Source organism: Paenibacillus sp. NPDC056933, from assembly GCF_042674385.1.
Classification (GTDB): domain Bacteria; phylum Bacillota; class Bacilli; order Paenibacillales; family Paenibacillaceae; genus Paenibacillus.
This window is the reverse complement of sequence record NZ_JBHUQN010000002.1, coordinates 288,358-403,700: the sequence shown is the minus strand read 5'-3', so window position 1 is coordinate 403,700 and position 115,343 is coordinate 288,358. Positions and strand designations below refer to the sequence as shown.

General features: G+C 44.3%; 87 protein-coding genes, 2 pseudogenes and 1 other annotated feature (2 of these 90 only partly in view). Of the genes and pseudogenes, 60 read left to right on the top strand and 29 right to left on the bottom strand.

Annotated features, from left to right (window positions below; all coding sequences use genetic code 11):
- Both ACFTRD_RS16690 and ACFTRD_RS16685 read left to right on the top strand, forming a co-directional pair.
- Positions 1-166, top strand: the 3' portion of a protein-coding gene (locus ACFTRD_RS16690; protein ID WP_379381983.1) for a glycoside hydrolase family 1 protein. 1,298 nt of this gene lie to the left of the window's left edge; the window shows 166 of its 1,464 coding nt (coding positions 1,299-1,464); the start codon falls outside the window, past its left edge; the stop codon is at positions 164-166.
- A gap of 149 nt (positions 167-315) precedes the next feature.
- Entirely contained in the window at positions 316-882 is a 567-nt protein-coding gene (locus ACFTRD_RS16685) for a 5' nucleotidase, NT5C type (RefSeq protein WP_379381981.1), read from the top strand.
- A 30-nt stretch (positions 883-912) separates the two neighbouring features.
- On the opposite strand, the gene ACFTRD_RS16680 is transcribed toward ACFTRD_RS16685, so the two are convergent.
- Positions 913-1,785: a helix-turn-helix domain-containing protein gene (locus tag ACFTRD_RS16680; protein ID WP_379381979.1), complete on the bottom strand. Its 873-nt coding sequence runs from the start codon at positions 1,783-1,785 to the stop codon at positions 913-915.
- Positions 1,786-1,921: 136 nt separating this feature from the next.
- Here ACFTRD_RS16680 and ACFTRD_RS16675 point away from each other — a divergent pair, with 136 nt between their 5' ends.
- The 9 genes from ACFTRD_RS16675 to ACFTRD_RS16635 all read left to right on the top strand — a co-directional run bounded on the left by ACFTRD_RS16675 (position 1,922) and on the right by ACFTRD_RS16635 (position 13,569).
- The gene (locus tag ACFTRD_RS16675) at positions 1,922-4,633 is read left to right on the top strand and encodes a family 78 glycoside hydrolase catalytic domain (protein WP_379381977.1); all 2,712 of its coding nucleotides are present in this window, start codon (positions 1,922-1,924) and stop codon (positions 4,631-4,633) included.
- 176 nt (positions 4,634-4,809) lie between these two features.
- The gene (locus ACFTRD_RS16670; RefSeq protein ID WP_379381975.1) at positions 4,810-5,058 is read left to right on the top strand and encodes a VOC family protein; all 249 of its coding nucleotides are present in this window, start codon (positions 4,810-4,812) and stop codon (positions 5,056-5,058) included.
- 49 nt (positions 5,059-5,107) lie between these two features.
- A complete protein-coding gene (locus ACFTRD_RS16665; RefSeq protein WP_379381973.1) occupies positions 5,108-5,641 on the top strand; it encodes a GNAT family N-acetyltransferase in 534 nt (177 codons plus the stop codon).
- A gap of 137 nt (positions 5,642-5,778) precedes the next feature.
- Positions 5,779-6,867, top strand: a complete 1,089-nt coding sequence (locus tag ACFTRD_RS16660) for an acyltransferase (RefSeq protein WP_379381971.1) — start codon at positions 5,779-5,781, stop codon at positions 6,865-6,867.
- 186 nt (positions 6,868-7,053) lie between these two features.
- Positions 7,054-7,614, top strand: coding sequence for a DEAD/DEAH box helicase family protein (locus ACFTRD_RS16655; protein ID WP_379381969.1), 561 nt, complete (start codon positions 7,054-7,056; stop codon positions 7,612-7,614).
- A gap of 657 nt (positions 7,615-8,271) precedes the next feature.
- Positions 8,272-9,111 carry a BglG family transcription antiterminator LicT gene (licT, locus tag ACFTRD_RS16650; protein ID WP_379381967.1) on the top strand — a complete coding sequence of 280 codons (840 nt, stop codon included), beginning with the start codon at positions 8,272-8,274 and terminating at the stop codon, positions 9,109-9,111.
- A 361-nt stretch (positions 9,112-9,472) separates the two neighbouring features.
- Complete coding sequence (locus ACFTRD_RS16645) at positions 9,473-11,383, top strand: beta-glucoside-specific PTS transporter subunit IIABC (protein ID WP_379381965.1); 1,911 nt, start codon at positions 9,473-9,475, stop codon at positions 11,381-11,383.
- A 32-nt stretch (positions 11,384-11,415) separates the two neighbouring features.
- Entirely contained in the window at positions 11,416-12,858 is a 1,443-nt protein-coding gene (locus ACFTRD_RS16640; protein ID WP_379381963.1) for a 6-phospho-beta-glucosidase, read from the top strand.
- 312 nt (positions 12,859-13,170) lie between these two features.
- Entirely contained in the window at positions 13,171-13,569 is a 399-nt protein-coding gene (locus ACFTRD_RS16635; RefSeq protein ID WP_379381961.1) for a RidA family protein, read from the top strand.
- A 110-nt stretch (positions 13,570-13,679) separates the two neighbouring features.
- On the opposite strand, the gene ACFTRD_RS16630 is transcribed toward ACFTRD_RS16635, so the two are convergent.
- Positions 13,680-14,840, bottom strand: a complete 1,161-nt coding sequence (locus ACFTRD_RS16630) for a S8 family peptidase (RefSeq protein WP_379381959.1) — start codon at positions 14,838-14,840, stop codon at positions 13,680-13,682.
- 223 nt (positions 14,841-15,063) lie between these two features.
- Between ACFTRD_RS16630 and ACFTRD_RS16625 the strand changes: the two genes are divergently transcribed.
- From ACFTRD_RS16625 to ACFTRD_RS16595, 7 genes are all read left to right on the top strand, one after another.
- Positions 15,064-15,585: a GNAT family N-acetyltransferase gene (locus tag ACFTRD_RS16625; RefSeq protein ID WP_379381957.1), complete on the top strand. Its 522-nt coding sequence runs from the start codon at positions 15,064-15,066 to the stop codon at positions 15,583-15,585.
- Between the two features lie 62 nt (positions 15,586-15,647).
- Positions 15,648-16,508, top strand: coding sequence for a Cof-type HAD-IIB family hydrolase (locus ACFTRD_RS16620; protein ID WP_379381955.1), 861 nt, complete (start codon positions 15,648-15,650; stop codon positions 16,506-16,508).
- Positions 16,509-16,539: 31 nt separating this feature from the next.
- Positions 16,540-16,800, top strand: a complete 261-nt coding sequence (locus ACFTRD_RS16615; RefSeq protein WP_192268054.1) for a hypothetical protein — start codon at positions 16,540-16,542, stop codon at positions 16,798-16,800.
- A gap of 216 nt (positions 16,801-17,016) precedes the next feature.
- Positions 17,017-18,219: an ACP S-malonyltransferase gene (fabD, locus tag ACFTRD_RS16610; RefSeq protein WP_379381952.1), complete on the top strand. Its 1,203-nt coding sequence runs from the start codon at positions 17,017-17,019 to the stop codon at positions 18,217-18,219.
- Between the two features lie 293 nt (positions 18,220-18,512).
- Entirely contained in the window at positions 18,513-30,440 is an 11,928-nt protein-coding gene (locus ACFTRD_RS16605) for an amino acid adenylation domain-containing protein (protein WP_379381950.1), read from the top strand.
- A 38-nt stretch (positions 30,441-30,478) separates the two neighbouring features.
- On the top strand, positions 30,479-40,300 hold the full coding sequence (locus ACFTRD_RS16600; protein WP_379381948.1) for an amino acid adenylation domain-containing protein: 9,822 nt from the start codon (positions 30,479-30,481) through the stop codon (positions 40,298-40,300).
- A gap of 211 nt (positions 40,301-40,511) precedes the next feature.
- The gene (locus tag ACFTRD_RS16595) at positions 40,512-40,694 is read left to right on the top strand and encodes a YjfB family protein (RefSeq protein ID WP_379381946.1); all 183 of its coding nucleotides are present in this window, start codon (positions 40,512-40,514) and stop codon (positions 40,692-40,694) included.
- Positions 40,695-40,794: 100 nt separating this feature from the next.
- Here ACFTRD_RS16595 and ACFTRD_RS16590 read toward each other — a convergent pair whose 3' ends face one another.
- The 5 genes from ACFTRD_RS16590 to ACFTRD_RS16570 all read right to left on the bottom strand — a co-directional run bounded on the left by ACFTRD_RS16590 (position 40,795) and on the right by ACFTRD_RS16570 (position 46,465).
- Positions 40,795-41,529 (bottom strand): HAD family hydrolase, encoded by a 735-nt coding sequence (locus tag ACFTRD_RS16590; protein WP_379381944.1) that lies wholly within the window; start codon positions 41,527-41,529, stop codon positions 40,795-40,797.
- Between the two features lie 69 nt (positions 41,530-41,598).
- Complete coding sequence (locus tag ACFTRD_RS16585) at positions 41,599-42,648, bottom strand: zinc-dependent alcohol dehydrogenase (RefSeq protein ID WP_379381942.1); 1,050 nt, start codon at positions 42,646-42,648, stop codon at positions 41,599-41,601.
- A gap of 34 nt (positions 42,649-42,682) precedes the next feature.
- Positions 42,683-43,921 carry an aspartate aminotransferase family protein gene (locus ACFTRD_RS16580; RefSeq protein ID WP_379381940.1) on the bottom strand — a complete coding sequence of 413 codons (1,239 nt, stop codon included), beginning with the start codon at positions 43,919-43,921 and terminating at the stop codon, positions 42,683-42,685.
- A gap of 87 nt (positions 43,922-44,008) precedes the next feature.
- Positions 44,009-45,217 (bottom strand): MFS transporter, encoded by a 1,209-nt coding sequence (locus ACFTRD_RS16575; RefSeq protein ID WP_379381938.1) that lies wholly within the window; start codon positions 45,215-45,217, stop codon positions 44,009-44,011.
- A 363-nt stretch (positions 45,218-45,580) separates the two neighbouring features.
- Entirely contained in the window at positions 45,581-46,465 is an 885-nt protein-coding gene (locus tag ACFTRD_RS16570) for a hypothetical protein (RefSeq protein ID WP_379381936.1), read from the bottom strand.
- A gap of 125 nt (positions 46,466-46,590) precedes the next feature.
- Here ACFTRD_RS16570 and ACFTRD_RS16565 point away from each other — a divergent pair, with 125 nt between their 5' ends.
- Positions 46,591-47,289, top strand: coding sequence for a pseudouridine synthase (locus ACFTRD_RS16565; RefSeq protein WP_379383091.1), 699 nt, complete (start codon positions 46,591-46,593; stop codon positions 47,287-47,289).
- 67 nt (positions 47,290-47,356) lie between these two features.
- On the opposite strand, the gene ACFTRD_RS16560 is transcribed toward ACFTRD_RS16565, so the two are convergent.
- From ACFTRD_RS16560 to ACFTRD_RS16550, 3 genes are all read right to left on the bottom strand, one after another.
- Positions 47,357-48,298, bottom strand: a complete 942-nt coding sequence (locus tag ACFTRD_RS16560; RefSeq protein WP_379381934.1) for a DMT family transporter — start codon at positions 48,296-48,298, stop codon at positions 47,357-47,359.
- A complete protein-coding gene (locus tag ACFTRD_RS16555) occupies positions 48,295-49,146 on the bottom strand; it encodes a helix-turn-helix domain-containing protein (RefSeq protein WP_379381931.1) in 852 nt (283 codons plus the stop codon). The genes ACFTRD_RS16560 and ACFTRD_RS16555 overlap by 4 nt, the downstream gene beginning before the upstream one ends.
- 314 nt (positions 49,147-49,460) lie before the next feature.
- Positions 49,461-50,714 carry a cytochrome P450 gene (locus ACFTRD_RS16550; protein ID WP_379381929.1) on the bottom strand — a complete coding sequence of 418 codons (1,254 nt, stop codon included), beginning with the start codon at positions 50,712-50,714 and terminating at the stop codon, positions 49,461-49,463.
- A gap of 103 nt (positions 50,715-50,817) precedes the next feature.
- Here ACFTRD_RS16550 and ACFTRD_RS16545 point away from each other — a divergent pair, with 103 nt between their 5' ends.
- From ACFTRD_RS16545 to ACFTRD_RS16530, 4 genes are all read left to right on the top strand, one after another.
- On the top strand, positions 50,818-51,573 hold the full coding sequence (locus tag ACFTRD_RS16545) for a YhgE/Pip domain-containing protein (protein WP_379381927.1): 756 nt from the start codon (positions 50,818-50,820) through the stop codon (positions 51,571-51,573).
- A 9-nt stretch (positions 51,574-51,582) separates the two neighbouring features.
- Positions 51,583-51,975 (top strand): hypothetical protein, encoded by a 393-nt coding sequence (locus tag ACFTRD_RS16540; protein ID WP_379381925.1) that lies wholly within the window; start codon positions 51,583-51,585, stop codon positions 51,973-51,975.
- Positions 51,976-52,046: 71 nt separating this feature from the next.
- Positions 52,047-52,592, top strand: a complete 546-nt coding sequence (locus ACFTRD_RS16535; RefSeq protein WP_379381923.1) for a PadR family transcriptional regulator — start codon at positions 52,047-52,049, stop codon at positions 52,590-52,592.
- A gap of 201 nt (positions 52,593-52,793) precedes the next feature.
- On the top strand, positions 52,794-53,105 hold the full coding sequence (locus tag ACFTRD_RS16530; RefSeq protein WP_379381921.1) for a Dabb family protein: 312 nt from the start codon (positions 52,794-52,796) through the stop codon (positions 53,103-53,105).
- Positions 53,106-53,257: 152 nt separating this feature from the next.
- Here ACFTRD_RS16530 and ACFTRD_RS16525 read toward each other — a convergent pair whose 3' ends face one another.
- Positions 53,258-54,319, bottom strand: a complete 1,062-nt coding sequence (locus ACFTRD_RS16525) for an S-layer homology domain-containing protein (RefSeq protein WP_379381919.1) — start codon at positions 54,317-54,319, stop codon at positions 53,258-53,260.
- A 356-nt stretch (positions 54,320-54,675) separates the two neighbouring features.
- Between ACFTRD_RS16525 and ACFTRD_RS16520 the strand changes: the two genes are divergently transcribed.
- Both ACFTRD_RS16520 and ACFTRD_RS16515 read left to right on the top strand, forming a co-directional pair.
- Positions 54,676-55,992, top strand: a complete 1,317-nt coding sequence (locus tag ACFTRD_RS16520; RefSeq protein ID WP_379381917.1) for a nucleobase:cation symporter-2 family protein — start codon at positions 54,676-54,678, stop codon at positions 55,990-55,992.
- Positions 55,993-56,419: 427 nt separating this feature from the next.
- Positions 56,420-57,649, top strand: coding sequence for a family 8 glycosyl hydrolase (locus tag ACFTRD_RS16515; protein ID WP_379381915.1), 1,230 nt, complete (start codon positions 56,420-56,422; stop codon positions 57,647-57,649).
- 337 nt (positions 57,650-57,986) lie between these two features.
- Here the strand turns inward: ACFTRD_RS16515 and ACFTRD_RS16510 are convergent, their stop codons facing one another.
- The 6 genes from ACFTRD_RS16510 to ACFTRD_RS16485 all read right to left on the bottom strand — a co-directional run bounded on the left by ACFTRD_RS16510 (position 57,987) and on the right by ACFTRD_RS16485 (position 64,826).
- Positions 57,987-59,312, bottom strand: coding sequence for a 6-phospho-beta-glucosidase (locus ACFTRD_RS16510; RefSeq protein WP_379381913.1), 1,326 nt, complete (start codon positions 59,310-59,312; stop codon positions 57,987-57,989).
- 117 nt (positions 59,313-59,429) lie between these two features.
- Positions 59,430-60,431 (bottom strand): N-acetylglucosamine kinase, encoded by a 1,002-nt coding sequence (locus ACFTRD_RS16505; RefSeq protein WP_379381911.1) that lies wholly within the window; start codon positions 60,429-60,431, stop codon positions 59,430-59,432.
- 34 nt (positions 60,432-60,465) lie between these two features.
- Entirely contained in the window at positions 60,466-61,473 is a 1,008-nt protein-coding gene (locus tag ACFTRD_RS16500; RefSeq protein ID WP_379381909.1) for a LacI family DNA-binding transcriptional regulator, read from the bottom strand.
- A gap of 131 nt (positions 61,474-61,604) precedes the next feature.
- On the bottom strand, positions 61,605-62,996 hold the full coding sequence (locus tag ACFTRD_RS16495; RefSeq protein ID WP_379381907.1) for an ABC transporter substrate-binding protein: 1,392 nt from the start codon (positions 62,994-62,996) through the stop codon (positions 61,605-61,607).
- Positions 62,997-63,048: 52 nt separating this feature from the next.
- Positions 63,049-63,936 carry a carbohydrate ABC transporter permease gene (locus ACFTRD_RS16490; RefSeq protein ID WP_379381905.1) on the bottom strand — a complete coding sequence of 296 codons (888 nt, stop codon included), beginning with the start codon at positions 63,934-63,936 and terminating at the stop codon, positions 63,049-63,051.
- Complete coding sequence (locus ACFTRD_RS16485) at positions 63,933-64,826, bottom strand: carbohydrate ABC transporter permease (protein WP_379381903.1); 894 nt, start codon at positions 64,824-64,826, stop codon at positions 63,933-63,935. The genes ACFTRD_RS16490 and ACFTRD_RS16485 overlap by 4 nt, the downstream gene beginning before the upstream one ends.
- Before the next feature lie 469 nt (positions 64,827-65,295).
- Between ACFTRD_RS16485 and ACFTRD_RS16480 the strand changes: the two genes are divergently transcribed.
- From ACFTRD_RS16480 to tyrS, 4 genes are all read left to right on the top strand, one after another.
- Positions 65,296-66,765 (top strand): protein adenylyltransferase SelO, encoded by a 1,470-nt coding sequence (locus ACFTRD_RS16480; RefSeq protein ID WP_379381901.1) that lies wholly within the window; start codon positions 65,296-65,298, stop codon positions 66,763-66,765.
- 276 nt (positions 66,766-67,041) lie between these two features.
- On the top strand, positions 67,042-67,500 hold the full coding sequence (locus ACFTRD_RS16475) for an Imm63 family immunity protein (RefSeq protein ID WP_379381899.1): 459 nt from the start codon (positions 67,042-67,044) through the stop codon (positions 67,498-67,500).
- A gap of 92 nt (positions 67,501-67,592) precedes the next feature.
- Complete coding sequence (locus tag ACFTRD_RS16470) at positions 67,593-67,961, top strand: DMP19 family protein (protein ID WP_379381897.1); 369 nt, start codon at positions 67,593-67,595, stop codon at positions 67,959-67,961.
- 100 nt (positions 67,962-68,061) lie between these two features.
- Positions 68,062-68,283, top strand: a binding site (T-box leader).
- Positions 68,284-68,402: 119 nt separating this feature from the next.
- Positions 68,403-69,665 (top strand): tyrosine--tRNA ligase, encoded by a 1,263-nt coding sequence (gene tyrS, locus ACFTRD_RS16465; RefSeq protein ID WP_192267998.1) that lies wholly within the window; start codon positions 68,403-68,405, stop codon positions 69,663-69,665.
- 139 nt (positions 69,666-69,804) lie between these two features.
- Here tyrS and ACFTRD_RS16460 read toward each other — a convergent pair whose 3' ends face one another.
- The 4 genes from ACFTRD_RS16460 to ACFTRD_RS16445 form a co-directional block, all read right to left on the bottom strand.
- Positions 69,805-70,083, bottom strand: coding sequence for a YxcD family protein (locus ACFTRD_RS16460; protein WP_024630486.1), 279 nt, complete (start codon positions 70,081-70,083; stop codon positions 69,805-69,807).
- Positions 70,084-70,088: 5 nt separating this feature from the next.
- Positions 70,089-70,592: a hypothetical protein gene (locus ACFTRD_RS16455; RefSeq protein ID WP_379381894.1), complete on the bottom strand. Its 504-nt coding sequence runs from the start codon at positions 70,590-70,592 to the stop codon at positions 70,089-70,091.
- Positions 70,593-70,691: 99 nt separating this feature from the next.
- Complete coding sequence (locus tag ACFTRD_RS16450) at positions 70,692-71,258, bottom strand: PadR family transcriptional regulator (RefSeq protein ID WP_379381893.1); 567 nt, start codon at positions 71,256-71,258, stop codon at positions 70,692-70,694.
- A 175-nt stretch (positions 71,259-71,433) separates the two neighbouring features.
- Positions 71,434-72,009: a beta-class carbonic anhydrase gene (locus ACFTRD_RS16445; RefSeq protein ID WP_192267992.1), complete on the bottom strand. Its 576-nt coding sequence runs from the start codon at positions 72,007-72,009 to the stop codon at positions 71,434-71,436.
- Between the two features lie 227 nt (positions 72,010-72,236).
- Between ACFTRD_RS16445 and ACFTRD_RS16440 the strand changes: the two genes are divergently transcribed.
- The 20 genes and pseudogenes from ACFTRD_RS16440 to ACFTRD_RS16345 all read left to right on the top strand — a co-directional run.
- The gene (locus ACFTRD_RS16440; protein ID WP_379381890.1) at positions 72,237-73,751 is read left to right on the top strand and encodes a carboxypeptidase M32; all 1,515 of its coding nucleotides are present in this window, start codon (positions 72,237-72,239) and stop codon (positions 73,749-73,751) included.
- Positions 73,752-73,897: 146 nt separating this feature from the next.
- Positions 73,898-74,902, top strand: a complete 1,005-nt coding sequence (locus tag ACFTRD_RS16435; RefSeq protein ID WP_379381888.1) for an ABC transporter substrate-binding protein — start codon at positions 73,898-73,900, stop codon at positions 74,900-74,902.
- A gap of 30 nt (positions 74,903-74,932) precedes the next feature.
- Complete coding sequence (locus ACFTRD_RS16430; protein WP_379381886.1) at positions 74,933-75,727, top strand: ABC transporter ATP-binding protein; 795 nt, start codon at positions 74,933-74,935, stop codon at positions 75,725-75,727.
- 41 nt (positions 75,728-75,768) lie between these two features.
- Positions 75,769-76,560 (top strand): ABC transporter permease, encoded by a 792-nt coding sequence (locus ACFTRD_RS16425; RefSeq protein WP_379383089.1) that lies wholly within the window; start codon positions 75,769-75,771, stop codon positions 76,558-76,560.
- Positions 76,561-77,010: 450 nt separating this feature from the next.
- Positions 77,011-77,988, top strand: coding sequence for an aromatic acid exporter family protein (locus ACFTRD_RS16420; protein ID WP_379381876.1), 978 nt, complete (start codon positions 77,011-77,013; stop codon positions 77,986-77,988).
- A 75-nt stretch (positions 77,989-78,063) separates the two neighbouring features.
- Positions 78,064-78,624 (top strand): outer spore coat protein CotE, encoded by a 561-nt coding sequence (locus ACFTRD_RS16415; protein ID WP_379381874.1) that lies wholly within the window; start codon positions 78,064-78,066, stop codon positions 78,622-78,624.
- A gap of 198 nt (positions 78,625-78,822) precedes the next feature.
- On the top strand, positions 78,823-80,073 hold the full coding sequence (locus tag ACFTRD_RS16410) for a putative amidoligase domain-containing protein (RefSeq protein WP_379381872.1): 1,251 nt from the start codon (positions 78,823-78,825) through the stop codon (positions 80,071-80,073).
- Between the two features lie 200 nt (positions 80,074-80,273).
- A complete protein-coding gene (gene mutS / locus ACFTRD_RS16405; RefSeq protein ID WP_379381870.1) occupies positions 80,274-83,075 on the top strand; it encodes a DNA mismatch repair protein MutS in 2,802 nt (933 codons plus the stop codon).
- Between the two features lie 21 nt (positions 83,076-83,096).
- Entirely contained in the window at positions 83,097-85,307 is a 2,211-nt protein-coding gene (mutL, locus tag ACFTRD_RS16400) for a DNA mismatch repair endonuclease MutL (protein WP_379381868.1), read from the top strand.
- Positions 85,308-85,324: 17 nt separating this feature from the next.
- On the top strand, positions 85,325-86,110 hold the full coding sequence (locus ACFTRD_RS16395; RefSeq protein WP_379381866.1) for a class I SAM-dependent methyltransferase: 786 nt from the start codon (positions 85,325-85,327) through the stop codon (positions 86,108-86,110).
- Positions 86,091-87,041, top strand: coding sequence for a tRNA (adenosine(37)-N6)-dimethylallyltransferase MiaA (miaA, locus tag ACFTRD_RS16390; protein WP_379381864.1), 951 nt, complete (start codon positions 86,091-86,093; stop codon positions 87,039-87,041). The genes ACFTRD_RS16395 and miaA overlap by 20 nt, the downstream gene beginning before the upstream one ends.
- 532 nt (positions 87,042-87,573) lie before the next feature.
- Complete coding sequence (gene hfq / locus ACFTRD_RS16385) at positions 87,574-87,816, top strand: RNA chaperone Hfq (protein ID WP_017687918.1); 243 nt, start codon at positions 87,574-87,576, stop codon at positions 87,814-87,816.
- 166 nt (positions 87,817-87,982) lie between these two features.
- Entirely contained in the window at positions 87,983-90,658 is a 2,676-nt protein-coding gene (locus ACFTRD_RS16380; protein WP_379381861.1) for a PBP1A family penicillin-binding protein, read from the top strand.
- 277 nt (positions 90,659-90,935) lie between these two features.
- Entirely contained in the window at positions 90,936-91,499 is a 564-nt protein-coding gene (locus ACFTRD_RS16375) for a ribonuclease FAU-1 family protein (RefSeq protein ID WP_062328169.1), read from the top strand.
- Between the two features lie 112 nt (positions 91,500-91,611).
- A complete protein-coding gene (locus ACFTRD_RS16370) occupies positions 91,612-92,583 on the top strand; it encodes an AAA family ATPase (RefSeq protein WP_192267968.1) in 972 nt (323 codons plus the stop codon).
- A gap of 120 nt (positions 92,584-92,703) precedes the next feature.
- Entirely contained in the window at positions 92,704-93,990 is a 1,287-nt protein-coding gene (hflX, locus tag ACFTRD_RS16365) for a GTPase HflX (RefSeq protein WP_379381858.1), read from the top strand.
- A gap of 84 nt (positions 93,991-94,074) precedes the next feature.
- Positions 94,075-95,328 (top strand): methionine gamma-lyase family protein, encoded by a 1,254-nt coding sequence (locus ACFTRD_RS16360; protein ID WP_379381856.1) that lies wholly within the window; start codon positions 94,075-94,077, stop codon positions 95,326-95,328.
- Between the two features lie 81 nt (positions 95,329-95,409).
- Entirely contained in the window at positions 95,410-95,823 is a 414-nt protein-coding gene (locus ACFTRD_RS16355) for a MerR family transcriptional regulator (RefSeq protein WP_063563200.1), read from the top strand.
- Positions 95,824-95,951: 128 nt separating this feature from the next.
- The gene (gene glnA / locus ACFTRD_RS16350) at positions 95,952-97,280 is read left to right on the top strand and encodes a type I glutamate--ammonia ligase (protein WP_379381854.1); all 1,329 of its coding nucleotides are present in this window, start codon (positions 95,952-95,954) and stop codon (positions 97,278-97,280) included.
- A gap of 563 nt (positions 97,281-97,843) precedes the next feature.
- Positions 97,844-98,152: pseudogene (locus ACFTRD_RS16345) on the top strand (transposase); the annotation flags it as partial.
- 312 nt (positions 98,153-98,464) lie between these two features.
- Here the strand turns inward: ACFTRD_RS16345 and ACFTRD_RS16340 are convergent.
- From ACFTRD_RS16340 to ACFTRD_RS16320, 5 genes are all read right to left on the bottom strand, one after another.
- Positions 98,465-99,019 (bottom strand): hypothetical protein, encoded by a 555-nt coding sequence (locus ACFTRD_RS16340; protein ID WP_379381852.1) that lies wholly within the window; start codon positions 99,017-99,019, stop codon positions 98,465-98,467.
- A gap of 71 nt (positions 99,020-99,090) precedes the next feature.
- A complete protein-coding gene (locus tag ACFTRD_RS16335; RefSeq protein WP_379381850.1) occupies positions 99,091-99,819 on the bottom strand; it encodes a hypothetical protein in 729 nt (242 codons plus the stop codon).
- A 180-nt stretch (positions 99,820-99,999) separates the two neighbouring features.
- Complete coding sequence (locus tag ACFTRD_RS16330; RefSeq protein ID WP_379381848.1) at positions 100,000-100,467, bottom strand: hypothetical protein; 468 nt, start codon at positions 100,465-100,467, stop codon at positions 100,000-100,002.
- A gap of 520 nt (positions 100,468-100,987) precedes the next feature.
- Positions 100,988-101,191 (bottom strand): zinc ribbon domain-containing protein, encoded by a 204-nt coding sequence (locus ACFTRD_RS16325; protein WP_379383087.1) that lies wholly within the window; start codon positions 101,189-101,191, stop codon positions 100,988-100,990.
- Between the two features lie 266 nt (positions 101,192-101,457).
- Positions 101,458-102,129 (bottom strand): SOS response-associated peptidase, encoded by a 672-nt coding sequence (locus tag ACFTRD_RS16320; RefSeq protein ID WP_379381846.1) that lies wholly within the window; start codon positions 102,127-102,129, stop codon positions 101,458-101,460.
- Positions 102,130-102,645: 516 nt separating this feature from the next.
- Here ACFTRD_RS16320 and ACFTRD_RS16315 point away from each other — a divergent pair.
- Positions 102,646-102,816 (top strand): annotated as a pseudogene (locus ACFTRD_RS16315) (IS3 family transposase); the annotation flags it as partial.
- A 75-nt stretch (positions 102,817-102,891) separates the two neighbouring features.
- Here ACFTRD_RS16315 and ACFTRD_RS16310 read toward each other — a convergent pair.
- Positions 102,892-103,530: a bZIP transcription factor gene (locus ACFTRD_RS16310; RefSeq protein ID WP_379381844.1), complete on the bottom strand. Its 639-nt coding sequence runs from the start codon at positions 103,528-103,530 to the stop codon at positions 102,892-102,894.
- A gap of 1,129 nt (positions 103,531-104,659) precedes the next feature.
- Here ACFTRD_RS16310 and ACFTRD_RS16305 point away from each other — a divergent pair.
- Positions 104,660-105,961 carry an aldehyde dehydrogenase gene (locus ACFTRD_RS16305; protein WP_379381842.1) on the top strand — a complete coding sequence of 434 codons (1,302 nt, stop codon included), beginning with the start codon at positions 104,660-104,662 and terminating at the stop codon, positions 105,959-105,961.
- Positions 105,962-106,064: 103 nt separating this feature from the next.
- Here ACFTRD_RS16305 and lexA read toward each other — a convergent pair whose 3' ends face one another.
- Positions 106,065-106,691: a transcriptional repressor LexA gene (gene lexA / locus ACFTRD_RS16300; protein WP_192267951.1), complete on the bottom strand. Its 627-nt coding sequence runs from the start codon at positions 106,689-106,691 to the stop codon at positions 106,065-106,067.
- A 304-nt stretch (positions 106,692-106,995) separates the two neighbouring features.
- On the opposite strand from lexA, the gene ACFTRD_RS16295 reads away from it, so the two are divergent.
- The 8 genes from ACFTRD_RS16295 (at position 106,996) to ACFTRD_RS16260 (ending at position 114,032) form a co-directional block, all read left to right on the top strand.
- Positions 106,996-107,373, top strand: a complete 378-nt coding sequence (locus ACFTRD_RS16295; RefSeq protein ID WP_192267949.1) for a LysM peptidoglycan-binding domain-containing protein — start codon at positions 106,996-106,998, stop codon at positions 107,371-107,373.
- 95 nt (positions 107,374-107,468) lie between these two features.
- Entirely contained in the window at positions 107,469-107,678 is a 210-nt protein-coding gene (locus tag ACFTRD_RS16290; RefSeq protein WP_062325454.1) for a DUF896 domain-containing protein, read from the top strand.
- A 126-nt stretch (positions 107,679-107,804) separates the two neighbouring features.
- Positions 107,805-108,317 (top strand): hypothetical protein, encoded by a 513-nt coding sequence (locus ACFTRD_RS16285; protein ID WP_062325453.1) that lies wholly within the window; start codon positions 107,805-107,807, stop codon positions 108,315-108,317.
- A gap of 28 nt (positions 108,318-108,345) precedes the next feature.
- Positions 108,346-109,152, top strand: coding sequence for an HAD family hydrolase (locus tag ACFTRD_RS16280; protein ID WP_379381838.1), 807 nt, complete (start codon positions 108,346-108,348; stop codon positions 109,150-109,152).
- 587 nt (positions 109,153-109,739) lie between these two features.
- Positions 109,740-110,669 carry an ABC transporter permease gene (locus tag ACFTRD_RS16275; RefSeq protein WP_379383085.1) on the top strand — a complete coding sequence of 310 codons (930 nt, stop codon included), beginning with the start codon at positions 109,740-109,742 and terminating at the stop codon, positions 110,667-110,669.
- Between the two features lie 12 nt (positions 110,670-110,681).
- Complete coding sequence (locus ACFTRD_RS16270; RefSeq protein ID WP_024630394.1) at positions 110,682-111,551, top strand: carbohydrate ABC transporter permease; 870 nt, start codon at positions 110,682-110,684, stop codon at positions 111,549-111,551.
- A gap of 69 nt (positions 111,552-111,620) precedes the next feature.
- Positions 111,621-113,252 (top strand): ABC transporter substrate-binding protein, encoded by a 1,632-nt coding sequence (locus tag ACFTRD_RS16265; protein ID WP_379381835.1) that lies wholly within the window; start codon positions 111,621-111,623, stop codon positions 113,250-113,252.
- A gap of 105 nt (positions 113,253-113,357) precedes the next feature.
- Positions 113,358-114,032, top strand: a complete 675-nt coding sequence (locus tag ACFTRD_RS16260; protein WP_379381833.1) for a GntR family transcriptional regulator — start codon at positions 113,358-113,360, stop codon at positions 114,030-114,032.
- Between the two features lie 88 nt (positions 114,033-114,120).
- Here the strand turns inward: ACFTRD_RS16260 and ACFTRD_RS16255 are convergent, their stop codons facing one another.
- Positions 114,121-114,666 (bottom strand): cupin domain-containing protein, encoded by a 546-nt coding sequence (locus ACFTRD_RS16255; protein WP_192267933.1) that lies wholly within the window; start codon positions 114,664-114,666, stop codon positions 114,121-114,123.
- Positions 114,667-114,845: 179 nt separating this feature from the next.
- Between ACFTRD_RS16255 and metH the strand changes: the two genes are divergently transcribed.
- Positions 114,846-115,343: the start of a methionine synthase gene (metH, locus tag ACFTRD_RS16250; protein WP_379381830.1), read on the top strand. It continues 2,943 nt past the right edge of the window; only the first 498 of its 3,441 coding nucleotides appear in the window; it begins with the start codon at positions 114,846-114,848; its stop codon lies off the right edge, out of view.

Genomic DNA, 115,343 nt, shown 5'->3' with positions numbered 1-115,343 from the left:
TGCCATTGATATCATCAGTGCGTCCACTTCGGAAATGTCCAAGCGTTATGGCGTGATCTACGTGGATCAGGACGACAATGGACAAGGCACGTTGGATCGCTTCAAGAAAAAGAGCTTTGGCTGGTATCAAAAGGTCATTGCCACGAACGGCGAAGATCTGAATTAATTCATGAGGCAGCCCCGGGTGCAGCGATTTGCTGTGGCGCAGGGGCGCCTTTTTTTATTATTTACCCTCATAACCTGAGTAAAACGTAAAAAGGATAGCTTCATGACATCCAGGGTGATATACTGTGTTCGTATTGGGGAGGGATAATCATGAGAAAACCTATTATTGCTGTAGATATGGATGACACGATATGTCATCTGGTCCAGCGAGCGATTTATCATAACAACATCAACTTCCCAACCCATCCGCTACGTTATGAGGATATGATCCACTGGGATACATCCCACTTGCGTCATCCGGACAGCACCCATAATGTATTTTATGGTCGGCCGGGTCTGTTCGAGGAGTTGGAACTGTACGACGAGTATGTTGTAGAAGAGATGAAGAAGCTGAATGAGGCCTATGATGTCATTGTTGTGACGGCAGCGGAACCGAGAACGGTTGTGGAGAAATGGAACTGGCTTCAGCGGCATATGCCTTTTATTTCTGCGGAACAGTTTATTACGTGCAAAAGAAAAAATCTGCTCGGCTTCGATCTGTTAATTGATGATGGAGCACATAATCTCATCCCGGCGCTGAACGATGGCAAAAAAGTGATCTGTATCCCCCATCCATGGAATCTGAATGAACGGGAGAAGTACCAGTTTCCCTTAATGTCATCCTGGAAAGGTGCCAAGGAATACATAGATGACCTTTTGCAAACGGTAAATGTATAAGAAACGATCCATGCTGTCCGGCCGAGAGCATCATGCTCTGGATTTTTTGCGGTAAACCAGTGGGGTCTCACCCGTAATTCTTTTGAATGCGGCGTGAAACGAATCGACATCCCGGTAACCAACATGTTCCGCAATGAGGCTGACTTTCTGCTGTGAACTCTTTAAGAGCTCACAGCCTTTTTGTATGCGCAGATGCTGAAGATACGAACCAAACGTCTGCCCGGTATAGCGAAGAAACATCCTTCCAATATGCTTTTCACTCCATCCGGAGAACCGGACCAGATCATTCAGGCGAATTCGTTCACTGATGTGTTGGTCCAGATAATGGAGGATATGCTCAAAATCGGTTGGCCGCCCCTGTTCATCATGGAGTTCATGATACAGCTGGCGGTAGGTTGTCACTACCAGTTGGCTGACGAGTGTGTATAACATGGTGGAAGATCCGATGATGCTGGGAACGGAAGATTCGCGGTATAGCTTCACCATAAGCTCCTCCATTCGTTGACCGGCATCAGTAATGGATACGTAAGGAATCTGATTGTTAGCCAAGTCATTCAGGTGATCTCCAATCTCTTGTTCCTGTATGATGACTGACAGTGTAAGAATCAGCTCTGAATTAAAAAGACAATTATATAGAATCAACGGATGTTCAGAGGCGCTCGAAGTCGCTGGACGAAAGACGTGAGGCACGCCGACGGGAATCACAAAAAGCATACCTTTATGAACGGGGATAATATCTTCACCAATATGGTGAAACCCCTTTCCCTCTGCAATATAGCTATATTCAACGAAATCGTGAGCATGAAAAGGCAGATCGAAATTTTCGGAGCAACGGTTTACGAAGAGCTTCAGGTTATTTTGTAAAAAGGATTCACTCTTGAAAAGTTGGATGGATGGATTCACAGGTTAGCCTCCTCGCTTACATGACCGAATAACCGGGTTAAACAGTCTTCATTACCGGGTATTTCCGATGCCAGAATCAATATAATTATATCGTAAGCCTGTTTTGGAAACCACGATGGAAAGGGATGTTTATCTGATGTTGACCGTTAGCCATCTGCGTTGTGAGTATAAAATAAATCCGATTGGACTGGACATGAAGTCCCGCAGATTAAGCTGGAAGCTGCAGTCTGATCGGCGGAACTGTGTACAATCGGCATACCAGATTCAATTATCTTTGACCGAGAGTTTTGAGCAGATAGAATGGGATTCCGGCAAAAAGAACACCGATCAGTCCATTCATGTTGAACTGGACCATTGGCTGCCCAACGCACGAACCCGCTATTACTATCGAATTCGTGCATGGGAGGTTGCGGGTGATGAATCGAGCTGGTCTGACACAGCATTCTTTGAGATGGGGCTTATGGGGAGCAGGAATGCCTGGAAGGCAGATTGGATTAAGGCTCCATTTGATGGGGAGACCGATGGTTCCTGCCCTCGCTTTCACAGGTTGTTTAACCTGCAAAAGTCGGTAACCTCTGCCAGAATATATGTGACGGCACTTGGGTTATATGAGCTGCATTTAAATAATCGAAGAGTAGGCCAAGACTATTTCACCCCAGGCTGGACCAGTTATGGTAAGCGGTTGCAATATCAGGTCTATGATGTCACGGATCTGCTTCAGAATGGTGAGAACATCCTCGGTGCTTATCTCGGGGATGGATGGTACAGAGGACATTTAGGGTGGAACAAGGAGCAGAAAATCTTTGGAACGGATGCTGCTTTGCTGCTGGAGCTTCATATTCGTTATGCGGACGGTTCGGAAGAACATATTCTCTCAAATCCGGACTGGAAGGTAGCCACAAGTGCTATACGCATGTCTGATATCTATATGGGAGAGACGTACGATGCCAGAATGGAGTCGAACTGGACAGATGCACCTACAGAGAATTGGTCGCCGGTGGATGTGCTGGATTACACCAAAGACATTATTGTTGCTCAGGAGAATGTGCCAGTTACCCAAATAGAGCATCTGCAACCCATTGCTTTACTAACAACCCCGCAAGGTGATCGCGTGCTCGACATGGGACAGAATATGGTCGGTTGGGTTAGATTCAGCATTCAGGGTGAAGCGGGTCATACGGTTGAGTTACGGCATGCCGAGATTTTGGATCATGAGGGCAACTTCTATATTGAAAATCTGCGTGGTGCAACACAATGTATTCGCTACACGTTAAAAGGCGGTGAACTCGAAACCTATGAGCCGCATTTTACGTTTCAGGGGTTCCGGTATGTAAAGCTAATTGGCTTCCCGGATGATGTCCATTTAAATGATTTTACCGGAGTGGTGCTGCATTCCGATATGGAACGGACAGGAAATTTCGCATGTTCCAGCCCGCTTGTCAATCAGCTTCATCACAATATATTGTGGGGGCAAAAAGGAAACTTTCTTGACGTCCCGACCGACTGTCCGCAGCGGGATGAACGCCTTGGCTGGACAGGCGACGCACAGATGTTTGTACGCACAGCCTCCTATCTGATGAACACGGCACCGTTCTTTACCAAATGGCTGCGGGACCTGGAAGCCGACCAGGGGGAAGATGGAGGAATTCCTTTTTTTGTTCCTGATCTGAGGAGCTCGACGTCAGAGGGATGGGGAGATACCAATCACTCTTCTGCCGCCTGGGGTGATGCCGCGGTCATCTGTCCTTGGACGATTTATGAGATGTACGGGGATACCAGGTTGTTGGCTGAGCAGTATGACAGCATGAAACGCTGGGTCAGTTACATTCATGCTCAAGGGGATAATCCATACCTGTGGAATACAGGCTTCCATTTCGGAGATTGGTTGGGTCTGGACTCCAAGCCGGATAGCTACATCGGTGCTACGGATAAGGATTATGTCGCTACGGCATTTTATGCATATTCCGTTTCATTAACACGCAAAGCGGCTGAGGTGTTGGGGCATGCGGACGATGCAGCATATTATGATAAATTGCATGACAACATCGTTGCTGCGTTTCAAGATGAATTTGTAACACCGTCGGGGAAAATCGCAGTTCCCACACAGACAGCGCATGTACTCGCTCTGCAATTTGACCTTCTGGACTCCAAGGCAAGAAAACGTACCATTGATCAATTGGGGAAATTGGTTGCGGACGCAGGGAACCATCTGACCACAGGATTTGTGGGAACACCTTACCTGAATCCGGTACTGAGTGATACGGGACATCACAATCTGGCCTATACGCTACTCTTTCAGGAGGACTATCCATCCTGGTTATATCAAGTGACACAAGGTGCGACTACAGTTTGGGAGCATTGGGACGGAATCAGGGAGGACGGCAGTCTGTGGAGTGCTGACATGAATTCATTCAACCATTATGCGTACGGAGCCATTGGCGAGTGGTTATATCGCTATGTTGCGGGGATTAATACGGATGAACATCAGCCTGGCTTCCGGATCGTGCACATTGAACCCAAACCAGGACCTGGACTGGAGTGGGTGGAAGCGAATCTCGAAACGATGTATGGGCCTGTTGCATCAAGCTGGTATCGCCGTGAGAACAACAAGATGGAGGTTCGTGTGACCATTCCTGCCAATACAACAGGTACAATCCTTCTTCCTGGAGCAGAGGTACAGACGGTTCTGGAGAACGGAAAACCGTTGGACCAAGTATCGGATATTCATGACGTTCAAACTCAGGGATCGGATGTACGAATTGTTCTGGGATCAGGGAGCTATCAATTCATTTACAAGGTACTTGAAGCGGATCAGGAAGTGCATGCACAACAAGTGGAGTCAGTATAACTGGATGGATTAGAGGAATCTGTAAACGGGATCGTGAACTAATATATTAGCGAAAGCTGAGCCCAAGTAGAGGATCTGCACACGCGGGTTCTCTTTTTATGACTTGGAAAAGATATGTTCTTCACTTCGATATAAGGATCATAAGTTATTAATGTAATGAAGGGAGAAAGATAAAATTGACGACGGGAAAAATACTGGGTATTGCCTACAATGTCATTCCTGTGACAAATGTAGAGAAGTCAGCAGCTTGGTTTGTGAATCATTTTGGATTCAATATTAGGCACCCCAGAGAAGGCTATATTAGCCTCTTTAGAGACAATAGACCGATTCTCGATCTGATTGAAAGTGATCATGATTCCAGAGCTGTATTTCAAGTGAAGCATAAAAAGAGATGGGTTATCACCTTTTTTATGTTAGTCTACTAGGGTAAACTAGCATCGCAGTATCCATATTAGTCAGGGGGATGCACTTCAGATGGGAAAAGAAAAAGTCAGACTGGTCAGACCTTCAGCGGAATATAAGGAAACGTATTTGGCATTTTATCAAGACTGGCTCGCAAGTGGAGAATCGATGGTACCCTGGGTGATTGCCAAAGAACCTTACCCCTTCGAGGAGATGGTAGCATCTCTCCAGCGTAGTGAACAAGGCATGGATATCCCGAAAGGCTGGGTTCAGGACAGTACATACTGGCTCGTGACAGAGAGTGATCGAGTGGTTGGAGCCGTAAATGTACGGCATGAGTTGAATGAGAAACTATTCCATAGCGGAGGGCATATCGGTTACGGAATTCGTCCAGGGGAGCGACAGAATGGATATGGTTCCGAGATCCTCAAGCTTTCTTTGGAAATTACGAAAGAACTCGGAATCACGAAAGTATTGGTCGTTTGTGATGCACATAATGAGGCCTCCAAAAGAGTTATTCTTCGTAATGGAGGTATCCAGGATGAAGATTATATAGAAGCAGATGGTAACGTAGTCGAACGGTTCTGGATCAATCGTGTCGAATAATGATGAATATTGGTGGATTTTCACAAAAATAATATAGATTATGATTGTAATAGCCTCGCGTGCTGATTAAAATAAAGGTTGGAATCTGGATTGCGGCCGGAAACTATCATCCTATCAGGCATAAGTGAGGTTTTATTATGAATCAACCGGTTAATCGGCCCCGACGTATTGAGTATCTGGATCTCTATCGTGCTTTTGCCATCATGGCAGTTGTCGCCATTCATGCAACTTCAACGGCGGTTGCACATTATCCCAAACATACGCTGGATCATGACTTTTATTATTTTTGGAACAGCTTTCTGCAATTCGCCGTCCCGGCATTTCTGTTTCTGTCTTCCTTGGTGTTGTTCTACAATTACAGCTCCAAAATGAAGGAAAAGGGCTGGATGCCCGCTTTTTATAAAAAGCGATTATTTTATATTTTTGTGCCTTACCTGGCCTGGTCCATCATTTATTTCACCATCAAACAGTTGCTTGCAGGTAAAAACCCCGTTGTACATGTGGGGCAGTTTTCAGAGCAATTGTTAACCGGTACAGCGCACACGCACTTATATTTTTTTCTAATTATTTTGCAATTTTATGTGGTCTTTCCAATGCTTCTATCGCTTACGCGCTATCGTTTATTTAATAAATATGTACCGTTGTTCTTTATTGCGGCACAGGCTGCTTTTTACGCGTTGCATTTGCAGTTTCATTTCTCTCGGATGGGGAGCTTGCTGCCCAGTTACCTGATCGTTATTGGATTCGGTGCCTGGATTGGGTTGAACTTTGATACGGCATTGAAGAAACTGTTCTCTTACCGTTATGCGCTGATTGCTGCATTGTTGAGCGGAGGAGCTGTCTTTATTTATGGCAATACTTATGTAAAAACGGCTTTTGCCGCATATCCGGTGCTAACCTATACGTTGCTGTTTCTTTTCCGTAATTTATTTACCCTTTCGGCCTGTTTGCTCTTGCTGGTCGTATGTGAACGAATCGGCGCATGGAAACAGAATGGATCTAATCGGGCAACTCGCATTCTGAACTCTTTGGGTACGGTGGCTTTCGGTATCTTTTTGATTCATCCGTTAGTGCTGCTTTTCTGGAGACGAGAACTCACGGTGGAGTTCGCTCCCCATTTCAGCCTTGGCATTATACTTTCTTATATTGTAGCGATATTTCTCTCATGGACTATTGCCATGGGACTCCGACGGATGAAGTGGGGATGGGTCCTGATCGGACGTTAATGTTGAGCAGACTATGAATCTATGAATAAAAAGTGAATCCAAAAAAGAGATTTCAAAGCGCTGTACCTTCAGCGGATGACTTGAAATCTCTTTTTTTTATTTGCTAAAGAGGTGTTATTATGGAGTAGTGTCCATAAAATTCAAGTAATGGAATACATATATATCATTGATGGCAGGAGTGATAGAATGAAATTCATCATTATTTTTGGTCCACAAGCTGTGGGGGAAATGACCGTTGGACAGGAATTGGAAAAGATCACCGGTCTGAAATTGTTTCACAACCATATGACAATCGAATTGATATCCCCTTACTTCAGTTACGGCACGCCTCAAGGCAAGAGACTTGTTCAGCTGTTCCGTCAGGAGATTTTTGAAGAAGTGGCCAAGAGCGAGCTTCCCGGTTTGATTTTTACATTTGTGTGGGCATTCGATATGCAAGAAGATTGGGCATACATTCGCCAAATCAGCGAGATGTTTGAATCCAGAGGTGCACAGGTATGCTATGTGGAACTGGAGGCTGATTCAACGGAACGACTGGAGCGTAACAAGAGTCCACATCGGCTGCTGCACAAAGCAACGAAGCGTAATATCGAATGGTCCGAGCAGGATCTGATTTCGAGCATGGAGAAACATCGATTGAATTCAGAACCCGGAGAGATTACGCACGAGCATTATATTCGGATCAATAACACACATAAGAGTGCAACAGAAGTGGCGCGGCTAATCCAAGAACAATTCAATCTGTAATCAAAGAATTGAAGCTGAGCTAGAGAAGGGAAGTAAGAAGAAAAGTTCATGATGGTGAACAGCCACAAAAGAAAGAACCAAATGACTTTTATATCTAATTATTCAAATGATTCATTATTCAGACACATACGGTCCTCTCTGGCGGGGGACTTTTTTGCTTACTTGTGATCCAAATTTCACATGATTCAAGATATATTGTATCCTGGATTAATAGTGAAGAAGTGCAAGCTTTTCTGGATTGACATGGCTTAGAACATTTCTGGTAAACCGAGAATAAATTGATTTATGTTGACAAGATTGAAGTTTGCAGGATCGCTCTGATGGAAGATGGGATTGCGCCCCTTCTGTAACTACTTCTTTGCTCGGACCGGTATAATTACTTGCACATGGCGTCATGCTATAGGAGCAGTTTTTAATCGGATTCAGATAGATCCAGACGGATACGAATTAAATGAAAAAACACAAAGCAGATAAACGGATTGATATAGAGTCAGAAATTGGTTTGTAAGCCTTAGCATCACCGATTTTTTTGTTGCACATTGTAGAAAAATGTAATACCATGAACGCACATATAGTTAACATTGAAGTGAAATGGGCAAGGCCAGTGACCTCGTGGAAGGGTTGGTTTGCCTTTTTCTGTATATTGGAGTGGATAAAGTGAAAATCGAGAAGGTGTTAAACAATAATGCTGTAGTTGCGATCAAGGATGAACGGGAAGTCATCATTATTGGCCGGGGGATTGCATTTCAGAAGCGAGCTGGCGATGAGGTGTCGGAGCAGCTTATTGATAAGATCTTTACTTTACAGAATGAAGATATTCAGGAAAATTTCAAGGCATTAATCGCGAGCATACCACTGGAGTACATGAAAGTATCTGAGGAAATTATTGCTTATGCCAAGCTGAAGCTTGGGAAAAAGCTTAACGAGAGCATTTATCTTCACCTTACGGATCATATTCATTTTGCCATCGAGCGTTACCGTAACAATCTCCCGATCCGCAATGGATTGCTGTGGGAGACCAAACAGCTGTACAAGGATGAATATGAAGTGGGGCTCGAAGCGTTGAATATGATTTGCGATCAGTTTGGTGTGATCTTGCCGGAAGATGAGGCAGGGTTCATGGCTCTTCATTTTGTAAATGCGGCACTAAACGAAGAGATGCCTAACATACGAAGCATGACTCAAGTGATGCAGGAGATTTTGACGATTATTAAATATCATTTCAAAATGGACTTTGACGAAAATGCACTGAACTATTATCGATTTGTGACCCATCTCAAATTTTTCGCCCAACGTCTGGTCAAAGGCAAGCATTACAAGAGCAATAACGATGAAGAGTTATTTGATATGATTCAGAAGAAGTATCCTGAGGCACACAAGTGCTCTGAGAAAATTAGAAAATTCATTGAAAATAACTACACGTATCAACTGACTAACGAAGAATTGATGTATTTAACCATCCATATTGAGCGAGTGGTGCATGCCACTTCAGAGTGAAAACAAGACAAAAAGGGCTTCTAAAAAAAAGCGCTTGCAAAAGATCAAAAGGTATACTATGATGAATTCATAAAGTAAGCGCATTCACCAATCGGCTTGTAACTGTTCAATCAGGCAATGCCGACCACTCTAGGTCATTAAAGATTGGTTGCAACTTACTTTAAGATGAAGTTGTTGTTAGGTATAACAACCGAATATCGCTGTGTACAGCCTTACAGGGTTGCAACCGTTAAGGGCAAAACCTGAATTGCTGAATAACATGACTTGTTTCCGGACGATCCGGCACGTTGTGTATGTTCAGTAGTTCAGGTTTTCTTTGTTTCACAAGCATGGGGAGTCCACTTAGAGAGGGAGAATTACTATGAACTACGATCAACTGGCCAAAGACATCCTGTCTGGTGTAGGTGGATCTGGAAACGTGAACAGCGTATTCCATTGCGTAACCAGATTGCGTTTCAAACTTAAAGATGAAAGCGTTGCTAAAACGGAAGAGCTTAAAAATCTGCCAGGTGTAATAACCGTCATGCAAAGTGGTGGACAATATCAGGTTGTTATCGGTAATGAAGTGCCGGATGTATATAAAGCCGTTGTAAAAGTAGGAAATCTGCCTGCTGAAGGACAGGTTGCAGAAGAACAGGAAGATTCAGGTAACAAGGGAAGTTTGTTCAGTCGGTTTATCGACATGATCTCTGGTGTCTTCACACCGCTGCTCGGTCTGCTCGCAGCAACAGGGATGATTAAAGGTTTTACAGCAATGTTTTTATCCTTTGGTTGGATAGCCGATACATCAGGAACGTACCATTTGTTAAATGCAACAGGTGACTGTCTGTTCTACTTCTTCCCGGTATTCCTTGGTTATACGGCGATCAAAAAATTTGGCGGTTCACCGTTCCTCGGTATGGCGATTGGAGCTACACTCGTATATCCTACGCTGTCCGGTTTGACTGCGGGTGATCCACTGTATACGTTGTTCGCAGGTACATTATTTGAATCACCAATTCACATTACGTTCTTGGGTATTCCTGTAATTCTGATGAATTATTCATCATCGGTTATTCCGATCATTATCGCTACATTCTTTGCAGTGAAAATAGAGAAATTCTTCAAAAATGTTATTCCTAAAGTGGTTAGTACGTTCTTGGTTCCATTCTTCACACTGCTGGTTATTGTTCCTGCAACGTTCCTTGTGATTGGTCCAATCTCCACATGGGCAGGTCAATTGATTGGTGCAGGAGCAACAGGCATCTATGAATTAAGCCCACTCGTTACAGGTTTGGTCATTGGCGGTTTGTGGCAAGTGTTTGTATTGTTTGGTCTTCACTGGGGACTCGTACCAGTCATGCTTCTTAACCTGAGTACATCCGGTTCTGACCCAGTGGTTGCGATGTCTTTCGCCGCTTCCTTTGCCCAAATTGGTGCAGTACTCGCCGTTATGTTAAAAACCAAGAATGCCAAATTGAAATCATTAAGTATTCCAGCCTTCATCTCGGGGATTTTTGGTGTAACTGAGCCAGCCATCTATGGTGTGACACTTCCACTGAAAAAACCATTTATCATGAGCTGTATCGCAGGTGGTATTGGAGGCGGAATTCTAGGGTTATTCGGATCGAAAATGTACATGTTTGGCGGACTTGGCGTATTCGGCTATCCGACCTTCATAAACTCAAAAACAGGTGTTGATTCCGGGTTTTACATGGCTCTTGTAGCTACAGCGGTTGCGTTCATCCTTGGTTTTGTTCTTACGTATGTTGTTGGTTTCAAAGACAAAGCAGATGCAGTTCCAGCTCCAACACCTGTACTTGATCCGAACCCCAACAACAGATATGAAATTTTCAGCCCTATGGCTGGTGAAGTGGTTGAACTGAAAGAAATCAACGACGTTACATTTGCCGGAGAGCATATGGGTAAAGGGATTGCGATTCGTCCAACCAGCGGCAGAGTAGTATCTCCAATCACGGGTGTCGTACAGACGGTATATCGCACCAAACACGCCATTGGACTTGTCACTGATGATGGTGTTGAGATGCTGATTCATATTGGACAGGATACGGTACAACTGAAAGGCCAACATTTCAACGCTCATGTGAAAGATGGCGACCGTGTCAATGTAGGCGATCTGATCATGGAATTCGATCTGCAAGCAATCAAGGATGCAGGATATGAGACGGTTACCCCGATTATTATTACGAACACTTCATCCTATTTGGATGTTGTAGGTACGAAAGTTGCCACGGTGAACGAAAAAGATAAATTGATTACGATCCTCGGTTAATAACGTTCATTACGAATAGGAGGAATACCTCAATGTTTGAAAAGTTAACAGCCTTCCCGGAGAATTTTCTCTGGGGAGGAGCAACAGCTGCGAATCAACTAGAGGGCGCTTATCTTAAAGGGGGCAAAGGGTTAACTACGGTTGACCTCATTCCTACGGGGGCTAATCGTTTTCCCATTGCCATGGGAAAACTGGATTCATATGAGCCCCAAGATGGAGAATTCTATCCTTCCCATGAAGCGATTGACTTTTACCATCGGTATAAAGAAGACATTGCGTTATTCGCGGAAATGGGATTCAAGTGCCTCAGGCTTTCTATAGCATGGGCACGGATCTTCCCAAATGGTGATGATGCGGAGCCGAATGAGGCAGGATTGCAATTTTACGATGATGTCTTCGACGAGTTGTTAAAACACAACATTGAACCTGTGGTAACCATCTGTCACTTTGATGTACCTGTGCATCTGGTTGAAACGTATGGCGGATGGAAGAACCGCAAGATGATTGGATTCTTCGAGACTTATGCAAAGACGCTGTTCATTCGTTACAAGGACAAAGTGAAGTATTGGATGACGTTTAACGAGATCAACATGCTGCTGCATCTACCGTATATCGGCGCGGGTATTGTTCTTCAGGAAGGCGAAAACAAGGACCAGGTTCTTTATCAGGCAGCGCATCATGAACTGGTGGCAAGTGCACTTGCGGTTAAGGCTTGTCATGAAATGATCCCCGGTGCTCAGATCGGTTGTATGCTTGCCGCAGGGATGGTCTACCCTTACACATCCAATCCAGACGATGTATGGAAAGCCATGGAGCAGGATCGGGAATCGTTCTTCTTTATCGATGTTCAGTCCAAAGGAGCGTATCCTGGGTATACAAAGCGTTTCTTCAGAGAACACGAAATCGTGATTGATATGCAGCCGGAAGATGCAGATATTCTCATGCAGAATACGGTCGATTACATCGGATTCAGCTATTATGCCAGCCGCTGTACAAGCAGTGATCCGAACATCCTGAAGAATTCCACAGAAGGTAATGTATTTGGTTCCGTGAAGAATCCTTATCTGCAGGCTTCGGAGTGGGGATGGACGATTGATCCGAAGGGGCTTCGTATTACATGCAACCAGCTGCATGACCGATATGGCAAACCACTGTTTATTGTGGAAAATGGACTTGGCGCCACAGATGTATTGCTCGACAATGACACTGTTGAAGATGACTACCGCATCGAATATTTGAATAGTCATTTTGCCGAGATGGCCGAAGCAATCCAGGATGGTGTCGAAATTCTAGGATACACCAGTTGGGGACCGATTGATCTGGTCAGTGCGGGTACCGGGGAGATGAAGAAACGGTATGGCTACATTTATGTAGACCGAAACAATGATGGAAGCGGCACACTTCGCAGAGTGAAAAAGAAAAGTTTCCATTGGTACAAAGAGGTTATTGCCAATAATGGGGCGCAATATTTTTAACTCTAGGTATAGTTCCTTTCGAATATACAAAGAGCAATCTCGTTGACACGGGATTGCTCTTTGTATATGGAGGATGAATTTGACACATGATTTGTTTCATATATATAATGAAAAGATCAAGAGAATCTTGTCACTTAAGAAGGGAGGAGCATCCAATCATGAAGAAAAAATCACTTGCGTTTATATCTCCGGGATATGGATACTCCACTGCTGTCTTTTTCTAGAATCTATTCCATGGGAGAAGTGTGCCCAAATTAGGAAGAAAACTAGGGAATATCGCAGAAAAATCTTAAGAATGACGAGGTAATCAACATGAAAATCGACAAAATTACTAGAAAAAATCCAGCTAATATGCCAGCTCCTGTAGGACAGTACACGCATATTACAAGAATTCCGAGGAATGCAGAGTTGTTCGTGACGTCGGGTCAAATTGGAGCAGATCGTAGCGGACACTTTCCTGACAGTTTGAATGAGCAAGTCACGAATACATTCAATAATATTAAAACAGTACTCGAATCCGAACGTTTAGATGCTGAACATATTATCAAAGTTAACGTATGGGCGACGGAGAAAATCGATTGGGATTTCTTATACGCTGAGTGGGGACAATTATTCAGTCATGATTATCCTGCGATGACAATTGGGTATATTACGGAGTTAGGCTTACCCGAAATTAAAATTGAAATCGAAATATGGGCAGCAAAAGTGTAGAACCAAATAAAGTTATTTAAACCATGGAGCTTTTATAGAAGCCCCATGGTTTTTTTGATTTCTTTATTCGTGAGAAATGGAAGTGGCGATGATTCGTGGCATTATGAGTGTTAAGGCACTTGCAGACTCTGATCGGCATTAAGTCGCCCATATTGCCAGTAGACACCAGAACCGGATACGGGATCGGATGCGAAGCAAAGTGCATCGCGAATCTGGGCATTGGTTTTGCCGCGGGCAGCCAGCAGTGCAGCCACTCCGGCCACATGGGGAGCAGCCATGGACGTTCCACTGAGATAAGCATAAGAGCCGCCCAGGTATGTGGACAAAATAGTATCCCCGGGCGCTGCCATATCTACCCAAGATCCATAGTTCGAGAAGTTCGATTTGAGATCAGAAGGATTGGTTGATGCTACTGCAATGACGTTGGGATAAGAAGCGGGTACAATCGGATACGAAGTATTATCATTACCTGCTGCCGCGATGATGACAGCGCCCCGTTCCCATGCATATTGCACGGCAGCCTGGAGAAAGGCTTCTCCTGTAGGCCCGCCGAGACTCAGGTTAACGACTTGAATACCATTGTTGGCGGCGTAAACAAGTCCATTTCCGACGTTGCCCGTTGTACCTTGTCCATTGTTGTCCAGTACACGTAGTGGAACAATGGAAGCAAGCGGGGCAGTACCTGCAATGCCCACTCCATTGTTGGTAATGGAAGCGGCGATTCCGGCAACATGCGTGCCGTGCCCGTTACCATCTTCGGGGACATTGTCGTAATCAACGTAATCATAACCGGGCAGGATCTTGCCAGCGAGCTCGGGGTGATTCAGTTGTACGCCTGTATCAATGATTGCGATTTTGACCGAACTGTTACTCTGGGATATGTCCCAGGCAGCAGGAGCATTGATTTTTTGCAGGTTATATTGATAAGGGAAAAAGGGGTCATTTGGCGTAAACGATGACTGCAGATAATAGTTAGGTTCAGCGTGGTCGATAAGCTCATGATTTTTGTAATACTTTAGCATACGGTGCATTTTCTTTCTTGATTCGACGCGATACCAGCCCAGATCTTCATACGTTTCGGCTACGTTGCATTTTGCTTTTTTATGCAACGTGTGCATCTCGTCGGCTGTCGTACCTTCCTTGAACTTAATTAACAACTGCTTGGGCGCATGGGGATGAAACTTTTTGGCTGCACGTTTATCTTCCATATATCGACAGACAAATCCGAGTGCCAATAGGGTTGCAGCGGAGATTCCTAACCATAGCCACATAAGTTTCTTCCCCTTTCGGAATGGAATGATAATACGCCTTATCGTATGCGAACCCTATCAGATCGCGCGGGCTATTTGCTATTTTGGTTAGTAGTTTAGATAGATTGATAGGGAAGGATGAATTCGGTAAGATGAAAAGTAGAGGGCGGACTTGCGATCTAAAAGGGTTTGGATATGGAGTTGTAATCCGACTCGAATAAAACGGATAAGGAATGTGGTTTTTTTGGCAAAGTTTGATATAGAACCGAGAGTGATCGCTATCCAGGAGCACCAAATGAATGCTGCAATTGATTTTGCCATGCGTGTTCGCAGAGAAGTGTTTCCAATGATAGATCATGAGAGATTACCTGCTGATTTGGAGCAATTCAGAGAACATTACTTGGATTCAGCCGATGCGGTCTTTCTTGTCGCTGTTATGGAAGACAATCGGATTGTGGGTTCCATTGGCATCCTGCCATATGATGGGCGTATCGAAGCAATCGCAGGAAGATATCCTTCGCAGTCTGCTGCGGAAATTGTGAAATGTTATGTGGATTCAGAATATCGCAGATACGGCATCGGTTCTCTTCTCGTTAACGAGCTGGAAAAAGTGGTAAGAGATATGCAATATACTACGTTATATTTGCATACGCATCGCTTTTTGCCTGGAGCTGTGGATTTCTGGAAACGTCAGGGGTATGTGTTTATATGCGAGCAGCAAGATGATTGGCAGACCGTGCATATGGAGAAGGTTGGGGAATGGTAAAGGGCATTCCAAAGTTCAAAGTTCAAGAATCAGCAAGTTAGCATAGATGGGAGCAAATACAGATGAGCACAACGAATCGAAATATTGTTTTTATAGATATTGATGGAACGCTGGTAGACGATGACGGCAACATTCCGTTATCCGCACAGACTGCTTGTAAACAGGCGCGAGAGAACGGACATTTGCTCTATTTATGTACAGGCAGATCCAAGGCAGAGATATATGATTCCATATGGGATGTAGGTTTCGACGGTCTGATTGGTGCGGGTGGCGGCTATGTGGAGTTTGGCAAAGAAGTGCTCTATCACAAAAGGGTAACGGCTGAGGATGTTCGGCATATGGTCGATTTCCTCAATGAACACCAGATTGACTTCTACCTGGAATCCAATTCGGCCTTGTATGCAAGTAGCCATCTTCAATCTCATCTGGAACGTCGCATCTATGGTGATGTGGAGAATGATCCCAATGCCAGAGAGAAGAAAGAGCAGAAGCCGCACCCGTTTATTGCCGGACTGACGTATGGAGAAGCCGATCTGTATAAGGATGACGTGAATAAGGTTTGTTTTCTGGAAAGCCCGGTTGTTTCGTTCGACCGGATCAAGCAGGAGTTCGAAGGTAGATTCGAAGTCATTCAATGCACGGTTCCGATCTTCGGTGAAGGAAGTGGTGAATTGATGATCCCGGGAATTCATAAAGCCATTGCTATCGCAGATTTGTTGGAGCATCTGGGGATGTCACGTAAAGATACACTCGCCATCGGGGACGGCATGAATGATGCTGAGATGCTGGAGTTTTGCAACGTAGGGATTGCGATGGGCAATGCGAAGCCAGGTCTAAAAGCCATTGCGGATGATATTACGGGTACAATTGAAGAGGATGGATTATACCACAGTTTTGTGAAGTATGGATTAATTGAGTCCTAATCAACCTCAAACGAGTGGAAGAGGTGAAACAATGTCCGAAGGAATTAAAGTTGAATTGGAAGTTAGTGCATTCGGCCAGGAATCGGTTCGAGAGTACGATGATTCGTTTCGTAAACATGAGATTGTAAGAACGCGTATTTTACCTAAAGAAACGACGTTGGAGCAACTCGAAGTACTGGTGAAGGAAATGATGGCTGAGATCAAAGAGGATTTTCAGCAACCGGAACAATTAATAGCCAAAGTAACGCTGAGAGCCAAAGAAACGGATGGTGTGCTGAAATATTTGGGATAATGTGAATCATGTGTCTTGAATTATGCAAAATGCTAAAATATGAACTGAACCAGGCACCCCACTACAGGAGGTGTCTGTTTTCATTCCCGCTCCAATTTTTATTATTGCATAACTTACAATGAAAGTTTAATATATTTTTGAAAACAAGGAATTATATGGCTGGGCAAACGACTCGAATGCTCGAAATATAAATGTTGAATACATGGAGGATGCTGGATGAGTAATGTAGCTCTGTTGTTTCCTGGACAAGGTTCTCAGATGATTGGGATGGGGAAGAGTTTTTGGGACCATTTTGAAGTAGCTAAGAATCGATTTGAAGAAGCCAGCGACGCCATTTCTTTTGATTTAAGAAAGTTGTGTTTTGAGGGCAGCTTGAATGATTTGACATTGACTATGAATGCTCAGCCTGCTCTCTTGACCGTTAGTGTTATTGCCTTTCAAGTTTACATGCAAGAAATAGGGGTGGAACCCACTATGTTGGCAGGTCATAGTTTAGGAGAATACTCGGCTCTTGTATGTGCTGGTGTTCTTTCTTTTCATGACGCCATTAAACTTGTGAGGCAAAGAGGCATCATGATGAACAATGCAGATCCGAATCAGCAGGGTACTATGGCAGCCATATCTCATATTAAATTGGAAACACTTCAAAAAATATGTGAAGAAGTCTCAACGCAGGAACGCCCGGCATGTGTGGCCTGTGTCAACTCTGACCAGCAATTTGTCATTTCAGGACATCGTCAATCCATACAACAAATCATAAAAATGACGGAATCAATGGGAACTTCACATTCGTATTTGAACGTTAGTGGTCCTTATCATTCTCCGATGATGCAAATTGCAGGAGAGCAATTTAAAGCAGAATTAGATCAAAAACAATATAAACAAGCTAAATATCAAGTTATTTCAAATGTTACAGCAACACCGTATCAGCCTGATCTACCCGTCGTTGATTACTTAAATATGCAAATGACTAAGCCTGTAAGATGGTTAGAGTCTATGCTGTATATGCTTGAACATGGGATTACAGAAGTGATCGAATTGGGGCCTAAAAATGTTTTAGCACGTCTGATGAATAAAATAACGAAAAGGATTGTACCGTATTCATTAAATCAGCCTTCTGATCTACTCCTGCTTACGAATACAAATGAAAGAAAGAATAAGTTGTTAAATATACGTAAACATATTTTATCTGAAATGATGGTGACCGCACTGATTTCACGGAACTATAACAAAGATTCCATATCTTATACCCAAACGGTAGAACCCTTATTTCTAAAATTACAAAGGGTGAAAGAACAAGTAGACAACGGATATGAACTTAGTGAAGAAGATATAAATCTTTCCATTCAGATCTGTCATTCCATTCTCACTGCAAAACAAATTTCAAAGGATAAAACTGCTTTGATTGATGCAATCTAGTATAAATAATACCTATTTTGTTTACTTGAAAAATTTGTGGGAATTTCCAGGTTACCTCTTTAAAAGGGTAGCCTGTTTGTCGTTTACCGGATTAGTTTACGGTGTGAATTGGATGGTTATCCTGATTTTTTGTCATAAATATGTAAAAAAATCGTATTATTAATGGCTAAATATTCTTATATTTTTACATTACTATACTTGTTATTACATATATTTCTATGGTAAAATTTCCTTGGAAATATGTGTAAGTTAAATGATGAGCGTGAATGAGATGATAGATTTGGAGGAGAAATATGTATACCAATCAATATCAAACGTTAGTAGATGTCATACAGGACAGAAGTAATATAACGGACCGCGGTATTCTTTTTATTGATGCTGATAAAATCGAAACTTTTATATCCTATAGCCAATTATTTAATGAAGCCCTAGGATATTTGGGTTATTTACAAGATATGGGGATTAAACCAAAACAGGAAATTATTTTTCAAATCCAAGAGAATAAACGATTCTTAGTCGCTTTCTGGGCTTGTTTACTCGGTGGAATGATACCTGTACCTGTAAGTGTTGGTGAAGATGAAGAACAGAACTTAAAAGTGTGCCGTATTTGGGATTTACTAAATGACCCCTTCATGATTGCATCTGAGAAGGTGCTGGATAAAATGAAAAAATTTGCTTTAGAACATGAATTACTAGATTTTCATCATCAAGTAGAAGCTAGAACAGAAATTATACAAGATAAAGTATATGATTTTACATCGGTAACCTGTTATAAACCTCAGCCTGAAGAGTTGGCATTTATTCAGTTTTCTTCTGGATCAACAGGTGACCCTAAAGGCGTGATGCTTACACATCGAAATTTAATTTACAATACCAGTGCTGCAATAAATGGTACAAAAATCAGTGCAAGCGATAGCTTCCTTTCCTGGATGCCCCTTACCCATGATATGGGGTTAATCGGATTTCACCTCGTACCACTCGTGGCAGGTATTCATCAGTACTTGATTCCAACTGAATTATTTATTCGAAAACCGATTCTATGGATGAAAAAAGTGGATGAACACCAAGCGACCATACTTTCCTCTCCTAATTTTGGATATAAGTATTTCTTGAATTTCTTTCGCGAAGAAAAAGCTGAGGGATGGGACCTGTCCTGTGTCAGGATCATCTACAACGGGGCCGAACCTATATTACCCGAAGTATGTCATGAGTTTTTGGATGTATTGGCAAAATATCACTTGAAGAACACAGCCATGTTTACTGTATATGGATTGGCGGAGGCCTCTGTTGCAGTTGCTTTTCCCCGCAATGGAGAAAAATTTACTGCGGTGCATGTGCACCGGGATCATCTGAATTTCGGAGAGCATGTGATTGAATTAGACCCCAAAGATGAACACGTGGCTTCGTTCGTCGCAGTGGGTAAGGCTGTTGATTATTGCCAGATCAGAATCTGCGATGAGGAAGGGAACATGGTTCCCGATTTTGTCATCGGCAAGATTCAAATCAAGGGGGATAACGTCACCCAAGGTTACTATAATAATCCACAGGCAACGAAGAAGTTATTAACGCAAGACGGATGGGTGAATACAGGGGATCTGGGTTTGATCATGAATGGCAATCTCGTTGTAACAGGGCGGGAAAAAGACATTATTTTCATCAATGGTAAAAATGTATACCCACATGACATTGAACGTGTAGCGATTCAGTTGCATGATATCGAACTCGGAAGAGTTGCTGCTTGTGGTGTGTATGATTCAAATCGTGAAAGTGAAGAGATCATTGTATTTGTAGTTTATAAAAAAAAGATTGAACACTTTCTGCCTCTTATCAAAGAAATTAAAAAGCACTTATATATACACGGTGGATGGAGTGTCAAAGAGGTGCTGCCCATTAAAAAATTACCGAAAACGACAAGCGGGAAAATACAGCGATATCAGTTAGCGAGGCAATATGAAGCAGGGAAATTCCTAACAGAGTCTGCATACATCCATGAACGGACTATGAACAATCAAGTCAAAGAAACGGTTCCTGGATTTGTTCGAGGGATTGAAACCGAATTAATTTCACTATTTTCTGATGTGCTGGTGGGGAAGAAGATTGAACTTGAAGATAGTTACTTTGATATGGGGGCAACTTCATTACAACTGGCTCAAATCGCTGAACGTATCGAACAGAAATATGGAGAAGAGCTTGCTGTTACTGACCTCTTTACATATCCCTCTATAACTGAATTAGCAAGATATTTGGCTAGAAGCGACGGCGAAACCATGCAAAAAAAGCAAATTAAGAAAGAGGATGCCTCGTCAAAAGATATTGCTGTTATCGGTATGTCTTTGAACTTTCCGGGAGCAACGAATACGAATGAGTTTTGGAATATTTTAGAAAATGGTGCCTATACCATTCATGATTATCCCGAAAGTCGGGTAAAAGATGCGGGTGATTATTTACAATCTATTCGAAGTGAAATGAATGAAAGCCAATTTATCAAGGGTGGTTATTTGGATCAAATTGATCAATTCGATTATTCATTCTTTGGTCTAACACCGAAAACAGCACAATTCATGGACCCGAATCAAAGGATGTTCTTGCAAACCGCTTGGCATACGATTGAAGATGCAGGATATGCAGGCGAAGGCATCCATGGAAGAAATGTGGGCGTATATGTGGGTTTTTCGAAAGTTGGATATGACTATGAGCGGCTTGTGACGGCTAATTACCCCGAAGAACTCAAAAATTATATCATTGGAAATTTACCTTCTGTACTGTCGAGCAGAATCGCTTATTTCTTAAATTTGAAAGGTCCAGCGCTTACGATCGATACGGCTTGTTCTTCTTCACTTGTTGCTGTTCATCTGGCATGTAAAGGGTTGCTCGCTGGAGATTGTGAAATGGCAATAGCGGGAGGCATTCGAACGGCATTATTACCGATAAGTATTGGATTGGATATGGAATCACCTGACGGTTTAACCAAAACGTTTAGTGAAAATGCCGATGGTACGGGGTTTGGTGAAGGTGTTGGAGCTGTCCTGTTAAAACCATTGCAGCAAGCTGTTAACGATGGGGATCATATCTATGGTGTGATTAAAGGAAGTGCGATTAATCAAGATGGCAAGACGGCGGGAATCACTGCACCTAATCCGGAGTCACAGACCAATGTGATTGAACAGGCTTGGAATGAAGCAGGAATTTCTCCCGAAACGCTACATTTTATTGAAGCCCATGGAACAGGGACGAAATTAGGTGATCCCGTTGAGTTTAATGCACTGCGTAAAGCTTTTGAGAAATATACAGATCGGAAGCAATTTTGTGCAATCGGATCTGCCAAAACGAACATCGGGCATTGCTTTGAAGCAGCGGGTATAGCTGGATTAATTAAATCACTCCTCATGTTTCAAAATAAGAAAATTCCGCCATTGGTCCACTTTGATAAACCTAATCCATTAGTTAAATTTGAAGCTTCTCCTTTTTATGTGAATCAAAAATCAATGGATTTTGGTGAGGAAGACAAGCCTTTGCGCTGTGGGGTTAGTTCATTCGGTTTCAGCGGGACGAATGCGCATGTGGTGCTCGAAGAATTTGTCCCTTTGCCTTTAAAACATCCAATACCGGTTCAAGAACGTAATTTATTTGTTTTATCTGCTGCCAACGAACGGGCACTTGATGAACTGGTTAGAAGTTATCATCAATATATAGATGATCACCGTGATGTTTCTATTCAACAAATTTGTTATACAGCGAGTACAGGAAGAGCTAATTTGGATTATCGGTTGGCCATCATTATAACCAGTACAGAAGAACTAAGCGAAAAATTAAATCAAATCGCAAATGGAGAGGACAAGCTGACCGATGTTTATTTTGGCTATGGAAAAAAAGATAAGGCGCTTATTTCTGATCGTCTGTATCACCAGGCAAAGGCAGAATCAATAAATCAATTCGGTGAGTTGTATACAAAAGGGGCAGTGATTGATTGGGAGAAATTTTATGGACATGAGGTTATACCAAAAACTCCATTGCCGTTATATCCGTTTGAACAGAAGAGGTGTTGGATTGAAGTCAAGCATCCGATCCCGACGGAGTACATTTCAGAGAGGAATGAGGCTCATATGGAGAGGTATTCAAATACAAATACAAATACAAATGATATTGAATTAAAGATTAAAACAAGCATAAGTCGTGCTTCTGGATTGAAATTGGATGAGTTAGATATGAATGCTCATTTTCTCCAAATGGGGTTGGATTCCATCATTCTTGTGCAAATCAGGAATGAAATTTTGGATAAGTTCAGTTTGAATATCCCTATGGAGATGTTTTTTGAAAACCTTACGGATATTAATCATCTGGTCCAATACGTGTCTGAGAATACAAAGGACAACGTGGTGAAAGAAAATACTAATAATAAAAATAATCAGGAACACAATGTAAATCATGCGGTTGTAAGCAATACGGGCACGTTACAATCTGCCGCGAATATTTCAGAGCAAATCAAGATTTCGGCCATTCAACTGATGGAATCACAATTAAAGAGTCTTAATTTGTTGTTAGGTGAAGCAAACGATGTCGTTCCAGCACCTCATTTGGAAGTTAAACATAATGAAACCAAAGAAGTCAAAGAAGTCAAAGAAGTCAAAGAAGTCAAAGAAGTCAAAGAGCTTAAAACAATCAAACCAGTGACGGAATCGAAGAATGCCAAACCATTCATTCCGTATCAATCATTAAAAATTCATGAAGATAGTGGATTTACACAACCCCAACAACAGTATTTGGAACAATTTATTGCAAAGTATACGGCAAGAACGAAAGGTTCCAAGTTAAAAACAGATCAAACTCGTTTGGTCCATGCGAATAATCGCAATGTATCCGGATTCCGTTCGTATTGGAAAGAACTCGTGTATCCCATTATTTCAGTACGTGCGGATGGCACCAAATTATGGGATATGGATGGTAACGAGTATATGGACCTAACGATGGGATTTGGTGTAAATCTATTCGGTCATCATCCATCGTTTATCCAAAATGTAATGGCAAACAGTGTTCAGGAACAGCTGCCTCCACTAGGTCCAATGTCTGATGTGGCCGGTGATGTCGCAGAAAAAATCTGTGAACTGACAGGGGTAGAGCGTGTCGCATTTTATAATTCAGGAACAGAGGCAGTCATGGTTGCGCTGCGCTTGGCGAGAGCGGTTACGGGCCGTTCCAAAGTTGTATTGTTTTCAGGATCATACCACGGAACTCATGATGGTGTGCTGGGTGTAGCGAATCCTGAGAATGCCTTATCTCCTGCTCTGCCCATGGCTCCAGGTATTGTAAACAGCTATATGGATGATTTGATTATTCTTCATTATAACCATCCACAAACGTTGGATATTATTCAAAGCCTCGGTGATGAGTTGGCTGCTGTGCTTGTGGAACCAGTGCAAAGTCGAAGACCGGATATGCAGCCAAGACAATTTTTACAGGAACTACGAGAGATTACGAAACGATTTGGAACTGCACTTATTTTCGATGAGGTCATTACTGGATTCAGAATTGGTTTGGGTGGGGCCCAAGAATGGTTCGGGGTTCAAGCAGACCTGGTGACGTATGGAAAAGTGATCGGTGGCGGGATGCCGCTTGGCATCGTCGCAGGCCAAGCCGAATTCATGAATGCAGTGGATGGAGGAGTCTGGCATTATGGCGATCAGTCCTATCCTGAGGATGCGGATAAGAAAACATTTGTCGGTGGAACATTCTGTACACATCCGCTGACGATGAGAGTGACGTTAACGGTTCTGGATTATCTTCAATCCGAGGGAGCAGGATTATATAAGGAATTAAACGGAAAAACAGATTATCTGGTCAACGAGTTAAATGAGTTTTTCAAAACATCCAATGTGCCGATACAAATGGTAAACTACGGATCGTTGTTTAGATTTATTTCATTTGGTGATTTGGAGTTGTTCTTCTACCATTTAATTCATAAAGGCTTATATATTTGGGAAGGTCGCAACTGTTTTATATCCACCGTGCATACCATGGATGACATGAATACGATTATTCGCATCGTGAAGGAAACGGTGTATGAGCTTCGTGAGTTTGGATTTATTCCGGGTGACTCGCCTGTTTCGGAATATCCACTTTCTTTAGAACAAAAGCATCTGTTATTAACTTCACTGCATGGAGAAGCTGCAAATGCTGCATTAAATCAAAGTGTAATTTTAAACATGACAGGCAACCTGGACCTCTCAGTATTGAATCAGGCCGTGAAACAGATCACTCAGCGTCATGATGCTTTGAGAACTGTGATTCATGTCGATCGTGAAACACAACAAATTAGACCAGCAATAGAATTTCAATGCACATGTATTGATCTCTCAGAGAATTTTCAAGGGAACCAGGAATTGGAAGTCTCCAATTGGTTATCTAATGATGCGCGTGAAACCTTCGATCTCCAGTCTGGAGAGCCTCTATTTAGAATTACGTTGCTTAAAAAGGGAACGAATCAATTTCTTATGGTGCTTACATTCCATCATATTATTGCAGACGGTTGGTCAATTGCTGTATTCATTCAAGAGTTGGAACAGATCTATTCTGCGCTTGTTCGAGGAGGTCACGTTACATTACCTGAGGCCACTCCATTTCGTGAATATTTAACATGGCAACAGCTTGAACATGATAAAGGTACATTTACCCAAGGGATTCAGTTTTGGAAAGAGCAATTTTCCTTATCGTTTCCCACAATAAAGTTACCAACGGCGCAGTCCGGGGATGCTCAAAAAGGATATTCAGGTGCAAGATATTCCATGAAGCTGGACCGTCCATTAACCGAATCACTGCGAACGCTAAGTATGAATAATAAAAGCAGCTTGTTTGTAACCATGTTTGCAGCATTTCATGTATATCTGCATCAACTCACGGGTCAGTCTCAACTGGTGATTGGCGTCCCTACCGCGGGTCAGTCCCATATGAATAAACATGCACTGATTGGCAATTGCGTTAATATTGTACCTGTTCACAATGTGTTGCAAACGGAGCAGTCCATTGAAGATAATATGCTTCATATCAAGGAAACAGTAGCTCGGGTAATGAAATACCAGCATGTTCCGTTGTCGATCGTATCTGAATACCTTTCCACGATGACAGCGCCGGATACTCGCATTTTATTTAATATGGATAGAACGATCCATCATCTTCAATTTGAAGATATGGAGACTGAATGGATGTCGTATCCCGTTAAGCATATTCCGTATGATTTATTTCTAAATGTTACTGATGTTAGCCGTGAATTGTATCTGGATTTTGATTATAATACCGATCTCATTGGACATGAGATGATGAAATTATGGTCAGAAGGGTTTATGAGTCTGCTGCAACATATAGCAATTCATCCTGAGGCAGAAATTTCGTCTTTGACGTTATTTTCACCGGAACAACAAGATCAATTAAATGAGATGTACAACGATGACCGCGTTCCTGGCCGTAAACATGCACTCGTGTTCGAAGATCCGGTCAATGATACGGAGAGAAAGCTGGCGCTGATCTGGGAGGAACTATTATCCGTGGATCAAGTGGGGAGAAATGATCATTTCTTTGATCTTGGGGGGAACTCGCTGAAGGCGACGGTGATGCTTTCAAAGGTACATGAGCAGTTCCATCATAGAATTTCAATTGTTCAATTTTTTGAGAATCAACATCTCAAGGAGCTTTCCAATCTGATTACAGGCGAGCAAGAGGATACGTACATGCCTATTCCGGCTTTGGGAGTAAAGGAATTCTATGAAACATCTGCTGCACAACAGCGAATCTATTTTCTGGATCAATTTGAGCCGAATAGCGTTTTTCAAAACATGTGCGGTCACATCACGGTTACCGGAAATATAGATGAAACTCAAATGATCGCATCATTGGAAAAAATGGTTCAGCGTCATGAAGCATTTCGCACCAGTTTTCATCTTGTCGAAGGAGAGCTGTACCAACAGATTGCCCCTTCGGTTGATTTTGAAGTGAAAAAGTCTCAAAAGAGCCCGGCCCAATTTGAACAGGATGTGAAGACATTTGCCAAACCATTTGATTTATCCAAGGCACCATTAATCCGGGCTGAATTCATTCGAGTAAGCCATGATCATGCAGAAATACTCATCGAGATGCATCATATTATATCTGACGGTTATTCTGTGGGTATCCTTGCCAATGAACTTATGGATGATTACGACGGAAGAAACTTGCCGGACATTGAAGTTGAATACAAAGACTTTGCAGCTTGGCAGAAAGAATGGATGGCGGGAGAGACGTATAAACAGCAAGAAAAATATTGGCTGGAACAATTTCAAGGGGAGCTGCTAAATCTTAATCTGCCTACTGATTTTGTTCGAACACCTCATTTAACTTCGGCAGGGTCAAGAGTGTCATTCGTTTTGGATCAACAGTTGAAGCATTCGCTGGATCAGCTTGCTAAACAAACAGAAACTACGTTATTCATGGTGTTATTGGCCGCTTACAATGTGATGCTTCATCATTACTCGGGTCAGGAAGACCTGATTGTAGGTACGCCAACTTCTGGAAGAAACCATCCTGATGTCGAAAACATGATAGGTGTCTTTATCCAGACAGTAGCCATTCGATCACAGCCGGCAGGGAATAAACCTTTTCGAACCTATCTTGAAGAAATCAAAAAACGATCATTGGATGCATTGGATCATCAGGACTATCTTTTTGACAACCTCGTAGAGAAGTTAAACATGCATCGGGATACAACAGGGACAGCACTATTCAATACGATGTATATCTTTTTGAATACAGAATTGAATCCAAGACAAGAAACGGATTGCACGTTCAAAGTGAGAGAATTAAATGTGGGTATATCGTTGTATGATCTAATGTTTATTGTTGAAGATGACAGCGAATGCCTGGAAATGCATTTTAACTATAAAACGGAACTATTCGAAAGAGATACCATTGACAGGATGAAGACGCACTTGCTCCACATCCTCAGCCACATTGTGATCGAAGCGGATGTTCACTTGTCAGACATTCAAATGATGTCTGAACGTGAGCAAAACCTTGTTTTATATGAATTTAACGACACAACGATAGATTATTTACACGATCAGACCCTCCATGAATTATTCGAAGCGCAGGCGGAACGGACACCTGATCAATTGGCCGTTGGTCATGGGGATCAGCGAATGACCTATCGTCGACTGAATGAACGGGCGAATCAGTTGGCTCGTACATTAAGAGCTGAGGGCGTACAAGAGGACCAAGTTGTAGGTATCATGACCGATCGTTCCATTGACATGATCGTTGGCATCTTTGGAATTTTGAAAGCGGGAGGGGCATATGTACCCATCGATCCGGATGCTCCAGAAGAGCGTATCCAGTATATTCTGCATGATGCAGGAGCAACGGTACTGGTCACCCAAAGGCATCTTCAGCATGCTGTATCTTTCCATGGCACAACGATTAATTTGAATGATGAAGCAACCTACGCAGCGAATCTGTCGAATCTGGAGTCAGCAGGTGATTCCGAGCAGTTGGCTTATGTGATCTATACTTCGGGTACAACAGGCAAGCCAAAAGGCGTGATGATCGAACACCGTCAGGTGCATCACTTGGTTAAAGCGTTGTATAGCCAGGTTATTGAGGATCACCATCCCCATTTGCGTATGGCTTTGCTTGCACCTTACTATTTCGATGCATCGGTCAAGCAAATTTTTGGCGCACTGCTATCCGGTCATTCCTTGTTTATTGTGGATAAGGAAACGATATTGGATGGACAAGATTTGATGAATTACTATCAACACTATCAAATTGACGTAACAGACGGTACGCCCGCACATTTGAAATTACTATTAAAAGCCAAAATCATTCATGATATCTCATTAAAATACATGCTGATTGGTGGAGAGGCTCTCTCTCAACAAAGTGTAGCTGAATTAAGAGCCTTATTTTCGCTCAACCATATCACGCCGCCAACCATGATCAACGTATACGGTCCAACTGAATGTTGTGTGGATGTTGCTACGTACAGAGTAATTCCAGAACAACTTGATACAGAAAATAGACGGGCTCACATACCGATTGGCCGAACATTAGGAAATAACCGACTGTACGTATTAAACAAACATGAAAAAGTTCAGCCTGTGGGCATCGTAGGAGAATTATGTGTTTCTGGCGATGGGGTAGGCAGAGGATACCTGAATTTACCTGAGCTGACCGCAGAGAAATTTGTACGAGATCCGTTTGTCCAGGGAGCAAAAATGTACAAGACGGGGGATCTGGTGAAATGGCTCCCGGACGGCAACATCGAGTATTTAGGACGAATGGATCACCAAGTCAAAATTCGCGGATATCGGATCGAAGTAGGGGAAGTTGAAGCGGCATTATTAACTGTAGAGAGTGTGAAAGAGGTCATCGTCATTGCACAAGAGCATGATAACGGGGAGCCATCTTTATGTGCTTACTTCACAGGGAATGAGACGCTGACGGTTAGAGAATTGAAAGAAAGTCTGACTCCTATTTTACCGAGTTACATGGTTCCCGCCTACTTTATACAAATAGATCAGATGCCACTGACATCGAACGGGAAAATTAATCGCAGATTGCTTCCGGCTCCGGAAGAAAACATACAAACGGGAAGCGAATATGTAGAACCCCGAACAGGGGTTGAGAAACAGTTGTTGCTCATTTGGCAAGACGTGCTTGCCGTGAAAAAAATCAGTATAAAAGATGTTTTCTTTGATGTGGGAGGTAACTCTTTACGAGCGACAAAGCTGGTGTCCGCAATTAATCACAACCTTAATGTCAGTATATCGGTAAGAAATGTCTTTGAATGGCAAACGATTGAACAGATGGCTCAATTCATTGAAAATATGGAGCGGAGTGCAGTGGTTACCATTCCCAATGTGGAGGAAAAAGAATATTATCCTATTTCTTCAGCGCAAATGAGAATGTACATTATGAGCATCAAAGGCGGCAAAGAGCTCACTTACAATATGTCAGGCATTTTTATGATAGAAGGATCGCTTGATCGTATGAGGTTAACAGAAGCCTTTCAACACTTGATTTGTCGTCATGAATCTCTTCGGACGGCATTTAAAATGATACACGGAGAGCCTAAACAAATGATATATCCTGAAGTGAATTTTGGAATGGAATGTTTCGTATCCTCGGACGAAGATATCGAAGACCAAATTCTACAGTTTGTTCGCCCATTCGATCTGGGCCAAGCCCCTCTGATGAGAGTGGGTCTTATTGAACTCCAGCAGGAGCGTCATGTATTGCTTGTAGATCTGCACCATATTATTGCAGACGGGCTATCCATCAACATTCTAATGACCGAGCTTAGCCAATTGTACAAGGGAGACGAACTTTCCCCCCTTCGAATTCAGTACAAGGATTACGCGGAATGGCAGCAAGCTCAACTTCAAAGTGACGAGATAAAAAAGCAGGAGAAGTACTGGCTTGATGTCTTTAGTGGAGAGATCCCCCTTCTGGATCTGCCTACAGATTATGAGAGACCTGAAATCCTGAGCAATGAGGGAGATTTATTCGAAATTGCAATGGAAGAAGAACTCTTTACAGATTTAAGAAAGATGGAAGTTCTGACAGGAACGACGCTATACATGATTATACTTGCAGCCTATACCATTTTATTATCCAAATACAGCGGCCAAGAAGATATCATTGTTGGGACGCCGATCGCAGGAAGGACCCATGCGGAATTGGAGCCGGTTATGGGGATGTTTGTGAACACACTTGCGATTAGAAACTATCCTGAGGGAGAAAAAACATTTACGGAGTACCTGCTTGAAGTGAAAGAACATATGTTAAGCGCTTATGAGAATCAGGATTACCCGTTTGAGGAATTGATCGAGAGAGTTCATATAACCAAAGATGTCCGCCGAAATCCGTTGTTTGACACCATGTTTGTATTGCAAAATACGGAGGCATCAGAGATTCAAATGGAGGGCGCAACCTGTAAACCTTATGCTCAAAATAATAAAGTATCCAAATTCGATTTAACCTTATATGCCACCATTTTGGATCATGGGCTGGAAGCCGCCTTTGAATACAGTACAACATTATTTGAGAAAACAACGATTGAAGCGATGTCCAAAAATATAGTGTTCATATTAACAACCATTTGCCAAAATCCCCATATCGAAATCAGCAAAATAAAATTGGTTGAAGAATTAATGAATCGGGATACGTTAGCAGATTTGATTGAAGTGGATTTTTCCTAATATATACCTACAAATTATAAATGTGATCGGGGTGCCGTATGTCTATTTTTAAGAAACAAGAAATGTATTGGGCAAATCGCTTTGAAGACGATGATTATCTGGTTCATTTGCCTTATTGTAAAACGACTTCAACGCACATAGACGATACACAGCATCAGAAGTATATATATAAGCCTTTGTCGGCCCACGTGTCACATCAAATCAAGTCCATCTCGAAAAACGCTCCAATGGCGATTTATACGATATTACTAACTGGAGTGACGTGTCTGTTATATAAATACACCAATGAATCCAAAATGATTATTGGCATGCCAACGCTGGAAGAAAAGAATAATGAACTTTCACTGTCCAATAAATATTTAATATTAAAAAATAATATCGATCGCACGATGTCATTTAAATCCGTGTTTAATCAAGTGAAGGTAAGTTTAAGTGAAGCCATCCAGCATCAACGAATACCCTTCAGAAAGATGGTCGAGCATTTAAACGTTCAATATGATTCGAACCAGTTACCTATGATCCATTCGATAGTTTCTTTGAAAGAAATTCATTCAAACTTGGATGAGAATAACGTAAGAGCAGCGACGATGTTTCATTTTGACCTAGAGAACGATGGTGTTCAATTGAAACTCGCTTATGATGAGGAGCGTTATGATCGAGATTTTATAGTCCAAGTTACAGAACATCTGGACCAATTGTTTTCTGTCGTGTTGAGTCAGCCTGACTTGGAATTAAGTGAAGTGGAGATGCTTTCAGAGTTTCATAGAAACCAATTGTTAGTTGACTTTAACGATACGGTCGCGGATTATCCAAAGAACAAGATGATGCACCAATTAGTTGAAGAGCAGGTACAACGAACACCGGATCATGCAGCTGTGGTATTTGAGAACAAACAGCTCACGTACAGCGAGCTAAATCAACGAGCAAACCAATTGGCCCGGACACTTCAATCCAAGGGTGTGCAGGCGGGGCAGTTGGTTGGGATTATGGCAGAACGCTCACTTGAGATGATCGTAGGTTTACTCGGGATTTTAAAAGCCGGAGGAGCCTATGTTCCTATTGACCCGGAATATCCGGAGGAGCGTGTTCATTTTGTACTGGAGGATTCCAAAGTGAACCTCTTGCTGCTGCAAAGTCATATACAGAAGCCGGTACATTTTGCGGGGACATGTATCATTCTTGATGATGAACAGAGTTACCACACCAATCCTTTGAACGTAGAGTCTGAAGCGAGTTCAACTAACTTGGCATATGTGATCTATACATCAGGCACAACTGGAAACCCGAAGGGCGTTATGATCGAACATAACAGCATTGCAAATTCTCTTCAGTGGAAATCGGAATTTTATAGCTTTACTGGAGAAGATCGGGTATTAATGCTGAATCCATTCGTGTTTGATTCGTTTATTACCCATTTTTTTGGTCCGATTATATCTGGCTCGACGGTGTATTTGTTAAATCAGCAACAATGTAAAGATGCTGTAGCAATCAATGCATTAATTAAAAAACAGGAAATCACGCACATCCAAAGCCCGCCCAGTTTTTTGATGACCCTGGTGGAACAAGTGAGCGCAGAAGATTGGGCTTCCATGAAAAATGTTGTTGCTGCGGGAGAGAAGATAGTTCCGGCCTTGATCCACAGATTGCAGCAAATCAATCCGCACATCGAAATATGCAATGAATATGGTCCAACCGAAAATAGCGTCGTTTCAACGGTTCTTTTGATCCACTCAGCGGATCAAAAGATTTCTATTGGCAGGCCAATTGCCAATAATAAAGTCTATATTTTAGGGGAAGAGAATGGATTGCAGCCTATTGGAGTACAGGGAGAATTATGTGTAGCAGGAGCAGGGCTCTCCAGAGGTTACTTGAACCTGCCAGACCTGACAGTGGAGAAATTCGTAGATGATCCGTTTGTTACGGGCGCAAAAATGTACAAGACGGGTGACTTTGCAAGATGGCTGCCGGATGGGAACATTGAATATATAGGAAGGGTGGATCATCAAGAGAAAATTCGTGGATACCGGATCGAACTTGGCGAAGTGGAAAAGGCTCTTCTAAACACATCCACGATACAAGAGGCCATCGTCTTGGCCAGAGAAGATGAAACGGGTACTAAACAATTATGTGCATACTTGGTCGGGAAGAATGCAATAACGATAGGGAAACTGCGAGAAGAACTGTCCAGACAGCTGCCAAACTATATGATCCCGTCCTATTTTGTACAACTGGATCAGATGCCGCTCACGTCCAATGGGAAAATCGACCGCAAAGCGCTGCCAGCACCAAAAGAAAATATGTTGAAGGGAACGGATTACGAGGCCCCACGAACGATGGTGGAACAACAACTCGCAACCATCTGGGAAGACTTACTTGGTGTGGAGAACATTGGGGTGACGGATAATTTCTTTGAGCTCGGAGGGGATTCGATTAAATCCATTCAAGTTTCTTCGAGATTATATCAAGCGGGCTATCAGGTTCAGATGGAACATTTGTTTAAGTATCCTACCATAGCAAGTTTAATTCCCTATGTCCAACCGATTAGTGCGATGTCAGAGCAGGGATTCATCACGGGTCAAGTGATGCTGACTCCAATTCAGCATTGGTTTTTTGAACAATATAAAGTGGATGCCCATCATTATAATCAATCGGTCATGTTATATCGGAAGGAAGGTTTTCATGATGCCACACTTCGCCATGTATTAAATAAGATTAGTGAGCATCATGATGGCCTTCGTATGGTATACCGCCAAACGGAACAAGGGTATGAAGGATGGAATGAAGGGGAGGAAAAAGTACCTTTATACACGCTTGAAGTAATGGACTTAAAGGCATTGGCAGATCCATCTGAACAGATCGAGAATAAAGCCAATACAATTCAGAGCAGCTTTAACTTGGATCGTGGTCCCTTGATGAAGATAGGATTGTTTCAATGTGCAGATGGAGATCATTTGTTGATCGTTATTCATCATTTGATCATCGACGGAGTTTCATGGCGAATTTTGATCGAAGATATCTCTAAAGGGTATGAACAATTAAGTCAGGAAGAACCGATTCATCTACCCCCAAAAACAGATTCATTTCAATTATGGGCAGAAAAGCTCAAGTTGTATGCGGACAGTGAAGTCATTGAACAAGAGCTTGAATATTGGAATGAAATAGAACAAACCGCATATGAACCGTTGCCTAAAGATATCAGACAAGATCATGCACTGGAAAAAGACAGTGAAGAAATAATAGTGGAATGGACAGCAGCAGAAACGGAGCAGTTATTGAAACAAGCGAATCGTGCCTATAAAACGGAGATTAACGATTTGCTGCTTAATGCCTTAGGAATGTCTATTCATCAATGGACTGGCATGGATAAAGTTCTGGTCAATCTGGAGGGGCATGGACGAGAGCAGATTATACCGGATCTGGATATTACACGTACGATCGGATGGTTTACGAGCCAATATCCTGTTGTATTAAATATGGAAGCAAGTTCAAGTTTGTCTCGTCTCATCAAGACAAACAAAGAAAATCTTCGCAAAATACCCAAAAAAGGAATTGGTTATGGTGTTTTAAGGTATTTAAGTGGACTTCAGAAAGAAGCTCCTTTTACCTTGAATCCAGAAATCAGTTTTAACTACTTGGGACAATTTGATCAGGATCTACAGAATAGTGCGATGCAGATCTCACCCTACTCGAGCGGAGCGACAGCTAGCATAAACCACAGAAGAAACCATCTTATTGACATAAACGCCTTAATTATGGAAGGCAAATTGTCTGTGACACTTCGGTATAGCCGCACCCAATATCGTAAAGAAACGATGGAGCAATTGACGAAATGTTTTAGAGATTCGCTGCAACAATTGATCATGCATTGCGTCACGAAAGTGAAACCTGAAATCACACCAAGTGATATTTCTTTAAAAAGAATCACGATTGAGGAACTGGAGGAATTTGCACATCAATCTGAGCATATCGGTGAAATCGAAGATATATATGCTTTGTCGCCCATGCAAAATGGAATGTTTTTTCATCATCTTCTCCAATCCAATTCTGAAGCTTATTTTCTTCAAACGACGCTTGATCTTCATGGGTCATTAGACGTGGAGGCATTCTCGAAGAGTGTGGATCAGTTGATGCAACGAAATGCTATATTCAGAACGAACTTCCACAGCCAATGGAAGAATGAACCACTGCAAGTCGTATACCGTCATAAAAAGAATGGACTTGTATACGAAGATTTGCGTGAAATGAATGAAGACGATCGTGAAGCATACGTGGCATCCTATACAAGAGAAGACAAAAGGAAAGGTTTCGACTTGTCTAAAGATGTATTAATGCGTATCTCGATCTTGCATACCCATGATGAAACCTATCGTTTTATTTGGAATTATCATCATATTTTGATGGATGGATGGTGTCTATCTCTTGTAATACAGGAGTTGTTCGACGGATATTTTGCTATACAAGAACAACGAAAACGGGAGGACAGGGTAGCGATCCCATACAAACAATATATAGAATGGCTGGAAAAACAAGATCATGAACAATCTTTGAAATACTGGAGTGACTATTTACAAGACTATGATGAGCAAACCACGTTGCCGAAAAAACATACAATTACGAATCGTAATGAATATCGTTCAGAGAATATGATTTTTACACTAAGTACAGAAATTACCGGCCAATTGGCGCAAGTGGCCAGTCAGAATCAGGTAACCCTGAATACGTTAATGCAGACTGCGTGGGGAATTTTACTTCAGAAATATAATGGCAGTGAAGATGTTGTATTCGGGAGTGTGGTATCGGGCAGACCTGCGGCAATCGTCGATGTTGAAAGCATCATTGGTTTATTTATTAATACCATTCCTGTACGTATTCAGGCTCAAGGAAACGAGACATTTATAGAGATGATGAAGCGTAATCAGGAACAAGCGGTTGCTTCACATCCTTACGAAACGTATCCATTATATGAGATTCAAGCGGTTACTCAGCAAAAACAAAATCTGATTGATCATATCCTGGTGTATGAAAATTATCCCGTGCAAGGCATTGTGGAGCAGTTTGGGGATCAGGAGAAAACAGCTCTTCAAATTACCAATGTAGAAGCGGATGAACAAACGAATTATGATTTTAACCTGATTATCAAACCGGGTGAAGAAATGAAATGGATGTTCTATTACAATGCAAACGTCTATGATCGAGCAAGTGTAGAACGCATTCAAGATCATTTGATCCATTTGATGGAGCAAGTGATCAATAATCCACATATCCATGTCGATGAAGTGGAAGTCATCACAGCACGGGAGAAATCGCAAATCTTAGAAGGTTTTAATGATTCCATGGCCGACTATCCATTGGACAAGACCATTCATGGATTGTTTGAAGAGCAAGCGGTGCGAAGACCTGAACAAGTGGCGGTTGTATTTGAGGATCAACACTTGACCTATAAAGATCTGAACGAAAAAGCCAATCAATTGGCAAGAACGCTGAAGGTCAAAGGGATTCAGGCGGATCAGCTCATTGGAATTATCGCTGAACGATCGCTCGACATGGTCATTGGAATTCTTGCGATTTTGAAGGCTGGTGGAGCATATGTGCCCATTGACCCCGAATATCCAGAGGAGCGTATTCGTTATATGCTTGAGGATTCAGGCGTAGAAGTATTATTGCTGCAAAGCCATTTGCGCGCACGCATATCTTTTGCAGGAGAGGTTGTCTGCCTGGATCAACCCAAGTTTTATCACGAAGATCATTCAAATCTGGGAACGGCCGCTGCTCCAACGAGTTTGGCATACGTGATATATACTTCAGGAACGACTGGTAAACCGAAAGGGACGTGTATTGAACATAAAAATGTCGTTCGTTTATTGTTCAATAGTAAAAATTGTTTTGATTTTGATGCATCAGACATATGGACGTTGTTTCATTCCTTTTGTTTTGATTTTTCGGTATGGGAAATGTATGGCGCGTTGCTTTATGGCGGAAAATTAGTCATCGTACCCCAAATGACGGCAAAAAGTCCAGAACAATTTTTAGAATTGTTAAAACATGAGCAAGTGACGATATTGAACCAAACGCCAACATACTTCTATCATCTTCTGCAAGAAGAACGGAAAGATCGTGGAGAAGAATTGAAATTAAGAAAAGTGATTTTTGGAGGAGAGGCACTCAATCCGGCATTATTAAAGGATTGGAAGATAAAGTACCCATTCGTACAGTTAATTAATATGTATGGGATAACGGAAACAACGGTTCATGTAACCTATAAAGAAATAACTGGAGTTGAAATACATGCAGGAAAGAGCAATATTGGCAAACCGATCCCAACGTTACAAACGTACATTTTGGATAAACACCAACGAATTCAACCGATTGGCGTTCAGGGAGAGTTATATGTAGCAGGTGAGGGGCTTGCCAGAGGTTATCTGAACCGATCTGATTTAACAGCAGAGAAATTCGTAGATAATCCGTTTGTTACAGAAGGGAAAATGTACAGAACGGGAGATGCCGCGAGGTGGCTGCCAGATGGGAATATTGAATATCTGGGACGGATCGATCATCAAGTGAAAATTCGCGGTTACCGAATTGAGCTTGGTGAAGTGGAAACAGCGCTCTTGAGAATAGACTCCATTCAAGAAGCAGTTGTTATTGCTCGTGAAAATAATGATGGATCAAAGCATTTGTGTGCATATTGGAAAGGCAATAATTCCTTAACAGCTAAGAAAATCAGAATGGCATTATCCCAGGAAATACCGGATTATATGATCCCGTCCTATTTTGTTCAATTAGAGCAAATACCGTTAACATCTAATGGGAAAATTGACCGAAAAGCATTGCCATCTCCAGAGAAAAGCATGCAAAAAGAAACAGAATATATGGCGCCACGAAACGCTATAGAACAAACGATCGTCTCTGCATGGGAATCCGTACTTGGCGTTCAAAAGATCAGCATATCCGATAATTTCTTTGAACTCGGGGGCGATTCCATTAAATGCATTCAAGTTTCTTCACGACTTCTTCAAGCCGGGTATAAAGTGGAAATGAAGCATTTCTTCACCTATCCGACCGTTGCGGAGCTAAGTGTACACGTTACCTCAGTGAGCATGGTTTCTGACCAAGGGGAAGTTACGGGACAAGTCATACTGACGCCAATTCAGCGGTGGTTCTTTGATCAAAACATGGTGGATGCACATCATTACAATCAGGAAATGATGTTCTATCGAGAAAAAGGATTTGATGTCCAATTCGTTTACAACGTGATGAATAAGATAGTGAAGCAACATGATGCTCTTCGTATCGTTTATCGTCAGACTGCGGAAGGCGGATATGAAGCGTGGAATCGAGGGGGAGAGGAAGGCGAATTATTCAATCTTGAAATTGTTGACCTCAAAAAAGAAGTGAATCCTGCACCCATCATCGAAAAAAAAGCGAAAGAAATTCAGAGCAGCATGGATCTGACTCAGGGACCTTTGGTCAAACTGGGCTTGTTCCAATGTGCTGATGGGGATCATTTACTTATTGCCATTCATCATTTGGTAGTGGACGGGGTTTCATGGCGTATCTTATATGAAGATATTCAGTCAGGACATGACCAGTTCTTGAGAGGTCAAGAAATCCGGCTTCCACAGAAAACAACTTCGTTTAAACAATGGGCAGAACAATTGTCTATGTTTGCAGATAGCGCTACGATGGGGCAAGAGGATAACTATTGGCGTCGTCTGGAGAACATGGAAATAAGCCCGCTGCCCAAAGATGCTGATTATGATGAGACGACCGGGAAAGACAGTGAAACGATAACCCTTCAGTGGACAGTAGCGGAAACCGAGCAATTATTAATGCAGACACATCGTACGTATAATACGGAAATTAATGATCTATTGCTAACGGCATTGGGGATGGCTATCCATGCATGGACAGGCATGGAACAAATCGTCGTAAATCTGGAAGGACACGGTAGGGAAGCGATCCTTCCGGATCTGGATATTACGCGTACAGTGGGCTGGTTTACAAGTATGTACCCCGTCATTCTTGAGATGGAAGCTGGGATAGATGTATCGAGAAGGATTAAGACCGTCAAGGAGAGACTGCGGCAGATCCCAACCAAAGGCATTGGTTACGGAATTTCAAGGTATTTGTCACACAGAGAGGAAGGAATCATTTGGGAGAAACATCCCGAAATTAGTTTCAACTATATGGGACAGGTGAATCAGGATTCGGACAATGATGGTATTAAATTCTCATCTTATTTCAGCGGACCATCCGTAAGTGAGAACAATAAGAGACCGTTTGTACTAAATATCAATGGCATCGTTATCGAGGGAAGATTGTCACTGACTATTAGCTATAGTCGAAGACAGTATCGACAGGAAACGATGGAGCAACTGGCGAGTTTCTATAAGGAAAGTCTTCATGAAGTGATTGAGCATTGTGTTATGAAGGAACAAGTCGAACTTACACCAAGTGATATTTCCTGTAAGTCATTAACCATGGACCAATTGGATCAAATCGTGGAACAAACCCGGCAGATCGGTCGAATTGAAAATATATATCCACTAACACCATTACAGAAGGAAATGCTGTACGAAAGTGAACGAAATCCAATATCGGGCGCTTACTTTGTACAAATCATGTTTGACATGCGTGGGGATTTCGATAGTGCCTCTTTTGCACAGAGCCTGGATCAATTAATGCAAAGGCATGCGATATTAAGAACTAATTTTTACAGTGATTTCATCGACACCCCTCTTCAAATCGTGTATCAAGAGAAGAAATTTGAATTCAACTATGAAGATGTTACGGGCACAAGTGAACGGCAACGTAAGACGTATGTTGACGAGTATATCGAGCAGGATAAGGCAAGAGGGTTTGACTTAAAGCAAGATTCTCTAATTCGCATGTCTGTCTTACGAACAAAACCTGAGGAATACCGCGTCATCTGGAGCTTCCACCATATTTTGATGGACGGCTGGTGTATGTCTTTGGTAAGTAAAGAGATGTTTGAGAATTACTTTGCGATTCTGGAGAACAGAAAACCTGAAATGACGCTAGTAACGCCGTATAGTCAATTTATTGAATGGTTGGAAATGCAAGATAATAAAGGAGCCATAACTTATTGGAGTCATTACTTGGAAGGTTATGAAGGGCAAACAAAATTGCCAGGAGAACAAATCAAACCCAAGCATAAGAGACAAGATTCCAGAACACTGACCTGCTATTTGGATGATGGTTTAATCCAGCAAATGAAGCAGGCGGCGGAGGAGCATCAGGTTACCATGAGTACGTTAGTGCAGTCCGCCTGGGGTGTATTGCTGCAGCAATATAATGAAAGTAGCGATGTTGTATTTGGCAGTGTTGTATCGGGTAGGCCACCTGCTATTCCTGGGATCGAAAGTATGATTGGATTATTTATTAATGCAATCCCTGTTCGTATTCACTCCAAGGGCGAAGAATCGTTTATATCCCTGTTGAAGAGGAACCAGGAGCAAGCTGTTGATTCACATGCGTATGATACGTATTCGTTATATGATATTCAAAACCTAACCAGGCAAAAGCAATCACTGATTAATCATGTGGTTGTTTATCAGAATTTTCCTGAGAAGGATCGGATGGAGAACTTGGGCAAAAAAGGTGAAAGACCGCTTGAAATTATGAATGTTCAGGGTAAAGAGCATAATAGTTTTGATTTTACGTTGATCGTAAAACCCCATGAGAAGATGAAGATCATATTGATGTACAATGCTAATGTGTATGGCCTATCCACTATGGAACAGATTCAACAAGATTTTATTTCCATGCTTAAACTTGTGGTCACGAACCCGGAAGTTAAAATAAATGAACTTGGATGGATTACGACGGGTCGTATGTAGCGCACGTAAAACGTAAAAGGAAGAAAATAAGTCAATGATCTTGAACGATCATTGACTTATTTTCTCTAATTTAATCTGCGCTCACGAATCTGGGGTGGAAACATCACCGTTTAAGGCGTGGATGTTTGTAAATTCTTTCAACATTTACACCGTCTTGTCCGATATATAATAAGTACGCCCAAATGACTGGAAAACGAAAGGAGTACAGAATATGGATATTGCAGCACTATCAATGGCCATGAGCCAGGTTTCGGTAGCACAAACGGCAAGCTTGCAGGTGATGTCCATGTCGAAGGACATGGCAGAGCAGCAAGGCCAGCAATTGACTGAAATGTTAAAGTCGGTTCCGGCTCCTCATCCTAATCTGGGTAGCAGTCTGGATATTTCAGTCTAGATGATAATGAAGTAAACGTTCTCCCGTTACATTTGCAGCAAGCAAAGCCCAAACAGCTCCAATTCGATGAATTGAAGCCGTTTGGGTTGTTTAGTTTGTCTTAGTTCTTCGTCAAGCTTGGTGATCTGCCTTCAAACGGCAGTGTATCCTTCAGTGTCCATAACTCATCGTAACTGGATATCTGAAGATCGGCTTTGGACAAGTCCTGATCGCCTGATCCCGGATTGCGATATCCGATACAGCGCATGCCTGCACTCTTGGCGGCCTGAACACCATTGCGCGAATCTTCAATTACAAGACAGTTTGAAGGAGATGCTCCAATCATTTCAGCTGTAGTCAGGAAAATATCCGGAGCCGGTTTGCCATTTGCAACTTCTTCGCCTGTCATTCGGACCTCGAAGTATTTTCCAAGTCCGGTCTTGTCCATGATCAGATCGATCAATGCACGTGGAGAGGAAGAAGCAACGGCTATTGGAATGTGCTGCTCATGCAACCAGCTTAACCAGCGTTCCACGAAAGGCATGGCCGTTAGCTTCGGGTGAGCTAGCATCGTTTGCATCACATTATGCTGATGGTAGGCGAGAGCTTCTTCTATGGTAGCCGTTAACTGGTGCTTGTCCAACACTTGCCGCCACATCGATTCCAGCGTAACTCCAACATAGGTGTGATGTTCCGCTTCCGTCATCACTGCGCCAAAATGGGCAAAAGAGCTGCGCTCAATCTCGAAATAAATCGGTTCGCTGTCAATCAGTACGCCATCCATGTCAAATATGACCGCTTGAATGAGGTCATCATTAGCCGCTCCCAGCCTTCCAAACTCCTTGTTTGCTACCATGTTGTATTCCTCCTCCAGGATTCTGTAAAGCTATCTCTAATCTATCTTATTTTTGTGCAATACTCCATTTTAGAAACTGGAACCGCTGGATTGCAGCACGACTTTAATAGCATGGGAGGAAGCCTGAAGTGTGCGTCCCTGAATATCGCAGCCAAGCGTGCGGAATGCCTCTTCATAATCCTCCAACGGAAAGGAGTGGGTAATGATTTTTTTCGCCGGTATAATCTGCTGTTCAATCATGTAATGTGCTGTTGCGAAAGTTCCCAGAGAATCGATGGAACCAATAATCTTCAGACTGCGGTCCACAACTTCTTTTGGATTGAAAGATGTGTTTCCATCTCTCAGACCCACCAGCATCAGATACCCGCCGCTGGCGAGTTGGGAAAGTACTTGGGTTCCTACGACGCCCGTCGTATCCACAATCATATCGACCTGATTGGTTTCAGGTGCCAGTGACTCTATTGCATTTTCGAAGGAGGAATGAACGTCCCAACGATCGGGTGCAATGGAACCGGCAATGGCCAAACGTTCTTCGGAGATGTCGACCAGACAGCCCGTAACGCCTTTGGAGGCGAGCGCATAACTGTATAGAATGCCAATCGGGCCTGCACCGAGGATAATCGTTCTGAAATTCGGCAGCAGATGGATCTGATTAATACCCGTAAGCATGCAGCTGAGCGGTTCTGTGAGGGTCGCTTCCTCATAACTAACGTGGTCCTTTAATTTATACAAAAAGCGATCCTCGGTCACATAATAATCTGTGAATGTTCCATCAGCACTTACACCCGTCTCCGTAACCGACTTATGTGTGCAGTGATTTTGTCTGCCTGTTCTGCACATGTCACATTGTCCGCAGTAGTAGGTAGGATCGATGACAACCCGGTCACCTGGTTGCAGTGTTGTTACAGCAGAGCCCACCGCAATGACTTCCCCGGCAGACTCATGACCGAGAATGACGGAAGGAACCGCATGATATTTGCCGCTGACGATACCGAGGTCGGTACCGCATACGCCCGTTGCCCGAATACGAACCAGCACCTGATTATCTCTAGTGATCTCCGGGACAGGTCGCTCCTCTAATGATACATCCCAAGCTGATTTGTATACTAATGCAAGCATGATATAACCTCCTTATAATAGTATGAATAATTTATTAATGGATGCTGGCAAGCACGGAGTCCAGCCGTTCTACAATCTCAACGAGTTCATCTTCGGTTGTGGTGAGGGAAGGTCTGACTTTGACCACATTGCCGAAGCCATAACGTGAACCTCTTAAAATCAGGTGCTCATCCGTAAAGGCACGGTCGATAATGGCATTGGTTTTATCTGTATCCGGTTCATTGTTGTCTCCAACCATTTCCAATCCCCACATCAGACCGACTCCGCGAGCTTCGCCAATACTCGGGTACTTCATTGCGAGATCGTTCAGCAACCTGCCGAGAATTTCGCCTTTACGTTTTACGTCATCCAGAAATCCGGGTTCGGATACAACCTCCAAGGTTGATTTGGCAGCCGTAACAGAGATCAGATTGCTTCCAGAAGTGAAGGAGTGTTCATGCTTTTCCAGTACGTTCAGCCGGGATTGCATCAATACCGCAGCAACAGGCACGCCGATTCCGCCGAGACCTTTGGCCAGGGTAATCATGTCAGGCTGGATATCGAACAGTTCGCTGGCGAACATGTACCCGGTACGTCCTATTCCCGTCTGTACTTCGTCAGCAATTAGAATAATGTTGTATTCATCACACAGTTTACGCAGGCGTTTGAAATATCCAGCAGGAGGAATGATATTGCCGCCATTGCCGAGGATCGGTTCAATGATCATGCAGGCAACTGAGCCAGAGCTTGCATATTCTATAGCATCGGAGATTGCTTCAACGCATTGATATCCGCAGTCTCCGCTTGAAGATTTGAATGGGCACCGATAGCAGTATGGTGCAGGTACATGAACAGAGTTGGCAACCGCCGAATTTGGAAACCGTTTCCGCCGGAAGGCATTTCCCGAAATACCGGTCGCAAACTGGGTCTGACCATGGTGGGAAAGGTACAGGCTAATAATGTCTGTGGATTGGGTATATTTCTGAGCAATTTTAGTCGCACATTCGTTTGCAGTTGAACCTGTGATATCCCGCATCCATCCGGCGTTGATATCGTTTGGTGCGTATTCAATCAAATGATCGAGTACTTCATCCACATAAGGTTCAGTGAAGGAGGAAGACATATGCGTCAGATTGCCGACTTGTTCCTGAATTTTGCTTACGACATGCGGGTGATTGTAGCCCAGTGACAGATTGAACGTTCCGGATACACCATCCAGATATTCAACGCCTGAATCGTCAATCAACTTAATCCCTTTTCCGGTTCTGAAACGGTTTTTGGTTAAAGTTTGCATACGATTCCCTCCATAATGTAATGTACTAGCCTCAACAAAGCTCAATAATCCGGATTACGCAGGCATCACCCCTCTCAAAAGCAGCGTTTAAATCTCTTTACCTTGGTGTGCGAGAGTTCTGTTTACGGTACTATTCCTTACATTCCAGAGATGAGAGAGTATAAGCGTGAAGAGTAGAATCAGGCAAAATCCGGCCAAAATCCAGATCGTGTTGACAACAGGCCAAGTGCTCATGCTCCATCCGGTTACGTACTGCAAGACAGCACCGCCAATACCGCCGGATGCAATCAGAATGCTGGTTGTTCGTTCAGTCATGCCGGGAATCAGAATATTTGCATAGACCAGGGCGATACAGAACAGACCTGACATGAACAGTCCGGTTCCAAAGATCAGCAGGTATGTTGCCCATTGGCCAGTCACGAATACCATGGCAACAGCGAATAGAAGTGTACCCACCGTACTCCAGATCAGGAAAGGCATATAGTTGACGGCTTCTGCAATTTTACCGGAGAAAAGACGACCGATTATCATCGCGACCCATAAGATGGATACACTGAGAGAGGCGACGGATTCCTGAAGTTGCAAGCGTTCGACGAGGATGGAAGGCAAGAAGTTCATCAGTCCAAGTTCCAGTCCCATGTAGATGAAGAAAAAGATAACAAAAATAGTTAGCAATCCGAGATGTTTTTTTGAATACTGTGCTCGGCCAGTTGGATGTGCAGTTGTATTTTCACCAGCTTGTTTGAGATAAGTTGCTGCAGATTCAGGCATGGAGACCCACAGTAACATAAGAACAATCGATATAAGGGATACGGTATAAAATGTGAGATGCCACAAATCAAGCCAGATGAATAAGGCAGCGACTGCCGGAATGAGAAGTGCGCCTAGGGCAAAGAACACATCAAGTTTGGACATCGCAACCGCTTTTTGGTTCTCGGTGAATTCTATCGTAAACGCACCTACAGAGGGTTCAATGATGCCTGACCCGAAGCCAACGAGGATCGTTAGTAGAAGAACCACAGTCCAAGATGGCAAAAATCCGAGAACGGCATAAGCAGCCACAATGCAGATTAATGCAATCAAGAGCATGGATTTTCTGCCAATGCGGGCAGTCATGGAAGGTGCGATAAGCACCCCGACAAGAAAACCGAGGAACTGCAAAAAAAGCAAAAACCCGCCATCACTGTAACCGCGCTCATAGTGTGTCAACAAAACGGGTAAAAGCGCCCCCATGACCACGCTGGTTATGCCGATTAATAGATAAAAACCGCAGCTTAAAGCGAAAATTCTTCTCATCAGTTATCCTCCCAAGATGGATATAAATTTTATATTATGTAAAAAATGTTTCTTTCGTATATAACTTATACCATAATTATGCAATTGTACATGCTTTTTATTGTAAAATATTGTTAAGATTTGACGAAAAGAATTAATTTTCTGTTTCCTTTTTTTCCTAAATCGATTTCGTGTCGAAATGGTAGATGAACAATTCAAAATCTGGCAACTTTGACATGGAAAGAATCAAATGGGCATAAGCGGCTTTCTTATGATCTGGAATTAAAAAAGAAAAATGCATGCATTAAACAAAAAAAATGTTTCCTGTCTGTATCGACGGGAAACATTTGGACTTATTCAGGACAACTTTGTAAAATTACAACTTTAACCTTTGAATTGAATCACGTCGCCAAACAGCTTGCGCGCTATGTCCCAATTGACGCCAAGTTTACCTTGCCAGCCCGCCCAAGGCATCTCCATATCGGAACGGCCTTTGGTGTTATTAAGCAGTAGTTCACCATTTAGAATGTCCTCATTGTTTGTCCAATGATCGGGACTCAATGAGAGAACCTGATTGGGCAGAACACCTGTCCTGGACAGCGCCTGAAGGATGCTGCGGCGAATTCCGGCGTGTCCTTTCAACAATTTCTCCGCAGTGAGTCGTTTCTCAAATTTCCCCGGAGACTCTTCGTCCCCAGCCTGATCCAGCATGTGAAGCAGTTGATTGAATGTGGTGATATCCTCATCCGTTGGAGTAACGGGTCCTTGTTCAAGTAGCACAATTAACTCCGTTAAATCGGCGTAGGTACCTACGCTTGTCCCGCTATAATCATAACCCTGGTGGAGAGCATATCGAATATTGGACAGGTTTTTCCAGCTCTCATCGCTATGACTGAAACCGCAAACTTTGCAAGCAAGGAACCGATCTGCCTCTTCGTAAGCGTGCGGCTGCAAGTGAATCATCAGATGGTAGCTTGCGAGCGTAGAGATGCCTCGTGGATAACTGCCGCCGACACCTGCAATAAATGCTTGGGTAACCGTGGACCAGGAAAGAAGCGAATGCTGCTGCAACGCAATGAGTTGTTGAATAATATCATTATGACGGATCATTTCCAGATCGTTAGCTACCCAGCCGTTTGTGATCAATACATCCTGTTCAGCAGGAGTGAGTGTATCTGTTTGATAGATCATAACTTCACGTTCTCTATCATAAATACCATTGGTATGCATATATAATTTTTTCAGGACTCTCATGCTTTTTTTGTCCATGGATATAGCTCCTTTCAGAGTGCATATTGGCTTACCTATGTACCTTCCCGTAACGACTCGTTGCTTCGTTTCAGTATAAATGAGATGATATGGAATGGAAATCAGTAGATGAGAAGTGGTGGAACATGCGTATTAACAAATACATAAGTGAAACGGGATTTTGCTCACGCCGGGAAACGAACCGTTTAATTGCAACCGGGCGTATTACGATCAATGGGCAAGTGTGTGAAAAAGGAGCGGATGTTGAACCAGGGGATATCGTGCTCATTGATGGTGAGGAAATTCCTCTTAATGATAGCGAGCCTGTTTACCTTGCCCTGAATAAACCAATTGGTATCGTCTGTACGGCAGCGGAACAGGTGAAGGGGAACATCATTCAGTATGTGAATTATCCCTCACGTATTTTTGCGATCGGCAGGTTGGATAAAGCGTCCGAAGGTTTGATTTTGCTTACCAACGATGGAGACATTGTGAACAAGATGATGCGTTCGGAGCACAACCATGAGAAGGAATATGTGGTCACCGTGGACAAACCTGTGACGGACGAATTCATGCAGGCCATGTCACAAGGCGTTGAAATTCTGGACGTGGTGACCAAGCCTTGTGAGGTTTTCAAGCAAAGCGAAGAGGTATTCCGTATTATTCTGACTCAGGGTTTGAATCTGCAAATCCGCAGAATGTGCAAAGCCTTGGGATACAGAGTGCTGAAGCTGGAGCGTATTCGGATTATGAATATTACGTTGGATCAGCTGGAACGTGGGGAGTGGAGACATCTGGAGAATCAGGAACTGGAGGATCTTCTGTCCATGTTGAACGAGAAATAATTTGAATCCAATGGAGGTATCAGTCCGGCAAAATGAAGAATGAAGAGAGGCGCTAATCCGTTATGGATTAATGCCTCTTTTTGTTGAAAGGATTAATGAGCAATATGCTGTTGGAGGCTTTGCTTCGCACTTTTCGTTCTGAAATAAACGATCCAACCAACGTTAACAAAGCTCCGAGTAGTGTTATCCAGGTAATCCGCTCCTGTAGAATCAGTGCAGAAGCAATGACGGTAATAACAGGCACCAGATAAATGTAGACACTTGTTTTGACAGCTCCGAGAATACTGACTGCCCGGTTCCAGGTTACAAAACATAAGGCAGAGGCGCCCAGTCCGAGGAACAGAAAGTTCGAGAGATTTGCCAGGTTGGTGAAGCGCCCGAGATCGAGGTGGAATTCGAGCAGGAACAAGGCCGGCAGCATGAACATCAGACCATAGAAAAACACTTTGCGTGTAGCTCCAATGGTGTGATAGGAAAGCTCGCCTATTTTGCGCATGAGTACCGAATAAATAGCCCATACGGCAGGTGCTACACATGCGAGAAGATCTCCCAGCGGATTCAGTCGCAGAATGAAACTGCCGTTCAGTCCGATCAGGATGATACCCGTCAAGGCAATGCCGAAGCCAACGATAAACCTCTTGTGTAATCTCTCTCCATCCAGAAAGAAATGAGCAAGTACGGCAGTGAAGAAGGGAGCAATCGAGACAATGACGCCAGCATTGGAAGCGAGTGTGTATACCAGTGCAATATTCTCAATGAGAAAATATAATGTGACTCCACACAACCCTGCTGCAATAAACAGCATTTCTTCTCTGAACGAAGTAACCCGCAATGAACGCGGATAGATCAGGAAGAGGACCACATACCCAATCAGGAAACGGAAAAAGAGAATTTCCACCGGGGTGAAGTCAATGAGCAGTACCTTGGTGGAAATAAACGTCGTTCCCCAGATCAAAATCGTAAGTAAGGCCAGCAAATGCCCAGTGGAGGTTTTGTTCTGACTTGTCATGACATGTGATCTGCTGCACGCTTTGAAACCGCTTCATGGTTGAAAATGCGTCGGTACTGTTTTGGCGTCAAGCCGATCAGTTTTTTGAAAAAGTTCGTAAAGTGACTCTGGTCACTGAAACCAGTCTGCGCAGCTACCTCGATCGGGAGTTCCCCGTGCTCCAACAGCTTTTTGGCCTGATTGATACGAATCGTTTCCAGGTAGCGGTACGGGGAGATTCCTTTTTGCCGGGTGAATATACGCAGCAGATGGTATTTGCTCATGCCTGTCAACTCGGCCAATTGGTTTAGCGTAATGCACTCCACAAAATGAGACTCTATGTACTCGCATATGCGTCTGATCTCAATCGTGACGTCCTGAGCAGAAACGGGCGGTTCAGCATCCGCATATTCTCTTAGCAGCTGTTCCAGCAGGAAGAGCAACAATTCTTCTTTGTGGAAATCGGATTGCTCCTCCAAAATCATCTGATGCAGTTCATGCAAGGAAGCAACATGTTCGCTTTGGTATAGAACAGGGGAAGTAAACCGCGGCAAGTAATCCCGTCCGGTAATTTCCTGTACATATTGGCACATGACCTCGGGCTGAATATTGATACAGCGATAATCGAGGGTTCTTCCGTCTACCTGCTCGCAGGCATGGGGATCATGCGGATTAAAGATAATCATGTCTCCAGTGTTCAGGATATATTCTTCGTTATTACATACGAGATGGCGCTTGCCCTGTTCAATAAATCCAATGACGTAATAGTCATGAAAATGATTGGGGAATTTCTGCATAATGCCTTCGAATTGATAGGCTTCAAGCTGTAGATCGGTATCGAATACGACGGTTCGCACTTCGCGAGTCACCTGCTGCACCTTCTTTCTGGTAAGTTAATGTCAGTATAGTATGAAAAGAAGGGTACATTCTTGGACGATATTGCTCGCTCTTTTTTTGTTCAAACATGTAAAAAGCCAAAATACCCGCGGCCCCACTAAAGGGATGACGAGTACTTTGGTTCAATTATAGCTATCTAACGGGTGGAATGGAAGGGTAGAGGATACTTGTAGAGGGTAAAAGGTTGTGAAAAAGAGCAGATAAGATCTGCTCTTTTTGGTTTTATTTTATTAATTGAATCGTAGTGAACCTTATCTATACTAGGTGGCATATATGCGAATCGTAATTACGTATACAGCTTCATAGGAAGGCTTGTTAAGGATTGTCCTGCCGCAGAAGGGGTAAGGTTTTCTTCCAGATTGAATCCCTCCACAGGTTCAATTCGGGTGAAGGCTTTTAAAAATGAAGTCAGTACGATTTTGCCCTCCAGACGCGCGAGAGGTGCACCCAGACAGAAGTGAGTACCAAAACCAAATGCAAGCTGTTTATTGTTGTTCGAGCGATGAATATTCAGTGTGAAAGGGTCTTCGAACATATTCTCATCCATATTGGCTGCACTCATCCATGCCACAATGGCGTCTCCCTTTTTCAGCTTAACCCCAAGCAGATCGTTATCCTCTTTGACCATGCGGTCCATTTTGCTGATGTGAAAGCGATATCTAAGCATTTCCTCTACCGCGGCTGGAACAAGCTCAAGGTTATCCCTGAGTTCGGAATACAATTCCGGTTGGTCATACAAAAGGGCATAGAACGAGTTGGCCAACAGATTGCTGGTCGTTTCGATACCGGCTCCCAGAATAAACATGGTGGTTCGCACAATCTCTTCATCCGTAAAGTGTTCGCCATCCTGCTCAACCTGAATCAGGTCTGATATGATATCTTCTCCCAGATTGGATCTTTTGGACACCACGAAAGGATATAAGTACTTAAAGTACTCCTCCCCGGCAACCTTTTTCAATTGGTTAATTTGATCAAAAGTGGCATCTGTTGTGGGCATAAACATGGTGTCCACCCATTTTTTAAACAAATGACGATCATTGGAAGGAATGCCAAGCAGATCCGCCATGATAATGACAGGAAACATGCTCGTATAGGCTTCAACAATGTCCACTTCCGACTGATGTTCAAATTCTCTGATCAGCTCTTCGGCCACAGCCTCTATTCTCGGTTCCCAGAGCTTGAGACTTCTTGGTGTAAATGCACTGGCGAGCAATGATCTCCGCTTGCGATGTTCCGGCGGATCTACGTTGTGAATATCAAGCTTGTCCGGTATGTGATGCCCGCTGTCCGCACCCTCTTCTTCACTTGAATATCCCACGTTAACAATGGATCTTTTTCTCACACTGGAGAAATGCTCGTGATCATTAAGCACGGTTTTGACAAGATCATACCTGAATACATGCCAGGAATCGCTTTCTTCATTGTAGATGACGGCTTCCTGATTCAACATGTTGCGATACCAACGATAGGGACTGAATTCTTCTTCTTTCGATTGAAAATTCGTGATTTCAGACAGAGAAATGATAGAGCTCTTCGTCATTCGTTTCGCCTCCTTGGTTGGTCTCATTGACAAATATAACAAACAAGAGTACTTTAATTCAAGTAATCTAAATTAAAATTAAAACAACAAGGTGGAGTGGAGTGTGAAGGACATACTGAAGCACGGCGGAGTCAGAGCGGGCATATTCATGATCATTTTTTACCAAATTGTGATGTTGACCGTTTTCATGTCAGGGTATAGCGCAATCCCGAAAAATGTTACCAATCTTACCGTTGCCATAGTCAACGAAGACCAGCGATCCGGTACTGAATTTGTGCAAAAATTGCAAAAACAACTACCATTCACGGTAGTAACCAATGAATCACTGGAACAGGCGAAGACCGGGCTTGAAGACCGGGATATTCATATGATTATACGTATACCGGGAGATTTTACGGAGAAACTGTCTGAACAGGGCGGTAAAGCTCAATTGCAGTACCTGATTAATGAATCAAACCCAACTACGATTACCAGTTCAATGAAAAATGTAGCTGCTGAAATCACTGCGCAGATGGGCGCACAGGTTCAGGCACAAAGCTTCGAGGGTGTACTGAGCGGTATGCAGGTTCCCGCAGAACAATCGAAACAGATTGTGGAGTCCACCATGGGCAAAGTATCATCCGATATTGTTCTGAGCAACCCGCAGCCGGCAGGCATGCAGAATCAGATGGCACCGATGTTCATCACCATGGCGCTCTATGTTGGAGCCATGATCTATGCGATGCAAAGTATTGGCGGTATGAAACAACTACAGGCGCAGATGGGAAAATGGAAAGCATTCTTTGCCATGCGAGGGACAAACCTGCTCGTTTCCGTCCTTGCTCCGCTTGTAGGGATCGGCATTTATTTTATGGTGTAGGGGTATGGAGTGGAAGTATTTCTGAAACTTTGGATGGTGCACAGCTTGCAGTTGTTTGTTTCAATTGAGTTCACAAGTATCTTTATCATGCTTCTCGGTCAAGGCGGAATGCTCATCAATATGATATTTGTACTCAGCCAATCCATTGCGAACGGGACGTCCATGTCACCGGAGATGATGCCCGGATATTTCAAATTCGTGAGTCAGATCACACCGATGTTCTATTCAACACATCTGGATTATAATATTCTCTTTGGCGGTGGGAAGACGGTTCACTATGCAGTTGGACTTGCATTGGTTGGGATAGGAGCTTTTGTGATCAATACAACCATCCATCATTTCAAAAAAGCCAAGCAGATCGATACTGTACAGGAACCTGTACAACAGCCCGTTATGATATAAAATAGAAAGATATGAGGGTAGGCGAATAGAAAGAAGCTATGCCCTTGGATTAGCAGAATGGGGGCAGTCACATGTCAATTCAAATATTTATACTCGGTGCACTAAGTGAAGGGAATTATTATCCCTATGATATTAAAAAACGAATTGGTAAACATCTGGATCACACGGATGCCAAGATTACCGAGGGCACCATTTATTATAATTTTGAAGTGTTGCTGAAGAAGGGCCTGATCGAGAAGGTAGAAACCATCCAGAGTGAAAATCGACCGGACAAAACGACATATGGAATCACCGAGAAAGGGCGCCAGTCCCTGGAAGAGAGTATATATAAGGTGTTCCAGAAGTTTACGAATGTGCAGTCACTGTACGCTGCGTTGGTCCATCTGGACAAGGTAGATAACCAGAAAATTGCCTATTTAATTGAGGATATTATTGACAAAATGAATAAGAAGCTTGAATATATTGATCTTCATACACCTCAGGAGATTGATGCGCAAGAGGATCTAAAGAATGCATTGTTATTGATGAGAGATCATGCCTACCAATCCATTCAGAGTGATATACTCTGGCTTCAGAAACTGCTGCATCATGTTCAGAGTAGAGTGTTAAAAGGGTAAGTATTTATTTAAACCCAAAGAGGTTTGTTTAGGAGTAGAGGTGTCGAAGAGGTACGTCTTATATGCCATGGCCAGGCTTAGGACGTGCCTTTTTGTTATTTTATTATACGGCTCGATGGTATGCGGATTGAAACATTTGATAAATTACATTACAATCTGAGGTATTATCACAGGAAGATTTAAACGAGGAGTTGGATTGCAATGATGTTTGAACATTTGGTCGTATTCAAATTTAACGATAAAATCACGTCAGACAAACAACAGGAGTTTGTGGCTCAATTGCTTGCATTACAGGAACAAGTTCCGGGAATTGTTGATCTGACTGCAGGCGTCAACATAACGGAAGAAACGGACCGTATTCAGGGGTTTACAATTGGTTTGAGAGTGACGTTTGAAGACCAGGAAGCTTTGCGTAATTATGGTCCGCATCCGGCTCATCAGGCTTTTGTGGCTTCACTTAATGGCTGGGTGGAGAATGTCATTGTGACTGATTATCCGATCCCCTCAAGATGAGGGGTTAGTTATACCTAAAGTTGTATTGGGCAAAGAAAACGTCAAAAGAGTGATGTATTAAGGAATTTCATTTGTAATCCACTAAAATTCGAAATAACAAAAAGCACTGAACCAGTTCAGTGCTTTTTGTTATTTATCTGTGTTTCTAATGGTTATCCCTCATAAGGTAAAACCGCGTAGATTTTCCAGGTGTTATCATTCATTTTCTTGAGCTTATACAATCCGTCTAATGAAATGGTTTCTTCACTTATATCCTTACCTGCATTGATGCTCGTTTTAATCTTGCCGCCATTCGCTTCTAATACGGCATATTGATTGGAACGCTCCACAATGGAGAAAACAGGTTTAGAGATCCATTCAATATCCATCTGGGTTTGCTCATCCAGAGCGGATGTCAGATCTTCAAGTGAAGTGAGATTAAAGGAGAGCTGATAACCGGTGTAATATGTAGCGTAGGTATCAGACACTTGATCGTAGCTGTGCTCAGACATCGCCTTGATCTCCTGTTCGGTTGCGTTGAGAGCCAGAGTAATCAGTTCAGTTGTATCAGGGAGCTGGGTTTGTTCCAAACGTAAAGCCCGCTCTAGCATGACAACCGATTGGGAGCGAGTGGCTTTCGCAAACGGTTGAAACGTGGTGGTCGTCATACCCGAAACGATCCCTGTTTGGCTTGCTTTTGCAATGGCCGAGGCTGCGTAATAGTTGGGGACATCCTTAAAGGTTTTGGCAGAGCCTTCAAATTGGATGGAGCTGGAGAAAGTCCGTACAACCATAACGGCAATATCTCCGCGAGTGATAGGGAGATCTGGACCAAACTCAGTACTGGATATGCCTCCAACTACGCCGAGTGAACTAGCGATCCGGACCGCATCGGCATACCATTTGCCTGCGTTCACATCATTAAAGGCTTTCCCTTGAGCAGTGCTATGTAGTCCTGCCGCCTGTACAAGAATAGAAACAAATTCTGCACGGGTAATGGGATGATTGGGCTTGAGAGCCACTTCGCCAGTACCTAGGGGATACCCGTTTAGCAAATCAGCATTAACGAAGTTGTCAAGGGTATCGTATGCCCAGTGATCGTCAATGTCTGTTGGATAGTATAGGTCCAACGATTTGTAGGAATCGGCAGCAGCGGCCTTATTCCAAGGACAGGCTATTAACACTAAAAGCATGGTCAAGCAAAATAGGGTGATACCTTTAAACTGTTGTCTCATCTAGGAAGTTCCTCCCGAATTTCTCAAATTTGCCGTTAATCATCATAACAGAGAACAAGAGATTGATCTAAAGGAAATCTTTACTACTAAATTGTGACGTGTAATTATTCTAAGCGAAGAAATATGGAAATGTGCAACGTTATTCGACTTTTGTTGTCACTTTAATTGACATTGAATGGATGGTGTTATGTGTTTATTTTGTACAATGCGCCTAAAAAGACTGAATCTATTTATGTATTGAAACAATTTTTTATTATGAATCATGGAACTTCCCTCAATAGTTTATATAATGTGAGTCAACATAACATGATTTTGCTGCGGTAGGTTGATTCCAAAATACAGGGGGCAGATTAGGAATGAGAGAAACCAAGAGAATGAGGATTTTTTCACTGGGAATTCAGCATGTATTGGCGATGTATGCCGGGGCTATTTTGGTTCCACTACTTGTGGGAAGGGCACTGAACCTGACTGCAGAACAGTTGGCGTATCTGGTATCCATCGACTTGTTAACCTGTGGTATCGCAACATGGCTTCAGGCCCGAAAAGGTAAGTATTTGGGAATAGGATTGCCAGCGGTACTTGGAAGCTCATTTGTTGCAGTTACACCCATGATTGCCATTGGATCACAGTATGGGATTCCAGCCATCTATGGTTCCATTATAGCGGCTGGGGTATTTATCGTCATATGTGCGATCTTCTTTAGCAAAATCGTCAAGTTGTTCCCTCCAGTCGTGATTGGTACCGTCGTAACCATTATTGGTCTCGCCCTGATCCCAACGGGTATCAAAAACATGGCAGGTGGAGCAAACAGCGAGAATTTCGGAAGTCTGGACAATTTGGCACTCTCATTCGCGGTATTGCTCTTCATTCTGATCCTGAATCGATACGCTCGTGGTTTTGTCAAATCTCTCGCCGTTCTCCTCGGTATTATTGCAGGTACCCTCGTTGCTGCCCTCATGGGAAAAGTGAATTTCAGTTCCGTACAGGAAGCCTCCTGGTTCCACTTGCCACAGCCATTCTACTTTGGATGGCCTACTTTCGAAATTGGCCCAATTATTACAATGGTTATTGTAGGTACGGTTGTCATTATCGAGTCTACAGGTGTATTTATGGCCCTTAGCAAAATCTGTGATCAACCGCTCAACGAAAAGGATCTGGCACGGGGATATCGCGCAGAAGGTCTGGCGTTTGTCCTTGGCGGTATATTCAATGCTTTTCCGTATAACACATTTGCCCAGAATGTTGGTTTGGTTCAGCTTTCCAAGGTGAAAACAACCAATGTGGTTGTCGCGGCTGGAGGCATCCTGATCTTTCTCGGACTTATTCCCAAAGTTGCAGCGTTTGCAACGATTATTCCAAGCGCAGTCCTTGGAGGGGCGACGGTTGTTCTGTTCGGCATGGTGGTCTCATCCGGGATTAAAATGCTGCAAAATGTGGATTTCAGCAAGCAATCCAATCTATTGATCGTTGCTTGTTCGGTTTCACTTGGTCTTGGCGTCACGGCTGTGCCAGATCTGTTTGCTCAAATGCCCCAAAGTATCCGTATTATTGTTAGCGATGGTATTATCACAGGCAGTTTGTGCGCCATCCTGCTCAATGTGTTCTTTAACCTCGGATTTAAAAAGGAGAGCCTGCCCCTACAGCCCACACAGGCACAAGAAGCACATACGTAACCATATTTCATAAACACGCATGTGATTTGAAAAAAACGAACAGAACCAAGGCGGTTTCTATGGAGATGGAATAAAGGGTAACAATCCCACTCACATAGCAACCTCTTGGTTTTTTGTGATGACGCATACTTCGGAGTGACCCGACTACTGCATATAACAGGAGAATACACATATAAAAAAAATGGGAAAGGTCAAATCAGGACTTTAGATTCAATCTCAACAAAATCTATTTACAAATATTGGTGAAGAGACTAAACTATATGTAAGCGTTTTAAAAGTTAAAGCGCTTTAACTTTTATCGGGAGGTGAATGCGGTCTCGCGAATATCGAAACAAAATATTTCACCATCAGGATGCTGCACTGGATTATCCGCTTAAAGGTTATGTCATAGACAAGACCCATTTGGATCTAAAAGGAGCGTAAGTTTATGAGAAAAAATAAGAGATTTTCGTTTAGCAGCAAAGCTGTTACGATGTGTTGTCTCGCTTTTCTTCTGATTCCGGCGGGATTCGCTTTCGCCTCTCCCAACAAGCCGTTTCCGCAGCACACGACATATACCAGCGGCTCAATCAAGCCGAGCAATGTTACCCAAAGTGCGATGGACAGCTCCGTTCAATCGAAATGGGACAGCTGGAAATCGGCTTATCTGAAAACAGCTGGCACAGGCAAGTATTATGTGAAGTATCAGTCCAACGGGAATACTGTATCTGAGGCACATGGGTACGGAATGATGGCAACAGTTTTAATGGCCGGTTATGACAGCAATGCGCAGACCTATTTCGACGGACTTTATCAATATTATAAGGCTCATCCGAGCGATAACAATTCGAAATTGATGGCCTGGAAACAAAACAGCAGCTTCCAGAACATTGAAGGCGCCGACTCGGCTACGGATGGAGATATGGACATTGCTTATTCCCTCCTGCTTGCGGACAAGCAGTGGGGGAGCAGCGGCAGTATCAACTACCTTCAGGCAGGCAAGGACATAATCAATGCCATTATGCAAAGTGACGTGAATCAGTCCCAATGGACTCTGCGTCTTGGCGACTGGGCAACGGACAACACGTTCAAAAATGCTACCCGTCCATCGGACTTTATGCTGAATCATTTGAAGGCGTTCCAGAAGGCAACCGGTGATACCAGGTGGACGAATGTGATCGACAAAACCTATACCATTATCAACTCTTTATACAGCGGCTACAGCTCATCAACCGGATTGCTTCCAGACTTCGTCGTTTTGTCGGGATCGACGTACAAGCCGGCTTCAGCCGATTTTCTGGAAGGGGCAAACGACGGCAACTACGGTTACAACTCGTGCCGCACGCCTTGGCGGATCGCAACGGATTACCTGATGACCGGCGACAACCGGGCGCTCAATCAGCTCAATCAAATGAACAGCTGGATCTCGGCCAAAGTCAATAGCAACCCTAGCAGCATCAAGGATGGTTATAAACTCAACGGTACGGTTACAGGTTCCGGCGGCAGCGGTGCGTTCTATGCACCGTTTGGTGTCAGCGCCATGACCTCATCCACGAACCAAAGCTGGCTGAATTCCGTCTGGACCAAAACGGCTGGCAGCTCCAATGAAGGCTACTATGAAGACAGCATCAAGCTGTTCTCCATGATCGTAATGTCCGGCAACTGGTGGACATACTAAGCAATCTTAAAATCTGGTTCTCATATGCAAGCAGGCAGGGAGATTGGCTCCCTGCCTGCTTTTTTTGGATGGAGCTAGGGGAGTACTTCATGATTGATTTGAGCAAGGCGATACAGATGGCAAGTGCCTATAAACGACAAACTGCCATATCTCAGGAAGTCCTGGGACATGGCAGTTTCGTTTAAATTATAGAATCCATTAATATCAGCAAAGCTGAACCATTCTATAACCATTCTATTATCGCTAGAAAACAAAATTTTAATATGGTCTGACTTTTGTGAAAGTATGTCGATACATGTTTTTATTACGACATCAGTAAGAGTGGATCATAGCCGAATTATACATTGGCTGCAGATTCAGTAAAAAATTGTGGCAAATAGTCCTTATTGGCTTCGAGCATTTCATCCAGCATCTGGATCGCCACGTCGACGGAAGGAACCAAGGGATGATGGGCCAGTGCCTGTATGGCCAATCCGCGATCGCCAGTCACGGCAGCATCGATGGCGAGTCGCTCATAGGTTTTAACCGTATGGATCAGTCCGACGGCCATCGGAGGAATCTTGGTCAGCGGCAGCGGCAGTGGGCCGGTTTGGGTGACCACGCAGTTGACTTCAATACTGGCATCGCCCGGCAGGAAGTCAATGATGCCTTGATTGGCAACGTTCAGCGTCTGAATGTCATTTGTTCCGTTGTAGAGTGAGCGCATCAGGTTCACGGCTGCTTCGGAATAAAAGGCGCCTCCGCGTTGTTCCAGCTGCTTCGGTTTATCCTTTAGCTCCAGATCATTATAAAGCTCAAACAGTTCTTCTTCGACGCGTTTAACCACTTCCGCACGGTTGCTACCTTTTTGTAAGGATTCCAGCTGCTCTTCCAGCATTTCATCGGTCATATAAAAGTACTTCAGATAGTAGGAAGGCAGGGCATGGAGAGAGTGCAAAAATTCAGGGTTCCATTCCCGTGCAGGCACGTTCTTCGCGCTGTAGCCGGCCGTATCGGCCAGCATCTCATCCAGTTTGTCTTCTCCATTCACATCGATACGCGTAATCCAGTGCAGATGGTTCAGGCCGACGAACTCGGCATAGATGCGGTTCGCTTCTACGCCGTATTTGGCCGAGGTCTGCTTGATTAGGCCGATCGGCGCATTACAGAGACCGATGCTTTTTACGTTGGAATACTTCAGAATGGCTTCCGTGACCATACCCGCCGGATTCGTAAAGTTCAGCAGCCAAGCATCGGGTGCGAGTTCTTCGATATCACGACAGATGTCGAGCAGGACCGGAATCGTCCGCAGCGCCTTCATCATGCCTCCGGGACCGGTAGTTTCCTGGCCGATCACGCCGTATTTCAGGGGGATGGATTCATCGAGGCTGCGGGCTTCGAGCATGCCGACACGCATTTGCGTGCTGACGAAGTCTGCACCTTGGATTGCTTCGCGGCGGTCGAGTGTCAAATGAACTTCGATCGGAAGTCCGGACTTCTCCACCATGCGCTTAGCCAAGTTGCCGACAATATTCAGTTTGCGCTGTCCCGGTTCAATATCCACCAGCCACAGTTCACGTACCGGAAGCTCGGCATGGTGAAGGATAAACCCCTCGACGAGTTCCGGAGTATAAGAAGATCCACCGCCGATTACAGCTATTTTCAATCCTGTTTCATTTGCCATTTTTCCACACTCCATTCTTTTAAGAATTGTATTTGGTTTATGAACCCGCAACAGGTTTTGGAATTAGGAGGAGCCAAAGGATCAGTCTGCGGGAAGGTCATTTGATGATGACAGTGTTTATAGACGTTTATCTTGTTGATGCTTAATATGTTCGAAGTTGCGGAAGACCCGCATTTTGTCATATACATCCTGACTTACCGCATGTCCGTCCGCATCCATAGCAGACCATAGGGCACCGACGACAGGCTCAGTGGCCAAAGTGACGATAGCAGCATTCGGAGCGACGGCTGCGACGGTCTGTTCAACCATATTGCGAATCCATCCGCGATCCCCCCTTGTTAGCAGACTCCCTGCCAATACCACGTCAAATCTATCCTCTTCCATTCCAAGCTTATGGATAACCGCAGAAGCTGATTTGCCAAGCTCGACACCCTGGCGGTTTAGAATTTCCAGAGCAACAGCATCGTCTTCTGCGGCAGCCTCAAACAGCAGTTTGGCTGCATGCACAGGCACATGCTTGCCATGATCCTGGAAGTCATCGAACATGTCTCTGACACTGTCATATCCAAGAAAGTTCAGCAGCAGCGGAGTCAGGAGCGTTGTCTGCTCACGGCCGTCCCAAGAACGGATGACGGACCGGAACACCTCAATATTGAGGGAACCGCCGCCGCCAAAATCTCCGTACATATAATTAAAGCCGCCGACCTGTACATGTTGTCCTGCCGGATTGCGGCCTGCGGCGTTGGTGCCTGTGCCACAGATCAGTGCGACCCCATAAGGTCGGTTCGTGCCTGCGCGCAGGCCGATCATCGTGTCACAGTCAATCGAGTAATTCCGGGTGAATCCGATATCCTGAACCAGAGGGTGCAGGATTCGGTAATCTGCCTCCCGATCTGCGCCTGCAAGTCCGAAAAAGGTATGCGAGATTTCATGAATCCGCAATCCTGCCTCGTTCAGAGCGCCTTCTGCAGCTTTACGTATGCTTTGCGCGGCCAATGCATGGTCAATCTGGTGATTACCGTTGCCGCCCACGCCTTTGCCAAGCACATTGCCACAGTCATCGGTCAGCAGGGCATATGTTTTTGTTCCTCCCCCATCGATTCCCAAGTAGTAAGTCAAAGGTCGTCACTCCTATATATAAGGATAATTTTTTTTAATCGGATTTACCTTCTGTTGGTGATCCAGTTGACTCTCGCACGATGAGTTCAGGGTCGATCCGCACATTAGCCCCGCGTTTCATCGTACCGTCCATGCGTTTCAGCAGCATATCCGCAGCGGCAACCCCAATGCGGTCGGCAGGCTGCCGGACCGTTGTCAGATAGGGGTGCAGCTTGGATGAAATATACTGATCGTCATAGCCGACGATAGCTACCTGTTCAGGCACCTTGATGCCTTCTTCCATGAGGGCGTTCACGACCCCAAGCGCGATATGGTCATCGCCAGCGAACACCGCGGAAGGAAGGCGTCCCTCCCGCAGCCATTGGCGGCAGGTGTCATAACCAAAATCGATTTCGAAATCGCCTGTGATCATGTCGAACGGAGCCAGGTCTTGTTCCTTAAGTGCCTGCAGGAAACCGCTACGGCGCTCTTTCGTACTGCGGAACATGTCGTCTCCGCTTAAGTGCGCGATGGAAGTATGACCGAGATCAAGCAGATGCTTCGTAGCGGCATAACCGCCCTTGTAGTTGTCGATTGTTACAGAGAAAGCATCATTCTCCGGCTTCTGATTGTCGATTAGGACATAAGGAATATTGCGCCGCTTCAGTTCCACGATGTAGTTATCCTCTTCTATAGGCGAGAGCAGAATAAGACCGTCCACCCGGTCCTCCTGGATCAGGTAATGGGTTTCATCGGAGCCAATGCCGGTAGAGACCGAAACGGCAAGAAAATAGCCGTGAAGTGAAAGCACTTCGTTCAGCTCCTTAACGACGGCGTCAAAGAAGGAGTCCTGAAGAGTGGTCATGATCAAACCGACGATTCCTGTCTTTCCGCGGGCTAAACTCCGCGCGGCAGCGTTAGGACGGTAATCAAGCTCCTTGATCGCCTCCAGAACCTTTTGCCTATTTTTCTCTCGCACGGATTCGGCACCGTTTAAGACGCGTGAGACTGTCACAACGGACAGCCCTGATTTTTTGGCTACATCAAATATACTAACCTTCATTGTTTATTCTCCTTGCGGCAGATTTTCCGTACTTTACATTGACTTAACACTAGTATACATGTACGGAGGCCTACCCGCGAAGCTATTTTAACAGATGCACCGCCCCTTGCGGGACGGCATAATGTCTAGCTTTAACGTTTGATAATTTCCATGACCTTTTTCTGAATCGTCGGCATCACTTCTTCAACGGTATTGTGTCCGGTATCGATCGGCTGCATCTCGTTGATGAACATGTCGTTAATTTGCGAATAGTTGGTGATCAGGTGGTTATAGGATTCAAAACCGTATTTCACAGCGCCTTCGTACACCTTCTTCACATCTGCCGGATCGATGCCATCAAAATGCTTGTAATAGGTTTCGGCTGCCTTCGTATTTACAGGAGGGTTGCCGCCGCTCAGGTCGATGGATTTTTCCTGAACCTCGTCGCTGACCAGATACTTGATCCATTCAAAGGCTTCCTTCGGATGTTTGGAACCCTTCAGAATCAAGAGCGGATCGACGAACAGCACACTGCGAACCTTGTCATTGCCGCCGGCAGGCACTGCAGCTACACCAACCTTGAACGGGAAGTCATTAGAGCCGGCAAGGCTCCAGGAGCCGCTGACGGTCATACCCACTTTGCCGGTTACGAATGCATCGCCGTTTTGCCCCGCTACGCTCTTGCTCCATTCTGTTGTCGGGGACACTTTATCTTTTAAGATCAGGTTAAACAGCTTGTTATAGGCTGCAATGACTTCCGGCGAATCGAAATGAGTCTCGGATGGTACGCCGCCGTTGGTCCAGGTATCCTGGGAGTACGGTTCAGCTCCAAAATAGAGCGGGCGCATATCGCGCTCAGACCATGTGAAGTCAACGCCATATTGGGTTTTGGCAATATCGCTGGATACAAGCGTCATCTTCTTTGCATCTTCGATCATTTTGTCAAACGTCCAGCTCTTGTCCTCGTAATCGCTTGGAGGATAAGGAACGTTGGCAGCGTCGAACATGTCTTTGTTGTAGAGCATCAGAGTGACATACATATTGACCGGAATACCGTAGACTTGGTCTTTGACGGTATAGATTTTCATGAGGTCATCCGGGATGTTGTAGTCGGATGCCTTAAATCCGTCTTCCTTAATAATGTCGTTCATGTCGAGCAGCATGTCTTTGTTGTAATACTCCGCAAAACCGCCGTAGCCATAATGGCTTGTGACGTCAGGAGATTTGCCGCCGGCAATTAGCGTTTGGAGCTTACTGTCGAACTGCTCGTAAGGAGCTTTTTCTACTTTCACCTTAATGTCCGGATGTTTGGCTTCAAAGTCTGGAATCAGCTTCTCAATAAACGTGCGGTCCTCGGAATCGATAGTGTAGTGCGTTATAGTTACTTGCTCGCCTGAGGAGCCGGATGTAGCGCTATCGCCGTTGTTACCGGGCACTACATCTCCCGCTGATTTGCCACCGCTGCAGCCGGACATTGCCAATACAACGAGCATGCTGGTCGCAAGCAAAAGTGCAAAAGTCTTTTTGTTCCTTATCTTTTTCATGAACTACGTCCCCCATATATTCAAGTTTTTTGCCGCCCCTACGGCGGGGTCTTTACTTGATGCCTGTAAGAACAATTCCTTCCACAAACCGCTTCTGGGCTATTGCAAACAGGGTCACGATCGGCAGCATGGCGAGCACGGAAGCAACCATGAGCAGATGCCACGGCGGAATTCGGAAACGCGAAGATGTGAAGGAAGACATACCGACCGGAAGCGTAAACTTATCCGATGAGCTCAAATAGAGTACAGGTGTCAGAAGGTCGTTCCAGCTGTAGATGAAGGCAAAGATCGCAACGGTTGCAAGCGCCGGCCCGGACAGAGGCAAAGCGATTTGTCGCCACATCCGGAACTCGCTGCAGCCATCAATGCGCCCGGCGTCAAACAGCTCATCTGGCAGCGTGGAGAAGAACTGTCGCAGCAAAAAGATGTTGTATGCCGAACCGAAAAACGCAGGGACAATCAGCGGCAGGAAGGTATCGATCCAGTTCAGCTTGGAAAAGAGAATGAACTGCGGGATCATGATCGCCGGATATGGAAGCATCATAGTGCTGAGCATGAGCATGAACCACAGGTTGCTGCCCTTGCCCCGATATCTGGCGAAGCCATAGCCTGCAAGGGCTGACGAAAGCAGGGTACCGACAACGGTCAAAATGCCGATAATGAGACTGTTCATATACATTTGACCGAAGTTCAGCGTGTCGAAAATTTCTCTGTAGTTACTCCACTGCCAAGACTCCGGCAGAAAGGTCGGAGGAAACTTCAGCAGTTCCTTCTTCGATTTCAGCGAGGTGGAGACCATGAAAAACAGAGGGAGGAGCATGAGAAAGGTGGTGACCAGCAGGGCGATGAAGCTGGCAACGCTAACCGCGTCGATTTTACGTCGGCGTTTATTCACAGAAGGTGAAGCCCCTGGGCCGGCAGTCGGAATCGTCGTACTCATTTGCGTCCGCCTCCTTCATAGTGAACATAACGGTTCGAGAGTTTAATAATGATTGCCGTAAATACCATGACGACGATCAGCAGCACCCACGCGAGTGCCGAGGAGTAGCCCGCCCTGTATTCCTTGAAGGCGCTGGTGTACAGGTTGTAAACGTAGAACCAGGTCGAGTAGTTTGGACCCCCTTGGGTCATTACGTACGCTTGTGTGAATACCTGGAAGGAATCGATGACGCCCATAATCAGCTGGAACAAAAGCACCGGTGAAATCATGGGCAGCGTTACGTTCAGGAAAATCCGGAAGCGTCCCGCTCCGTCAAGCTTGGCGGCTTCCACAAGACTCGCAGGAACACCCTGAAGTCCTGCAAGGAATAGAATCATGCCTGAACCCACCGTCCAGAAGGACATAATCATTAGAGCGTAAAGCGCATAATCGGGACTCATGAGCCAGGATGGGCCGCTAATGCCGAACCAGGACAGCACGTAATTGAACAGACCGATTGATGGGTTGAAAATCCAGTACCACAGCAGGGACATCGCCACACCGGATACCATGCTCGGAAAATACATGGCGGTTCGAAAAAATCCGCGGAACGGTATTTTCGTATTGAGCAGGAGAGCAAATCCGAGTGCCAGAAGCAGTTGGATCGGTACGCTGATAAATGTATAACGCACCGTTACGACAACTGATTTCCAAAACAGGTCATTGTGAAACATTTCATTGTAATTCGCGAGTCCGACATATTTCGGCGGGTGGATAATGTCATAGTCCGTGAAGCTGTAATAAAGGGACGACAGAATCGGATACAAGGCAAACACGAGGAAACCGATAAGCCATGGAGAGATGAAGAGGTACAGGTAAAATGTCTGCCGCCGGCTTTCGCGATGGGTCAAGGAAACACCAACCTTTCTATGGGATATAAAAATTATAACGCTTTAACTTTCGGAGTGAAGTTTTCCATAGGTATAGGTTTCATATGATGTTAGTTAATCGAAAGTTAAAGTGCTTTAACTTTATTATCCGAACTGATGACATTATCATAGTGGATGATTTCTCAATTATCAACCCTTTTTTTGGAAGATTGAAAGCGCTATCTTATTTGAGAGTACCGAAGTTCTTTCAGGACGCCTGACAATGGCTGATTCAGAAAGGTTTGTGGTGGATTTTCAAGCCTTCGGAAATTAACGAAATTTCTTTGGAGGAGTTTCACAAAAGGGATATAAATATGCTAAAGTTTCATCATGAACATGTTACATGTTCTTTCAGTTGAATTTCCATGCGACTACATAAATGAGCATTGGTGCACAAGGCTATACTAAATCAGGGGAGATCCCTTGGTTACAGAAAAGGAGTTGTGATCACATGCAACAAGAAACGCTGAACAAAGGATGGCATTTTGATAACAGTTATGCCCGTTTGCCACAAACCTTTTTTACAAGGCAGGGAGCTGAACCTGTCAAATCACCGAAGATGATTATCTTCAATACTTTGCTTGCTGCAAGCTTGGGGCTGAATGCTGAGGCTCTCAATAGTGATGAAGGGGCAAACGTTTTTGCAGGGAACCTGATCCCGGAAGGGGCTGAGCCTCTGGCTCAGGCTTACGCAGGACATCAGTTCGGTAATTTTAATATGCTTGGTGATGGGCGGGCTTTACTGCTGGGTGAACAAATTACGCCACAGGGCGAGCGGGTGGATATCCAGTTAAAAGGTTCGGGGAGAACGCCATACTCCCGCGCAGGTGATGGACGTGCTGCTGTTGGACCCATGCTGCGTGAATACATTATTAGTGAAGCGATGTATGCACTAGGTGTTCCAACTACACGAAGTCTGGCAGTGGTATCTACGGGAGAAAATATTATACGCGAAACAAAGCGGCCTGGTGCAATATTAACGCGCGTTGCTTCCAGTCATTTGCGCGTAGCGACCTTCCAATATGCAGCAAGATGGGGATCCATCGAGGATCTTCGAGCATTGGCTGATTATACGTTGCAGCGTCATTTTCCTGATATCGCTGAAGCGGAGAATCGCTATCTTCTATTGCTTCAGGAAGTGATTAAACGGCAGGCGTCTCTCATTGCCAAATGGCAACAGATTGGGTTCATTCATGGCGTGATGAACACGGATAATATGGCTATTAGTGGTGAGACGATTGATTATGGGCCATGTGCATTTATGGATGCCTACAATCCAGCAACGGTATTTAGCTCCATTGACACGCAAGGACGATACGCCTATGGAAATCAACCGTATATCGGTGGCTGGAATCTGGCGCGGTTTGCCGAGACGCTCCTGCCACTTTTGCATGAAGATGAAGAACAGGCTGTGCAGATCGCCCAGGATGCCATTGCACAGTTCTCAGAGCTGTATCATCGTGACTGGCTCTCCGGTATGCGTTCCAAATTGGGCTTGTTGAATGAAGAGGCTGAGGATGAATCGCTCATCAGAGATCTTCTTGAACTCATGGAGGAGCATAATGCAGACTACACGAATACTTTCCTGGCATTGACCTTTGATACGTTGGAGGATACGCCCTGGTTAGGGACTTCAGAGTTTGCTGAATGGAACGAACGGTGGCAGATGAGATTAGGCAGGCAGACGGAAACGAAGGAAGTCTCGCATCAATTGATGCGAGACAGCAACCCGGCCGTGATTCCACGAAATCATCGGGTAGAAGAAGCGCTTGAACGAGCGGAGAATGATGGAGACCTTGGTTTGATGGAAAAGCTTCTTGCTGTTCTGGCAAACCCGTACGAGCATTCCCCTGAGCAAGCTGAATACGCTAAACTGCCTGCACAATGCGATACTTCATACCAGACGTTCTGCGGAACCTGATTGAAGAACAGAGATCATGAAGAGGCTGCCGATGGCAGCTTTTTCGTATTTTTTCCAGGGAAAATCAATAGAAGATTATTAAATCTAGCCTATTCAGGCATTAGCAAGAATGATTGGGCCGGTCATTGGAGACCAGATTTATGAGGGGGGTTATTTCAGGTAGCCCTTTTTGTTATCATGTTAAGAAGAGATTCCAACGGGGTTCTTACTGAATTCAGAGCAATATAGTGCCACAAATAAAATAGCAGTATGTAACTTTTTGAAGTGGGTGATTTCATGTCCATCCTACGAAGCAAACAAGAAATTGCAGAAATTCTTATACAGCTGCTTGAACGGACATCTTTCGGCAGAAGACAGATGGAGAACTATGTTAACCGTTTGTTCGAGGACTTTAAATGGGAAGGCGTCCCATATGTAGAGATTGGAAGCGGTGCGTACATTGTTCGTATATACGAACGGGGTGTCGTCATGTTGGAAAAACGGTTGAAGCAGACAGATGAAGTGATCTACTGGTTGCTGGAGGATATCATTTTTACGGCGGCGCATGTAGAATTGCTGGAACGACATGGTGTGGATAATAAACAGACACACTTGAACTATACGAACGAAGTGAAGCAAGAACTGGGTCGAAGTGTTGAGGAGGCTTTTCACCAGATTGGTGATCCATTTTTACACTGGCATCAGACAGGCAAACGTCAGGAGCTTGAGAGGCTGAAACCAAGAAAAGAGAGGTGAGAGGTGATTGACGTGCGTGAACAGGATGTCCATGATGTATGGTATGAGTATGCGGTATCATTTGTCGGGAAAAAGAATGAATCTGCCCATGGTTGGGGGCGTTAACACCAAATGAACAGGAAATTGCCGCGTTATGGCTGTTAGAGACGGATGCCTTTAACGGTGGCTTTTTGCAGTTTTTTTGCAACTGGGGTGAAGAGGCATATCTTTACGCGTTGCGGGCATTACATGTCATTGGTGCTGCCCAAGTGTCGGATATAATAAAGTCAGCATATGGCTGCATTGAGCATTTGGAAGAGGATGAACGGCTTACTCAGCTGTGGGATATACCTCAATTTCTAACAACGGAACAGGAGCAACAGCTGGATGCGTTGGATCAGCAATTTTGGAACAATGAGGATCAGATCCCGCAAAAGGCATATGAATATTATCATGGGAAGTTGAACATGATGTCTTTATAAATTTGGATACTGGTGATCATCTGATGTTCTATCCAAAGATTGTATACTTGGCCTTGCAATGATGTTAACGTTCAGCTATACTGGCTATAAATTAAATACATGAATTACGTTGATAGAGCGCAGTAGCGGCTTTGTCCCTGTTACAGAAAGTCAGGGGTTGATGGAACCTGATACATACAAGGGCTGCGAATTACACTCTGGAGTACTTGGGTAATGCCAAGCGGAATGGCAAACGATATTTTGCCGAAAGCGGTATGGACAGCGTGTAAGCTGTTGTCTGTGCAAGTTGGGTGGTACCACGGTTATTATAATCGTCCCTGTGTCTATTGAAGACAAGGCGGCGATTTTTTTGTGTCCAAAAAAGTCCCACCCTGCTTAACTCTTGATGAATTCACGTAAATCATGGCCTATTACCAATGCATAGAGAAGGGGTTGTTCGTTTTGAATATTATTGATGAACTGGAATGGCGCGACGCCATTAACCAACAAACAGATGCGGAGGGTCTGCGTGAGCTGACCGAGACTACGTCGGTATCCTTATACTGTGGGGTTGACCCTACCGGTGACAGCATGCATATTGGACATTTGATTCCATTCATGATGCTGAAACGTTTTCAAAACGCCGGCCATCGTCCGGTCATTCTGATTGGTGGCGCAACAGGTACCATTGGTGATCCGAGTGGTCGTCAATCGGAACGTTCACTGCAAACGTTGGAAGAGGTTCAGGCGAATGTGGATGCTCTGACTGCACAAATGAAAAAGCTGTTCATAACGGATGGCGACAATCAGGTTCGCTTGGTCAACAACTACGACTGGACACATAAAATCAATGTGATTGAATTTTTGCGTGACTACGGTAAGAACTTTAATCTGAACACGATGCTGGCCAAAGACGTAGTTGCGAGCAGACTGGAAGACGGCATTTCGTTTACCGAGTTCTCCTACCAGATTCTCCAATCGCTCGATTACCTGCACCTATTCCAACATGAGAATGTACAGCTGCAAATTGGCGGTTCCGATCAATGGGGCAACATCACAAGCGGCCTGGATCTGATTCGGAAAAAAGAAGGGTCTGAAGCCAAAGCTTTCGGTCTGACGATTCCGCTCATGCTCAAAGCAGACGGTACCAAATTCGGTAAATCTGCAGGCGGGTCCATCTGGCTTGATCCGAACAAAACGACTCCATTTGAATTCTATCAGTTCTGGGCGAACACGGATGACCGCGATGTCATTAAATACCTGAAATACTTCACGTTCCTGAGCAAAGAAGAAATTGAAGCTTTGGCGGACAAGGTAGCAGCCGAGCCGCACAAGCGTGAAGCACAAAAGGCACTTGCGGAAGAAATGACGAAGTTTGTGCACGGTGATGACATGCTGGAGCAGGCAAAACGCATTACCGCCGCACTGTTCAGCGGAGATATTCGTTCTCTTACTGCGGACGAAATCGAGCAGGGTTTCAAGGAAATGCCAACCTTCGAAACCGATGGCGAAGCGAAAAATATTGTAGACTGGCTCGTGGATCTGGGCTTGGAGCCATCCAAGCGTCAGGCGCGTGAGGATGTCACCAAAGGAGCAATCTCCATGAACGGTGAGAAGATTACAGAGCTGGAATTCACGGTCTCTGCAGAGCACGCAATTGGTGGAAGATTCATTATTATCCGCAAAGGCAAGAAAAACTACAGTCTGGTGAAATTGAAGTCGTAATCCGTAGTCATAGGATGAATCTTGGGAAGGTAATAGTGAAGACTTATATCTTCCCAAGACACAAAAGGACCGCCTCCATACATGTCAATGACATCATGGAGACGGTCCTTTTACATTCCATCTGCAAATGGTTTATGATTTATTGATTCACAATCGCTGTGATCTCTTCATCCAGATCAAGTCTTACATTCTCACGGTAAGCCCGAATGTCGTATTCACTGTGCAGGTAGCGCAGGATTGCTTCGATCATATTGGATTCGACCAGGTATTGACTGCGTCCTTGAATCCAGACTTCAGCGGAATATCCCGTATCTTCTTCCCAGCTCAGTTCCACATTGACATCGGTTGGGCGCACACCCTTGCGTTCAGCCATGTGAATACAGATCGCGTTGACAATTTCATCCATGCTTAGAACCATAGAGATTAGTACCGTCCGTTTCTGTTACGGTCATCATCATCACGATCATTACGACGATCATAACGACCATCCGCTGCCGGTTTACGACGATTCGTAATGGCTCTGAACAGGGCCATCGCGAGCATCACGATCAATATAATTGCAGCCACGTTTACGAGCAATCCAAGAATGTTACCCAAAGCTCCCATGCCGCCGAACAATCCGCCGAACATCAAACCTGCCAGACCACCCAGCATCATGCCTTTCATAAATCCACCGCCACCGCCGAAGAATCCGCCACGGTTCGTTGTAGCTCCATTGCTGGAGTTGTTATTTGTATTGGATTTGCTCACATTACTGTTTGAATCGGATTTCTTAGGTGTATTGGTATAGCTTTTTGTTCCCGATTTGAAACCGCCACCACGTCTAGCATCAGCAGAATCCGGATTTGCGACTCCGACTGTTGCGAACAACAATGTAAAGGCCATGAAAACCATCATGAGATGTTTAATTCCGAATTTGTTCTTCATTGTAAAGATCGTAACCCCCCGATTAATTTGTTTGATTCGCCCAAAAATGGACCTTACTCAGTTAATACGGTCAACTTGCAGGAACGTTTCAAATTTTGTTTAATTTTCTGAAATACTTGGACAAGGGTCCTGAATGGCTGCCTGACCATCGAGAAGCTGGGTAACCCAGTTGCACCATTCGAGGCCTGTTTGTGCGTTCATCAACCCTTTTTGTACCAGAATGTAACTTCCGAACTCCCGGCTGCCTACTTTCAAATTATCCTGAGGTATACGGGATTTCAGTCCCTCGAAATAACGGATGCGTTCCATAAACCAGTTCTGTCGTTCATTCAGAATACGTCTCATGCTTCCGTCTTCCGCAATGCCGACACATAAAATACGCAGATTGAACTCGTCACGAGTAACCGGAGCGGTAACGGGAGTGATCATCCATCCCAGCAGTTTTTCAATACCTTTTTCCGTGACTGCATACATTTTTTTGTCCGGTTTGTCAGACTGTTGCACCCAGCGGGAGGCTAAAAGGCCATCGTTTTCCATTTTGGAGAGGAGGGGATAGATCTGACTGTGTTTGGCCTGCCAATGTGGCTGGATTTTCAGCATTAGATCATAACCTGATGACTCCTCGCGGGTAAGAAGCCCGAGCAATCCGTAGGAAAGTATGTTCATGCACATGTCTCCTTAATATTAGGGCTGGGTCAGCGAAAACAATACAAAATGGTTCTCATTGACCGCTTTCATAAAAGTGTACACTGAAACTGTATGGTTTGACAACCTGGCAGAACAACTGCCTCAATTTAGACAAAAAAAGAGTGCGAACCCTGAGGTCCGCACCCAAAACCATTTAGAGAGATGTCTGTTGCCCATACCCCTCAGCGACAAGATCAAGTTCACCTGTGTAGGAGTCGATGACCATGCCGTGGACGGGTACATTGGGCGGAAGCAATGGATGTTTCTTGATCACTTCCACAGTATGTTTTACCCCTTCTTCAACGCTGTCAAACCCGCGTAACCACTTTTGCAAACGAATGCCGGAGTTCTCCAGCGTGCTCATGACTTCTGCCGATACTCCCCGTTCAACCATATGTCCGATCATCGTTTCGGCGTGCAGGGATGCCATGCCGCATTCCGTATGTCCAACAACCAGTACTTCATCGGCACCAAGCTCATAGATCGCGACGAGTACACTACGCATGACTGACCCAAAAGGTTGAGAGATAATCGCGCCAGCGTTTTTAATAATTTTCACATCGCCATTTTTCAGGTTCATGGCCTTGGGCAGCATTTCCACCAAACGCGTATCCATACAAGTAATGATGACCATCTTTTTGGTTGGAAACTTGCCAGCCGTATACTTTTCGTATTCTTTTGTCTCGACAAATGTTTTGTTGTAAGCCAGAATCTCTTGAATGTTGTTCATGTCCATTGCCTCCTGTTATCCAATACGATGAGCACGGCCACTTGCATCAAGTGCAGCTTGTCCTGCGCCCTATATTTTTATTCTTTTTTACCACGGTCTGCAACTCGCAATATTTTGCTCTATAGTAGAGTAATGCAAATTGCATCTGTTAAAAGTTGATTATACGCATTGCAAAAAGTATCATCAATAGGGTGTATAAACTTTTTTTGGAGAGGTGAACGTTAACAATGGATAAACACGCACAGCAACAGCTGGAATCCTTCCGTAATCTGGCCCGTAAAATCAAGAGTTATCATGAAGCCATTGGTTTGCTTCACTGGGATCTGCGCACAGGCGCGCCGAAAAAAGGCGTTCCGACACGTTCGGAAACGCTTGGATTGTTATCTACCGAAGCATTCAAACTGCAGACTTCAGTGGAGATGAAATCCTACCTGGATGCCTTAACAACTCCAGCGGTACTGGAACAACTGGAAGATACAGACCGCCGTCAGGTGGAAGACTGCAAAAAAGAGTATGATCGCAGTCAATCGGTACCACCTGAAAAAGTGCAAGCATATACCGTGCTCACAGCCAAATCAGAGACCGCATGGGAAGATGCCAAACATAACAGTGATTTCGCTGGATTCTCGCCCTATCTTACGGATATTGTGAAGCTCAAACAGGAGTTTATTGACTACTGGGGCGTGAAAGATACTCGTTACGATACCCTTTTGGACATGTATGAACCGGAACTCACGGTAGAAAAGGTAGATGCCGTATTTGCCCGTCTCAAAGCCCGTTTGGTGCCCTTGCAAGAGAAGATCAATGCATCGGCGAACAAGCCGAATACGGAGTTCCTGAACCAGCTGTTTGACAAGGATCAACAGGAAAAATTCAGCTTGTTTATTCTGGGACAAATGGGTTATGACTTTGAAGCCGGAAGACTCGATGAGAGTGTTCATCCGTTTGCAACGGGCCTGAATCCAGGTGATGTGCGGATCACGACGAATTATTTGCAGGATGATGTGACGAGTGCGGTCTTCAGTTCACTACACGAAGGCGGACATGCCCTGTATGAGCAAAATATTGACGACAGTCTGGCCGGTACCCTTCTTGCCGAAGGCACGTCTATGGGTATCCACGAATCCCAGTCACGACTTTGGGAAAATATGATTGGCCGCAGCCGTCCATTCTGGACGCGTTATTACAGCGATTTGCAGCAGCATTTCCCGCAGTTGAGCGAGGTTGAACTGGAAGACTTCTACCGGGCAATTAATAGGGTGGAGAGCTCTTTGATTCGAATTGAAGCGGATGAACTGACATACAATCTGCATATCATCATTCGCTATGAAATTGAGAAAATGCTGTTCAACGAAGGTTTGGAAGTCAAAGACCTGCCTGAGACCTGGAATGCCAAATACAAGGAATATCTGGGCATCGTACCACCAAATGATGGGTTGGGTGTGCTGCAGGATGTCCATTGGTCGGGTGGCGATTTTGGTTATTTTGCGTCGTACTCGCTTGGCAACATGTATGCTGCCCAGATTCTACATACCTTGCGTAAGGAATTGCCGGCGTTTGATGCCTATATTGCTGAAGGTAACCTGATTCCAATCAAGGAATGGTTAACGGACAAGATTTATCGTTATGGCAAAAGCCGCACACCGTCCGAGTTGATTCTGGCCGTAACGGGTGAAGAGCTGAACCCGGATTATCTGGCCGATTATCTGGAAGCGAAATATGCCGAGATTTACAAGCTGTAGGACAGCGATAACATCATCATCCAATGGTAGAAGAGCGGGGCGCATTTGCCCGGCTCTTCTTTTGCATGCAATTCTTAACCTTTTGTTAGGCAGCGGCATATCCATAGTAGAGAGAACAGCTGAAACCAGTGAGGGAGGGAAATACCATGAAATACACGCCCTGGTTCATCCGGGCCATTGTCATTTTGCTCATTATCATTGTGGCGCTCACCAGCTGCAATCAAGAGAAAAATGCAGGCAAAATTACGATTGGTGAGGTCACGCGTTCTGTATTTTACGCACCGGAGTATGTGGCGGTGGCCCAAGGTTTTTTTGAGGAACAGGGGCTTGAAGTGGACATTCAGACGACAGCTGGCGGTGACAAAACGATGGCGGCATTGCTCGCAGGTTCTGTTGACATCGCGCTGGTTGGGGCAGAGACATCGATCTATGTTTATCAGCAGGGAGCGGAAGACCCGGTCATTAACTTTGCCCAGCTTACACAGACAGACGGAACATTTCTGTTTGCCCGCAATCCCGAAGGAAGTTTCGATTGGAATCAATTGAAACAGAGTACTTTCCTTGGACAAAGAAAAGGCGGCATGCCTCAGATGGCAGGCGAATTCACGCTGAACAAACATGGCATTCATCCGCAGAATGATCTGGAGCTGATTCAAAATGTGGATTTTGCCAACATCGCTTCCGCTTTTGCCTCTGGTACAGGGGATTATGTGCAGTTGTTTGAACCCCAGGCATCCATCTTTGAAAAAGAGGGTCGCGGGAAGGTGGTAGCCTCGTTTGGAACGGAAAGCGGTCATCTGCCTTATACGGTGTTCATGACCAAACAAAGCTACATGAACGACAACAAAGATGTGGTTCAGAAGTTTACGAACGGCCTGCACAAAGCGCAAACGTGGGTAGATACCCATACGGCTGAAGAGATTGCTGAGGTCATCAAACCCTATTTCAAAGATATCGACCCAGCCATCCTGGTAAGCAGTGTGAATCGCTACAAGGAACAGGGAACATATGCAACGGATCCAATCATTGATGAAGAAGAATGGAATAACTTGCTCGACGTCATGACTGCGGCAGGAGAATTAAAACAGCGGGTAGAGTCTCCAACAATCGTCGATAACTCCTATGCAGAACAAGCGGCATCGAATAAGTAACCAGGTATTCAGGAAAGGAAGTGAGCACATATGCCTGAATCCGAAACGGTGATCAAACTGGAAGGGATTTCGCAAGTTTATGTCAGTGAGCGTGAAGCTTCACTGGTTATTGAAAATCTGAGTCTTCAGGTCAAGCAAGGGGAGTTCGTCAGTCTTGTTGGCCCCAGCGGATGTGGTAAAACCACGTTGCTGTCGATCATCGCCGGGCTGCTCACCCCGACCGCAGGCGAGGTCCAAGTTAAAGGTAAACGCATCGAGGGTCCTTCTGCCCAGATCGGTTATATGCTGCAACAGGATTATCTGTTTCCATGGCGGACCATTCTGGACAATGTCCTGATCGGACTTGAACTGACAGGTACGCTCGATGAACGGAGCCGTGAACGTGCGAGGGAGCTGTTGGCAGGCATGGGTCTCGCTGGCACCGAAGACCAGTATCCTTCCGAGCTATCCGGGGGTATGCGGCAACGCGTGGCGCTGGTACGCACACTGGCTACAGACCCGGGAATACTCTTGCTTGATGAACCCTTCTCTGCGCTTGATTATCAAACCAAGCTGCAATTGGAGGATTTGGTATCAGACACTTTGAAGGCGTCCGGTAAAACTTCGGTGCTTGTCACTCATGACCTGTCGGAAGCTATCGCTGTCAGTGATCGCGTTATAGTGCTTGATCGCAATCCGGGTCGCATTCGGCGGGAGTTCATCATCCCTGAGGAGCTGCGAAACGTGCAACCTTTTTACGCGCGGGAGCAGCAAGGTTTCAATGAGCTGTTTCAGGCGTTATGGAGCGAACTGGAACAGTCCGGAGGAGGTGAGAAGAACGGGTGAATCATGCGAATCAGAAGAAGCAGGAAATGCGTGATGACTGGATGAAACAGCTGCACCAAAGTCATATTCAGCAGGTCGCCAGATGGCGTCATAAAGTGCTGGCTGTGCAGCTGTCCATGCTGGTATGTATGTTTTTGTTGTGGGAACTGGCGGGACGACTGCGCTGGATCGACGTGCTCTTGTTCAGTTATCCAAGCAAAATTTTCAATCAGATTGGCAAGGACATTGCCAGCGGGGAGTTATGGGCGCATGTCGGTGTAACCGTTGGGGAAACGGCAGTTGGTTTTTTGCTGGGGACACTCGTCGGAACGCTGCTTGCGGTCCTGATCTGGTGGTCTCCTTTTTTGTCCAAGGTGCTTGATCCTTACATGGTTGTATTTAACAGTATGCCGAAGGTAGCGCTGGGTCCGATTTTTATTGTCATGTTTGGTGCCGGTTTTACGGCGATTGTTATGACGACCTTGTCAATTACGGTGATTATAACGACACTTGTTGTGTATAACAGCTTCAATGAAGTGGATCAGAATTATATTAAAGTCATCCGCACGTTTGGTGGCGATCGCTCCGAAATTTTTACCAAAGTGGTATTGCCCGCTTCCTTTCCCGCCATTGTCTCTACCTTAAAAGTAAACGTGGGCATGGCCTGGGTTGGGGTGATCGTGGGTGAATTTCTGGTCGCCAAGCAGGGGCTGGGGTATCTGATCATCTATGGATTCCAAGTGTTCAATTTCACTCTGGTTTTGTCCAGTTTATTGATTATTGCAGCGGTAGCGACAGCGATGTATCAACTCGTTGTTTATGTGGAACGCAAGCTGCTGGCAGGACGCAGGTAATTTTGCAAAGTATGCGTGTGTAAAAGAGTGCTTTACGATATGTATACAATTTCACAAGAGGTGTCACGTTGCCCGAACCCGTAAAATCAAGTACCATACTAATACGAATATTCCGCGCAGTCCGGAATGAATGCGACGATTGGAGAAGAGGGCCTAGAGGCTTCCGTCGCATCAATCAAATTGCCAGCGTCCCTCATCCGGGGCGTGTTATTGTGACCGGCATGCATGCGCATGTCGGTTGATGCCGTTTACTGGGCATTGTGTCCGAAATGATATGAAATTCTTTCGCTGCATTCTTTTTTAGTGGAGATGAAATGGTTTGTGGCAGGATGAGTAATACTAGGGAATGATATGCGAAAGTCGTTCTACAGGTATCGGACAAGCGGTCATGTGGAGAGGTGTGACGCGCTTGCTTTGACATTTTTGCAGCTTAGAGGAGAGGAATGTTAGATGGGTTTTAGGGTAATAAAAACCGCAATAGCCGCGCTGATGGCCGTGCTGATTGCGGACTGGTGCGGCTTGCCTGGACCAACATCGGCGGGTTTGCTCGCCATTCTGGGCGTGGACGTAACTCGAAAAAGAAGTATTCGTACCATTTCTGCCCGATTCTTCGCTTCCGTAGTGGGGCTTTTATTTGCAAGTGTACTTTTTCACTTTCTCGGCTTCCATTACTGGGTGCTGGCGGTCTACATACTGATTGCGTTTCCGGTTATAGTCCGGGCAGGGTTCAAGGAAGGTATTGTGACGGGGTCTGTCGTAGTGTTTCGGGTATTTGGCGGCGGAGAAATGGACGTCCATGTCGTTCTGGTACAAATTGGATTGCTGTTGGTTGGCCTTGGTTCCGCAATGGTGGTCAATCTGGCCTACATGCCGGCTGCTGATCCGCAGATGCTGCGTATCCGCAAAAGGATCGATGAATTATTCTCGGTCATCTTCAAGGAATTTGCAGCCACGTTGCGAAATCCCAACGAAGTCTGGGCAGGAAAAGAACTGATTGAAGCCGACAAGGCTGTCCTTGGCGGCATTGAAGCAGCCAAACGTTCATTGGAGAATCAGGTCATCCACCCGAACGAGGGCTGGAGTGTTTACTTTTATATGCGCAAAACGCAGCTGGATTCCATCCAGCATATGATGCATCTGGTCTCCCAGATCTATCAGAAGATGCCGCATGCGGAGATGGTGTCAGAGCTGTTTGATCAGCTTAGCCAGGATGTGTTGACCGAATCTTACACGGGACGAACCGAAAAACTTCTCGCAGATGTGCAGGAAGAATTCAGGCGAATGGATCTGCCGGATACAAGGGAAGAATTCGAGATTCGCTCCGCGATTCTCCAGCTGTGCCGGGAACTCGCGCTGTATCTGAAAATAGCCAAGAAGGACAAAGCACCGTCTCCGGTATCGGACCGGTCCCAATCTACAAATGAATAATAGAAAATAGTTGTCACCCTAGACGGATGCCCTGCATACACTTGTAAAGAATGATTGTATGGAGGAGGTTTAAAGATGTCATTGAGTCATAAACATCAATGTAGAGAGATCATCACGAAGGCGATCTGCGGCAAAGGTCGTAAGTTCTCTACCGTAACACATACCGTGACTCCGCCACATGGTCCGACCAGTATTTTGGGGGCTTGGATTATCAACCACCAATATGAAGCCGTATCAGCGGGGGACGGAATTGAAGTTATTGGTACTTACGATATCAACATTTGGTATTCCTATGACAAAAATTCACAGACGGATGTAGCCAAAGAAACAGTGTCGTATGTAGAACATGTGCCTTTGTCCTATCTGGACCCGAAACACCGGGCTACCACAGTAGAGGTATCTGCGGATGCAACGCAGGAACCGAGCTGTGTGGAAGCCACGGTGTCGGCAGGTGGAGGCAGCGTAATTATCCGGGTGGAACGGGAATTCGCTGTAGAGCTGGTCGCCGAGACTAAAGTTTGTGTGAAAGTGTGCACGGATGGTTGTGGAGATTACGAAGACAAGGATTATGACTTTGGCAGTGGTAATGGAGATTATGACGATCTCGATCCCGACCTGCTGGACGATGAACTGTAATTTCATCGCACTAGAACGATTAGTTAGGGTATTATATGCGCCGGAAGCGGCAGCGAAGAGGGCGCAAGCCCTCTTTTTTCATAATTATTATTTATAGGATCTATGAGGCTCCTGGATGTGCGTTGAAATACCTCTCGAAGGAAGGCTCCACCTTGTGGAGTTGTTTTCGTTTTTGGGCGATGGGGAAGGAGGGACAAGATGAATGTGACGGAAGAGGCTGAGGAAGCGGTGCGCCGATATGAACGCATGCTCCCTAGGGAACGGACCGATCGCCTGAAGCGATCCGGCATTGAAGTGATGTCCTCGCAGAGCAGGCGTGCCCGAGAGTTGGGCCTGCGTGTACGTTATGATGTAGAGATATGCTGCCTGCAAGCGATCCGAATCAAACGCAGAGATACCAGCGGCATGGGTGGAGCTCAAGAAAGTGTGCTGGACCCGGATGCTGCTTCGACGTTGTTCAAACGCATTGAACGGCTTGCCGTCAAAACATTGTACACAGTCGGACTGGATCACGGAGCTGTAAGACTGGAGGCTACAGGGAAAAGCGGGTGCGCTGTCGTCTCGATTGATCCGAGACCTTGGAAGGGCATGACCGACCTCTCTGCCATGTACCGCGCAGGATGGAAACAGCTTCAGTCTGAACTGGATGAAGAGCGGCATCGGAATACAGCACCTACACTTGGAATGGACCCCGAGTTCCTGCTTGTGCAGATGCCTGAATCCAAAATCGTACCGGCTTCCCGATTTCTGGAACGCACAGGTGTAGCAGGCTGTGATTCCGTGACGATCGGCGGACGGCGAATATATCCGGTAGCGGAACTGCGCCCAGCGCCCAGCTCCGAGCCGCGTGAACTGCTGGCACATCTGATGAGGGCCTTTGCGGTAGCCTCACGCAGCATTAGCGACCATTCGCTGATTTGGCAGGCAGGGGGGATGCCCCAGCGAGGACTGCCGCTTGGCGGACATGTTCATTTCAGTGGTGTGACACTGAACGGAGAACTGCTGCGTGCTTTGGACAATTATCTTGCTTTGCCGCTTGCCATTCTTCAGGACCCGCGAGGTTCAGGGAGACGCCCGCGGTATGGGGCACTGGGTGATTTTCGGCTGAAATCCTACGGTGGATTCGAATACCGCACATTGCCGAGCTTTCTGGTATCTCCTCTGGTTGCCAAAGGTGTCGTAGCGCTGGCTGGTCTGATTGCTGGTGGCTATAGTCAACTCCGTCAACGTCCATTGGCGAAGGAGGCAATCCATACCGCCTTTTATGAAGGGAACCGCGAAATAATGCAGGCACCTATTTCAGCCCTGCTGGATGACCTGACACAAATGGATGATTATGAGCGCTATGAACGTTATGCGGCTCCTTTAATTAGCCAATTAAGACAGGGGAGGACATGGGATGAGAGTCGGGATATACGTAAACTCTGGAATATTCGAGCAGGTTCATGAAGAGTGGGCACTTTTTTGGTATAATGAGAATTAAGACAATTTTGATTATCGTTATGGGAGAAATGGAACAGCAACCTGTGAGGGAAGCGGCGGATGGCCGAAACATGAGGCGGAGGCACGAATAAAGTGCCTGACCGCCTTATTGCTCCTTCCGGGTCAGCGCCTCTTCCTGACATCATAGGAACGGATGGAGGATACTCATGGCTCAGTATACGCCAATGATTCAACAATATTTGCAAGTGAAGGCCGAAGCGCAGGACGCTTTTCTTTTTTTTAGATTAGGTGATTTCTATGAAATGTTCTTCGAGGATGCGGTCAATGCGGCCCGTGAGCTTGAAATTACATTAACAGCACGCGCAGGCGGGGGAGAAGATAAAATCCCGATGTGTGGCGTGCCTTATCATTCGGCTGACAATTACATACAGCGCTTGATTGAAAAAGGATACAAGGTAGCCATTTGTGAACAAATGGAAGATCCAACGGTTACCAAAGGCATGGTACGACGCGAAATTGTACGAGTCATCACGCCCGGAACAGTAATGGAAGGCAAGACATTGGGGGACAAGTCCAACAATTATATGGTTTGCCTGACGGGGAACCAGAACACACTTGCACTAGCTGCCTGTGACTTGTCTACCGGGGAGCTCTACGTGACCTCTGTCCCATACTCCCAGGAGTGGCTAAAGGATGAGATCGGGATCTATGAACCCTCGGAACTGGTGGGGGATGCGGCGTTACTGGATACAGTTGCTACCCAGGCATCTCCAATCGGCCGTCCTGTGGTCTATACGCCGTGGACAAAGAGTAAGGAAGATCTAGTGCGGCAGCAATTCGGCGAAGCGGTATGGGCACGTCTGGAGCCTGAACGTCAAGCCTGTATTGCGCGTCTGTTCTCCTATTTAAGTGAGACACAGAAACGTTCACTTGGACAATTAACACAGGTTTCAACGTACGAGCCGGATCACTTTATGATTCTCGATCCGTTTACTCGGCGCAACCTGGAACTGGTGGAAACCGTCCGTGAACGTTCCAAAAAAGGTTCGTTACTGTGGCTGCTGGACCGGACAGAGACGTCCATGGGTGCCCGAATGCTGCGTCGCTGGGTCGATAAACCTTTGCTGCAAAAAGGCAAAATTAATGAGCGGCTGGAAGCGGTAGATACGCTGTATAACCAGTTTATATTGCGGGAGGATCTGCGTGCAGAACTCAAAGACATCTACGATCTGGAACGCCTGGTGGGCCGCATTGCCTTTGGTAACGCCAATGGTAGGGATCTGAATGCGCTGAAGATGTCATTGGACAAAATTCCGGGGCTCCGTCAGTATTGTGCAGATTCTCCATCCACGACGTTACAGCATATTGCTGGCATTATGGATGATTGTAGTGATCTGCGTGATGCAATCGTTGAGGCTATCGTTGATGAGCCGCCAGTGTCCGTGAGAGATGGAGGCTTGATCCGTGAAGGATATCATGAGCGGCTGGATGAGCTCCGGGAAGCTTCGGTGAATGGCAAACAGTGGATTGCAGAACTGGAAGCCAGAGAGCGTGAAGCGACTGGTATCCGCTCGTTGAAAATCGGTTACAACAAAGTATTTGGGTACTATATCGAAATTACCAAGTCGAACCTGGCTTCTCTGCCGGAAGGGCGTTATGAGCGGAAGCAAACACTTGCCAATGCGGAGCGTTATATTACGCCAGAGCTGAAAGAGAAAGAGACACTGATTCTTGAAGCTCAGGACAAAATGGTTGATATTGAATACGGCTTGTTCGCGGAATTGCGGGAACGGCTGAATCAGGAGATCGCCAGGCTGCAGAAGTTGGCTGAACTGGTCGCGGAGATTGATGTATATCAATCGTTTGCCGTTATCAGTGCGGAACGTAATTTCGTACGGCCTACATTAACCGATGGTTACAATCTGGTTGTGGAACAAGGTCGTCATCCGGTGGTTGAAGCCGTGATGCGAGATGGAGCTTTTATTGCCAATAATACAGCCATGCGCAAGGAAGAGGCTCAAATTCTGCTGATTACCGGTCCGAATATGGCCGGGAAAAGTACCTATATGCGGCAAGTGGCGCTGATTTCGATTCTGGCGCAGATCGGCTGTTTCGTGCCGGCTGGACAAGCTGAGGTACCGATCATGGATCGCATTTTCACACGGATTGGTGCGGCAGACGATCTCATCGGGGGACAGAGTACGTTTATGGTCGAGATGGCCGACATTCAGGTCATGACGGATAAAGCAACACCGCGCAGTCTGATTATTATCGACGAATTGGGACGGGGGACATCCACCAGTGAAGGCATGGCGATTGCGCAGTCCGTGATTGAATATGTGCATGATATCATTGGCTGTAAAGCGCTTGTATCCACACACTTCCACGAGCTTGCTCATCTGGAGGAAAGTCTGGACAAGCTGGCGAACTACTCCATGGCCGTTCAGGAGAGTGGGGACAAGGTTAATTTCCTCCGCAAATTGATTGCCGGGGCTGCCAGCAGCAGTTACGGAATTTATTGTGCACGACTTGCAGGTCTGCCGGATAGCATCATCGAGCGGGCAAATGGATTGCTGCATGGTTTTGAGCATGCCGCAGCTCAAGTTGCCGTTGGAAGTGAATTTGCCGGGAATGACAAGCGGCAACCGGATGAACAAGTTCATGGCGTGGAGTTTCAGTCTACAGACCATTCCTCATTAATACGGGAACATGAGACTGTGGAGAAGGTTGACTTCGGTGTTTTAATTGAGGATTCATCAGACCAGCAACAAGCCCATAAACCAGCCAGCAAGAAGCAGACAGGCTCCAAACATGCGGACGTGGTTCAACTGTCCATCTTTGGTGATGACGAGCCGGGTATAGCTCCGAAATCGGATGTAGTTGCAGTGGACAAGCCTGCCCGGGAGTTTATTCGCACTATGAAAGATATTGATGTGATGAACATGACCCCGCTTCAGGCGATGCAGATATTGAATGATCTTAAATTGAAGGCACAGCAATTATCCTGAGTATAGAGGAGGGGAAAACCTGTGGCGAAAATTCATGTGCTTGATGAACATATTGCCAACCAGATTGCGGCAGGTGAGGTGGTTGAACGACCTGCTTCAGTCGTTAAGGAGTTGCTCGAAAACTCAGTGGATGCAGGCGCCTCCAAGATTGATGTTACGGTGGAAGAGGGCGGGCTGCTTCGTATTCGGGTTAAAGACAATGGTTCCGGTATCGAACCTGAGGATATGGAAAAGGCCTTCTATCGTCATGCAACCAGTAAAATAGCTCATGGTCGCGATCTGTTTCAGATCACAAGTCTTGGATTCCGGGGAGAAGCCTTGGCGAGTATCGCCGCTGTCTCCAAGGTGGAAGTGTTATCGGCTAGCGGCAATGACGGGCGAGGGCGCCGAATCGTGATTGAGGGAGGCAAACTTCTCTCGCATGAGGATGCAACCTCACCCCAAGGCACGGATTTTGAGGTGAAAGAACTATTTTTCAATACACCAGCCAGGCTTAAATATATGAAAACGATCCAGACCGAGCTGGGACATATCTCGGATGTTCTCTATCGCATGGCCATGTCCCATCCTAACATCTCGTTCACGCTGCGTCATAATGAAAATACGCTGCTTCAGACGCTGGGCAACGGGGATCTGCTGCAAGTGGTTGCAGCGATCTATGGTACAAGTGCCGCCAAAGCCATGCTCCTCATTCAGGGAGAAAGTCTGGACTATCGTGTGAGCGGGCTAATCAGTCTGCCGGAATGGACTCGTGCCAATCGTGGCGGCATGTCAACCATTGTAAACGGACGATATATTCGGAATTATGGGCTCAACCAGGCTATTCTGAAGGCGTATCATACCTTGCTGCCTATTAATCGGTTTCCACTTGTCGTAGTGCAATTGGAGATGCACCCATCCCTGGTTGATGTGAATGTGCATCCGGCGAAGCTGGAGGTTCGCTTCAGCAAGGAAGCGGAGCTGTACGAGTTTATAGAAACAACACTGCGTGGAATATTACGGAAGGAAGTACTCATTCCACAGGTAACCAAGCAGCAGATTAGACGTGGAGATAATAGCTCCTTTATTCAGGAACAATTTCTTTTCCCGAGAGGGCCGCTAAAGGACGAAGCTGAATCCGCAGGTTATGGGCAATCGGGTCCTTTAGGGAAACATGCTGAACCCGGTAAAATGACCTCGGAGGATGATGATCTGGATTTGGATGCTCCGGCTGATGTGCAGTCAGGTACTGATGGCAACATGGAGGGTCAGACGCTGCCTTTGCCCGAACCTCCTCCCGAGCTTCCGCCATCCTACAGTCCATTCGGGGTGTTGAGCGGAGACTCAGGATCTAATGTTCTGAAGTATAATTATAGTGATAACGAAAGTTCCCATAACGATCCAGCTTCAGCTGTGAGTGGAAGTAACGGTGCTGCTACAGATGGTGTTTCGCAAGATGCCATACCTTCAACTGTGGATGGTAGACCATCTGCTTCGCAGCCTCCGGCTCCTGACTATCGTTCCAATTCGGTGGATTCTCCGGTTAGAGAAGGACGTTCATCTTATAACCCATCTGCGGCAGGTGCAAAAGGAGAGCGAAGCTGGAAGGCTCCAAGTTTACCGGACCCAGCCAGGCTGGCATCTGCCGTTAAATCGGATGTTTCCATGCCTGCGTTTCCCGAACTAAGTCTGATTGGGCAGCACCATGGAACGTATTTGATTGCACAAAATCAAGATGGTCTATATCTGATCGATCAGCATGCCGCGCATGAACGGGTGAATTATGAGTATTACTACGAGCAGTTTGGCAGTCCGGCTCAGGCGTCACAGGAACTGTTGCTGCCCATTACGCTGGAGTTTACTCCTTCCGAGACCGAAAAGCTTAAAACCAGGCTGGCTTGGTTCGAGCAGGCAGGTGTGTACTTGGAGCATTTCGGCGGGCAGACCTTCCGGGTACGTTCCCATCCGTTCTGGTTCCCAAAAGGGGATGAGAAAGACATTATTGAGGAGATGGCAGAATGGGTTCTGAGCGAACGTAGTATTGATGTTGCCAAGATGCGAGAAGCGGCATCCATTATGTGCTCTTGCAAGGCTTCCATCAAAGCCAATCAGAAACTGACGGATCAGGAGGCGGAAGTGCTGATTCAGCGTCTTGGTTCGTGCCGTCAACCGTATACTTGTCCACACGGGAGACCGATTGTGGTTTCATTTTCAACCTATGATCTGGAGAAATTGTTCAAACGGGTCATGTAGCTATTTAGGAGGAAGTTATGTATATTACAACCGGTGAAAAGGAAGCAGGCCACCTTGTGGAACGTGCGCGAAACCTTGCGGAAACAACAGGAGGCACCTATATACCACGCAAAAAAATGTCTTTACCTACACTGATTGCACATTATGGGATAGATGAGGTTGTTGTTGTGCTTCAGGGTAAAGTACGTTTGTTTCGTCCGGATTCACCGCTGCTTGAGTTTCACCCCAGCATGGGATTTGTACGCGCCAAACGTGTGTTAAGGGGAGAGGCAGACCCAATGCTGGAAGCGGGAGCTGTGCTTGAAGGGGATACCATTATCGATTGTACTGCCGGACTCGGCACCGATGCGTTGGTCTTTTCGGTGGCGGTGGGCGAAAGTGGTCGGGTCATCGCATGTGAGAGCTCCCTCCCGCTGTACACACTATTAGTAGAGGGCATGTCTCAATATGAAAGCATTAAGCCTGCGGTAAACGAAGCTTTCCGGCGCATTGAGCTGCGTCACGCAAATCATCTTGATTTGCTGCGTTCCATGCCCGATCGAAGCTGTGATACGGTCTATTTTGACCCGATGTTCCGTGAACCGATGCTCGATTCAAGTGCCATCCAGCCTTTGCGGGATTATGCGAATCCAAGCGCACTGGATGAACAGAGTGTTATTGAAGCAAAACGGGTTGCCCGCAAGCGGGTAGTTATGAAAGAGAAGCGCGGCAGCGCGGAGTTTACGAGACTCGGTTTTGAAGTGCACGACCGGGGCAATGCAAAAACACTGTACGGAGTGATTAATGTTGAAAGTGGAAGTTAAACCGAAACTGCTTGTACTGGTCGGACCAACAGCAGTAGGCAAAACAAGAATGAGTATTGAGGTTGCACAGGCGTTTAATTGCGAGATAATTTCGGGGGATTCCATGCAGGTATATCGGGAAATGGATATCGGGACGGCGAAAATTACTCGCGATGAAATGAAGGGTATACCCCATCACCTCATTGACATCCATGAACCGGAATATCCCTATTCCGTGGCGGAATTTCAGGAGAGCTGCACACGTCTGATTGGGGAAATCCATGAGCGCGGCAAGTTGCCTTTTATTGTTGGTGGCACCGGTCTGTACGTGGAATCGGTAAGTTACGGCTTTCAATTCTCGGAAAGTGGCTCGGATGAAGCGTTCCGGGATGAACAGTTCCGTTATGCAGAGCAACATGGCCCGCAGGCATTGCACGACAAGTTACGGGACGTTGATCCCGTCAGTGCAGATCGACTGCATCCAAACGATCAACGCCGAATTGTTCGTGCGCTCGAAATCTATCACCTCACAGGTGAAAAGTGGTCTGAGCAGCTCGCTGCCCAGAAAAAAGAGTCTCCGTATGATCTGCTTATTGTTGGGTTGACCATGGATCGTCAAAAGCTGTATGAGAGAGTGGAAGAGCGAATTGATCTGATGATCGAGCAGGGTCTGGTAGATGAGGTCAAGTCTTTACTGGAGCGAGGGGTAGCGAGGGGGCATATCTCCATGCAGGGACTCGGCTATAAGGAAATTGCGGCTTATCTTCAGGGTGAAGTCAGCTGGGAGGCTGCGGTAGAGTGGCTAAAAAGGGATACACGCCGTTTTGCCAAGCGGCAATTGTCCTGGTTCCGTCATATGAAGGACATTGAATGGGTGGATATGACGGATACCACAGATTTTAATGGAAATTATACTCAGGTATGTGAGATGATCACACGCAAGTTTGGCTGAATATAGAAGGTGCCTTTCGCACCCGATATTTAGGCCTTTAGAACCTCTATCTTTTGAAATAAAAGGTAGAGGTTCTTTATTTTTTTAGGAAAAGGATGTCATTAAAAGAGGGGATAACTGGTGTCGTATACAATATTAGTTACTTTCGCAATTGCGGGTTTAATGGCCCTGATCTGGGTATTTATTTAATGTTCAAGACCAATACCTACTTGAAACTTCTGATCAAGGATAGAATAAAAACGGCAAAATATTCCGTTATCCAAGGAATAGGGGGAACCGTTAACAGACCAGGAAGAATAGAAGAAAAGCCTTGGGAAAGTAAGAATTTGTCCCTCTTTTGCAATTTTGCCAAGCGGTGTATAATGGATAAGTCTTCTAGTTGCAAGCGAAGCTCACACATAGCTGCAAATAGCAGACAAGGGGTTTTTGTGGATTATATGAAACTGTTCATGATATAATAGCACGAAAGCTACTCAGCGATATTGAATATTACTTAAACACGAATTCAAATGAACCAATGGGGGTACGGCTAATGAACAAGTCCATCAACATCCAAGATACGTTCTTGAACCAACTGCGGAAAGAAAACATTCCAGCTACGGTCTATCTGACTAATGGCTTTCAAATCCGCGGAACGATCAAGGCATTTGACAATTTTACGATCGTCATTGACAGCGACGGACGCCAGCAAATGGTCTACAAGCACGCCATCTCCACGTTCACGCCGCAACGCAGCGTATCGCTGATGCAGCAAGATAACAGCGGCGAGGCTTAAAAAAAGTCGAAACCTTTTTATCAACCATTTCGTCTACAAGTATAGGAATTGAAGCAGAGCAACCTAATAAGGGTTGTTCTTTTCATTCCGGGCAAAATAAGCAAATACCAGCTTGCGCCAACAGACGAATAGAAATTATGCATCCGAAAGGGAGTCAGGAGGTAACATGCCAAACGATCCGTTGTCGAGGTCTAACAATCGCAACAGCAATAACAAGTCAACCAAAAAAGCGAAGCCAAAGACCTCTAAAAAGAAAAAAATTACGGGTAAACGCGTTGGATGGACATTGTTTTTTACCATGGCAATCGCCATATTCTGTGCACTTGGCGGATATTTATTTATTATGGTGAGTGGTGAAAAACTGCTCAAAGCCAATCTGGACAAAACAACAATCAATGAAACTTCAAAAGTATATGACCGTAACGGACAGCTAATGGGTGAGTTATCCATTAAAAAGCTGGAGCCGGTAGAGAGTGACGCTATTCCGAAATTGCTCAAGGAAGCTTTTGTTGCTACAGAGGATAAACGTTTCTACGAGCATCAGGGTGTGGATATCTGGTCCATCGGACGGGCGGCGGTAAAAGATGTCATGGCCCGCTCCATGGTGGAGGGCGGCAGTACGCTGACCCAACAGCTTGCAAAAAATATGTTCTTGTCTCGTGACAAGACATTCTTCCGTAAAGCAACGGAAGTTTCCATTGCGATGGCATTGGAGCGCAAATACACAAAAGACGAGATTCTTACGATGTACTTGAACCGGATTTTCTTCGGTCATCAGCGTTACGGGATTAAGGCTGCATCTGAATTTTATTTTGGAGAAAAAGATTTGAACCGGCTTGAATTGTGGGAGATTGCAACCCTGGCAGCCATGCCTAAAGGGCCATCTGCTTACAACCCGCTGAGTAATCCTAACGATTCCAAAGCACGGCGTGGTGTGGTATTGCAGCTGATGTACGAACAAGGCTACATTACCAAGGCAGAAATGGATAAAGCCAAAGCAGTCGATTATAAATATACACCACCTGAGAAAGAGCAAAAGTACCAAGCCTTTATCGATTATGTTCTTCGTGAAGCTGAAAGTGTGTCAGGTAAAACGGAAGATGATCTGAATATTGGCGGATACAAAATTTACACAACGATGGATGCTCAAGCTCAAACAGCGATGGAGAACGCGTTCTCGGATGATAGCCTGTTTGAGTCAAGCAAAGATGATCAACCGGTTCAAGGGTCTATGGTAATCATGAACCATGAAAATGGCAGTCTCGTTGCATTGCTGGGCGGACGGGATTATCAAACGAAGGGCTATAGCCGGGTAACACAGAGCCGCAGACAGCCTGGATCGGCATTTAAACCGATTGTGTCTTATGCGCCGGCTCTTGAATCAGGGAATTACAATGCAAACTCAGCTCTCAGTAATGAAAAGCAATGCTTCGGGAATTACTGTCCGGGTAACTTGCATGGGTATTCTTCAACCATTAGCATGACGGATGCCATTACGAAATCGGAGAATATTCCGGCAGTATGGCTGTTAAACAAAATTGGTGTGAACACAGGTGTTCAATTTGCAAAAAGTGTAGGTATCCAGCTTACAGATGAAGACAAAAACCTGGCGATCGCGCTGGGAGGTCTTAGCAAAGGAACAAATACGCTGGAAATGGCGCAAGCCTACAGTGCTTTTGCCAATTTGGGTGAGTACCAGAAGGCATATGCCATTAAGGAGATTAAGGATAGTTCCGGGAAAACGACTTATAAACATGACAAATCAGATACAACGCGTGTCATGAGTGAGCAAAATGCGTACTCCCTGACCCAGATGCTGCAAAACGTAGTGAATGACGGTACAGGTCGTTCCGCGCGTCTGGATCGACCGGTTGCTGGTAAGACGGGAACCGTTCAAAGTGGTATTTCCGGCAACAGTGCCAACCGTGATGTTTGGTTCGTCGGATATACGCCAGAATGGACTGCAGCAGTATGGATGGGTTATGACAATCCGGATGCAACCCATATGCTCAAGAATAGCAGTAAGCTGTCAGCAGCGTTCTTTGCCAAAGTTATGGGGGATGCGTTGAAAGGCGTTCCTGTGAAGGACTTCAAAGCTCCAGCAGGAGCCCAGACACCTCCGCCTGAAAAAGAACCAGAGCAACCGACGCTTTCAGTGAGTGGTTTGAATGGTGCTTATGATCCATCTACGCAAACGGTATCGTTGAATTGGTCTGCAACAGGGGATTCATCGACACAGTATCGGGTTTACAGAAAAGAAACATCTGAGGGACAGTTCACGCACCTCATTGATGCGGTTGGTTCGACCAGTGCGCAGGATCTAAGTGCGCTCCCTGGTCTCACGTATGAGTATTATGTGACGGCCTATGATCTGGCTTCAGGACAGGAGACGGATCCGTCCAATACGATATCGCTGATGATTGAAGCGAAAGAATTGGAACCCCAACAGCCAGATCCGGGTACAGAGCCAGGAACGGAACCGGACACAGGACAGCCAGGAACAGAAAATCCGGACAACGGTTCGCCGGGGAATGGAAATTCTGAAGGTAACAATGGCAATGGCAACGGGAATGAGAATGGTAACAATGGTAACGGCAATACCGGAAACGGAAACGGTAATGGGAATAACGGCAACAACGGTGGACCGGGTCAAGGTAATGGTCAACCGGGAGACGGAAGCACCCCGCCAGGACAGGGAACAACAGATCCTGGTACAGGAGAGGATTCGGGTGATGGTTCCGTATCAACACCGGGTGAGGTAGTTACACCGGATAGTGGAAACAATGGTAACGCTGGAGAGACTGATGCTCCAGTAGATGCTCAAACCGGAACTGGTGGTTAAAAGAAAGATATAGTTTTACCTGTAGGCCTGCTTCCCGAAATTTCGGCGAAGCAGGCTTTTTTGTTTTTTTAAGACATCTGTAAATAGACTGGAATCTGCTGAGTAGTGGGACAAAGCTTGATTTTGAGTGTATAACTTAAATATGGTAAGCTGTAACTATTCGTAATACGTTGTGCAAAGCGGATCCAGGAACTGATGGAGTCGGTAATGCGGACGTTATTCGCTGTTCACCAATATCAGCAGGTCACGGACCTGTGGTCGGCAAAGAGGGGTTCGTATGAAACGGAAATTCGGGGACCGCGCGAACTGGCGCCGGATTACGAACCGACAATTTACATGCCGGTTCGTTCAATCCAAAATTTTCACAGGCTACATTACATTGTACACGATACAAGATTTAAAAGAGCCATTGTGGAAAACCTATGGAGGAAGCACCTTCTGCATTGCAGATAAAGGCTATTCCTGGTTGCAGTATTATCCCAAAGGGGAACATTTTGTGGTTACGGCCATGTTTGATGATCAGGAGCGGATTGTTGAGTGGTATATTGATACATGTCGCAGCCAAGGGATTACCGATCAGGGTGTTCCTTGGTTTGATGACCTTTATCTCGATGTCGTCGTCCTGAAAGATGGAGAAGTATTTTTGCTGGATGAAGATGAACTTGAAGATGCGCTTTCTCGTAAGCATATTACGACGGGGGATTATGACCTGGCCAATCGGACAGCCAAGGATTTACTGCATGCCATTGATGCCCATGTGTTTCCTTATTTCCAATTGTCGCTGAAGCATCGAAAGACCTTGTTCGAAAACGGAGAATTCAGAAAAAATATTCATATTTGATTCATGATCAACGAGTCTTAGAATTCTTCGTCATCCTTCTAATATTAGAGCACCTGATAGAATACATTAATAATCAGGAGAGTTCAGCCCGATAAAATAGAGGTGATGGCGAATGAACGGACGGGTCATGGCTGCAGGAGGGCAACCGGGAGGCAGACCATCCAGACAAATTAATGTTGTTTTGCGTAACCAGGAGCCTCAGATGCTGGTCAAAGAAGAAGAGACGGCAATCCAGGCAGCAAAAGGGTTAGCCAAGCATGCGCATTTTCAGGAGATTCAAGGTGAATTGGAGCAGTTGGTTGGACTTGAAAATATCAAGGATTTGGTATTCGAAATTTACGCTTTCTTACAGATTGCCCAGATGCGTACCGAAGCAGGACTGCTAAGTGGAGCGCACGTGTATCATATGATTTTCAAAGGCAATCCGGGAACAGGTAAAACAACAGTAGCGAGGATTGTGGCAAAGCTGTTTCAGAAGATGGGTGTACTCAGCAAAGGGCATCTAATTGAAGTGGAACGGGCAGATTTGGTTGGAGAATACATCGGACATACGGCGCAAAAAACGAGAGATTTGGTCAAGAAGGCATTAGGTGGAATCTTGTTCATTGACGAGGCGTATAGTTTGGCTCGGGGTGGAGAGAAGGATTTTGGAAAGGAAGCTATCGATACACTTGTAAAGTCCATGGAAGACAATAAGAATCAATTCATTCTTATCCTCGCAGGGTATTCGGAAGAGATCGATTTTTTTCTGCAGACGAATCCGGGGTTGCCTTCCCGTTTTCCGATTCAGGTTGAATTTCCAGATTACAGTATTGATCAGTTAATTCAAATTTCCGAGATTATGGCCAAAGAACGTGATTATATTCTAATGCCGCAGACCATACTCAAATTAAAACAGCATCTGCTCCAGGAAAAAAATGAATCTCTGCATGCGTTCAGCAATGCACGATATGTCCGAAATGCCATTGAACGCTCCATTCGCCACCAGGCAGTTCGACTATTGGAGCAGTATACTCAGGGGAATCCGGGAAAACTGGAGCTGATGACCATTCGTACAGAGGATTTGAAGTTTGAGCAAAAGTAAGCGATAATATAATTTTTGAAGCAGCCGGCCGGGTTAACCGGTTCGGCTTAAAGTATGCCATGGGAATCATGGTGGCAATAAATACATGCAGATGCGTAAAAGAAGGAGTGAATATACACGATGACAAATGGTACACATGATACAGACATGGTAAAAAAGGATCGGGCCATATTGGTGAGTCTGATCACGGATGAAGTTAAGCGTTCGGGTATTAACCCGGAGTACTCTCTGGAGGAGCTGGTGAAGCTTGCCGAGACAGCAGGCGTGGAAGTGCTGAGTGTACTGTCTCAGAACCGGGAAACACGGGATACCAAATGGTTTATTGGCAAGGGGAAAGTGGAGGAGCTCCGAGCTGTGGCTGAGGAAATGGGAGCAACAACAGCTATTTTTGACCAGGAACTGTCTGGTGCTCAGGTTCGTAATCTGGAAGAAGCGCTGGATCTCAAAATTATTGACCGTACCCAGCTTATTTTGGATATTTTTGCACAGCGCGCCAATACGAGAGAAGGTATTATTCAGGTTGAACTGGCTCAATTGAGCTACTTGCTTCCACGTTTGTCGGGTCACGGTAAGAACCTGTCCAGACTCGGCGGCGGAATTGGAACACGGGGACCGGGTGAAAGTAAGCTGGAGACGGATCGTCGGCACATTCGTGGCCGCATTGATGACTTGAAACGTCATCTGGAGGAAGTGACACGTCACCGCAAGCTGCACCGGGAACGTCGCAAAAAAACGGGTATCGTACAGGTTGCCCTTGTAGGTTATACGAATGCCGGCAAATCAACCTTGCTTAAACAATTAACGGCAGCAGATGTGTATATTCAAGACCAGCTCTTTGCTACACTTGATCCGACATCACGGACAATGGAACTGCCAAGCGGCAAAGAAATCGTACTGACGGATACGGTAGGATTTATACAAAATCTACCCCATGACCTGATTGCAGCTTTTCGGGCAACGCTGGAGGAAGTGAATGAAGCAGATCTTATTTTGCATGTGGTGGATGCATCATCCGCTATGCGCGAAGACCAGATGAGAACCGTACACACGATTTTGCAACAATTGGGTTCAGGGGACAAGCCGCAGTTGGTGTTGTACAACAAAAAGGATGCATGTACTCCGGAGCAGCTTGAAATGCTTCCATTGGATAAAGACCATATCAAAGTGAGTGCGCTCGATCCAGAGGATTTGCAGAAAATTCGGGAGCTGATCCAGGGGGAACTAACTGGTGATACAAAGCGGTTCCGTATTCCGGCTGAACGTGGAGATCTTACGTCTGTGCTTTACAAAATAGGGGATGTTGTTGAGACCACTTTTGAAGAGAATGATGTCATTTATGAAGTGGAACTGCAAAAAGGTGAATATGAGAAATTTGGTTACTTACTTGAAGATTTTATACAACTGTAATATTGATGACATACTTGTATGATAAGTTGACACGATAATTGATATTTGACGTTAGATACGTGCTATGAAGGGGAATGAAGCAAGATGGCAAGCTTTGATTCAGAAATTAGTGAACTTCAACAACAGGTTGAACGCCAGATTGAGGGACAATTACAACAGATAGACCTTATCACTGATCGTAATCAGTGGAAAGTAATTGAAGCTTTTCAGCATAGAAAAGTCAGCGATTTTCACTTTGCCGGTTCAACGGGTTACGCTTATAACGATCGCGGGCGTGAAGTGCTCGATGAAGTGTATGCAGATGTGTTTGGTGCAGAGGCGGCATTGGTACGTCCTCATTTTGCATCAGGAACTCACACAATCGCTACAGCTTTGTTTGGTGTACTTCGCCCAGGTGACGAACTGTTGTACATTACAGGTAAGCCCTATGATACATTGCATAAAGTGATTGGCAAGCCTGGCGATGGTACAGGGTCGTTACGTGATTTTGGCATTGGCTATCAAGAGACGGCTTTGCTGGAAGATGGCGGAGTAGATTGGGCAGCCGTAGAGAAAAGGATCAATGCAGCAACCAAAGTCATCGGTATTCAGCGCTCCAGAGGATATGATTGGAGATCTTCCTTCTGCATTGAAGAAATCGCTGATATGGTTGCACGTGTAAAGGCAATCAAGGAAGATGTCATCGTATTTGTGGATAACTGTTATGGTGAGTTTACGGAGGAACGTGAACCGACAGAGGTTGGAGTAGATCTGATGGCAGGTTCACTGATCAAGAATCCCGGTGGAGGTCTGGCGGAAACCGGAGGATACATATGCGGGAAGGAAAAGTATGTGCAATTGGCGGCATATCGTCTGACTGCTCCTGGAATCGGTGGTGAGGTTGGGGCAATGTTAGGCACGACTCGCGGCATCTACCAAGGACTTTACATGGCGCCGACAATTGTCGGACAGGCCATTAAAGGCAGTGTATTCGCTTCAGCGATGTTTGCCGCATCCGGATTTGTGACCAAACCGGCATGGAATGAGACACGTACCGATTTGATTCAGGCTGTTCAATTTCGTTCAGCAGAGCATTTAATCGCCTTTGTGCAAGGGATACAGCGGGCAGCTGCAGTAGATAGTCATGTGGTTCCTGAACCTTGGGACATGCCCGGTTATGAACACCCTGTCATTATGGCGGCAGGTACGTTCATACAGGGTGGAAGTTTGGAATTGTCTGCTGATGCACCTATCCGTGAGCCCTATATTGGCTACATGCAGGGTGGATTAACGTACTCTCATGTTAAATATGGCGTTTTGATGGCGTTGCAGACCATGAGAGAGCGTAAATTATTGTGAGTTTATCTAACACATCATTGACACTTAGTAACAACTAAATGTACAATAAGGGAAGAATAGATGACTGGAAGGTTGATGAAGATGGGTGACGAAATTCGCAGAAATATGGCCTTATTCCCGATAGGTATTGTAATGAAACTTACGGATCTGTCCGCGCGTCAGATTCGTTATTACGAGCAGCACAGTTTGATTGTTCCTGCAAGAACGTCAGGTAATCAGCGTTTGTTCTCGTTTAATGATGTAGAACGCTTGCTGGAGATTAAAGCTTTGATTGAAAAAGGGGTTAACATTGCTGGCATCAAGCAAGTAATGAATCCTGTATCCAAAGAATCCGAAGAGGCGACTGTTATTACCGCCGATACGGAAGTGAAGCGCAGAGAACTGTCGGATTCTCAGTTGCACCGTCTGCTGAAACAACAACTTGTGTCAGGTAAGCGACCTGGACAAGTATCTCTCATTCAGGGAGAGCTTTCCCGTTTTTTCAATAAAAAATAAATTCGTATAACCTCGAAGGTCAGGGAAAATCCCGTTTTCGGGGAGGAGAACTCCTTGACCCGTGCAATTTTCTAATGTACAAATATAACAGGCAAGCCATTACGCAGAGAAGAAAGGGAGAGGGTATCGTGAGTTTTACTAAAGAAGACATACTACGCATCTCAAAAGAAGAAAATGTTCGATTCATTCGACTGCAATTTACCGATTTGCTTGGAGCTATCAAAAACGTTGAGATTCCTGTGAGCCAGCTTACCAAGGCTCTGGACAATAAAATGATGTTTGATGGTTCTTCCATTGAAGGTTATGTGCGTATCGAAGAATCCGATATGTACCTCTATCCTGACCTTGATTCTTGGCTCATTTTCCCATGGGTCGCAGAGAACCGTGTTGCACGCCTGATTTGTGACGTATATCTTCCAGATGGTAATCCGTTCCCAGGAGATCCACGTGGCATCTTGAAACGAAACCTTAAGGAAGCCCAAGATATGGGATTCACTTCCTTCAATGTTGGTCCTGAACCAGAGTTCTTTTTGTTCAAAACAGACGAAAAAGGAAACCCGACTAACGAACTGAATGACCAAGGTGGTTATTTCGACCTTGCTCCTACGGATCTTGGTGAAAACTGTCGTCGTGATATTGTTATCACACTTGAAGAAATGGGCTTTGAGATCGAAGCTTCCCACCATGAGGTCGCTCCAGGTCAGCATGAGATCGACTTTAAATATGCTGATGCGCTGAAAGCAGCTGACCAGATCCAAACGTTCAAACTCGTTGTTAAAACGATTGCACGTCAGCATGGTTTACATGCTACATTCATGCCGAAACCGCTGTTTGGTATGAACGGATCCGGTATGCACTGCAACCAATCCTTGTTCAAAGGCAATGAGAACGCATTCGTTGACGAGTCGGACGAGCTGGGTCTGAGCAAAACTGCACGTCACTTCATGGCTGGAACTCTGAAGCATGCACGTGCGTTTGCAGCAATTACTAACCCAACTGTGAACTCATACAAACGTCTTGTACCAGGTTACGAAGCGCCTTGTTATGTAGCTTGGTCTGCTAGTAACCGTAGTCCAATGATTCGTATTCCAGCTTCCCGTGGTCTGAGTACACGTGTTGAGGTTCGTAACCCGGATCCAGCTGCTAACCCTTACTTGGCTTTGGCTGTTTTGCTGAAAGCAGGTCTGGATGGAATCAAACGTGAGCTCTCCTTGCCAGCTCCAATTGACCGTAACATCTACATCATGTCAGAAGAAGAGCGTGTGGAAGAAGGCATTCCAAGCTTGCCAGCTGACCTGAAAGAAGCATTGAACGAATTGATCCGCAGCGAAGTCATCTGTGACGCACTCGGCGACCACGCCCTGGCTCACTTCTACGAGCTGAAAGAAATTGAGTGGGACATGTACCGTACACAAGTCCACCAATGGGAACGCGATCAATATATCACGTTGTATTAATAGCTGAATCCCTTGGCGCTCTAGCGCTGAGGGATTTTTCTTTTTGTGGGCGAGTGCTAATAAGAATAACATGAAAAGATAATGCCCACAAAATGCCCATAAATTTTTTGCTATTCAAAAATGTCTTGGGTAAATTTTTCGGACCTGTCCATATTGCTTGTCTGGATCTTGCCCGAGATGTGGGCATATATATCTGATGTGATCTGAATGCATTCATGGCCTAGTATGTCGGAGAGAGTGAATGGGGAGAGAGGGGAGATCACAACGTTGTAAGATATGGGAAAAGCATTGAACAATGATGATTTAGGCATGAAGTTTCCGTCTTCCCTACATAGAACTAGATCAAGATCATGGTGGTATCTATCCCCAAGTATTCCTTTGTTATGTTCCTGCCACTGTCTATGAAATTTGATATCATTTATAGGGCATTTCTTCAAACTGATTAAGTGGTAATATATGGGTTAATTATATTAAATGAATACACGATGCGAAATTCACGAGAGACAATAGGGTCTAATTCAAGATTTGTTTCCACCTGAACGAAAACGACAAGGAGGACGTCCGCATTGGACAATCGAATCATGTTAAACGTGATGCTATGGGTGGCTCGTTCAAGCGCCGCTTGGTGTGATCTACCAGGCCACTTCCCCAATTGGAAATCCGTCTACACCCGCTTTCGACGCTGGCAGAAAACGGGCATTTGGGATGAAGTGTTAAAGCATGTTTCTCTAGATCCTGACGAGGAAAGCGTGATGATTGACGCCACGATTGTGCGAGTTCACCGGCATGGATCAGGCGCAAAAGGAGCAAAGCAAGTAAGCGATCGGACGTTCCCGAGGTGGATTAAGCACAAAAATTCATGGGGAAGTTGACGCGTTAGGGAATCCACTTCGCTTCGACTTGACCGAAGGCGTGTATTCATGAAGAAGTTAAATGTATATTTACTAAAGGAATTAATTTAAATGATCTCCAAGCATTAATCAATAAGCCAATCACTTTAGAGGGTTTCTTGGTATTCTCCTCAAATAACAATTTATTGCGGCTTGAGATTGAAGAATTTGAACTTATTTAAAGTTTCAATGAGTCAACAGAAGTGAATTAAAAAAGAAGTAATCAAAAAAATCTCTGTTTGTAAAATCAAACAGAGATTTTTGCGATTTAAAAAGTCGTACACATATGCACAGTTAGTTTGGTAATTGGCCTGAACCTACATATTTCTCTTTCTTGCTGTTCCACTTATAGTTAGCAACAGCAATTTCCCATCCACCTTCAGGATAGTAGCTCTTCCAAAGTTGTTTTATTTCCCCTGTTTTCGAAATCTCTATCCGAACATCTCCAGTAACAGATAGTTTCTTTTTTAAGGTTCCGTCCTGGTACTTGTATACGAACAACTCAGTATTCGAAGGGGAATAATCAAGAGTAACAGCTACATGCTTTTCTTTAGCCGAGATATTGAGGATGTGAAATATTGGATCTTCATCGCTGTAATAATTTGTGTCTATAAGGACGATAACACCTTTAGAGTTAATCAAATAAAAATTGCCTGAGTCAGTGATTAATAAATGTTCTTTCTTATTATCTCCGTTTAGGTCTACTGATTTACTGACTGTTAAACGCTCCCTAGGGAATTTCTTTACAAACAAAGTCTTCGGATTAACGGAAGCAGCATCGGCAGTTGATGGTAAGTAAATTACCCCGAACATTGTTAAAGCACAGATAAACGCAATAATTTTTCTCATTATAAATTTCCTTTCTAGTAGCGGTATTTCAGCGGTCTTTCAAATCAAGAAATTCTTTTGGTGAATGTACGTTAGTTAGTAGTGATTTTCTTTTCACTAACATCAGTAGCGAAAAATAAAATCCCCGCTACTTCTGAACCGAGTACACTGTAACGTATTCCATCTCTTTCGGTCGATTCGTCAACTTTAATCCAATCAATGCCTTCTCGGTAAACGTTCATATCAGTAAGTACTTCAGTTATAGCAGTTGGGGGGAGATTTGGATTAACAGCAAGAATAATAATTCTCATTGTTAGTAGAACATCTGTACCTGATTCCGTAGTTCCGTTAGGGCTTCCAGTCATTGTGATATCTCTTACAGAACTGTCTGCTCTGTTAACCCCTCCAGCAATTCCTACATAATCGTTAAGCCTGTACTTAAATCCATCTTGGTCTTTTCCCGGTCTCACTTCTAATTCTTTCTCGATTCTTATGTGTGAAACACCAACTTCTTTAGCACGTCTGTTAAACGAGTCTCTGAATTCCTCAGGTGTCATATGTAAACTTCCCGGTATTTTTTCTTGATCTATTCCTTCTTCCTTAACCTCTTCTTTTTTTAACTTCGTTTCTTCTTTGCTTGTAACAAGCTTCTCAGTCTCAAAAACCTTTTCAGACTTATTTTCAGCAGGGGTCACTGCTTTAGTCACGAACTCTTGTTTCTGTTCTGTTGAATCATAACTATCAATGCTGAAGGTTATTACTCCGGCTATGATAACGATGATTAACCAAAACCACCATTTTTTTTGAATAGGCTTTTTCAACCTTATTCCTCCTTATATAGAAATGATTAACAACATAAATAGTCTATCAGGACTAGGTATATTTTGCTATTAAAAATAGTGTGGGTGTGAAGTGATGAATACATATAAAGTACTACAAATGAAAAATGCTCTCCAGCTTCATGCAGGAGAGCATTTTTTGAATTTGTACTATAATATTGTTTAGCTGTGTTTTGTAAATTGAATTGTATAAGGTTCGTTGTAGTTGTTGATGCCGTTATCCATAATTCTGAAGTAAACCTTCTCACCAGGTTTAGCACTCATCCCAATTGCCTCAGCGTATCCAGGCCCATTCCAGTTATCCATTTGAATGGACAGTATCGCACCGCTTGCATCCATTTTAATAACACCCATAATAATATCGAAATTAGCTGGTGGGGTAGCAATAACGCCAAATGAGATTACAGAAGATCCATTTGTGTTGTCTACAACATAATAGTCATTATCACTCATGCTATCTAAATACTGTGTTGCGCTAAATCCGGAAGATTGATTAACGCTTGAATACATTACTTCCGCAGTCTCAAAAGTATCTGCCCAACCAGTTGCAGCGAATGCCGAACTTGAACCAAATGCCAATAAACAAGCAGTTGCCATAACAGAAATAGAGAATTTTCTTAATCTTTTCATATTCAAACCTCCCAAATATACTAGAACCAATAAAGTAAGATTCTGTTATAAGTTGTTATTTGAAATTAAAGATATCGAAGAGCTCTCACATAATTAGGTCGGCCAACCATGGTTAAATATACCATATATAATTCGTATTTGTAAATAATTCCTTTGTAAAATGTTGGATGTATAAATATTATTTTGGAGTTTGTTGTTTATTTCTAGATCGAAACGAGTTATTATCTGCAGGAAAAGCATGCCTTTTGTCGAATTGATAGATTGATGATGAAATGAATTATACATATAAGATATTATCCACAGATATGACTTTCTCGCAGCAGCATTAACCCAGGTCCGCGTATCCGTCTGGCATGTTCTGGATGATCGCGAGCACATCATTGACTATGGTGGTCCGGTGGAGGAGTATAGCCCAGTATCCATTAAGATCGTGGGGAAGAGATACTTTCGTGATACGTTTGAGTTTAGGGTACAAAAATAGGAGCCTCTATCAATTGGCTCCATTGTTAACTATGAATATTTATTGTTTAAAACTAAATGTTTCAAATGTCTCAAGAAATTCTGACAAGGCATAGAACCCCATCCCGATACATAGAAACCCTACGATAAAGCAACCAATGATCGAATTAGCAAATCCACTGGATCGTCCGTAATGTTCTCCGCAATTGGGACACAGAATAGCGGAGCTAGAAATTGGATGTCCACAGGATCTGCACGGCTCCATTTTTTTACTTCTTCGACCAGTCAATCTCCTATAGATATTAAGAAACATTCCAGCGATGCCCATTAAACCCAGTATAAATAGTGCTATGATAAAGCCTGCAAAGAATAACATACCAAAGATCTCACTGATATTATCAATCACAACGAACCTCCAACTATGTAATTAACCTAGAATAGTCTATCAGACCTATGTGGTTATTTCCATTTATTTCTGAGTTAAAAGCAAAAAAAAGTGATGACCCCTAGGGTATCACTTCAGTTGAACTTCTAATTTACTTCCTTCAATAATTCTTCATTGTTATTCCGTACATTGCCAACTTCCTTCGGCACCTTGTAAGCTCGCATCTCAGAGGCTGTATATGGCTTCAGTAAACCGAGGAGCGACTGAACATCATCGTTGTCTCTTCCGAGCCATTCAGCCTCATCCTCAGGCCGCAGGATAACCGGCATGCGATTATGGATGTTTTCCATGAGAGTATTGGGTTCGGTAGTTATAATTGTGCACGTACTCAACTTATTGCCGTCCGGACCTGTCCAGGTGTCATATAATCCAGCAAGTGAAAAAATGGAGTCGTCTTTCATAAGAATCCGCAGCGGCTGCTTGGCCGATCCTTCTTTACGCCACTCGTAAAACCCGTTCGTAGGGATAATGCAGCGCTTAGATCTGATCAGGCGTTTAAAGGCTAGTTTTTCGGCCAGCGTTTCAGCACGAGCGTTAATCATCTTATTACCAATCTTGTCCTCCTTGGCCCAAGTAGGGACCAGACCCCAACGGAGCGAACCTAATCTATTTCCGTCTTTGCTTCCAATAATGGTTGGGATGTACTGCATAGGTGCAGCGTTGTAATTCGGCTTGTACTCAAATCCATATACAATCGAAGCATAGTACCTGTTCATGATAGCATCAATGGGGTCAGTGATTGTAAATCTTCCGCACATGATAATGCCTCCTTTGAGACTCTATACTATGTAATTTTACTCTAATCTCTTAGAATAGAAACAGGGGATTTGTGGAGATACGCATCCAGAAGCTTAGTCTATTAATTGGAGCAGTTGTGTTGGCATTTAGCTTAGTTTCTAACCAATCTGTAAACGCAGCTGTGGATTACAGTGGGGATTGCTAGATGGGAAGCAACTTTATAACAGTGGCGGCTTCACAGAAGGAAATTTGATAGGCACTGAAGTTATAGATAACAATGAATCAACAATTTTCACGATAGAAAAGGGAACACCTGGATCGGCGGGAGCTTTGGATGATATTTACTATGATTTAACAACTCTCCGTTCGATTTTATAATATTGACTTAAGGCAGATAGAGCGACAAATGATATTCTGGAATTATTGGACGTGAATGAAAATTATCTCGGCAATATTTCTGTTACCGTGACTGATGGGTGGCTTATATTGTTATCTGAAGCAATTGCAGGGGTTAGTAAAGTTAGCCTGTAAACATAAATAATGCCTCCCAAGAATCATTCTTTGGGCATTTTAAGGATGAAACAAATATAAAAGAATGCGAAACACTAGAAGAAGTCAAACGAGAAATTAAGTGTTATATGATGTATTACAATCATTATCGAGGACAATGGAATTTGAAGAAGCTGCCGTCTGTAAGATACAGATAGCAGCTTCTTCAAATTGTCTATTTTTTTCAAATGTCCTTTACAAAGGTTACACTTTATAACTGGTAGTACCTTTTATTATCTTACTGTATATTCAAAAACTTCATCTTGTATCTTAATTACAGCTTTTAATGGTTTGTCACTTTCAGCGACCTCGTTCGGTATCTCTGCAAGATAATATAACGTGGTGGTTTTTAGAGGATTGACGCTGGTAATGTTACTGTAAGTGAAGTCTTCTCCTCCTTTTTCCTCAACGGTACTGAAAGTAGGGTAGTCATACTGATTATCAAATATTAAGGTGACGTTTGCTATTTCATCTGCATCAATGCCGGTAGTATATAAATTTTTGGCTTTGATTGTGAGTGCAAAATATGTAGAATCATCTTCTTTTGATTCGTAGTATGTATAGAAATTGCCTGGTTTTGAAGGTTCAATCTTTTTAGAAAACTTTTGTTTAGATACTGAAATTTCCGCAAACCCGTCTATCGTTACTGTTTCTCCTTTTTTAATTGAAGTTGCAGTACTTTCTTGTTCTTGATCAACAGAATCTGCAGATGTTTCAACTGCTGGCTCTTCTTTGGATTCTGTTTGTGATAAAGTAGATTCTACTTTATTCGCAACGCCCCCATCACTTTTTGAATCGGCTTTAGATTGAGGTGAGCAAGCGGCAAGTGTTAAAAATGCGGTAACAAGCAAAATACCTGATACTATTCTCATATTACTAATAATCCTCCTATATATGTTCTTATTATATAGTCTATCAGACCTAGGAAAATGTTTCTATATGTAATTCTTAATATCTCTGATTTCACTGTATATAAGGGAACGTATATTCGTGCGTAAGTGAACACTAGGTGATTAACTTGCTAACGGATTATCAATGTAAGGTCCTATGGATCTTATACAACTACAAAGGTGTTGGCGCAAGTTTCCCACAGTCCACGAGTTGACGGCAAATATAAACCAGACGTCTTGGCTGTTCTCGAAGCTCTTATAGACGCGGAATACATAACATTGGGATAACAAGTCGGATACGTCCAACAAAGTCATTTTGGAAGGACCCAAGGTTGACTACACTCCACCTCCGGGGAACATTGACTATTGGACTGAATATTAGGGGAGGCGCTTGTCATACGTAGTAGACTTGAAGGAAACGTATTGTATGAAAGCTCAAGGATGATTATGCTAGAGTATAGAGAGGCTTGGTTGGCGCCGAAATAGGTCTCTGTTAACTAATGAATTTGTATGGCTTTTTAATTGGGAGAATTCGGATTGAACAGAGTCATATAGATGACGCTTAGTACCTTTATTTCAGATGATGTCAAAGTAGTAATGTAATCAAAATGAGTATTTGAAACGAGTTTCTTCATTATAATAAGAAAAAAGGGCGCCCACAAAATGCCCGCAAAAGTCTGAATGATTATGATTAGTTTTGAAAAGTATGGAACATAAACCGTATGCAAGTCCATCAATGGGAACGCGATCAATATATCACGTTGTACTAATAGCTGAATCCCTTGGCGCTCTAGCGCTGAGGGATTTTTCTTTTTGTGGGCGTGTAACTATATACTTAACGAAAAACCAAAATGCCCACACCAAATGATTAGTGATGGTTAAGGATTTCATTCATTGAACTATGATTAAGAGGTTCCCATTCAAAGTACATATCCGTGTAGGATTTCTTGGTTACATCTTGTCAGTTCTGAGAAAGAAGCAGCGGATAATTGTTAATGTATATTCACAGAATTTGTGTCATCACCTTATGTTGATAGTTTCATATAGATGCGATATGATACATTTATGTTTTTAGTAATTAAATTTTAGGCAATTAATTGGAGATGTAAATATGGAGTTAGAAAAGAAAATCGTTGCGCAGCAGCGCACATTGTTTAATACAGGTCAAACCAAATCGATTGAGTACCGTATTTGTGCTCTCCAGCAATTAAGACAGGGAATTGAGAAATATCAGCAACGTATTCTCGATGCACTTCGTGTGGATCTGAATAAATCCGAAACGGAAGCTTATGGATCCGAGATTCGTATTGTGTTGGGCGAGTTAGACTTTGCTTTGGATCATATAGAGGAATGGGCTGCGCCAAGACCAGTGCCGACGAATTCTGCTATACCTGATGGCGCAAGTACAATTTATCCTGAACCTTATGGTGTTGCTCTGATAATCGCACCGTGGAATTATCCATTCCAACTGGCCTTTGGTCCGCTAATTGGAGCTATTGCTGCAGGTAACTGTGCCATTATCAAGCCCTCTGAATTAACGCCAGCTGTATCGCGCCTGACTTATGATCTGGTTCACGAGATATTTCCTGAGGAGTACGTCGCTGTTATGGAAGGGGAAGTGGGGACCAGTACAGCACTGTTAAAGGAAAAGTTTGATTATATTTTCTTTACAGGCAGTACAGGTGTGGGTCGCATTGTTATGAAGGCAGCAGCTGAGCATTTGACCCCGGTTACGTTGGAATTAGGTGGGAAGAGTCCGGTCATTGTTAATAAAGATGCGGATCTGAATCTGGCAGCTCAGCGCATTGTGCGCGGTAAATTCCTGAATGCCGGACAAACCTGCGTCGCTCCGGACTACTTGCTTGTGCACGAGCATGTACATGACAAATTGCTGGAATTAATCAGCGCAGAGATTGAGGACAAATTTGGTGCTGATGTGTTGCAGAACACTGATTTTCCGCATATTGTCAATGATCGCAACTTTGATCGTTTATCCGCGTTACTCCAAGATGGCAAAACATTGATCGGTGGGCGTTCTAAACGTGATCAACTGTTCATTGAACCAACAGTACTGGGTGAAGTGGATTGGAAGTCACCTGTTATGCAAGAAGAGATCTTTGGTCCAATTCTTCCTGTGTTTAAATATAGTGATCTTAACCCGATGCTAGAGGAGATTATTCGTCGTCCAAAACCACTGGCATTATATCTCTTCACTCAGGATGAGGTTCTCCAAAATCAGGTTTTGAACCAAGTATCTTTCGGTGGCGGTTGTATTAATGATACGTTGTCTCATATGACATCACATTATCTCCCGTTTGGCGGAGTAGGAGAAAGTGGAATGGGTTCTTACCACGGTCAGCAGAGTTTCGATGTGTTCTCACATCATAAGAGCGTGCTCAAACGCAGCAAATAAATCATAATAAGCACTACGTACACAAAGAGGTTGTCCTGATGAACAGGGCAACCTCTTTGTGTATTTCATTATGATACGAACCAACGGACCAACTTCAATCATATTAATGTATATCACGGAAAAGGCCAATGACTTTACCCAGAATACTGACGTGTTTCAAACGCAAAGGTTCAAAGGTCGCATTCTCTGGTTGAAGACGAATATGATCTTTCTCCTTGTAGAACGTCTTCACCGTAGCTTCATCGTCTTCAGTCATGGCTACAACGATATCGCCGTTATCCGCAGTTTGCTGCTGACGTACGATAACATAGTCTCCGTTAACAATGCCTGCTTCAACCATACTGTCTCCCACAACCGAAAGCATAAATACTTTTTGCTCGCCTACATAGTGCGTAGGAAGGGGAAAGTAATCTTCGATGTTCTCTGTTGCTGTAATTGGAACCCCAGCAGTAACCTTACCAACAATAGGAATGCGAGCGACACTGTGAGCAAACTGATGTGAATGCTCTGACTCTTCCTGGCTTAGAAGTTCAATGGCTCTTGGCTTGGTCGGGTCCCGTCTTATGAGACCTTTCTTCTCCAAACGATCCAGATGTCCATGTACTGTAGAGCTGGAAGCCAATCCAACGGCTTCACCAATTTCGCGTACGGAAGGAGGATACCCCTTCAACCGGACTTCATTACGTATAAATTCCAGAATAGCCTGTTGCCTGCTGGATATCTTCGACATACCGTATCAACCCCATTTTAGTAACGTTTGGGAAAATTATAACATAGAACCTCCGTTCGTACAAACATAAGTTCTAAATAATAAGGCATAAAATCAATGTTTTTTTGCAAATTAACATGAATTTTTTCTGTTTATCCATTCAAATACTGCAAATGAAAGATTTCATATTATAGAAGAAAGAGATAAGAGGTTATCTACAAATAAAAAAAAGCGAACAATTGTTCTAAAAAGTTATTGAACAAAACAAATGTTCGTGTTATATTGGTTTCAACAGATAGGAACAAACGTTTGGAGGTTAATAATTATGAGATATTCTACTTATCAAAGCATTTACGAACCGGTTAATACAGAATTGGTTAAAACAAACATAGGGAACTTCAAGAAGGTATTTACAAAAGGCAAAACACCAACATGGATGTTGAAATTAGTAATCGTATCTTTAATCATATTTATTGGATGCAGCACAGTACTCACTGTATTTGCAGGCAATGAGAACAACCTGTTACCTGGCGGGAAGACGGTTGTTTCGCAAGGTGATACGCTTTGGAGTATATCATTGGATCACAAACCGGAAAGTATGGATACACGTATATATATAGAAGCAATTAAAAAAGTGAATCAACTTCAGTCGACTTCAATACAGGTAGGGCAAGTGCTAATACTGCCTCAATTCACTGAGTAAACTGCATATCTATACGCATAAATGCGTATCAACTTGACAAGCAGCCTTTATCATGTCAAAGTTAATATGACTTTGTATTTTTGGAGGGGACAAGCTTGGATATAGATAGTCTGGTAGCACGTATTAATGAATTGGCCCGTAAGCAAAAATCCACTGGGTTGACAGAGGAAGAGCTCGCTGAACGTGCCAAGCTTAGAGAAATCTATTTGAATAATATTCGCAGCAATTTCAGACAGCAACTGGATTCGATTGAAATTGTAGATGATGAGAATGATCAAGGCCACCAAGGCAAACTCAAACACTAAGGAAACCTAATGATATCATTTTGATATTTAGGTTTCTTCCTGTTATTTAGAGAATGCAAATTATAGGGGGAACTATTGGTTTGCAATGATGTAAGCCGATACAAAGAACATCTAAGGGGGATTCTCATGTCGCGTTCGTTCGAGAGAACGGTTCGGAAAAATTCAAAGCAGCTGAACCAGCAACGTAAAAAGAACGGTCAACCGATTTCAGGTACACCAGGTGAGGACGTATTCAAAGGACGTAGTCTTCTGTTTCCTATTTTTCTGATCGGACTCGCATTCCTGTATCTCTTTATGAGTACGTTTCTTGTCAAAGCTCCGATGACCACTTGGGACTGGGTGACCATGCTGCTGTATGTATTTTTGGCAGTCATCTTCATGCTTCGTCGACCTTATGTCAAGATAGGAAGTAACCGAATCTTGACGACTAAAGGAAACCGTGAGCGTTCAATTGGAGTCGATGATATTGTGAAATTCAGAATTGAGCCAGGCACGGTTGTTATTGAGCATAATGCACGAGGCAAGAGATGGGTATTTACCAAACTACTCAATCGTTATGATACCGATGCAATCACTGAACGTCTTCTGAAATTCGCCAAAGCACATCAGATCACTGTGGAAACATACGAGAAAAAGTAATTATTGCATAAAGGGGAAGATGACCGAAATGGCGTTAAAAGCGATTTTGTTCGACCTGGATGATACTTTGCTGTGGGATGAGCGCAGTGTTCGTGAGGCATTTCATGAGACCTGCCTGATCGCAGCACAAGAGACAGGGGTTAAACCTGAAGAACTTGAAGAAGCAGTTCGTAATGAGGCACGTAATCTGTATGAATCCTATGAAACCTTTTCGTTTACCAAAATGATTGGAATCAACCCGTTTGAAGGTCTTTGGGCTAACTTTACGGGTGGAGATCAGCCGGAATTTCGCCAATTGGAACAACTTGCACCTGCATATCGTAAAGAATCATGGCGTCGTGGATTGTTAAAGCTCGGTATTGATCGTGAAGATTTGGCAGAACGACTCGCCTCGCAATTCGGGGCAGAGCGGAGATCGAGACCCCATGTCTATGAAGAAACGATGGAGACGTTAAGTCATCTACAAGGAAAGTTCAAGCTTTTGCTTTTAACTAATGGGTGTCCTGCGTTACAACAGGAGAAGCTTGATGGTGTTCCTGAATTAGCTCCCTTTTTTGATGAAATTATTATCTCGGGTGATTTTGGTAAAGGAAAACCTGACCCTTCGATCTTCGAGCATGCTTTGAGCAGGCTTGGAGTGAAGCCTCAGGAAAGTGTGATGGTTGGCGATAAGCTGACAACGGACATTCGTGGAGCGTTGTCAGCTGGCATTAAGTCTGTTTGGATTAACCGTGAGAATAAAGTGAATACCGAATCGTATGTGCCTGACCATGAAATCAAGCATTTATCCGAATTGGAACGCATCATTGCTGAATTCTCAATTAGTGCATCATAAATCATATTTTATGTGTATTGCTCGAACATTGTTGAGTTTCTTGAGAGGTGTATACCAACCTTGGAACCCGACAATGTTTTTTGTGTTGTGGACATTCCAGAACTATACCGTATTAACGTAATCAAAATTTTTTTAGTAAAAGTTATTGAAATTATAGAACGGCTGATTTAGAATATAACTAACATACTAGTATGACTAGTATGCGGTCAGATTTAGCGAATATCTGTTGACTTACTCGAATGAAGTGGAAGCGAAAGTTATTCGCTATAATTTTGATATTAATTGTAAGCGCTTTACATAATTAAAGGGAACTATTTCGTTTTGGATATATAGCAGGTAGCGCTAGTACAAAATGACGTTAAGCATCTTAACTGACCTAAATCTCTTGTGATCGCCATAATTGATATCGCTTACATTATTTGTTTTAGTTTATTCCGTAGTGGGGGTGAAGTTCATCAAGGTTGTCTTCTACAAAAGATAAAGATCAAAAGAAGGAATTGAAATCGAAAACGCTTTTATTTTATCAAGCCAAGGAACGGAGAGTGAAATAATATATGGAGTCGGAAACCGCTAAAACCACGCTAACGATGACCTCTGTACGCAAAGAAAGCAGGTTAAGAACGGCTGCAGCTTTACTTCGCAAAGATTGGCAGTTGTACTCACTGTTAATTCTTCCAATTATCTATCTTATTATTTTTAAATACGGTCCGATGCTCGGTAACATTATCGCCTTTAGACGGTTCGTACCCGGAGGCAGTATTTTCGGAGAGACGTGGGTTGGATTCAGGTATTTTCAGATGTTCATTCAGGACCCTACCTTTTGGAAGGTATTTGGAAATACGCTTATGCTTGGTGGACTCGCGTTACTTTTCACCTTCCCCGTTCCGATCATTTTTGCATTGCTGTTGAATGAAGTGAAAAGTAAACGATTCAAAAAGTTTGTGCAGACCGCATCTTATCTTCCGCACTTCTTGTCTATCGTCATCGTTGCCGGAATGGTTCTGCAATTAACAGCAGTGAATGGATCGATTAATGGATTGGTTTCATTTTTTACCGGAGATAGTATTCCTTTCATGCAGCGCGCTGAATGGTTCAGAACAATTTATATCACCTCTGAGGTCTGGCAGGGTATGGGTTGGGGGGCAATTCTATACTTGGCTGCGTTGACAACAATTGATGATTCTTTGTATGAAGCCGCACGAATCGATGGTGCGAATCGTTGGAAGCAAACAATCCATGTAACCATACCGGGCATTTTGCCTACCATTGTTACGTTGCTGATCCTGAACATGGGTAATTTTCTTGCGGTTGGATTTGAGAAAATCTTGCTCCTTTACAATCCGCTGATCTACGAGACATCTGACGTGATTTCCACTTATTTGTACCGGGTAGGTTTGCAATCCAGCAACTTCAGCTATGCAACCGCCATTGGTTTGTTTGAATCCATTATTGGACTGATCCTGGTATTCTCGGTTAATGCAATTTCACGCAGATTGACACAACGAAGCTTGTGGTAAAGGAGGAGCAATATGCTGGAATCAAAATCATACAAAGTATTTAAAGTGTTCAATGCTATCTTTTTGCTGCTTGTGGTGTTCATCACACTCTATCCATTTCTAAATGTCGTGGCCCAATCCTTCAGTAGCGAGGCTTACATCAATTCAGGCAAGGTAAGTATTATTCCCAGAGGCTTTAATGTAGAAACCTACAAGACGATCTCTCGTGACAGCATGTTCTGGACCAATTATAAAAATACAATTATATATACTGTTGTAGGTACTCTGATTTCTATGTTCATGACGACCATTTTCGCTTATGCCTTATCCAAAAAAAGATTAATGGGGCGCAAGTTTCTGACTATGTTCGCGGTGTTCACCATGTTTTTCAGTGGCGGCTTGATTCCAAACTATGTCCTCATTAACTCTCTGGGTTTCAATAATACGATGTGGGCATTGGTTGTCCCTGGTGCAATCAGTATTTATAACATGCTAATAATGAAATCATTCTTCGAAAACATGCCTGAAGAGCTTGAGGAAGCGGCAGCTATCGATGGTTTGAATACGTATGGTATTTTGTTACGGATCATTCTACCACTGAGTAAAGCTGTCATGGCAACAATGGTTCTGTTTTACGCTGTGGGGCACTGGAATTCCTGGTTTCCAGCCTTCCTGTATCTCGACAAAAAGGAACTGTTCCCCGTTACAATCTACTTGCGCAATATGATTGCAGGAGCGACTGGTGGTGCTTCGGCTGGTGCTTCAGCAGACAATTTGACTCAAATTTCTGCGAATATTAAATCGGTCACCATGGTATTGACCATTTTGCCTATTCTTACGATTTATCCATTTGTTCAACGGTACTTTGTAACCGGTATCATGTTGGGATCTGTTAAGCAGTAATCCTAATCCGATATAGTTCAACATCTCGATGGTAAGGCCAATCTAAACCACATGCAGGGGGAGAATTGAATGAAACAGAGACCACGTAAGCTGGTAGGCAAGATGGTATTGGCAACAATGATGAGTGTCGTTCTGGCAGCATGTAGCAGCGGAACTGGTGGAGAAAAAGTCGAACCAGAATCCAAGGGGGCTATGGAATCTTATGGTGTTGGAGAGACGTTTAAAGCCACTGAGCCATTTAATCTATCTATCCTTTACAGTGACCAGCCAGCATATCCGTACAAGAAGGATTGGCTTCTGTTCCAAAAAATCACGGAAAAAACCGGTGTCACGTTGGACCCAACTATCGTTCCAATGAGTGACTATTCCCAGAAAAGATCCCTTCTCATCAGCTCAGGAGATGCTCCGTTGGTTATTCCAAAAACCTATCCGGGTGAAGAATCTGCTTTCGTATCCTCTGGTGCGATTTTGCCAGTGAGTGACTATATTGACTTGATGCCTAATTTCAAGGATAAAGTAGAGAAATGGGGACTTCAGGATGAGCTTGAGGGCCTTCGGCAAGAAGATGGGAAATATTATGTGCTTCCAGGTTTACATGAAGAGGTTTGGCCGGATTATACGCTTATTGTTAGAACTGATATTTTCGAAAAAAATAACATTGCCATTCCAAAGACATGGGATGAATTGTATAATGCAGCCAAAAAGCTGAAGGAGATTTACCCGGATTCCATCCCATTCTCAGATCGGTTCAAGTTCAATAGTACGCTGGGTATTGCAGCTATTGGCTTTGGGACAAAAGCTGGATGGGGATTTGGTAATGGTCTGACGTACAAGGCAGACAAGGATGAATTTGTATACACGGCTACAACACCGGAATATAAAGATATGTTGACTTACTTTAACAAACTGGTATCCGAAGGACTTCTGGATAAGGAAAGCTTCACCCAGGACGATGACCAGGCTACTCAAAAATTTGTTTCGGGAAAATCATTCATGATTAATGGTAACTCGCAAACGTTAGTACTGCACCGCAATGACATGAACAAAACGTTGGGAGAAGGAAATTTCTCCATCGCCAAAATTACAGTCCCTGGTGGTCCAAAAGGCCAACTGATGTCTGGCTCCAGACTTGAAAACGGTGTCATGATTTCCGGGAAAATTAAAGACAGCGAAAACTTTAAAGCAACAATGCAATTTATTGACTGGTTATATTATAGTGATGAAGGTCAGGAATTTGCCAAATGGGGTGTTGAAGGGGAAACCTTCACCAAAAAGGATGGCGTTCGTAAACTGGCAGAAGACGTGAATTATAACGGATTGAATCCGAAGGGCACGAAAGATTTGCGTATAGATTACGGCTTCTCTGGTGGTGTGTTTGCATATGGTGGAACGACAGATTTGCTGCAATCCATGTTTAGTGAGGAAGAACTGAAATTCCAACAAGACATGAAAGATACAAAAGAAGTGGTCCCTGCCGAACCGCCAATTCCTTACTCGGATATCGATCGCGAACAGGTGACATTGCTTAGCACACCACTCAAAGATTTCTCGGATCAAAATACGCTTAAATTCATTTTGGGAGAACGTAATCTTTCCGAGTTTGATGCATTTGTAAAAGAGCTGGAGAGCCAGGGCTTGTCTCAGTATATGCAGCTTTCCAATGATACGTATAAGAAGTACAAAGAAAGTAAGCAACAATAGTTGTAAACTGAAGTTTGCTCAATTGCCGTTTCACTGAGAGGATTTTAGTGGAGCGGCAAATTGTGCTAATATGGAGGAATACGGCTGAGAGGAAGAGGTTAAGGAATGTCACTTAATCAAAAGATTAGAGGTTCAACCCGGGCTTATTCATACCATCTGATAAAGGAACGCATTCTGCACCTTGAACTTGAGCCCGGTACAAAGATTTCCGAGAAGGAAATTGCGGATGAATTGCAAGTGAGCAGAACACCAGTACGTGAAGCGTTCATGAAGCTTGCTGAAGAAGAATTACTTGATATCATCCCACAGAGTGGAACCATTGTCTCCCATATTAATTTAGAACATGTTGAAGAAGGCCGGTTTATGAGAGAGAAAATGGAGAAGGAAATTGTCACGCTGGCTTGTGCATCTTTTCCGGAAGAATTCAGATTCAGACTCGAGACCAATATTGCCATGCAGGAAGTATGTATAGGGAAAAATAATTTCTATCGTCTTTTTGAACTGGATGAAGAGTTTCACCAGATATTGTTTCAGGGCACAGGGAAAATGAGAACGTGGAAAATGTTGCAGCAATTGAATATGCCCTTTAATCGCCTTCGTTTATTACGGCTGTCTGAAGATTCCGATGCGGAGGTGATTATTTCACAACATAAAGAGATTTACCGGCTCATCACGGAACGTAAGACGGATCAAGCTGTTCAGGTTATGGAAGCCCATCTTAGACTTGTTGTTGTAGAACAAGAGAAGATGAAAGCAAAATATCCGCATTATTTTATATGAATATCAAATGTTGTATACGATCTCAATATGAACAAACCCCTGTTCGAAATGGACAGGGGTTTGTTGTGCACATAATAGAATTTGCTTATTATGCTTGTTTAATAAAAGTAGGATCCGGGTATGGATCTGCGATCCAGCCATCTTTTTCAATAAACAGACGCACCGCAATGATTTGTTTGTTCTCCATTAATGTGAAGAAGTGTGGCGTATTCTCAGGTACCGAGATAACGTCTCCAGGAGATAATTCTACATTAAAGTAACCTACATCATCTGTAGCTTTAATGACAAAGATTCCTTTGCCGGCTACAATTGCACGGATTTCATCTTCAGCATGCGTATGAATTTCTTCAAATTTGGCAAGCTTCTCTTCAATGTCTGGAGTTTGTTCAGACAACGTAATTACATCCCAGATTTGGTACCCGCGACGTGCGGCCAAGTCTCTGATTTCATAGTCATATGTTTTGAGTACTTCTTCTTTTTGTTCATCCGTGAGTCCAAAGTTATTTTGTAGATCTGTGTTTAATTTGGATGCGTCCCATTTTTCATATAATACTTCATATTTGTTTAAGAAATTTCGAACATTTTCGTCTCCAGTGATACGTTCGTTCGTATTTCGGATTACAATTTCAGCCATGTTCTTTCCCTCTTTTCCACTTGGTTTAATTGCTATTATATCGGAATGTTCTGTTTTTGTCGATTCGCAAAATCATCGCACATTCATATAAACCCGCCACGTGACGGACCAAAACCGATCTTTCACATTAAGGTAGTTTCTGTTAAACTAAGATTTAACGTTTTGCGGGGGTGACGATATTGGATAAGCTTAGCCTACATGATGCATTAAAACAACGAATATTAATCCTCGACGGTGCAATGGGGACCATGATTCAACAGGTTGATCTCACAGGCGCAGATTTTGGCGGAGAAGACCTCGACGGATGTAATGAAATGCTTGTACTTACACGTCCAGAGCTAATCCAGCGTATTCATGAAGAATATCTGGAAGCCGGTGCAGATTTAATTGAGACGAATACGTTTGGTGCAACATCTGTTGTACTTGCTGAATACGACATTCAAGACCGTGCACGTGAAATCAATCTCGAAGCAGCCAGAATTGCAAAAGCAGCCGTGGATCGATTTTCGACACCGGAGTCTCCGCGTTATGTGGTGGGTGCCATGGGACCTACAACCAAAACGCTGTCTGTAACAGGCGGAGTAACGTTTCAGGAGCTCATCGACAGTTATTTCGAGCAAGCGCTTGCTTTAATTGAGGGAGGCGTTGATGCGCTGCTGCTCGAAACCTCACAAGAT

Bases quoted from the DNA above. Each gene is read 5' to 3' on its own strand.
- ACFTRD_RS16655 (WP_379381969.1), top strand. From the start codon at position 7,054: ATGAAATTCATCATTATTTTTGGTCCACAAGCTGTGGGGGAAATGACC.
- ACFTRD_RS16305 (WP_379381842.1), top strand. From the start codon at position 104,660: ATGGAGTTAGAAAAGAAAATCGTTGCGCAGCAGCGCACATTGTTTAAT.
- ACFTRD_RS16320 (WP_379381846.1), bottom strand. From the start codon at position 102,129: ATGTGCGGAAGATTTACAATCACTGACCCCATTGATGCTATCATGAAC.
- mutS (WP_379381870.1), top strand. From the start codon at position 80,274: ATGGCTCAGTATACGCCAATGATTCAACAATATTTGCAAGTGAAGGCC.
- lexA (WP_192267951.1), bottom strand. From the start codon at position 106,691: ATGTCGAAGATATCCAGCAGGCAACAGGCTATTCTGGAATTTATACGT.
- ACFTRD_RS16310 (WP_379381844.1), bottom strand. From the start codon at position 103,530: ATGAGAATAGTATCAGGTATTTTGCTTGTTACCGCATTTTTAACACTT.
- ACFTRD_RS16630 (WP_379381959.1), bottom strand. From the start codon at position 14,840: ATGTGGCTATGGTTAGGAATCTCCGCTGCAACCCTATTGGCACTCGGA.
- ACFTRD_RS16415 (WP_379381874.1), top strand. From the start codon at position 78,064: ATGTCATTGAGTCATAAACATCAATGTAGAGAGATCATCACGAAGGCG.
- ACFTRD_RS16275 (WP_379383085.1), top strand. From the start codon at position 109,740: ATGACCTCTGTACGCAAAGAAAGCAGGTTAAGAACGGCTGCAGCTTTA.
- ACFTRD_RS16500 (WP_379381909.1), bottom strand. From the start codon at position 61,473: ATGAAGGTTAGTATATTTGATGTAGCCAAAAAATCAGGGCTGTCCGTT.
- ACFTRD_RS16490 (WP_379381905.1), bottom strand. From the start codon at position 63,936: ATGAGTACGACGATTCCGACTGCCGGCCCAGGGGCTTCACCTTCTGTG.
- ACFTRD_RS16495 (WP_379381907.1), bottom strand. From the start codon at position 62,996: ATGAAAAAGATAAGGAACAAAAAGACTTTTGCACTTTTGCTTGCGACC.
- ACFTRD_RS16270 (WP_024630394.1), top strand. From the start codon at position 110,682: ATGCTGGAATCAAAATCATACAAAGTATTTAAAGTGTTCAATGCTATC.
- ACFTRD_RS16410 (WP_379381872.1), top strand. From the start codon at position 78,823: ATGAATGTGACGGAAGAGGCTGAGGAAGCGGTGCGCCGATATGAACGC.
- ACFTRD_RS16515 (WP_379381915.1), top strand. From the start codon at position 56,420: ATGAGAAAAAATAAGAGATTTTCGTTTAGCAGCAAAGCTGTTACGATG.
- ACFTRD_RS16580 (WP_379381940.1), bottom strand. From the start codon at position 43,921: ATGCAAACTTTAACCAAAAACCGTTTCAGAACCGGAAAAGGGATTAAG.
- ACFTRD_RS16665 (WP_379381973.1), top strand. From the start codon at position 5,108: ATGGGAAAAGAAAAAGTCAGACTGGTCAGACCTTCAGCGGAATATAAG.
- ACFTRD_RS16440 (WP_379381890.1), top strand. From the start codon at position 72,237: ATGGATAAACACGCACAGCAACAGCTGGAATCCTTCCGTAATCTGGCC.
- ACFTRD_RS16595 (WP_379381946.1), top strand. From the start codon at position 40,512: ATGGATATTGCAGCACTATCAATGGCCATGAGCCAGGTTTCGGTAGCA.
- ACFTRD_RS16560 (WP_379381934.1), bottom strand. From the start codon at position 48,298: ATGACAAGTCAGAACAAAACCTCCACTGGGCATTTGCTGGCCTTACTT.
- ACFTRD_RS16480 (WP_379381901.1), top strand. From the start codon at position 65,296: ATGCAACAAGAAACGCTGAACAAAGGATGGCATTTTGATAACAGTTAT.
- fabD (WP_379381952.1), top strand. From the start codon at position 17,017: ATGAGTAATGTAGCTCTGTTGTTTCCTGGACAAGGTTCTCAGATGATT.
- ACFTRD_RS16510 (WP_379381913.1), bottom strand. From the start codon at position 59,312: ATGGCAAATGAAACAGGATTGAAAATAGCTGTAATCGGCGGTGGATCT.
- ACFTRD_RS16535 (WP_379381923.1), top strand. From the start codon at position 52,047: ATGTCAATTCAAATATTTATACTCGGTGCACTAAGTGAAGGGAATTAT.
- hflX (WP_379381858.1), top strand. From the start codon at position 92,704: ATGACAAATGGTACACATGATACAGACATGGTAAAAAAGGATCGGGCC.
- ACFTRD_RS16455 (WP_379381894.1), bottom strand. From the start codon at position 70,592: ATGAAGAACAAATTCGGAATTAAACATCTCATGATGGTTTTCATGGCC.
- ACFTRD_RS16640 (WP_379381963.1), top strand. From the start codon at position 11,416: ATGTTTGAAAAGTTAACAGCCTTCCCGGAGAATTTTCTCTGGGGAGGA.
- miaA (WP_379381864.1), top strand. From the start codon at position 86,091: ATGTTGAAAGTGGAAGTTAAACCGAAACTGCTTGTACTGGTCGGACCA.
- ACFTRD_RS16530 (WP_379381921.1), top strand. From the start codon at position 52,794: ATGATGTTTGAACATTTGGTCGTATTCAAATTTAACGATAAAATCACG.
- ACFTRD_RS16685 (WP_379381981.1), top strand. From the start codon at position 316: ATGAGAAAACCTATTATTGCTGTAGATATGGATGACACGATATGTCAT.
- ACFTRD_RS16575 (WP_379381938.1), bottom strand. From the start codon at position 45,217: ATGAGAAGAATTTTCGCTTTAAGCTGCGGTTTTTATCTATTAATCGGC.
- ACFTRD_RS16635 (WP_379381961.1), top strand. From the start codon at position 13,171: ATGAAAATCGACAAAATTACTAGAAAAAATCCAGCTAATATGCCAGCT.
- ACFTRD_RS16620 (WP_379381955.1), top strand. From the start codon at position 15,648: ATGAGCACAACGAATCGAAATATTGTTTTTATAGATATTGATGGAACG.
- ACFTRD_RS16295 (WP_192267949.1), top strand. From the start codon at position 106,996: ATGAGATATTCTACTTATCAAAGCATTTACGAACCGGTTAATACAGAA.
- ACFTRD_RS16360 (WP_379381856.1), top strand. From the start codon at position 94,075: ATGGCAAGCTTTGATTCAGAAATTAGTGAACTTCAACAACAGGTTGAA.
- ACFTRD_RS16430 (WP_379381886.1), top strand. From the start codon at position 74,933: ATGCCTGAATCCGAAACGGTGATCAAACTGGAAGGGATTTCGCAAGTT.
- ACFTRD_RS16605 (WP_379381950.1), top strand. From the start codon at position 18,513: ATGTATACCAATCAATATCAAACGTTAGTAGATGTCATACAGGACAGA.
- ACFTRD_RS16425 (WP_379383089.1), top strand. From the start codon at position 75,769: ATGAAACAGCTGCACCAAAGTCATATTCAGCAGGTCGCCAGATGGCGT.
- ACFTRD_RS16660 (WP_379381971.1), top strand. From the start codon at position 5,779: ATGAATCAACCGGTTAATCGGCCCCGACGTATTGAGTATCTGGATCTC.
- ACFTRD_RS16435 (WP_379381888.1), top strand. From the start codon at position 73,898: ATGAAATACACGCCCTGGTTCATCCGGGCCATTGTCATTTTGCTCATT.
- ACFTRD_RS16280 (WP_379381838.1), top strand. From the start codon at position 108,346: ATGGCGTTAAAAGCGATTTTGTTCGACCTGGATGATACTTTGCTGTGG.
- ACFTRD_RS16260 (WP_379381833.1), top strand. From the start codon at position 113,358: ATGTCACTTAATCAAAAGATTAGAGGTTCAACCCGGGCTTATTCATAC.
- ACFTRD_RS16330 (WP_379381848.1), bottom strand. From the start codon at position 100,467: ATGAAAAGATTAAGAAAATTCTCTATTTCTGTTATGGCAACTGCTTGT.
- ACFTRD_RS16340 (WP_379381852.1), bottom strand. From the start codon at position 99,019: ATGAGAAAAATTATTGCGTTTATCTGTGCTTTAACAATGTTCGGGGTA.
- ACFTRD_RS16375 (WP_062328169.1), top strand. From the start codon at position 90,936: ATGAAACGGAAATTCGGGGACCGCGCGAACTGGCGCCGGATTACGAAC.
- ACFTRD_RS16570 (WP_379381936.1), bottom strand. From the start codon at position 46,465: ATGGACAAAAAAAGCATGAGAGTCCTGAAAAAATTATATATGCATACC.
- ACFTRD_RS16265 (WP_379381835.1), top strand. From the start codon at position 111,621: ATGAAACAGAGACCACGTAAGCTGGTAGGCAAGATGGTATTGGCAACA.
- ACFTRD_RS16550 (WP_379381929.1), bottom strand. From the start codon at position 50,714: ATGACGAAGAGCTCTATCATTTCTCTGTCTGAAATCACGAATTTTCAA.
- ACFTRD_RS16525 (WP_379381919.1), bottom strand. From the start codon at position 54,319: ATGAGACAACAGTTTAAAGGTATCACCCTATTTTGCTTGACCATGCTT.
- hfq (WP_017687918.1), top strand. From the start codon at position 87,574: ATGAACAAGTCCATCAACATCCAAGATACGTTCTTGAACCAACTGCGG.
- ACFTRD_RS16645 (WP_379381965.1), top strand. From the start codon at position 9,473: ATGAACTACGATCAACTGGCCAAAGACATCCTGTCTGGTGTAGGTGGA.
- ACFTRD_RS16395 (WP_379381866.1), top strand. From the start codon at position 85,325: ATGTATATTACAACCGGTGAAAAGGAAGCAGGCCACCTTGTGGAACGT.
- ACFTRD_RS16445 (WP_192267992.1), bottom strand. From the start codon at position 72,009: ATGAACAACATTCAAGAGATTCTGGCTTACAACAAAACATTTGTCGAG.
- ACFTRD_RS16590 (WP_379381944.1), bottom strand. From the start codon at position 41,529: ATGGTAGCAAACAAGGAGTTTGGAAGGCTGGGAGCGGCTAATGATGAC.
- ACFTRD_RS16450 (WP_379381893.1), bottom strand. From the start codon at position 71,258: ATGAACATACTTTCCTACGGATTGCTCGGGCTTCTTACCCGCGAGGAG.
- ACFTRD_RS16675 (WP_379381977.1), top strand. From the start codon at position 1,922: ATGTTGACCGTTAGCCATCTGCGTTGTGAGTATAAAATAAATCCGATT.
- ACFTRD_RS16370 (WP_192267968.1), top strand. From the start codon at position 91,612: ATGAACGGACGGGTCATGGCTGCAGGAGGGCAACCGGGAGGCAGACCA.
- ACFTRD_RS16565 (WP_379383091.1), top strand. From the start codon at position 46,591: ATGCGTATTAACAAATACATAAGTGAAACGGGATTTTGCTCACGCCGG.
- ACFTRD_RS16380 (WP_379381861.1), top strand. From the start codon at position 87,983: ATGCCAAACGATCCGTTGTCGAGGTCTAACAATCGCAACAGCAATAAC.
- ACFTRD_RS16615 (WP_192268054.1), top strand. From the start codon at position 16,540: ATGTCCGAAGGAATTAAAGTTGAATTGGAAGTTAGTGCATTCGGCCAG.
- ACFTRD_RS16600 (WP_379381948.1), top strand. From the start codon at position 30,479: ATGTCTATTTTTAAGAAACAAGAAATGTATTGGGCAAATCGCTTTGAA.
- ACFTRD_RS16475 (WP_379381899.1), top strand. From the start codon at position 67,042: ATGTCCATCCTACGAAGCAAACAAGAAATTGCAGAAATTCTTATACAG.
- ACFTRD_RS16325 (WP_379383087.1), bottom strand. From the start codon at position 101,191: ATGGAGCCGTGCAGATCCTGTGGACATCCAATTTCTAGCTCCGCTATT.
- ACFTRD_RS16255 (WP_192267933.1), bottom strand. From the start codon at position 114,666: ATGGCTGAAATTGTAATCCGAAATACGAACGAACGTATCACTGGAGAC.
- ACFTRD_RS16285 (WP_062325453.1), top strand. From the start codon at position 107,805: ATGTCGCGTTCGTTCGAGAGAACGGTTCGGAAAAATTCAAAGCAGCTG.
- ACFTRD_RS16420 (WP_379381876.1), top strand. From the start codon at position 77,011: ATGGGTTTTAGGGTAATAAAAACCGCAATAGCCGCGCTGATGGCCGTG.
- ACFTRD_RS16355 (WP_063563200.1), top strand. From the start codon at position 95,410: ATGGGTGACGAAATTCGCAGAAATATGGCCTTATTCCCGATAGGTATT.
- ACFTRD_RS16520 (WP_379381917.1), top strand. From the start codon at position 54,676: ATGAGAGAAACCAAGAGAATGAGGATTTTTTCACTGGGAATTCAGCAT.
- ACFTRD_RS16585 (WP_379381942.1), bottom strand. From the start codon at position 42,648: ATGCTTGCATTAGTATACAAATCAGCTTGGGATGTATCATTAGAGGAG.
- ACFTRD_RS16460 (WP_024630486.1), bottom strand. From the start codon at position 70,083: ATGGTTCTAAGCATGGATGAAATTGTCAACGCGATCTGTATTCACATG.